Source organism: Amycolatopsis sp. NPDC088138, assembly GCF_044741685.1.
In the GTDB taxonomy this organism is placed as follows: domain Bacteria; phylum Actinomycetota; class Actinomycetes; order Mycobacteriales; family Pseudonocardiaceae; genus Amycolatopsis.
In genome coordinates, this window is record NZ_JBIUTB010000003.1 from 224,507 (window position 1) to 335,839 (window position 111,333).

The 111,333-nt window shown below is 71.5% G+C and carries 113 protein-coding genes and 1 pseudogene (2 of these 114 only partly in view); 61 read left to right on the plus strand and 53 right to left on the minus strand.

From position 1 onward, the window contains the following. The 4 genes in view from ACIOD2_RS15940 to ACIOD2_RS15955 are tightly spaced (at most 26 nt apart) and all read left to right on the plus strand, a layout consistent with a single transcriptional unit that may run on beyond the window. Positions 1–47 carry the 3' portion of an NUDIX hydrolase gene (locus ACIOD2_RS15940; RefSeq protein ID WP_400538455.1) on the plus strand. Its footprint begins 499 nt before the window's first position, so 47 of the gene's 546 nt are visible here — the last part of the coding sequence; its start codon lies beyond the left edge, outside the window; the stop codon is at positions 45–47. A gap of 26 nt (positions 48–73) precedes the next feature. Further along, complete coding sequence (locus ACIOD2_RS15945) at positions 74–625, plus strand: proline-rich domain-containing protein (RefSeq protein WP_400538457.1); 552 nt, start codon at positions 74–76, stop codon at positions 623–625. Further along, the gene (locus ACIOD2_RS15950; RefSeq protein ID WP_400538460.1) at positions 622–999 is read left to right on the plus strand and encodes a GntR family transcriptional regulator; all 378 of its coding nucleotides are present in this window, start codon (positions 622–624) and stop codon (positions 997–999) included. The genes ACIOD2_RS15945 and ACIOD2_RS15950 overlap by 4 nt, the downstream gene beginning before the upstream one ends. Further along, on the plus strand, positions 996–1,304 hold the full coding sequence (locus ACIOD2_RS15955) for a hypothetical protein (RefSeq protein WP_400538463.1): 309 nt from the start codon (positions 996–998) through the stop codon (positions 1,302–1,304). The genes ACIOD2_RS15950 and ACIOD2_RS15955 overlap by 4 nt, the downstream gene beginning before the upstream one ends. A gap of 70 nt (positions 1,305–1,374) precedes the next feature. Here ACIOD2_RS15955 and ACIOD2_RS15960 read toward each other — a convergent pair whose 3' ends face one another. Further along, on the minus strand, positions 1,375–2,271 hold the full coding sequence (locus ACIOD2_RS15960) for a DNA-3-methyladenine glycosylase family protein (RefSeq protein ID WP_400538466.1): 897 nt from the start codon (positions 2,269–2,271) through the stop codon (positions 1,375–1,377). Between the two features lie 3 nt (positions 2,272–2,274). Beyond that, the gene (locus ACIOD2_RS15965; RefSeq protein ID WP_400538468.1) at positions 2,275–3,354 is read right to left on the minus strand and encodes a sugar phosphate nucleotidyltransferase; all 1,080 of its coding nucleotides are present in this window, start codon (positions 3,352–3,354) and stop codon (positions 2,275–2,277) included. Positions 3,355–3,495: 141 nt separating this feature from the next. On the opposite strand from ACIOD2_RS15965, the gene ACIOD2_RS15970 reads away from it, so the two are divergent. After that, positions 3,496–3,990 carry a hypothetical protein gene (locus ACIOD2_RS15970; RefSeq protein WP_400538471.1) on the plus strand — a complete coding sequence of 165 codons (495 nt, stop codon included), beginning with the start codon at positions 3,496–3,498 and terminating at the stop codon, positions 3,988–3,990. Here ACIOD2_RS15970 and ACIOD2_RS15975 read toward each other — a convergent pair. The 3 genes from ACIOD2_RS15975 to ACIOD2_RS15985 all read right to left on the minus strand — a co-directional run bounded on the left by ACIOD2_RS15975 (position 3,987) and on the right by ACIOD2_RS15985 (position 7,340). After that, positions 3,987–4,847 (minus strand): glycosyltransferase family 2 protein, encoded by an 861-nt coding sequence (locus ACIOD2_RS15975; protein WP_400538472.1) that lies wholly within the window; start codon positions 4,845–4,847, stop codon positions 3,987–3,989. The two genes, ACIOD2_RS15970 and ACIOD2_RS15975, sit on opposite strands and share 4 nt — an antisense overlap. Before the next feature lie 214 nt (positions 4,848–5,061). After that, a complete protein-coding gene (locus tag ACIOD2_RS15980) occupies positions 5,062–6,210 on the minus strand; it encodes a glycosyltransferase family 4 protein (protein ID WP_400538474.1) in 1,149 nt (382 codons plus the stop codon). A gap of 53 nt (positions 6,211–6,263) precedes the next feature. Next, on the minus strand, positions 6,264–7,340 hold the full coding sequence (locus ACIOD2_RS15985) for a glycosyltransferase family 4 protein (RefSeq protein ID WP_400538477.1): 1,077 nt from the start codon (positions 7,338–7,340) through the stop codon (positions 6,264–6,266). A 9-nt stretch (positions 7,341–7,349) separates the two neighbouring features. On the opposite strand from ACIOD2_RS15985, the gene ACIOD2_RS15990 reads away from it, so the two are divergent. The 3 genes from ACIOD2_RS15990 to ACIOD2_RS16000 are packed head-to-tail and all read left to right on the plus strand — an operon-like array spanning position 7,350 to position 11,904. Then, positions 7,350–8,285 (plus strand): glycosyltransferase family 2 protein, encoded by a 936-nt coding sequence (locus ACIOD2_RS15990; protein WP_400538479.1) that lies wholly within the window; start codon positions 7,350–7,352, stop codon positions 8,283–8,285. A gap of 30 nt (positions 8,286–8,315) precedes the next feature. Next, positions 8,316–10,826 (plus strand): glycosyltransferase, encoded by a 2,511-nt coding sequence (locus tag ACIOD2_RS15995; protein WP_400538482.1) that lies wholly within the window; start codon positions 8,316–8,318, stop codon positions 10,824–10,826. Beyond that, on the plus strand, positions 10,819–11,904 hold the full coding sequence (locus tag ACIOD2_RS16000) for a glycosyltransferase family 4 protein (RefSeq protein WP_400538484.1): 1,086 nt from the start codon (positions 10,819–10,821) through the stop codon (positions 11,902–11,904). Before ACIOD2_RS15995 ends, ACIOD2_RS16000 begins: the two co-directional genes overlap by 8 nt. A 9-nt stretch (positions 11,905–11,913) precedes the next feature. On the opposite strand, the gene rfbD is transcribed toward ACIOD2_RS16000, so the two are convergent. Both rfbD and rfbB read right to left on the minus strand, forming a co-directional pair. Continuing rightward, on the minus strand, positions 11,914–12,807 hold the full coding sequence (gene rfbD / locus ACIOD2_RS16005) for a dTDP-4-dehydrorhamnose reductase (RefSeq protein ID WP_400538486.1): 894 nt from the start codon (positions 12,805–12,807) through the stop codon (positions 11,914–11,916). Positions 12,808–12,812: 5 nt separating this feature from the next. Beyond that, positions 12,813–13,802: a dTDP-glucose 4,6-dehydratase gene (gene rfbB / locus ACIOD2_RS16010; RefSeq protein ID WP_400538488.1), complete on the minus strand. Its 990-nt coding sequence runs from the start codon at positions 13,800–13,802 to the stop codon at positions 12,813–12,815. A gap of 137 nt (positions 13,803–13,939) precedes the next feature. Here rfbB and ACIOD2_RS16015 point away from each other — a divergent pair, with 137 nt between their 5' ends. Then, positions 13,940–15,481 carry an LCP family protein gene (locus ACIOD2_RS16015; protein WP_400538490.1) on the plus strand — a complete coding sequence of 514 codons (1,542 nt, stop codon included), beginning with the start codon at positions 13,940–13,942 and terminating at the stop codon, positions 15,479–15,481. A gap of 38 nt (positions 15,482–15,519) precedes the next feature. Next, positions 15,520–16,794: an LCP family protein gene (locus ACIOD2_RS16020; RefSeq protein ID WP_400538492.1), complete on the plus strand. Its 1,275-nt coding sequence runs from the start codon at positions 15,520–15,522 to the stop codon at positions 16,792–16,794. On the opposite strand, the gene ACIOD2_RS16025 is transcribed toward ACIOD2_RS16020, so the two are convergent. Beyond that, positions 16,787–17,623, minus strand: coding sequence for an NAD(P)H-binding protein (locus ACIOD2_RS16025; protein WP_400538494.1), 837 nt, complete (start codon positions 17,621–17,623; stop codon positions 16,787–16,789). The two genes, ACIOD2_RS16020 and ACIOD2_RS16025, sit on opposite strands and share 8 nt — an antisense overlap. A 108-nt stretch (positions 17,624–17,731) precedes the next feature. On the opposite strand from ACIOD2_RS16025, the gene ACIOD2_RS16030 reads away from it, so the two are divergent. Beyond that, entirely contained in the window at positions 17,732–18,442 is a 711-nt protein-coding gene (locus ACIOD2_RS16030) for a TIGR03089 family protein (RefSeq protein ID WP_400538496.1), read from the plus strand. 63 nt (positions 18,443–18,505) lie between these two features. Here ACIOD2_RS16030 and ACIOD2_RS16035 read toward each other — a convergent pair whose 3' ends face one another. After that, entirely contained in the window at positions 18,506–18,946 is a 441-nt protein-coding gene (locus ACIOD2_RS16035) for a DoxX family protein (RefSeq protein ID WP_400538498.1), read from the minus strand. Positions 18,947–19,191: 245 nt separating this feature from the next. Here ACIOD2_RS16035 and ACIOD2_RS16040 point away from each other — a divergent pair, with 245 nt between their 5' ends. Beyond that, positions 19,192–21,045: a GTP-binding protein gene (locus ACIOD2_RS16040; protein ID WP_400538500.1), complete on the plus strand. Its 1,854-nt coding sequence runs from the start codon at positions 19,192–19,194 to the stop codon at positions 21,043–21,045. On the opposite strand, the gene ACIOD2_RS16045 is transcribed toward ACIOD2_RS16040, so the two are convergent. Continuing rightward, complete coding sequence (locus ACIOD2_RS16045) at positions 21,042–21,857, minus strand: DUF1206 domain-containing protein (protein ID WP_400538502.1); 816 nt, start codon at positions 21,855–21,857, stop codon at positions 21,042–21,044. The genes ACIOD2_RS16040 and ACIOD2_RS16045 overlap by 4 nt on opposite strands. Before the next feature lie 79 nt (positions 21,858–21,936). Here ACIOD2_RS16045 and ACIOD2_RS16050 point away from each other — a divergent pair, with 79 nt between their 5' ends. Further along, a complete protein-coding gene (locus ACIOD2_RS16050) occupies positions 21,937–22,338 on the plus strand; it encodes a hypothetical protein (protein WP_400538504.1) in 402 nt (133 codons plus the stop codon). Between the two features lie 18 nt (positions 22,339–22,356). Here ACIOD2_RS16050 and ACIOD2_RS16055 read toward each other — a convergent pair whose 3' ends face one another. Continuing rightward, positions 22,357–23,286: an esterase/lipase family protein gene (locus ACIOD2_RS16055; RefSeq protein WP_400538506.1), complete on the minus strand. Its 930-nt coding sequence runs from the start codon at positions 23,284–23,286 to the stop codon at positions 22,357–22,359. A gap of 203 nt (positions 23,287–23,489) precedes the next feature. On the opposite strand from ACIOD2_RS16055, the gene ACIOD2_RS16060 reads away from it, so the two are divergent. Beyond that, positions 23,490–23,678 carry a hypothetical protein gene (locus ACIOD2_RS16060; protein ID WP_400538507.1) on the plus strand — a complete coding sequence of 63 codons (189 nt, stop codon included), beginning with the start codon at positions 23,490–23,492 and terminating at the stop codon, positions 23,676–23,678. 138 nt (positions 23,679–23,816) lie between these two features. Here the strand turns inward: ACIOD2_RS16060 and ACIOD2_RS16065 are convergent, their stop codons facing one another. Beyond that, positions 23,817–24,974 carry an acyl-CoA dehydrogenase family protein gene (locus ACIOD2_RS16065; protein WP_400538509.1) on the minus strand — a complete coding sequence of 386 codons (1,158 nt, stop codon included), beginning with the start codon at positions 24,972–24,974 and terminating at the stop codon, positions 23,817–23,819. A 115-nt stretch (positions 24,975–25,089) separates the two neighbouring features. Here ACIOD2_RS16065 and ACIOD2_RS16070 point away from each other — a divergent pair, with 115 nt between their 5' ends. Together ACIOD2_RS16070 and ACIOD2_RS16075 are read left to right on the plus strand one after the other, a co-directional pair. Continuing rightward, complete coding sequence (locus tag ACIOD2_RS16070; protein ID WP_400538511.1) at positions 25,090–26,781, plus strand: class I adenylate-forming enzyme family protein; 1,692 nt, start codon at positions 25,090–25,092, stop codon at positions 26,779–26,781. A 62-nt stretch (positions 26,782–26,843) separates the two neighbouring features. Next, a pseudogene (locus ACIOD2_RS16075) lies at positions 26,844–26,987 on the plus strand (hypothetical protein); the annotation flags it as partial. Here the strand turns inward: ACIOD2_RS16075 and ACIOD2_RS16080 are convergent. Further along, entirely contained in the window at positions 26,979–27,989 is a 1,011-nt protein-coding gene (locus ACIOD2_RS16080) for an Lrp/AsnC family transcriptional regulator (RefSeq protein ID WP_400538514.1), read from the minus strand. The pseudogene ACIOD2_RS16075 and the gene ACIOD2_RS16080 sit on opposite strands and share 9 nt — an antisense overlap. Before the next feature lie 100 nt (positions 27,990–28,089). Here ACIOD2_RS16080 and ACIOD2_RS16085 point away from each other — a divergent pair, with 100 nt between their 5' ends. Continuing rightward, positions 28,090–28,785 carry an SDR family NAD(P)-dependent oxidoreductase gene (locus ACIOD2_RS16085; RefSeq protein WP_400538516.1) on the plus strand — a complete coding sequence of 232 codons (696 nt, stop codon included), beginning with the start codon at positions 28,090–28,092 and terminating at the stop codon, positions 28,783–28,785. Between the two features lie 4 nt (positions 28,786–28,789). On the opposite strand, the gene purE is transcribed toward ACIOD2_RS16085, so the two are convergent. The 5 genes from purE to ACIOD2_RS16110 form a co-directional block, all read right to left on the minus strand. After that, a complete protein-coding gene (gene purE / locus ACIOD2_RS16090; RefSeq protein WP_400538519.1) occupies positions 28,790–29,287 on the minus strand; it encodes a 5-(carboxyamino)imidazole ribonucleotide mutase in 498 nt (165 codons plus the stop codon). Positions 29,288–29,297: 10 nt separating this feature from the next. After that, a complete protein-coding gene (locus ACIOD2_RS16095; protein WP_400538521.1) occupies positions 29,298–30,482 on the minus strand; it encodes a 5-(carboxyamino)imidazole ribonucleotide synthase in 1,185 nt (394 codons plus the stop codon). Positions 30,483–30,494: 12 nt separating this feature from the next. After that, entirely contained in the window at positions 30,495–31,691 is a 1,197-nt protein-coding gene (locus ACIOD2_RS16100) for a glycosyltransferase 87 family protein (protein WP_400538523.1), read from the minus strand. Further along, positions 31,666–33,015, minus strand: coding sequence for a glycosyltransferase 87 family protein (locus ACIOD2_RS16105; protein WP_323334670.1), 1,350 nt, complete (start codon positions 33,013–33,015; stop codon positions 31,666–31,668). The genes ACIOD2_RS16100 and ACIOD2_RS16105 overlap by 26 nt, the downstream gene beginning before the upstream one ends. 71 nt (positions 33,016–33,086) lie before the next feature. After that, complete coding sequence (locus tag ACIOD2_RS16110) at positions 33,087–33,935, minus strand: GGDEF domain-containing protein (protein ID WP_400538525.1); 849 nt, start codon at positions 33,933–33,935, stop codon at positions 33,087–33,089. A gap of 268 nt (positions 33,936–34,203) precedes the next feature. Between ACIOD2_RS16110 and ACIOD2_RS16115 the strand changes: the two genes are divergently transcribed. From ACIOD2_RS16115 to ACIOD2_RS16150, 8 genes are all read left to right on the plus strand, one after another. After that, positions 34,204–36,423 (plus strand): sigma-70 family RNA polymerase sigma factor, encoded by a 2,220-nt coding sequence (locus tag ACIOD2_RS16115; protein ID WP_400538526.1) that lies wholly within the window; start codon positions 34,204–34,206, stop codon positions 36,421–36,423. Between the two features lie 10 nt (positions 36,424–36,433). Further along, positions 36,434–36,943 (plus strand): GtrA family protein, encoded by a 510-nt coding sequence (locus tag ACIOD2_RS16120; protein ID WP_400538528.1) that lies wholly within the window; start codon positions 36,434–36,436, stop codon positions 36,941–36,943. Between the two features lie 38 nt (positions 36,944–36,981). Further along, positions 36,982–37,509 (plus strand): GtrA family protein, encoded by a 528-nt coding sequence (locus ACIOD2_RS16125; RefSeq protein ID WP_400538529.1) that lies wholly within the window; start codon positions 36,982–36,984, stop codon positions 37,507–37,509. 243 nt (positions 37,510–37,752) lie between these two features. Then, positions 37,753–39,048: an MFS transporter gene (locus ACIOD2_RS16130; RefSeq protein WP_400538532.1), complete on the plus strand. Its 1,296-nt coding sequence runs from the start codon at positions 37,753–37,755 to the stop codon at positions 39,046–39,048. 8 nt (positions 39,049–39,056) lie between these two features. Next, entirely contained in the window at positions 39,057–39,905 is an 849-nt protein-coding gene (locus tag ACIOD2_RS16135; RefSeq protein ID WP_400538534.1) for an NAD(P)H-binding protein, read from the plus strand. Positions 39,906–39,922: 17 nt separating this feature from the next. Beyond that, on the plus strand, positions 39,923–40,573 hold the full coding sequence (locus ACIOD2_RS16140) for a response regulator (RefSeq protein ID WP_400538536.1): 651 nt from the start codon (positions 39,923–39,925) through the stop codon (positions 40,571–40,573). Positions 40,574–40,664: 91 nt separating this feature from the next. Beyond that, positions 40,665–41,297, plus strand: a complete 633-nt coding sequence (locus ACIOD2_RS16145) for a response regulator transcription factor (RefSeq protein ID WP_400540358.1) — start codon at positions 40,665–40,667, stop codon at positions 41,295–41,297. A gap of 3 nt (positions 41,298–41,300) precedes the next feature. After that, positions 41,301–41,675, plus strand: coding sequence for a hypothetical protein (locus ACIOD2_RS16150; RefSeq protein WP_400538539.1), 375 nt, complete (start codon positions 41,301–41,303; stop codon positions 41,673–41,675). Here the strand turns inward: ACIOD2_RS16150 and ACIOD2_RS16155 are convergent. Both ACIOD2_RS16155 and ACIOD2_RS16160 read right to left on the minus strand, forming a co-directional pair. Further along, positions 41,672–42,955, minus strand: coding sequence for an ATP-binding protein (locus tag ACIOD2_RS16155; RefSeq protein ID WP_400538540.1), 1,284 nt, complete (start codon positions 42,953–42,955; stop codon positions 41,672–41,674). The two genes, ACIOD2_RS16150 and ACIOD2_RS16155, sit on opposite strands and share 4 nt — an antisense overlap. 3 nt (positions 42,956–42,958) lie before the next feature. Then, positions 42,959–43,654, minus strand: a complete 696-nt coding sequence (locus ACIOD2_RS16160; RefSeq protein WP_400540360.1) for a response regulator transcription factor — start codon at positions 43,652–43,654, stop codon at positions 42,959–42,961. Positions 43,655–43,696: 42 nt separating this feature from the next. On the opposite strand from ACIOD2_RS16160, the gene hisN reads away from it, so the two are divergent. After that, a complete protein-coding gene (gene hisN / locus ACIOD2_RS16165) occupies positions 43,697–44,482 on the plus strand; it encodes a histidinol-phosphatase (protein WP_400540362.1) in 786 nt (261 codons plus the stop codon). Between the two features lie 135 nt (positions 44,483–44,617). Then, complete coding sequence (locus tag ACIOD2_RS16170) at positions 44,618–47,863, plus strand: GH92 family glycosyl hydrolase (RefSeq protein ID WP_400538542.1); 3,246 nt, start codon at positions 44,618–44,620, stop codon at positions 47,861–47,863. A 58-nt stretch (positions 47,864–47,921) separates the two neighbouring features. Here the strand turns inward: ACIOD2_RS16170 and ACIOD2_RS16175 are convergent, their stop codons facing one another. The 5 genes from ACIOD2_RS16175 to ACIOD2_RS16195 all read right to left on the minus strand — a co-directional run bounded on the left by ACIOD2_RS16175 (position 47,922) and on the right by ACIOD2_RS16195 (position 51,627). Next, positions 47,922–48,182, minus strand: coding sequence for a hypothetical protein (locus ACIOD2_RS16175; RefSeq protein ID WP_103353123.1), 261 nt, complete (start codon positions 48,180–48,182; stop codon positions 47,922–47,924). After that, the gene (locus tag ACIOD2_RS16180) at positions 48,179–49,135 is read right to left on the minus strand and encodes a TNT domain-containing protein (RefSeq protein WP_400538543.1); all 957 of its coding nucleotides are present in this window, start codon (positions 49,133–49,135) and stop codon (positions 48,179–48,181) included. Before ACIOD2_RS16180 ends, ACIOD2_RS16175 begins: the two co-directional genes overlap by 4 nt. Before the next feature lie 110 nt (positions 49,136–49,245). Further along, complete coding sequence (locus ACIOD2_RS16185; RefSeq protein WP_400538544.1) at positions 49,246–50,175, minus strand: hydroxymethylglutaryl-CoA lyase; 930 nt, start codon at positions 50,173–50,175, stop codon at positions 49,246–49,248. Further along, positions 50,175–50,741 (minus strand): PH domain-containing protein, encoded by a 567-nt coding sequence (locus ACIOD2_RS16190; RefSeq protein WP_400538546.1) that lies wholly within the window; start codon positions 50,739–50,741, stop codon positions 50,175–50,177. The genes ACIOD2_RS16185 and ACIOD2_RS16190 overlap by 1 nt, the downstream gene beginning before the upstream one ends. Positions 50,742–50,826: 85 nt before the next feature. Next, positions 50,827–51,627 carry a biotin--[acetyl-CoA-carboxylase] ligase gene (locus ACIOD2_RS16195; RefSeq protein WP_400538549.1) on the minus strand — a complete coding sequence of 267 codons (801 nt, stop codon included), beginning with the start codon at positions 51,625–51,627 and terminating at the stop codon, positions 50,827–50,829. 81 nt (positions 51,628–51,708) lie between these two features. Between ACIOD2_RS16195 and ACIOD2_RS16200 the strand changes: the two genes are divergently transcribed. Further along, positions 51,709–52,746, plus strand: a complete 1,038-nt coding sequence (locus ACIOD2_RS16200) for a C40 family peptidase (RefSeq protein WP_400538551.1) — start codon at positions 51,709–51,711, stop codon at positions 52,744–52,746. Between the two features lies 1 nt (position 52,747). Here the strand turns inward: ACIOD2_RS16200 and ACIOD2_RS16205 are convergent, their stop codons facing one another. Further along, positions 52,748–53,179, minus strand: a complete 432-nt coding sequence (locus ACIOD2_RS16205) for a hypothetical protein (RefSeq protein ID WP_400538554.1) — start codon at positions 53,177–53,179, stop codon at positions 52,748–52,750. Positions 53,180–53,298: 119 nt separating this feature from the next. On the opposite strand from ACIOD2_RS16205, the gene ACIOD2_RS16210 reads away from it, so the two are divergent. Beyond that, the gene (locus tag ACIOD2_RS16210) at positions 53,299–53,637 is read left to right on the plus strand and encodes a VOC family protein (RefSeq protein WP_400538555.1); all 339 of its coding nucleotides are present in this window, start codon (positions 53,299–53,301) and stop codon (positions 53,635–53,637) included. Here the strand turns inward: ACIOD2_RS16210 and ACIOD2_RS16215 are convergent, their stop codons facing one another. Beyond that, complete coding sequence (locus ACIOD2_RS16215) at positions 53,638–54,654, minus strand: alkene reductase (protein ID WP_400538557.1); 1,017 nt, start codon at positions 54,652–54,654, stop codon at positions 53,638–53,640. Between the two features lie 64 nt (positions 54,655–54,718). On the opposite strand from ACIOD2_RS16215, the gene ACIOD2_RS16220 reads away from it, so the two are divergent. The 3 genes from ACIOD2_RS16220 (at position 54,719) to ACIOD2_RS16230 (ending at position 58,029) form a co-directional block, all read left to right on the plus strand. Continuing rightward, on the plus strand, positions 54,719–55,573 hold the full coding sequence (locus tag ACIOD2_RS16220) for a sigma-70 family RNA polymerase sigma factor (protein ID WP_400538559.1): 855 nt from the start codon (positions 54,719–54,721) through the stop codon (positions 55,571–55,573). Positions 55,574–55,643: 70 nt separating this feature from the next. Continuing rightward, on the plus strand, positions 55,644–56,462 hold the full coding sequence (locus ACIOD2_RS16225) for a class I SAM-dependent methyltransferase (RefSeq protein ID WP_400538562.1): 819 nt from the start codon (positions 55,644–55,646) through the stop codon (positions 56,460–56,462). Between the two features lie 964 nt (positions 56,463–57,426). Next, the gene (locus ACIOD2_RS16230; RefSeq protein ID WP_400538564.1) at positions 57,427–58,029 is read left to right on the plus strand and encodes a TetR/AcrR family transcriptional regulator; all 603 of its coding nucleotides are present in this window, start codon (positions 57,427–57,429) and stop codon (positions 58,027–58,029) included. Here ACIOD2_RS16230 and ACIOD2_RS16235 read toward each other — a convergent pair whose 3' ends face one another. Together ACIOD2_RS16235 and ACIOD2_RS16240 are read right to left on the minus strand one after the other, a co-directional pair. Beyond that, positions 58,030–58,914, minus strand: coding sequence for a transglutaminase-like domain-containing protein (locus ACIOD2_RS16235; RefSeq protein WP_400538565.1), 885 nt, complete (start codon positions 58,912–58,914; stop codon positions 58,030–58,032). 20 nt (positions 58,915–58,934) lie between these two features. Then, positions 58,935–59,933 carry a GlxA family transcriptional regulator gene (locus ACIOD2_RS16240; protein ID WP_400538567.1) on the minus strand — a complete coding sequence of 333 codons (999 nt, stop codon included), beginning with the start codon at positions 59,931–59,933 and terminating at the stop codon, positions 58,935–58,937. A gap of 71 nt (positions 59,934–60,004) precedes the next feature. Between ACIOD2_RS16240 and ACIOD2_RS16245 the strand changes: the two genes are divergently transcribed. Further along, positions 60,005–60,829, plus strand: coding sequence for an NAD(P)H-dependent oxidoreductase (locus ACIOD2_RS16245; RefSeq protein WP_400538568.1), 825 nt, complete (start codon positions 60,005–60,007; stop codon positions 60,827–60,829). Positions 60,830–61,000: 171 nt separating this feature from the next. Here ACIOD2_RS16245 and ACIOD2_RS16250 read toward each other — a convergent pair whose 3' ends face one another. Further along, positions 61,001–61,750, minus strand: coding sequence for an SDR family NAD(P)-dependent oxidoreductase (locus tag ACIOD2_RS16250; protein ID WP_400538570.1), 750 nt, complete (start codon positions 61,748–61,750; stop codon positions 61,001–61,003). Then, positions 61,747–62,604, minus strand: coding sequence for an NAD(P)-dependent oxidoreductase (locus ACIOD2_RS16255; protein WP_400538572.1), 858 nt, complete (start codon positions 62,602–62,604; stop codon positions 61,747–61,749). Before ACIOD2_RS16255 ends, ACIOD2_RS16250 begins: the two co-directional genes overlap by 4 nt. 82 nt (positions 62,605–62,686) lie before the next feature. Here ACIOD2_RS16255 and ACIOD2_RS16260 point away from each other — a divergent pair, with 82 nt between their 5' ends. Beyond that, complete coding sequence (locus tag ACIOD2_RS16260) at positions 62,687–63,046, plus strand: winged helix-turn-helix transcriptional regulator (protein ID WP_400538573.1); 360 nt, start codon at positions 62,687–62,689, stop codon at positions 63,044–63,046. On the opposite strand, the gene ACIOD2_RS16265 is transcribed toward ACIOD2_RS16260, so the two are convergent. Continuing rightward, a complete protein-coding gene (locus tag ACIOD2_RS16265) occupies positions 63,018–64,208 on the minus strand; it encodes an FAD-dependent monooxygenase (RefSeq protein WP_400538574.1) in 1,191 nt (396 codons plus the stop codon). The genes ACIOD2_RS16260 and ACIOD2_RS16265 overlap by 29 nt on opposite strands. Before the next feature lie 86 nt (positions 64,209–64,294). On the opposite strand from ACIOD2_RS16265, the gene ACIOD2_RS16270 reads away from it, so the two are divergent. Further along, on the plus strand, positions 64,295–64,867 hold the full coding sequence (locus ACIOD2_RS16270) for a TetR/AcrR family transcriptional regulator (RefSeq protein ID WP_400538575.1): 573 nt from the start codon (positions 64,295–64,297) through the stop codon (positions 64,865–64,867). On the opposite strand, the gene ACIOD2_RS16275 is transcribed toward ACIOD2_RS16270, so the two are convergent. Then, on the minus strand, positions 64,864–65,427 hold the full coding sequence (locus ACIOD2_RS16275; protein WP_400538577.1) for a flavodoxin family protein: 564 nt from the start codon (positions 65,425–65,427) through the stop codon (positions 64,864–64,866). The genes ACIOD2_RS16270 and ACIOD2_RS16275 overlap by 4 nt on opposite strands. Positions 65,428–65,507: 80 nt before the next feature. Between ACIOD2_RS16275 and ACIOD2_RS16280 the strand changes: the two genes are divergently transcribed. From ACIOD2_RS16280 to ACIOD2_RS16300, 5 genes are read left to right on the plus strand one after another with little or no spacing between them, the layout of a single operon-like run. Further along, a complete protein-coding gene (locus tag ACIOD2_RS16280; protein ID WP_400538579.1) occupies positions 65,508–65,924 on the plus strand; it encodes a MarR family winged helix-turn-helix transcriptional regulator in 417 nt (138 codons plus the stop codon). Positions 65,925–65,979: 55 nt separating this feature from the next. Then, a complete protein-coding gene (locus tag ACIOD2_RS16285; RefSeq protein ID WP_400538580.1) occupies positions 65,980–66,771 on the plus strand; it encodes an SRPBCC family protein in 792 nt (263 codons plus the stop codon). Between the two features lie 34 nt (positions 66,772–66,805). After that, on the plus strand, positions 66,806–67,906 hold the full coding sequence (locus ACIOD2_RS16290; RefSeq protein WP_400538581.1) for a sensor histidine kinase: 1,101 nt from the start codon (positions 66,806–66,808) through the stop codon (positions 67,904–67,906). Beyond that, positions 67,906–68,547 (plus strand): response regulator, encoded by a 642-nt coding sequence (locus ACIOD2_RS16295; RefSeq protein WP_400538583.1) that lies wholly within the window; start codon positions 67,906–67,908, stop codon positions 68,545–68,547. Before ACIOD2_RS16290 ends, ACIOD2_RS16295 begins: the two co-directional genes overlap by 1 nt. A 30-nt stretch (positions 68,548–68,577) precedes the next feature. Beyond that, the gene (locus tag ACIOD2_RS16300) at positions 68,578–69,783 is read left to right on the plus strand and encodes an FAD-dependent monooxygenase (protein WP_400538584.1); all 1,206 of its coding nucleotides are present in this window, start codon (positions 68,578–68,580) and stop codon (positions 69,781–69,783) included. Between the two features lies 1 nt (position 69,784). Here the strand turns inward: ACIOD2_RS16300 and ACIOD2_RS16305 are convergent, their stop codons facing one another. Beyond that, a complete protein-coding gene (locus ACIOD2_RS16305; RefSeq protein WP_400538585.1) occupies positions 69,785–70,579 on the minus strand; it encodes a GNAT family N-acetyltransferase in 795 nt (264 codons plus the stop codon). Between the two features lie 55 nt (positions 70,580–70,634). On the opposite strand from ACIOD2_RS16305, the gene ACIOD2_RS16310 reads away from it, so the two are divergent. Together ACIOD2_RS16310 and ACIOD2_RS16315 are read left to right on the plus strand one after the other, a co-directional pair. Further along, a complete protein-coding gene (locus ACIOD2_RS16310) occupies positions 70,635–72,272 on the plus strand; it encodes an acyl-CoA carboxylase subunit beta (protein ID WP_400538587.1) in 1,638 nt (545 codons plus the stop codon). Further along, positions 72,269–72,487, plus strand: a complete 219-nt coding sequence (locus tag ACIOD2_RS16315; RefSeq protein ID WP_400538589.1) for an acyl-CoA carboxylase subunit epsilon — start codon at positions 72,269–72,271, stop codon at positions 72,485–72,487. The genes ACIOD2_RS16310 and ACIOD2_RS16315 overlap by 4 nt, the downstream gene beginning before the upstream one ends. Here the strand turns inward: ACIOD2_RS16315 and ACIOD2_RS16320 are convergent. From ACIOD2_RS16320 to ACIOD2_RS16330, 3 genes are all read right to left on the minus strand, one after another. Beyond that, a complete protein-coding gene (locus ACIOD2_RS16320; protein ID WP_400538591.1) occupies positions 72,480–73,862 on the minus strand; it encodes a hypothetical protein in 1,383 nt (460 codons plus the stop codon). The genes ACIOD2_RS16315 and ACIOD2_RS16320 overlap by 8 nt on opposite strands. Positions 73,863–74,004: 142 nt before the next feature. After that, a complete protein-coding gene (locus tag ACIOD2_RS16325) occupies positions 74,005–74,445 on the minus strand; it encodes a MarR family winged helix-turn-helix transcriptional regulator (protein WP_400538593.1) in 441 nt (146 codons plus the stop codon). A gap of 9 nt (positions 74,446–74,454) precedes the next feature. Continuing rightward, entirely contained in the window at positions 74,455–75,348 is an 894-nt protein-coding gene (locus ACIOD2_RS16330) for an LLM class flavin-dependent oxidoreductase (protein ID WP_400538594.1), read from the minus strand. A 415-nt stretch (positions 75,349–75,763) separates the two neighbouring features. Between ACIOD2_RS16330 and ACIOD2_RS16335 the strand changes: the two genes are divergently transcribed. After that, the gene (locus tag ACIOD2_RS16335) at positions 75,764–76,390 is read left to right on the plus strand and encodes a PadR family transcriptional regulator (protein ID WP_400538596.1); all 627 of its coding nucleotides are present in this window, start codon (positions 75,764–75,766) and stop codon (positions 76,388–76,390) included. After that, positions 76,371–77,987 (plus strand): DHA2 family efflux MFS transporter permease subunit, encoded by a 1,617-nt coding sequence (locus ACIOD2_RS16340; RefSeq protein ID WP_400538597.1) that lies wholly within the window; start codon positions 76,371–76,373, stop codon positions 77,985–77,987. Before ACIOD2_RS16335 ends, ACIOD2_RS16340 begins: the two co-directional genes overlap by 20 nt. A gap of 73 nt (positions 77,988–78,060) precedes the next feature. Here ACIOD2_RS16340 and ACIOD2_RS16345 read toward each other — a convergent pair whose 3' ends face one another. Beyond that, complete coding sequence (locus ACIOD2_RS16345) at positions 78,061–78,198, minus strand: hypothetical protein (protein WP_400538598.1); 138 nt, start codon at positions 78,196–78,198, stop codon at positions 78,061–78,063. A gap of 108 nt (positions 78,199–78,306) precedes the next feature. Between ACIOD2_RS16345 and ACIOD2_RS16350 the strand changes: the two genes are divergently transcribed. Both ACIOD2_RS16350 and ACIOD2_RS16355 read left to right on the plus strand, forming a co-directional pair. Beyond that, positions 78,307–78,936, plus strand: coding sequence for a Maf family protein (locus ACIOD2_RS16350; protein ID WP_400538599.1), 630 nt, complete (start codon positions 78,307–78,309; stop codon positions 78,934–78,936). Positions 78,937–79,035: 99 nt separating this feature from the next. Beyond that, positions 79,036–80,388 (plus strand): dicarboxylate/amino acid:cation symporter, encoded by a 1,353-nt coding sequence (locus tag ACIOD2_RS16355; RefSeq protein ID WP_400538600.1) that lies wholly within the window; start codon positions 79,036–79,038, stop codon positions 80,386–80,388. Positions 80,389–80,450: 62 nt separating this feature from the next. On the opposite strand, the gene ACIOD2_RS16360 is transcribed toward ACIOD2_RS16355, so the two are convergent. Beyond that, entirely contained in the window at positions 80,451–81,173 is a 723-nt protein-coding gene (locus ACIOD2_RS16360) for a hypothetical protein (protein WP_400538601.1), read from the minus strand. Positions 81,174–81,265: 92 nt separating this feature from the next. Here ACIOD2_RS16360 and ACIOD2_RS16365 point away from each other — a divergent pair, with 92 nt between their 5' ends. The 7 genes from ACIOD2_RS16365 (at position 81,266) to ACIOD2_RS16395 (ending at position 86,916) form a co-directional block, all read left to right on the plus strand. Further along, positions 81,266–81,571: an SAV_915 family protein gene (locus ACIOD2_RS16365; RefSeq protein WP_392773848.1), complete on the plus strand. Its 306-nt coding sequence runs from the start codon at positions 81,266–81,268 to the stop codon at positions 81,569–81,571. A 106-nt stretch (positions 81,572–81,677) separates the two neighbouring features. Further along, complete coding sequence (locus ACIOD2_RS16370) at positions 81,678–83,474, plus strand: acetyl/propionyl/methylcrotonyl-CoA carboxylase subunit alpha (RefSeq protein ID WP_400538602.1); 1,797 nt, start codon at positions 81,678–81,680, stop codon at positions 83,472–83,474. A gap of 58 nt (positions 83,475–83,532) precedes the next feature. Further along, on the plus strand, positions 83,533–84,075 hold the full coding sequence (locus tag ACIOD2_RS16375) for a DUF1707 domain-containing protein (RefSeq protein WP_400538603.1): 543 nt from the start codon (positions 83,533–83,535) through the stop codon (positions 84,073–84,075). A 7-nt stretch (positions 84,076–84,082) separates the two neighbouring features. Then, positions 84,083–84,472 (plus strand): DUF1707 domain-containing protein, encoded by a 390-nt coding sequence (locus tag ACIOD2_RS16380; RefSeq protein WP_400538604.1) that lies wholly within the window; start codon positions 84,083–84,085, stop codon positions 84,470–84,472. 18 nt (positions 84,473–84,490) lie between these two features. Then, positions 84,491–85,669: a sensor histidine kinase gene (locus tag ACIOD2_RS16385; RefSeq protein ID WP_400538605.1), complete on the plus strand. Its 1,179-nt coding sequence runs from the start codon at positions 84,491–84,493 to the stop codon at positions 85,667–85,669. After that, on the plus strand, positions 85,666–86,277 hold the full coding sequence (locus ACIOD2_RS16390) for a response regulator (RefSeq protein ID WP_400538606.1): 612 nt from the start codon (positions 85,666–85,668) through the stop codon (positions 86,275–86,277). Before ACIOD2_RS16385 ends, ACIOD2_RS16390 begins: the two co-directional genes overlap by 4 nt. 108 nt (positions 86,278–86,385) lie before the next feature. Further along, the gene (locus tag ACIOD2_RS16395; protein WP_400538608.1) at positions 86,386–86,916 is read left to right on the plus strand and encodes a GNAT family N-acetyltransferase; all 531 of its coding nucleotides are present in this window, start codon (positions 86,386–86,388) and stop codon (positions 86,914–86,916) included. A gap of 265 nt (positions 86,917–87,181) precedes the next feature. Here the strand turns inward: ACIOD2_RS16395 and ACIOD2_RS16400 are convergent, their stop codons facing one another. Next, entirely contained in the window at positions 87,182–88,921 is a 1,740-nt protein-coding gene (locus ACIOD2_RS16400) for a glycerol-3-phosphate dehydrogenase/oxidase (RefSeq protein ID WP_323334771.1), read from the minus strand. A 235-nt stretch (positions 88,922–89,156) separates the two neighbouring features. Here ACIOD2_RS16400 and ACIOD2_RS16405 point away from each other — a divergent pair, with 235 nt between their 5' ends. After that, positions 89,157–89,906, plus strand: a complete 750-nt coding sequence (locus ACIOD2_RS16405; protein ID WP_400538610.1) for an MIP/aquaporin family protein — start codon at positions 89,157–89,159, stop codon at positions 89,904–89,906. A 30-nt stretch (positions 89,907–89,936) separates the two neighbouring features. Further along, positions 89,937–91,451, plus strand: a complete 1,515-nt coding sequence (gene glpK / locus ACIOD2_RS16410; RefSeq protein ID WP_400538612.1) for a glycerol kinase GlpK — start codon at positions 89,937–89,939, stop codon at positions 91,449–91,451. A gap of 52 nt (positions 91,452–91,503) precedes the next feature. Here the strand turns inward: glpK and ACIOD2_RS16415 are convergent, their stop codons facing one another. The 5 genes from ACIOD2_RS16415 to ACIOD2_RS16435 form a co-directional block, all read right to left on the minus strand. After that, the gene (locus ACIOD2_RS16415) at positions 91,504–92,307 is read right to left on the minus strand and encodes a VOC family protein (RefSeq protein ID WP_400538613.1); all 804 of its coding nucleotides are present in this window, start codon (positions 92,305–92,307) and stop codon (positions 91,504–91,506) included. Positions 92,308–92,387: 80 nt separating this feature from the next. After that, complete coding sequence (locus tag ACIOD2_RS16420) at positions 92,388–93,035, minus strand: class F sortase (protein WP_400538615.1); 648 nt, start codon at positions 93,033–93,035, stop codon at positions 92,388–92,390. A gap of 122 nt (positions 93,036–93,157) precedes the next feature. Next, positions 93,158–93,757 carry a hypothetical protein gene (locus ACIOD2_RS16425; RefSeq protein WP_400538617.1) on the minus strand — a complete coding sequence of 200 codons (600 nt, stop codon included), beginning with the start codon at positions 93,755–93,757 and terminating at the stop codon, positions 93,158–93,160. A gap of 221 nt (positions 93,758–93,978) precedes the next feature. After that, positions 93,979–94,428, minus strand: coding sequence for a hypothetical protein (locus ACIOD2_RS16430; protein ID WP_400538618.1), 450 nt, complete (start codon positions 94,426–94,428; stop codon positions 93,979–93,981). A gap of 72 nt (positions 94,429–94,500) precedes the next feature. After that, positions 94,501–95,904 carry an NAD(P)H-quinone dehydrogenase gene (locus ACIOD2_RS16435; RefSeq protein WP_400538620.1) on the minus strand — a complete coding sequence of 468 codons (1,404 nt, stop codon included), beginning with the start codon at positions 95,902–95,904 and terminating at the stop codon, positions 94,501–94,503. Positions 95,905–96,032: 128 nt separating this feature from the next. Between ACIOD2_RS16435 and ACIOD2_RS16440 the strand changes: the two genes are divergently transcribed. Beyond that, a complete protein-coding gene (locus ACIOD2_RS16440) occupies positions 96,033–96,485 on the plus strand; it encodes a gamma-glutamylcyclotransferase (RefSeq protein WP_247060826.1) in 453 nt (150 codons plus the stop codon). A 61-nt stretch (positions 96,486–96,546) separates the two neighbouring features. Here the strand turns inward: ACIOD2_RS16440 and ACIOD2_RS16445 are convergent, their stop codons facing one another. The 6 genes from ACIOD2_RS16445 to ACIOD2_RS16470 all read right to left on the minus strand — a co-directional run bounded on the left by ACIOD2_RS16445 (position 96,547) and on the right by ACIOD2_RS16470 (position 104,488). Next, positions 96,547–97,389, minus strand: coding sequence for a hypothetical protein (locus tag ACIOD2_RS16445; RefSeq protein WP_400540364.1), 843 nt, complete (start codon positions 97,387–97,389; stop codon positions 96,547–96,549). Positions 97,390–97,610: 221 nt separating this feature from the next. Beyond that, the gene (locus ACIOD2_RS16450; protein ID WP_400538622.1) at positions 97,611–98,912 is read right to left on the minus strand and encodes an amidohydrolase; all 1,302 of its coding nucleotides are present in this window, start codon (positions 98,910–98,912) and stop codon (positions 97,611–97,613) included. Positions 98,913–99,138: 226 nt separating this feature from the next. Then, on the minus strand, positions 99,139–99,441 hold the full coding sequence (locus tag ACIOD2_RS16455; protein WP_400538624.1) for a hypothetical protein: 303 nt from the start codon (positions 99,439–99,441) through the stop codon (positions 99,139–99,141). Positions 99,442–99,500: 59 nt separating this feature from the next. After that, complete coding sequence (meaB, locus tag ACIOD2_RS16460) at positions 99,501–100,484, minus strand: methylmalonyl Co-A mutase-associated GTPase MeaB (protein ID WP_400538626.1); 984 nt, start codon at positions 100,482–100,484, stop codon at positions 99,501–99,503. A 3-nt stretch (positions 100,485–100,487) separates the two neighbouring features. Next, entirely contained in the window at positions 100,488–102,656 is a 2,169-nt protein-coding gene (gene scpA / locus ACIOD2_RS16465; protein ID WP_400538628.1) for a methylmalonyl-CoA mutase, read from the minus strand. Next, positions 102,656–104,488, minus strand: a complete 1,833-nt coding sequence (locus tag ACIOD2_RS16470; RefSeq protein ID WP_400538630.1) for a methylmalonyl-CoA mutase family protein — start codon at positions 104,486–104,488, stop codon at positions 102,656–102,658. The genes scpA and ACIOD2_RS16470 overlap by 1 nt, the downstream gene beginning before the upstream one ends. A 97-nt stretch (positions 104,489–104,585) precedes the next feature. On the opposite strand from ACIOD2_RS16470, the gene ACIOD2_RS16475 reads away from it, so the two are divergent. After that, complete coding sequence (locus ACIOD2_RS16475; RefSeq protein ID WP_400538632.1) at positions 104,586–106,307, plus strand: serine/threonine-protein kinase; 1,722 nt, start codon at positions 104,586–104,588, stop codon at positions 106,305–106,307. Then, positions 106,307–107,314, plus strand: coding sequence for a ketopantoate reductase family protein (locus ACIOD2_RS16480; RefSeq protein ID WP_400538634.1), 1,008 nt, complete (start codon positions 106,307–106,309; stop codon positions 107,312–107,314). The genes ACIOD2_RS16475 and ACIOD2_RS16480 overlap by 1 nt, the downstream gene beginning before the upstream one ends. Here ACIOD2_RS16480 and ACIOD2_RS16485 read toward each other — a convergent pair. Beyond that, complete coding sequence (locus tag ACIOD2_RS16485; protein ID WP_400538636.1) at positions 107,311–107,940, minus strand: MerR family transcriptional regulator; 630 nt, start codon at positions 107,938–107,940, stop codon at positions 107,311–107,313. The genes ACIOD2_RS16480 and ACIOD2_RS16485 overlap by 4 nt on opposite strands. A 143-nt stretch (positions 107,941–108,083) precedes the next feature. Between ACIOD2_RS16485 and ACIOD2_RS16490 the strand changes: the two genes are divergently transcribed. From ACIOD2_RS16490 to ACIOD2_RS16500, 3 genes are read left to right on the plus strand one after another with little or no spacing between them, the layout of a single operon-like run. Then, complete coding sequence (locus ACIOD2_RS16490; RefSeq protein WP_400538638.1) at positions 108,084–109,040, plus strand: hypothetical protein; 957 nt, start codon at positions 108,084–108,086, stop codon at positions 109,038–109,040. Continuing rightward, positions 109,040–109,459 (plus strand): ABA4-like family protein, encoded by a 420-nt coding sequence (locus ACIOD2_RS16495; RefSeq protein ID WP_400538640.1) that lies wholly within the window; start codon positions 109,040–109,042, stop codon positions 109,457–109,459. Before ACIOD2_RS16490 ends, ACIOD2_RS16495 begins: the two co-directional genes overlap by 1 nt. Beyond that, complete coding sequence (locus tag ACIOD2_RS16500) at positions 109,456–110,235, plus strand: purine-nucleoside phosphorylase (RefSeq protein WP_400538642.1); 780 nt, start codon at positions 109,456–109,458, stop codon at positions 110,233–110,235. Before ACIOD2_RS16495 ends, ACIOD2_RS16500 begins: the two co-directional genes overlap by 4 nt. A gap of 67 nt (positions 110,236–110,302) precedes the next feature. Here ACIOD2_RS16500 and ACIOD2_RS16505 read toward each other — a convergent pair whose 3' ends face one another. Continuing rightward, a protein-coding gene (locus ACIOD2_RS16505) for a glycosyltransferase (RefSeq protein WP_400538644.1) crosses the window boundary here: on the minus strand, positions 110,303–111,333 show its 3' portion. It continues 130 nt past the right edge of the window; the window shows 1,031 of its 1,161 coding nt (coding positions 131–1,161); the start codon falls outside the window, past its right edge — the gene reads right to left on this strand; it ends in the stop codon at positions 110,303–110,305.

The following is a 111,333-nucleotide window of genomic DNA, read 5'->3' on the forward strand; positions in this document are numbered from 1 at the left end:
TCGCCGATCTGGTGAAAGCGGCCATTCCGGTCGGTGCCGGGCACTAGCCTGGGGTCGGGAGAGGGAGGACCACATGGCTACGCAGTTCCCCGAGCGGGTGCACATTCACTCCGGCGGCGGCAGCGGCAGCGGGGCGTTCGGCTACGTCGTCGTCGGCCTGCTGATCCTCGCGGTCATCGTGTTCGTGATCGTGGTGGCGGTGCGGGTGTCGAAGATGCGCCGCGAAGAGGCGATGAAGAACGGCGGGCAGTTCCCGGGCCCGAACTTCCCGCCGCAGCAGGGTTTCGCGCCGCCGTCGCAAGGATTCCCGCAGCCGGGCGGCTTCGCTCCCCCGCCGTCGCAAGGGTTCCCGCAGCAGCAGCCCGGCCCGCAGGGGTTTCCGCAGCCGCAGCCGGGTTTCGCGCCGGGATCGCAGCCCTCGCAGGGTTTCCCGCAGGCCGGCTCCACACCCCCGCCGTCGCAAAGTTTTCCGCAGCAGGGCGGCTTCGCTCCGCCGCCGTCGCAGGGATTCCCGCAGCAGCAACCGGGCTTCGCGCCGGTGCCGCCGGGACCGCCGCCGTCGCAGGGTTACTACCCGCCGCAGCAGCCGCCGCCCGGTCCGGGAGCGGGGCCGCAGAGCTGGTGAAGCCGATCGTCCCCTTCGACAGCTCGTCCCCGGTGCCGCCGTTCGAGCAGGTCCGCTCCGGGCTCGCGGCGCGGATCAACGACCGTTCGCTGGCCGTCGGCACGAAGCTGCCCACGGTGCGGCAGCTGGCCGTCGACCTCGGTGTGGCGCCGAACACCGTCGCGCGGGCCTACCGCGAGCTGGAAGAGGCCGGGCTGATCGAGACCCGGGGGCGTGCGGGCAGCTTCGTCGGCGCTTCCGGCGACCAGACGCGCCGCCGGGCCCAGCAGGCGGCCGCCGAGTACGCTGCGCTCACCCGGAAACTGGGACTGGCCGACGCCGAAGCGCTGTCGATCGTCCGCGCCGCACTCGACGAGGGGGAAGGCCGACCGTGAGCCTGCTGATGCTGTTGATCGTGCTGGTGGTGCTCGGCGGCCTGGTGACCGTCGTGGTCCTCGTGATCAAGGCGGCCAAGCCGACGCAGCCGCCGTACCCGCAGCAGTACCCGGGCTACCCGCCGCAGCAGCCGGGCTACCCGCCCCAGCAGGGATACCCGGGCTACCAGCAGCAGCCCGGCTATCCGCCCGAGCAGCCCGGCTATCCGCCCCAGCAGCCCGGTTACCCGCCCCAGCAGGGATATCCCGGCCAGCAACAGCCCGGCTACCCGCCTCAGCAAGGCGGCTATCCCCCGCACCAGTAGCCCAAGTCCGTGAATGGCCCATTGAGGGACTCTAAGTCCCTCAATGGGCCATTCACGGCTTTAAGGGACCTCACATGGCGCGGTAGTCGCGCAGTTCGATGCGGGGGCCGAAGCGCGGGCGCTTGTGGCCCGCCGCCTCCAGGTAGCGGACCGCGCGCTGCCGTTGCGGCGCGTACGGCACCAGCAGCTCCGCCATCCCCTCGTCGTCGAGCTTCGCGCCCAGCAGCGCGCTGCCCACCATCGACGGGATGTTGTAGTCCCCGAAGCTCACCGCGTCCGGGTCACCCCAAGCGCGCTGGGCGATCTCTGCGGCCGTCCAGACGCCGATGCCGGGCACGTGCCGCAGCAGCATCCGGCCCTCGCGCCCGCCCAGCTCGACCGCGCGTTCCAGCTGGTGGGCGACGCGGGCGGCGTTGATCAGGGTCGTCCGGCGCTTGATGTCGACGCCCGCGCCGTGCCAGTGCCAGTCCGGCAACGACCGCAGCGCCACCGGGGTCGGCGGCACGCGCAGGCGTTCCGGCGCCGGCCCCGGCGCCCGCGCGCCGAACCGTCGGCACAGCTCGGCCCACGACCGGATCGCCTCCTTGCCGGTCACCTTCTGCTCCAGCACGGCCAGCACCAGCCAGTCCCAGACCACGCCGGTGGACCCCAGGCGCAGGCCGGGGTTCTCCCGCCGAGCCCGCGCGACGACGTCGTGGTGGGCGACGAACCCGGAGTCGTCGTCGTCCGCGCCGAGCAGCGCCGGGACGCCGGTGAGCAGCCGGTCCTTGCCCTCACCCCAGGCCGCGGCCTCGATCCGGCCGTCGGTGTGCTTGCGCAGGGCGAGCGTGCCGGCGCCGTCGGGCGTGTTCGACGCCAGCCAGGTGATCCCGCGCTCGTCGGTGAGGATGTTGAGCGACCCGCGCCCGCGCGTCAGCGGACCCAGGACCCGGCCCAGGTCGACCTCGAACGCGGGACGCCAGAACATCGGCTACGCGTCGCTCGAGAAGCGGACGGAACCGTCGGGCAGCACGGTGTCGGGCCAGATCCGGGCGCCGTCGAGCAGTTCGCACCCGGCGCCGACGGACGCGCCGTCACCCAGCACCACCCCGCGCAGCACCGCGCCGGCGCCGACGCGCGCGCCGTGCCCCAGCACCGAGTTCTCGACGATCGCGCCCTCGGAGACGGCCGCGCCGTCGAACAGGACCGAGCCGTCGATCTTCGCGCCCGAGCCGACGACGGCGGCGACGCCGATGGTCGAACCACCGGACAGCTCGGCGTCCTCGGCCACGGAAGCGCCGTCCAGCACCAGGAACTCGCCGGTGCGGCCCGGCAGCGCCGACGTCGGCGCGATGCCCCGGACCAGATCGGCCGAGCCGCGCACGAACGCCTCGGGCGTACCGACGTCCAGCCAGTAGGATTCATCGACGAATCCCTGGATGTGCGCGCCTTCTTCGAGGAGTCCGGGGAACGTCTCGCGCTCCACCGAGACGCGCCGCCCGGTCGGGATCGACTCGATCACCGAGCGGCGGAAGACGTAGCACCCGGCGTTGATCTGGTCGGTCGGCGGATTCGGCGTCTTCTCGAGAAAGGCCTGCACACGGCCGGTTTCGTCGGTGGGCACCGACCCGAACCGGCTCGGGTCCGGGACGCGCTGCAGGTGCAGCGTGACGTCGGCGCCGGAGTCGTGGTGCACCCGCAGCTGCTCGCCGAGGTCCGCACCCGAGATGATGTCGCCGTTGAAGACGATCACGTGGTCGGCCCGCAGCTTGTCGTAGACGTTCCGGATGGCGCCCGCGGTGTCCAGCGGTTCCTCCTCGACGACGTACTCGAGCTCCAGCCCGATCGCCTTGCCGTCGCCGAAGTACTCCTCGAACACCTCCGCACGGTAGCTCGTGCCGAGCACGACGTGCCTGATCCCGGCCTCGCGGATGCGCGAGAAGAGGTGGCTCAGGTAGGGCGTCCCGGCTGTCGGGAGCATCGGCTTCGGCGCCGAAAGGGTGAGCGGGCGCAAGCGCGTGCCCTTGCCCCCGACCAGCACGACGGCGTCGATCTCGACCTCGGACGTCACGGAAATCTCCTCTTGTATCACGCACCGCTGAGCGACAAGCCGCGGGAAACCCTGACGGAGGTCGCCCGGAGGGCCTACCCTAGACAGGAAACAGGCGGGCCTTTCCCCAGAGGGCCCCGGGTCAGTCGGGAGGCCGAGGGGATGGACCCCCGCGATCGGGCGGACGCCCTGCTCGCACGAGCCCAGGCGCGTGGTGTGTTCGTGGTGACACCGGATAGTGCCATTTCGCCGATGGACGCCTCGAACACGCAGCAGATACCGCGTGCCGCCATCGACGGCCTCGACAGAAGCCAGGACCCGGACACGACCACGCAGCTACCGGCGTCGCTGATCGAGGAGAACGACCACCCGCTGGCCGGCAAGTCGCCGACCCGGCGGCTGGAGGCCTCCGGCGCTTCGGGCGTCGCGAGCGGACGCCGCCAGCAGGTGACCGCGCCGCTGAGCACGCCGTCGCCGACAACGCCGATGAAGACCCCGGCGAAGTCCCCGGTGACGACGCCGCTGGCCCGCCGGCCCCAGGCCGAGCCGATCACGAGCCCGCTGAAGGAGCCCGATCCGGAGGACACCGGCCTGGTGCCGACGGTGACGCAGAACAACGGCAAGTCCGACCTTTCGCGCCGGCTCGACGGGATCTAGCGGGTCTCGAGCTTCAGGCGGAGCTTGAGACCGAGCTTCACGGCGGCCAGGACCGGCTTCCAGGCGAGGCTCTGGTGGCGGTCGGCGAGGTAGCGGTAGGCGCTGTCGTGGTGCGCCTTCAGCATCTTTTTCGACGCCTGCGACGTCGAGTGCCCGCCTTCGTGCGTCACGCTCGAAGACGGCACGTAGACGTTCTGCCAGCCCGCCTTCGCCAGCCTGTCGCCGAGGTCGACGTCCTCGAAGTACATGAAGTAGCGCGTGTCGAAGCCGCTGACGGAGTCGAACGCCTCCCGCCGGAACAGCTGGCACGAGCCGGACAGCCAGCCCGCGACGCGCTCGACCGGCGTGCCGGTCTCCTGCCGGTACTGCTTGGTCCAGGGGTTGGCCGGCCAGACCTTCGCGAACGCGGCGTGCCCGATGCCGCGGCCGAACGACGGCAGCAGCCGCGCCGACGGGTAGACGGTGCCACCGACGTCGTGGATCAGCGGCCCGAACGCACCCCCGCGCGGCCACCGCTGGGCGGCGTCGAGCAGCGCGTCGAGCGAGCCGGGCTCCCATTCGAGGTCCGGGTTGACGACGACGACCCAGCCGTACCGGTCGTCGAGCTCGGCGACCCCACGGTTCGCGGCGGTCCCGTAGCCGACGTTCTCCCCGATGCTGAGCAGCTGCGCGTTCTTCCGCGGCCGCGTGATCTCCTCAAGGGCACCGTCGACGGAAGCGTTGTCCGCGACGACCACCTTGACCTCGCGCTCGGTGGCCTTCTCGAGGGTCTCGAGGAACCGCTCGAGGGTGTCCTCGGAGAAGTAGGTCACGGTCACGACGCCGACGTCATCGCCATAGCGGGAGTCCTCAGTCACCCGGCCATTGTCCACGCGTCACCGAGCGTGAATCGGGTGCCCCGGGCCAGGAGCAAGCTGGAAGAAGTCAGCGGGTGCGGGAAGGGTCGACACGCGTGATCAGGAGGTCGACACGCGTGCTTGACGGGTCGACACACCTGGCCCCGGCCGTGTCGTCGCTTTGATCACGCGTGTCGGCTCCGGAATCACGCGTGTCGACCCTGTGGTCACGGAGTCAGCGGGTGCGGAGGTGGCGGGACCAGGCCTTGGCGTACGCCTCCCGGTGCCGCTCCGCGGTCGTCGCCCACGAGAACTCCTTGGCGCGCTGCTGCGCCGCCGTGGCCAGCTCGGACCGGCGGCCGGGGTCCGCCAGCAGCTCGGCGATCGCCGCCGCGACGTCGCCCGCTCCCACTCCGCAGTACGCCACCGCGTCGCCGCCCACCTCCGGGAGGGACAGCCTGCGCGTGGTCAGCACGCACGCGCCGCAGGCCATCGCCTCCAGGACCGGCAGGCCGAAACCCTCACCGAGCGACGGGTACGCCACCAGCGAAGCCCCGCCCAGGAAGCCCGCCAGCGTGCCGAACGGCAGGTAGCCCGCCCGGATCACGCGCAAGCGGTGCGGGACCGCGTCCAGCGCGCGCTCCACCTGCGTGTCCCAGCCCGGCTGGCCCGCGAGGACCAGCGCCGGGGCGTCGCGGCGGCCGGCGACCGCGCGGGCGAAGCCGCGGATCAACGCCGGGACGTTCTTGCGCGGCTCCAAGGCCCCCAGGAACGCGACATAAGGCGTCCGCCCCAGGCCGACGGCCGAGCGCGCGGCCGCGACCTCCGCCGGGGACGGCGGGTGGAACCGCTCCGTGTCGACGCCGTGGTGGATGACCTCCACCGACGCGTGCCGCACCGGGCTGACGCGGGCCAGTTCCGCGGCCGTCGCCGCCGACGGCACCACGCACACCGTCGCGCGCCGCAGGGCCGTGGCCGTCCACGCGCGGAAGAAGCGGGCCTTCACCGACGAGTGCAGGACGGCGTCGGTGAAGAACGTCGCGTCGTGCAGCGTGACGACCGAAGCGGCCGTCGTCGCCAGCGGCATCGTGTAGTGGGGCGAGTGGACGACGTCCGCGCCGAGGCGGCGGACCAGCCGCGGCAGGGTCGCCTGCTCCCAGGTCAGCCGCGCGGTGCGGGTGGTCGTCGACGGCGACGCGGGCACGATGCGTGACCCCGGCGCCAGCCGATCGTAGAGCTGCAGGTCCCGCGGCTGGCAGACGACGGTGATGCGCGCCCCGTCCGCGTCCAGCGCGGCGACGAGCGAGTCCACGTAGCGGCCGACCCCGCCGCGGTCCGCGGGGACCGCGGTCGCGTCGATCAGGACCCGGGGATCATCGCTCACCCCCGTAGGGTACGGCGGCGACGCTGCGTCATGGTGGGGAACTGGCAAACCCGTCAGTCACGTGCTCGCCGGTGGATCGCCCAAACGGCTTCCGCGGCGCGACGCCAGGTGAACGCCTTGGCCCGCTCGCGTCCCGACCGGGTGAGCTCCGCCGCCCGCTCGGGTGACCCGAGCACTTCGCGCAGCGCTTTCGCCAACGCGGCGGCGTCCCCGCGCGGCACCGTGACACCCGCGCCGCCCGCCACCTCGACCAGCGCCGGGACGTCCGTGTGCACCACCGGGACACCGGCCGCCATCGCCTCCAGCAGCCCCAGGCCGAAGCCCTCGGCGAGGCTCGGCACGGCCAGCACGCTCGCCCGCCGCAGCACGGTCGCCAGCTCGGCGTCCGGCACCTTCCCGAGCACCCGCAGCCGGCCGGCGGGCAGCCCGCGCTCGGCGGCCAGCGCGGCCGGGTCGACACCGCCCCAGCCCGGCTGCCCGGCGAGCACCAGCACCGTGTCGTCCAGCGCGGCGACGGCGTCGATCAGCACGTCGATGCCCTTGCGCGGCTCGATCGTGCCGAGGGCCAGCACGTACCGCCCGGGCAGGTCCACGTCGGCCGAGGCCCGGGGCACGCGCACGCCGTGCGGGATCACGCGCACCGGCACGTCGACGTCGACCAGCACCGCCAGCTCGTCGGCGACCGCCCGGGTCGGCACGACCAGCCCGGACGCGCGGCGCGCGGCCCGCGCGATCATCGACCGGTGCCAGCTGACCCCGCGCGCGGTGAGCGTCTCGGGGTGGGTCCAGGGCACGGTGTCGTGCACGGTCACGCTCAGCGTCCGCCCGGCCGGGGCGCGCGGCGGCGCGAACGGCGTCGGCGCGTGCACCGCGTCGCCCCCCGGCCACCAGGGGATCCCCAGCTGCCAGACGCCGGTCAGCGCCCGCCGCGAGAGCCGCAGCACACGCGGGCCCTCGACACCGTCCAGTTCGGCCGCGCCGACGTCGGCGTGCCGCGCGACGACGCTGGACACCGTCCAGCCCGGTGGCGCGGTCTTCGCGAGCGCGGGCAGCAGCTCGGCCGTGTAGCGCCCGGTGCCACCGGGCACGGGCGCGAGGAGCTGCTCGGCGAGCACGACCAGTTCGGGCACGCGGCTATTGTGCGGGACGTGACGCCGAATCCCGCCACCACGGTGGTAGTCGTGACCTGGCGGGGTGCCGGGCACGTCGCCGCCTGCCTCGACGCGCTCGCCGCGCAGACGCGTCCACATCGGACGCTCGTGGTGGACAACGCCTCGGACGACGGGACCGCCGAGCTGCTCGCGGCGCACCCGAGCAAGCCGCGAGTACTCCGTCTCCCCCGCAATGCCGGCTACGCGGGGGCGCTCGCCGTCGCCGTCAAGGAGCTCGAGACGCCGTTGATGGCGTGGCTCAACGACGACGCCGAACCCGAGCCCGGCTGGCTGGAAACCCTCGAGGACACGCTCGAGAAGTCACCGCTGGCCGCCGCGGCGACGTCGCTGCTCGTGCTGCCCGGCGGCCCGGTGCAGTCGGCCGGGGTGCGGCTGACCGCCGACGGCCACGGCGCCGACCTCACCGAACCCGGGGGTGAGGTCTTCGGCTTCTGCGGCGGCGCGGCGCTCCTGCGCGTCGAGGCCCTGCGCGCCGTAGGCGGCGTCCCGGCCGAGTTCTTCTGTTATTACGAGGACACGGACACGGCGTGGCGGCTGCGGCTGGCCGGGTGGGACGTCGTCGCGGCGCCGGACGCCCGGGTCCGGCACGCCCACGGCGTCAGCAGCAAGCCCGGTTCGGTGCTGTTCCACCGCTGGAACGAGCGCAACCGCCTGCTCACACTGCTGCGTTGCGCCCCCCGCGAGGTCGCGCTGAACCAGCTGGTCCGCTTCGCCGTGTTGACAGCGGTACTGCCGCTGCGGCCGGGCCGTCCGGCCGCGGCGAACTTCCGGTTCGGCCTGCGGTGCCGCGTCCTGGCCGAGGTCGGGGCGCGGTTGCCGGCGACGCTGCTGGCCCGGCGCCTGATCGGCCGTCGCGCGGCGCTGGGCCGAGGCGCGGTCTGGGAAGCATGGGCTGGCCTTTAAGCTGGGGCCAATCCGACGAAGGAGCTGGCTTTGGCGCAGGGGGAACAGCAACCGCTCGTCTCGGTGGTCCTGGTGAACTACCACGGCGCCGACGACACGATCACCTGCCTGCGCGCGCTGGCCGAGCACGACTACCCCGAACTCGAGCTGATCTGCGTCGAGAACACCCCGGGCAGCGCCGACGCCGCACGCATCCGCGAGGCCGTCCCCGGCGCGCGGGTGATCGAGGCCGGGCGCAACACCGGGTTCGCCGGCGGCTGCAACCTCGGCGCCCGCCACGCCAAGGGCACGGTCGTCGCCTTCCTCAACAACGACGCGCGCCCGGCGCCCGGCTGGGTGTCCGCCGCAGTCGCCGAGCTGCGCGCGCAGCCGCGCGTCGCCGCGGTGGCCAGCAAGGTCCTCGACTGGGACGGCACCGGCACCGACTTCGTCGACGGCGGCATGACCTGGTTCGGCATGGGTTACAAGCGCCACGCGGGCAGCCCGCTGGCCGACGTCCCGGCCGCCGAGCACGAGGTCGCGAAGGACGTCCTGTTCGGCACCGGCTCGGCGCTGTTCGTCCGCGCGGGCGTGTTCGCCGAGCTCGGCGGCTTCGACGAGCGGTTCTTCATGTTCTACGAGGACGTCGACCTCGGCTGGCGGCTCAACCTGCGCGGCTGGCGCGTCCGGTACGTGCCGGAGTCGCTGACCTACCACCGCCACCACGGCACGATGGGCGCGGTCGACGCGCCGGAGACCGGCCGCGAGACCTTCCTGCTGGAGCGCAACGCCCTGGCCTCGCTGTACAAGAACCTCTCCGACGAGACGCTCGCCCGCGCGCTGCCCGCGGCGCTCGCGCTGGCCGTCCGCCGGGCCACCGCCCGCGGCGACCTCGACGCGACTCAGCTCGACCTCGAACAAGGTGTCGGCCCGATCGAATCCGGTGACGTCGCGATCCCGCGGACCACGCTGGCCGGGCTCCTCGCGATCGACCAGTTCGTCGAGCAGCTGCCGTCGCTGGCGGAGTCCCGCGCGGTCGAGCAGGCCGCGCGCGTGCGCACCGACGCCGACCTGCTTCCCTTGCTGCGCAAGGCGTTGGAGCCCGCGTACCCGCTGCCGCGCTACCTCGCCGCGCACGACATCCTCGTCGAGGCGTTCGGCATCGAAAAGGCTTTCGGGCAGCGCCGCAAGATCCTGGTGATCACCGGCGACGCGCTCACCGAGCGGATGGCCGGACCGGCGATCCGCGCCTGGAACATCGCCCTCGCGCTGTCCGCCGAGCACGACGTCCAGCTCGTCACGACGAACCCGCTGGCCGCGCCGCCGCCCGCGCCGTTCCGGGTCGGCGCCGGGAAGCGCCACGAGCTGGACGGGCCGATCGCCTGGGCCGACATCGTCGTCCTGCAGGGACACGTGCTCGAACTGGCGCCGTCGCTGAAGAAGGAGCACAGCGGCAAGATCGTCGTCGCCGACCTGTACGACCCGATGCACCTCGAGCTGCTGGAGCAGGGCAAGGGCGTCGCCGACGACAAGCGCGCGGCGGACCTGGCCGGCGTCACGCGCGTGCTGGACGCGCAGCTCGAACGCGGCGACTTCTTCCTCTGCGCGTCCGAGCGGCAGCGGCACTTCTGGCTCGGCCACCTGGCCGCGCTCGGCCGGCTCTCGCCGCGGCTCTACGACGCCGACCCGACCACGCAGTCGCTGCTCGCGGTCGTCCCCTTCGGACTGTCGCCGCAGCCGCCCACCCGGACCGGGCCCGGCCTGCGGTCGTCGCTGGGCATCGGCGGCACCGACCACGTCGTGCTCTGGGCCGGCGGGGTGTACAGCTGGTTCGACCCGCTGACGCTGGTGCGCGCGATCGACGAGCTGCGCCGCCGCCGCGGGGACGTCCGCCTGGTGTTCCTCGGGATGAAGCACCCGAACCCCGAGGTCGCCGAGATGGACATCGGCGCCCGGACGATCCGGCTGGCGGACGCGCTGGGCCTGACCGGCAAGCACGTCTACTTCAACGAGCAGTGGGTGCCCTACGGCGAGCGCCAGAACTGGCTGCTCGACGCGAACTGCGGGGTCACCACGCACTACGAGCACGTCGAGACGACGTTCGCGTTCCGCACCCGGGTGCTCGACTACCTGTGGGCCGGGCTGCCGATCGTCACGACCGACGGCGACGCGTTCGCGGACCTGGTGCGGACCGAGAAGCTCGGGGTCGTCGTCCCGGCCGAAGACGCCGGCGCGCTGGCCGACGCGCTCGAGAAGTCCTTGTACGACGAGGAGTTCGCCGCGGGCTGCGTCGAGCGGATCGCCGTCGTCGCGCAGCGGTTCGCCTGGCCGGAGGCGCTGAAGCCGCTGGTGGAGTTCTGCCGCGACCCGCGCCCGGCGGCCGACCGCCTGCCCGGGTCGGCGGACCTGGTGACCACGCCGGCGGTGCGCGGCCGGGCGATGCTGCGCCGCGACACCGACCTGATCCGCGAGTACCTCGCCGACGGCGGCCCGTCCGAGCTGGCGCGGCGCGTCGGTGGCCGGGTCATCAAGGTTGCCAGGCAACGGATGCGTCGTGGCTAAACCGCTTCGCGTCCTCCTCGACGGCACACCGCTGCTCGGTTCCCGCACCGGCATCGGCCGGTACACCGCCGCGCTGAGCGAGGAGCTCGCGTCGAACCCCGAGGTGGACACCCGGGCCGTGGCGTTCACGCTGCGCGGCTGGCGGCGGCTGCGGCACGTGCTGCCGCACGGCGTGCGGGCCCGCGGGATGCCGGTGGCGGCGCGGCTGCTGCGGATGACCTGGCTGCGCTCGGACTTCCCGCCGGTGGAGCTGTTCGCCGGCTCGACCGACGTCGTGCACGGCACGAACTTCGTGCTGCCGGGCCGGTTCCGCGCGGCCGGCGTCGTCACGATCCACGACCTGGCCTTTTTGGACAATCCCGCGGAGCTCGCCCCGAGCGACCGCGACCTGCCGGAGCTGGTCCGCCGCGGCGCCCGCCGCGCGGACGTCATCTGCACCCCGACGTCTGCGGTCGCGGACTCGGTGGCCGAGCGGCTGGACGTCGACCGGTCGAAGATCGTGGTGACACCGCTGGGCGTCAACCCGGCGTGGTTCACCGCGCGCCCGCCGGACGACGAGCGCCGCGCGCGCCTGGGCCTCCCTTCCCGGTACCTGCTGTTCGCGGGCGCCGCCGGACCGCGCAAGGGCCTCGACTGGCTGGTCCGCGCCCACGACGCCGCCCCGGACCTGCCGGACCTGGTGTTCGCCGGCCCGGGCCCGTTCCCCCGGACGTCCCGGACGAGCCAGACCGGCTACCTGTCCGATGTGGACCTGCGCACGGTGGTCGCGGGCGCGTCGGCGCTGGTGCTGCCGTCGCGCGACGAGGGTTTCGGCCTGCCGGTGCTGGAGGCGATGGCCTCGGACGTCCCGGTGGTGTGCACGGACATCCCCGCCCTGCGCGAGGTCACGGGCGACTGCGCGAGCCTGGTCCCGTACGGCGACGTCGACGGCCTGGCGGAGGCCCTGCGCGTCGCGGTCACCGACCCGCACGCGGTGGCGACGTCCTCGGCGAGGCGCGCCCATGCGGCCAACTTCACGTGGCACACGTGCGCGGAACTGACGGTGGGCGCCTACCGCCTCGCCTCAGGCCGCCACTGACCCCGGGTGTCAGGGAGCCGCGAAGTAGGCGTCCAGGGCCTCTTCCCACGGGCGCAGCGGCGTCAGCCAGGCTTCCGTCCACGAAGCCGGTGACAGCACCGAATAAGCCGGCCGCGGGGCGGGCCGCGGGAACTCCTCCGTCGTGCACGGCTTGACCCGTGCGGGGTCCGCGCCCAGGTGGGTGAAGATCGCACGCGCGAAGCCGCACCAGCTGACCGAACCCGCGTTCGTGCAGTGCAGGATCCGCCGCTCCGGCCCGTCGCCGGCCGCCGCGCGGGAGGCCAGCTCCAGCAGGCCCGCCGCCAGGTCCGCCGTCCACGTGGGACCGCCGACCTGGTCGTCCACAACGGACAGTTCCGGGTTCGAGGCTTCCAGCCGCGCCATGGTCTTCACGAAGTTCGTGCCCGACTTGCCGTACAGCCAGCCGGTGCGCACCACCCAGGACGACGCGCCCGAGCCCAGCACCGCGTCCTCGCCCGCCGCCTTCGTGCGGCCGTACGCGCTTCGCGGGCCCAGTTCGTCCGAAGGCTCGTACGGCGCGGAAGCGTCACCCGGGAACACGTAGTCCGTCGAGACGTGGATCAGCGGCACCCGGCGGGCCGCGCAGGCCGCGGCGAGCACACGCGGGCCGTCGGCGTTGATCGCGAACGCGCGCTCTTCGTCCGTTTCCGCCGCGTCGACCGCGGTGTAGGCCGCCGCGTTGATCACGGCCGGGGCCGAACCCGCTTCGCGCGCACGGTCGGCCAGTGCGCCGACCGCCGCCAGGACCTGGCCCGTCTGCGTCACGTCCAGCTCCGCCGACCCCGGCGCGACGACGTCCACGCCGTCGCCCGAAAGCGCGGCGAGATCCCGGCCGAGCTGTCCGGAACCACCGGGCACGAGCACCGTCAACCGCACGAGCACATCCTCTACTTCTTGAGCGCGGCCCGCTCCGCCAGGGGCTCCCACCACGCGCGATTGTCCGTGTACCAGGCCACTGTCGCGGCCAGACCGTCCTCGAAGGACACGCGCGGAGCGTACCCCAGCTCCTCGCCGATCTTCGTGATGTCCACCGAGTACCGGCGGTCGTGGCCCTTGCGGTCCTCGACCGGCTCGACGCTGTCCCAGCCCGCGCCGAGCGCCGCGAGCAACCGCTCGGTCAGCTCGCGGTTCGTCAGCTCGATGCCGCCGCCGATGTTGTAGATCTCGCCCGGCCGGCCGGCGTCGGCGACCAGCTGGATGCCCTGGCAGTGGTCGTCCACGTGCAGCCAGTCACGGACGTTGAGCCCGTCGCCGTAGAGCGGCACCTTCCGCCCGTCGAGCAGGTTCGTCACGAACAGCGGGACGACCTTCTCGGGGAACTGGTACGGACCGTAGTTGTTGGAACACCGGGTGATGCACACCGGCAGCCCGTGCGTGCGGAAGAACGAGCGCGCCACCAGGTCGGAGGACGCCTTGGACGCCGAGTACGGCGAGTTCGGCTCCAGCAGGTGGTCCTCGGTCCAGGAGCCGGTCTCGATCGAGCCGTACACCTCGTCGGTGGACACGTGGACGAACTTGCCGACCCCGGCCTCCAGCGCCGCCTGCAGCAGGTTCTGCGTGCCCAGCACGTTCGTCAGCACGAAGTCGGCGGCGCCGAGGATCGAGCGGTCCACATGCGACTCCGCGGCGAAGTGCACCACGAGGTCTGCACCACTCATGACCTCGGTGACCAGGGCGGTGTCACAGATGTCGCCGCGGACGAACCGCAGCCGCGGGTCGGCGGCGACCGGTGCCAGGTTGGCTTCGTTGCCGGCGTAGGTGAGTTTGTCCAGCACGACAACCTCGGCGTCACGCAGCGCCGGGTACGCGCCGCTCAGCGCCTGCCGGACGTAGTGCGACCCGATGAAGCCCGCACCACCGGTGACCAGGACCCGCATCTTCCCGCCTTTCCTCGGCCCCCGGCGGGGGCAACCGGCCCCCAGCCTACGGAGGCCCCACAACACCCTCAGTAGAGTCTGGGGTGGAGGCACAGGGGTGCCCTGGGGAAGCACGGGGTTCACAGGGGAGGAAGCGCGTGACCGATTGGCCTGCGCCGCCCGTCCCGGGACGCCGTCGCCACGGTGTCGCCATCTTCGCCCGCCGCGGCGGCAAGGTGGTCGTGTCGTTGCTTTCCGTCGCGATCCTGGCGCTGACCTGGTACGGCTGGCACTTCATCGGCGACCCGAACAGCGGCCTGACCACGACCAACGTCTTCGCCGACACCGAGGCGCACGCCAAGCCGCTCGACGGCGCGATCGACATCCTCCTGGTCGGCCAGGACAGCCGCACCGACGCGCAGGGCAACCCGCTGCCCCGCGAGGTGCTGGACATGCTGCACGCCGGCGTCTCCGACGGCGAGCTGAACACCGACACGATGATCCTGGTGCACATCCCCCAGAACGGGAAGCACGCCATCGCGATCTCGTTCCCCCGCGACTCCTGGGTGGAGCTGGCCGGCGGGTACGGCAAGCACAAGCTCAACAGCGCGTTCGTCTACGCGTACACGGACACGTACAAAACGTTGCAGCGGCAGGGCATGACCGACCTGAAGGAGGCCGACGCGCAGGCGAAGGTCGCCGGCCGCAAGAACCTCATCGCCACGCTCGAGAAGTTCATCGGCAAGCCGGGCATGATCGACCGCTACGCCGAGGTCAACCTGGCGAGCTTCTACGAGATCACCAAGTCGATCGGCGGCGTCGAGGTCTGCCTCAAGGGCCCGGTCAAGGAGAAGAAGTCCGGGGTGGACCTGCCGGGCGGGCGCCAGAGCATCGAAGGCGTGCAGGCGCTCGCCTTCGTCCGCCAGCGCTACGACCTGCCCAACGCCGACCTCGACCGGATCGCCCGCCAGCAGGCGTTCCTCTCCGGGCTCGCCCGCAAGGTCATCTCGACCGACGTGCTGACCAGCCCGTCGAAGATCGCCGACCTGGTGAGCGCGGTCAAGAAGTCCGTCGTCGTGTCGCAGGGCTGGGACCTGACCGAGTTCGCCGAGCAGATGCGCGGCCTGACCGGCGGCAACATCGAGTTCCACACCATCCCGACCCAGGGCAACGCGGTGATCGGCGGCGCCGACGTGCTGCGCGTCGACCCGGCCGCGGTGCAGGCGGAGGTGGCGCGCCTGACCTTCGACGGCGACGCCCCGGCGACCCCGACGCCGGCGCAGCTGCCCGGCGCGAACGCCGTCACGGTGGACCTGTTCGACGGCACGGGCACGCCGACGCTGGCGACCCAGACCCACACGTTGCTGCAGGGCAAGGGCTTCACGCTGCCCGCGGACCAGAAGCTGAGCACCCGCAACACCACGGTCGTCCGGTACAACCCGGCCGACGAGACCGCGCTGGGCCTGGTCAAGCAGGTCCTGGGCACCGCGGTCCAGGCCGAACCGGACAAGGACGTCGCCGCCGGGCACGTGCGCGTCCTGCTGGGCAAGGACTTCAAGAACCCGTCCGCTGCGCCGGGTGGCGCGCCGGCGACGTCGCAGTCGACGCCGTCGAAGCCGCCGGTCCAGACCACGACCCCGCTGAGCTCTGCCCCCGCCGCGACGCCGATCACGGCGGGCGACGTCCCTTGCGTCAACTAGACTGAGTACGCAGTGTGGTCGGGGGAGGGGAACAAGGGGTGGATGACGAGCAGGAACAGCCGGAGCCGGCCGCAAAACCGGTGACGCAGAGCGACACGGCGGAGTGGAAGCCCTCGCCGTTTCCGCGGCAGCCGCCGCCCGAAGAGCCCGCTCCCCGGGCGTCCCGCGCGCGCCGCGCCGGACGGGTGACCCGCCGGATCGCCGTCGGCCTGGTGTCCCTGATCGCCCTCGGCGCGAGCGGCTACGCCTACGTCACGAAGGACCAGCTGCAGAGCAACGTCCCGACGACCGACGCGCTCACCCCGCGGGCGGGCGAGCCCGCGCCGCCGCCGGCCGACGACGGCGCGGACGACATCCTGCTCGTCGGCAGCGACGCGCGGACGGACGCGCAGGGCAACGCGCTGCCGGCGCGGGTCCTGCGCGAGCTGCGCACCGAGGCCAACAACGGCGCCGTCAACACCGACACCGTGATCCTGCTGCGGGTGCCGAAGAACGGCGCGAAGCCGTCCGCCGTCTCGGTCCCGCGCGACACCTGGACCGAGGTCCCGGGCCGGGGCAAGGCCAAGATCAACTCGGCGTACGGCATCGCGAAGGCGCACTACGCCCAGACGTTGCGCGCGCAGGGCGAGCGTGACCAGGCGAAGATCGAGCGCGACTCCGACACCGAGGGCCGCCGGGTCCTGGTGCAGGCCGTGCAGGACCTCACCCAGGTGCGCGTCGACCACTACGCCGAGGTCAACCTGCTGGGCTTCTACCTGCTCACCGAGGCCCTCGGCGGTGTCAAGGTGTGCCTGAACCACTCGACCGAGGACAAGGACTCGGGCGCGAACTTCCGCCGCGGCGAGCAGACCGTCTCGGGCGGCGAAGCGCTTTCCTTCGTCCGGCAGCGCAAGAACCTGCCCCGCGGCGACCTCGACCGGATCGTGCGGCAGCAGGCGTTCCTCTCGTCCGCGCTGCACCAGGTGCTCTCGGCCGGGACGCTGACCAGCCCGGGCACGCTGAACAACCTGATCGACGTCGTCCACCGGTCCCTCACCCTCGACCCGGGGCTCGACCTGCTGCAGTTCGCGCAGCAGGCGAAGGGCCTCGCGTCCGGCGACCTGGCGTTCGCGACGATCCCGGTGATCACCGCGAACGGCCGCAGCGAGGACGGCCAGAGCATCGTCGAGATCGACCCGAACGCCGTCCGGGAGTTCGTGGCCGGCCTGGCCGGGCGCGCGACCACCCCCGCGGGCGGCGGCTCGGGCAGCGGCGCCGCCCCCGTCGCGGCGCCACTGCTCCAAGCCTCCCCCGGCGTCACCTGCGTCAACTGAAGTCGGCGCGGTGCTCTTCGGCCCACTGGCGGAAGGTGCGCGGCGCGGCCCCGGTGACGTCGCGGACGACGCCGGTGACCAGCGACGGCTCCCGGGTGGTCCGCGCCCAGGCGCGCAGGATCTCCGGCGGCACCTCGGGCGGGAAGCCCAGCGCGACCATCCGCTCGGCGGCCTGCTCCGGCGTCAGCTCCTCGACGGCGAGCGGGCGGCCGAGGACGTCGGCGAGGACCGCCGCCTGCTCGCGGAACGAGATCGGCTCCGGGCCGGTGAGCGCGAGCGCCTCCCCTGCGTGCGAGCCGTCGACCAGGATCCGCGCGGCGACGTCGGCGATGTCGCGCTCGTGGATGGCGCCGATCCGCGAGTCCGGGTGGGCCGTGCGGATCACGCCCTCGGCGATGTCCTGGCGCCAGCCCAGGGTGTTCGTCGCGAACGCGCCTGGGTTGAGCACGGTCTCGGCGAACGGCGCCGCGGCAAGCGCTTCCTCGACCGCGCGGTGCAGCCGGGCGATGCGGCTCTGGGCGGACTCCGGTTCCAGCGTGGCCGCCGACGACAGCAGCACGGCGTGCCGCACCCCGGCCGCCTCGGCCGCCTTCACGAAGCCGTCGATCCCCTGGCGTTGCGTGTAGAGGAACACCGAGCCGACGCCGTCGAGCGCGGCTTCGAGCGTTTCCGGGCTTTCCAGGTCGGCGCTCACCTTCGCGACGCCGTCCGGGACGTCGAGCGTGGTGGCGTCGCGGCTCGACGCGCGGACGTCCTGACCTGCGACGACGAGCGCGTCGAGCACGGCGCGGCCGACGTTGCCACGGGCACCGGTGACGAGGATGGTCATGAGGGTTCCCCAGTCCGTCTATTACATTTGCTTGCAAAGCAAAGCTACTCACGGCGGCGAAGCGGTGTCAACCGGCGGGGCACGTGGTCCGCGCTTTAGCCTTGGCGCATGAGCCTCACCGACGAGCTGCTGCGGCCGCTGCAGGCCTCGCCCGCCAAGCCGTTGATCACCCACTACGACGACCAGCTCGGCAGCCGCGTCGAGCTGTCCGTGGCGACGACCGTGAACTGGGCCGCGAAGACGGCCAACTGGCTGACCGAGGAGTTCGACATCGAACCCGGCGACGCGGTGGCCGTGCAGCTCCCCGCGCACTGGCAGACCGTCGGCGTGCTGCTCGGCGCGTGGTGGTGCGGGGCCCGCGTGGTGACCGAGGGCACGGGCGCGCGGGTGGCGTTCGTCGGGCCGGACGACCCGGAACCGACCGGCGCGGCCGCGACCGCCGTGGTGACACTGGACCCGATGGGCCGCGGCCTCGACGAGCCGCCGGGCGGCGGCGCGTTCGACTACCTGACCGAGTCCCGGCTGGCGGGCGACCAGTACCGGCCGCTCTTCCCGATCCCCGGCGACACGGCGGCGCTGTTCGACTCCACTGTGGACGAGATCCTCGCGGAAGCCCGCAGCCGCGCGTCGAAACTAGGCCTGAGCGCGGACGACCGCGTGCTGTCCACACGCGACTGGAGCGGCCCGGAGGGCATCCTCGACGGCCTGCTCGTCCCCCTCGCGGCCGGCGCCCACCTGGTGCACGTCAGCAACGCGGACCCGGCCAAGCTGTCCGCCCGCCGCGACGCCGAGCGCACCACCGCCGACCTCTCCGCCTGAAGTCCGTGAATGGCCCATTGAGGGACTTGAAGTCCCTCAATGGGCCATTCACGGCTTTACGGGTCAGGCGTTCTGGAGTTCGCCCGCTTCGGACTCGCGGCGGGCGCGTTTGCGGCCCCACAGCAGGTGGTCCAGGGTGAGCCGGCCGCCGTTGAAGCCCAGCGCCAGCCCGGCGAGCGCGAGCACCAGGACCAGCTCGTAGCCGCCCTGGCCGGTGAGGCCGTTGTCGATGTGCACCGAAAGCAGTGCCCCGACCGAAATCACGACGTAGCCGACGCCGACCAGCGGCATCAGGAACCCGGCGATGAACGCGATCGAGCCGAGGATCTCGACGGTCATGGCGAAGATCGCGGCGACCGTCGGCATCGGGATGCCCGTCATCGCGAAGAACTTCGCGGTGCCGTCGACGCCGTTGTTCCACTTCTGGATCCCGTGCGCGAGGAAGACGACCGCGACGCCGATCCTCCCCAGCAACAGGGCCACGTCCTTGAATCGTCCGAACATCCGGTCCCACTCCCGATCGGTGAAATTTCAACTGACCCGACCCAAAGTAGGGCACCCGGCACCCGTGATCGAAGCTCCGGAGGGTGATCGACAGGGAACCGACAGGGACCGAATTCGGTTTCGCGTGGCCCCTCGCGGGGCTATCGTCCCCCTGATCCGCGTCCACGACCGCGAGGAGACCCCGATGCGCCGACAGACCGTCCGACCCGGCCTGTCCACCGCATCCCAGAGGACCTCCCGCACCCGTGAAAACCCTGAACATCGGCATTCTCGCGCACGTCGACGCCGGTAAGACCAGCCTGACCGAGCGCCTGCTCTTCGAGGCCGGCGCCATCGGCCACCTCGGCAGCGTCGACGGTGGCGACACCCAGACCGACTCCCTCGACCTCGAACGCCGTCGCGGCATCACCATCCGCTCCGCGGTGGTCTCGTTCGTGACCGGCGACACCCGGATCACGCTGATCGACACCCCGGGCCACTCCGACTTCATCGCCGAGGTCGAGCGCGCGCTGCGCGTGCTCGACGGCGCCGTCCTCGTGGTGTCGGCCGTCGAAGGCGTCCAGGCCCAGACCCGCGTGCTGATGCGGACGCTGCGCCGCCTCGGCATCCCGGCGCTGATCTTCGTCAACAAGATCGACCGGACGGGCGCCCGGGACCTGCTCGGCGACGTCCGCGCGAAGCTGGCGCCGCGGGCGTTCGCACTGAGCGCCGCGTCGTCCGACGAACTGGCCGAGCTGCTGGCCGACGGCGACGACGCGTTCCTGGAGTCCTATGTGGAGGGCCGGGTCGACGCGACGGCGTGCCGCGCCGAGCTGGCCCGGCAGGTCGCCCGCGCCGCGGTGCACCCCGTGCTGTCCGGCTCGGCGATCACCGGCGCTGGTGTCGCGGACCTCGTCACGGCGATGGCCGAGCTGCTCCCGGCCACCGAACGCACCGGCGACGGGCCGCTGTCCGCGACGGTGTTCAAGATCGACCGCGGCCGCGCGGGTGAGAAGATCGCCTACGCCCGGCTGCACTCCGGCTCGCTGGCGGTGCGGCAACGGATCTTGTTCTACCGCGGCGAAACCGAGCTCACCGGCCGTGTCTCGGCGGTCGAGGTCGCCGGCGGCGAGGTGGCGCTCGCCGGGGACGTCGCCCGGGTGCGCGGGCTGCGCGACGTCCGGATCGGCGACCGGCTCGGCTCGCCCGGCGGCGCTCGCGACGGCGTGTTCGCACCGCCGAGCCTGGAGAGCGTGGTGCGGCCGGTCCGGCCCGAGCAGGCGGCGGCGCTGTTCACCGCGCTGACCCGGCTGTCCGAAGAGGACCCGTTGATCGACGTCCGGCGCCGCGGTCACGACGTTTCGGTGCGGCTCTACGGCGAGGTGCAGAAGGAGGTGCTGCGCTCGATGCTGGCCGAGGGCGCCGGGATCGACGTCGAGTTCGAGCCGACGCGCACGCTGTACGTCGAGAAGCCGGTCGGCCGCGGGGAGGCCGTCGAGGAGATGGATCCGGAGCAGCGGCTGTACTTCTTCGCGACGGTCGGCCTGCGGGTCGAGCCGGGATCGGGCGTCACGTTCGGGCTGTCGGTCGAGCTGGGCTCACTGCCGCTGGCGTTCCACAAGGCGATCGAGGAGACCGTCCACCGCACCCTCGAGCAGGGGCTGCACGGCTGGGAGGTGCTCGACTGCGCGGTGACGTTGACGCACACGGCGTTCTTCAGCCCGATCAGCGCCGCGGGCGACTTCCGCAAGATGACCCCGCTCGTGCTGATGGCGGCGCTGCGCGAAGCCGGGACGCGGGTGCACGAACCGGTGCACCGCTTCGAGCTGGAGGTCCCGGCGAACGCCGTCAGCGCGGTGCTGCTCAAGCTGGCGGAGCTGCGGGCGATACCCGGGGAACCCGTGCTGGGCCCGGCGTCGTGCACGCTGCACGGGACCATCCCGGCGGGCCACGTCGACGAGTTCACGCAGGCCCTGCCCGCGCTCACCCAGGGCGAGGGCGTGTTTCTCAGCGAGTTCGACGACTACCGGCCCTACCCCGGGAAGCCGCCGGTGCGTCCCCGCACCGGCGAGAATCCCTTGGACCGCAAGGAATACCTCGCGCGGGTGGCGCGGCGTTAGCGCTTGTGCGCCCAGGCCGCGCCGAAGCAGTAGGCGCCGAACGCGGCGAGGCCGAGGGCCACCACGGTCAGCAGCACGGTGCCGAAGGGCTGGGCGGCGAGCGTCTTCAGGGCGGCGTCCAGCCCGCCGGCCTTGTTCGGGTCGGCGTTGAACCCGGCGTAGGCGAGGAGGATCGCGACGATCGCGAAGACGACGCCCTTGGCGAGGTAGCCGGCCTGGCCGAGCCAGGTGACCCAGCGCTTGGTCTTGCCCGGCAGGTCGGTCATGTCGAGGTCTTCCAGGAACTTCTTCTTGACGCCCTTGACGCCGGACGCGATCGCGACGCCGAGCACGGCCGCCGCGGCGATGACCACCAGCGCCGGGCCGAACGGGAGCTTGAGCAGCTCGGCGGTGAACTCCTGCTGGGTCTGGTTGCTCGATCCCCCGCTGCCACTGCCGATGGCGATCTTGAAGGCGGAGAAACCGAGCGCGATCACGACGACCCCGCGCGCGCCGGCGCCGATCCGCTTGCGCGTCCGCTTGCCGCCGCTGACCCACGTGTAACCGACCGCGGCCATCATGAACTGCCACAGGCCGAAGAGCACCAGGCCGAGGGCGAGCACCCAGAGCAGGACCTGCCCGAACGCCGTCGAGCCGATCTCCTGCAGCGCGCCCTTCTGGTCGGCCTGCTCGCTGCTGCCGAACGCGACCTGCAGGGCGAGGTAGGCGAGGACCAGGTGGACCAGGCCGTAACAGGCCATGCCGACCCGGCCGAGCAACTGCGCGGTATCGGTCTTTTCGCCTCGTTGGGCCGTGGCCGCTGTCCGGTTCATGCCTGCTGGGTACCCATTGCGAAGCCCGACCGGCTGCGCCATGCGGCCTAATCGCCCGCTGTGATGGGACGATGCCGGTATGGATGCACGGCTGGTCGGTTATTGGTCGGAGTCGGCGCTGGATCCCGGCTCGCCCGAGTACACCGAACTGGGTTTCCGCGCGGACGGCACCGGCTGGCAGTACTGGACGAGCTGGAGCAGCGCGTTCGCCGTCCACCGGTTCGACTGGCACTCCCCCGGGCCCGGCCGGCTCACCGCCCGCGTGCGGATGGCCATCGACGGCGCGTGGTCGCTGGACGGCCAGGACGTCCGCCACCGCGTCGAACGCCGGGAGCACGTCGACGACGTCGTCGAACTCGGCTGGGAGCTGGGTCCGGACCGGCAGCTGACGCTGGACCGCGCCCTGGTCGACGTCCTGGGCGGCACGAAGTTCCTGCCGGTCGACGGTGGCGGCGACGACCCGACGCTCACCGAGCCCTAGACGGGACGGCGGCGCCGATCAGCTGATCACCGGCGGCACCGGCACGCAGGGCGGCGTCTTGGCGTGCGCCGGGTCGAGCGCGTTGAGCACCAGCCCCTGGGCGACCGGGTCGTAGGTGATGCCGAGGTGGTCGGTGAAGTCGAGCCCGCAGACGTTCTGCAGCAGGATGTTCTTCACGTTGGGTTTCGCCGCCAGGAACGCGCTGGTGTAGGGCGTCACGACGTCGTCGTAGCGGGTCTGGATGACGGTGTACTGGATGCCGTCGACGGTTTCCCCACCGGCGTTGAGGTCGGTGAGGAAGGCCGACCCGACGGCCTGCTCGTTGCACGACTGGCACACGGTGCCGAGCGCGGCGGGCACCCCCGGGATCATTTCGAGCGTGCTCAGCAGGCCGAAGAGGTCGGTGCCGTGGTTGGACGGCGAGAGCCCGACGAGCCGGCTGATCTTGTCCGCGCCGCCGAGGTACTTGATCCAGTACCGGATGTTCATCCCGCCCTGCGAGTGCCCGACGACGTCGAGCTTCGACGCCCCGGTCGCGTTCAGGATCTTGTCCCCGAAGGCGGCAAGCGCTTTCGCGGTGTCGGCGATCGGCCCGACGGTCTGCAGGAAGCTGCCGGGCGCCCCGCCGAAGTTCCCGGCGAAGACGCAGTAGCCGGCGTTGGCGAGCTTCTGCGAGAGGTTCGCCCAGTTCTCGTAGGCGTTGGCGGTGGTCCCGTTGGAGAGCAGCACGGGATTGGGATGCGCACTGGACGGCTTGCAGTTCCAGTCGTTCGTCCCCGGCGGCGCGATGGTCGGCGCCCCGAGCGAGTAGACGGCGGCGGTGAGGATGTTGGGCTGCACGGGCCCGGTGGGTTCTCTGACCGCTGCTTGGGCCGTGGTGGCCCCCAGTACGAGCGCGGCTGTCACGGCCATCCCGGCTACCAGCCACCTGCGCGTCCTCAAGCCCATCCAATTCACCTCTCTGTGAATCGACGGTGACCTGCATCACCTCCCTCATTAACGCGCGAGTAACTTGTTCGGACACTCCCCCTGGTGAGTGATTTTCTTCCGGTCGTTGACCTGCTACGAGTGACACAAGACGAGATGAGTGCCACTCACGGACGTGACAAAACCGCGTTGACGACCGGGCTCCGGCGCAGTTGGCTCCTGGCATGGCCAGGCGGCGTTACGTGGCGAGAGGCGTCCCGGGCGGCTACCGGATCTGGGACACCAAGGGCCGCCACTGGTGGGGCGACCACTACGAGCTGTGCCCCGACGACCTCCTGGCCGAGCTCAACGGCGCGAAGGACCCAGCGAGGATGACGGCCCTCGTCAAGGCGCACCGAGCCCAGCGCCGGTGAACGTCCATCCGGACGCAGCGGGCACGAACCTCCGGTGCTAGCGGCCCTTGCTACCGCAGCACCGACCATCGCTCAGAGACACCAAAACGCCCCCGGCGCGAGTGCGTGCCGGGGGCGTTCGGGTTCGTCGCTTAGGTGTCAGCCCTTGAGCAGGGCCCGGGCCATGACGACCTTCTGGATCTGGTTCGTGCCTTCGTAGATCTGGGTGATCTTCGCGTCGCGCATCATGCGTTCCACCGGGAAGTCGCGGGTGTAGCCGGCGCCGCCGAAGAGCTGGACCGCGTCCGTCGTGACCTCCATCGCGATGTCCGACGCGTACGTTTTCGCCGCCGAGGCCATGAAGCCCGCGCGCTTGTCGCCGCGCTCGCTCGCGGCCGCCGAGGCGTAGACCAGGTGGCGGGCGGCCTCGATCTTGGTGCCCATGTCGGCCAGCATGAACTGGACGCCCTGGAACTCCGCGATCGTCTTGCCGAACTGCTTGCGCTCCTTGACGTACCCGATCGCCGCGTCGAGCGCGCCCTGGGCGATGCCCAGCGCCTGCGCGCCGATCGTCGGGCGGGTGTGGTCGAGCGTGCGCAGCGCCGTTTTCAGGCCGGTGCCGGGCTCGCCGATGATGCGGTCCGCCGGGATCGTGCAGTTCTCGAAGTAGATCTCGCGCGTCGGGGAGCCCTTGATGCCGAGCTTCTTCTCCTTAGGGCCCACCGAGAAGCCCGGGTCGTCCTTGTGGACGACGAACGCCGAGATGCCGTTGGCCTTCTTCTCCGCGTCCGGGTCGGTCACGACCATCACGGTGTACCAGGTCGATTCACCCGCGTTGGTGATCCAGCACTTGGTGCCGTTGAGCACCCAGTGGTCACCGTCGAGCCGCGCGCGGGCGCGCATCGACGCGGTGTCCGAGCCCGCTTCGCGCTCCGAAAGCGCGTACGAAGCCGAGGCCTCGCCGGACGCGATCGAGGGCAGGACCTGCTTCTTCAGCTCTTCCGAGGCCGACAGGATGATCGGCTGGGTGCCCAGCTTGTTGACCGCCGGGATCAGCGACGCCGACGCGTCGACCCGGGCGACCTCTTCGATCACGATGCAGGCGCCGACGGCGTCCGCGCCCTGGCCGTCGTACTCCTCGCCGATGTGGACGGCGTTGAAACCCGACTTGACCAGCGCGTTGTACGCCTCGATCGGGTAGCGCTCGTTCTCGTCGACCTCGGCCGCGTACGGCGCGATCTCCTTCTCGGCCAGAGCCCGGACCGCGGCCCGCAGCTCCTCGTGCTCCTCGGCAAGCTGGTACAGGCCGTCGGTCACTCCGGTCACCTTCTCTACGACGTCGGGAGGGGTTCCGTCGATGTTAGCGCTCGTTCACTGACTGCGTCCGCCGTCGTCCTTGTGTCCTTGACCGCAGAATTCGTATGGTCGAGTGATGCCGCTCACCGCGCCGACGACGCCGCCCGGTTTGCCCACCTCCCTCGACTACCCCGAAGTCCCGGTCGGTTCGATCCTCGCCGCGGGTGCCGCGCGCTGGGGCGACCGGACCGCCTTCGCCCAAGACGGTCGCGGTCTCACCTTCACCGAGACCTACCGGGCCGCCTGCCGGTTCGCGAACGCCCTGCGCGAACGCGGCATCGGCCGCGGCGACGTCGTGGCCCTGCACCTGCCCAACTGCCTGGCCTTCCCCATCGCCTACTACGGCACCCTCCTGGCCGGGGCCACCTTCAGCCCGACCAACCCGCTGCTCCCGCCGGACGACCTCGCGTTCCAGCTCGCCGACTGCGAGGCCGCGGCCGTCGTGACGTTCGGGCCGGTCGCGGGCGCGCTGGCGAGCGTCGCCGACCGGATCCCGGCGAAGTTCACCGTCGTCGTCACCCCGGTGGGTGACCTGCTCGACGACCAGGTCGAGTTCGAGGCGTTCCACGCCGGGCAGCCGGAGACGCGCCCCGACGTCACCATCGACGTCCACGACGACCTCGCGCACCTCGCCTACACCGGCGGCACCACCGGCCGGTCGAAGGGCGTACGGCTCACCCACCGGAACGTCCTGGTCAACACCCTCCAGCACTCCTGCTGGGGCTCCGGCTCGGTGCCGGCGCTGGACGCGAACGGCGAGATCACGATCGACCAGATCGGCAGCGAGGAGGAGTGGCCCTCGCGGCTCGGCACCGGCGTCGCGATCAACCTGACCCCGTGGTTCCACGCGATGGGCATCATCGGCGGGATGAACGCGGCGATCATCGGCGGCACGACGACCGTGCTCCACGCGCGCTTCGACCCGGCCGCCTACATCGCCGACGCCGAACGGCTGCGGGTCACCGGCCTCGGCGGCGCGCCCGCGCTGTTCGCCGCGCTGCTCGCGACGCCGTCGTTCCACACCGCGGACCTGTCTTCGGTGCGGTCGATCGGCTCCGGCGCGGCGCCGATGAACCACGCGATGATCAACGCGCTGCGCGAGCGCTTCCCGGGTGTGGTCGTCGCCGAGGGCTACGGCCTCACCGAGGCGACGATGGGCGCGGTGATCTCCCCGACGTACCGCTCGGGCACCCGCAAGGTCGGCTCGGTGGGCGTCCCGATCTTCGACACGGAGGTCAAGGTCGTCCCGGCCGAGGGCGGCGAGGACCCGGTTCCGGCGGGTGAGCGCGGCGAGGTCTGCCTGCGCGGCCCGCAGATCATGCAGGGCTACCGCAACCGCCCCGAGGAGACGGCGGCCGCGCTGGTCGACGGCTGGCTGCACACGGGCGACATCGGCATCCTCGACGAGGACGGTTATCTGTCCATCGTGGACCGCAAGAAGGACATGCTGCTGTACAAGGGGTACAACGTCTTCCCGCGCGAGCTGGAGGAGCTGCTGATCACGATGCCGGGCGTCGCGGCGGCCGCGGTGGTCGGCCGCCCGGACACCGAAGTCGGCGAGCTGCCGGTGGCGTTCGTGGTGCCGCACGGAGAGCTTGACGCCGACGAGCTGATGGCCGCGATCAACGAGAAGGTCGTGCCCTACAAGCGGTTGCGGGAGATCCACGTCGTGGAGCAGATCCCGGTGTCGGCCGCAGGGAAGGTGCTCAAGCGGCAGTTGCGGGATCAGCTGCCGGCCAAGCTCGACCAGGACACGGCCGACGACTAAAGCCCGACAAAACGCGCGCCGGCGAGCCGCCGGTGGCGTTCGTCGTGCCGCACGAGGAGCTCGACGCCGACGAGCTGATGGCCGCGATCAACGAGAAAGTCGTGCCCTACAAGCGGTTGCGGGAAATCCACGTCGTGGAGCAGATCCCGGTGTCGGCCGCTGGGAAGGTGCTCAAGCGGCAGTTGCGCGACCAGCTTTCAAGCTAGGCGGTCGCCGGAGAGGAGGGTTCCTGCCTGCTTCACGTGCCGGAGCAGCGGGGAGACCTCCATGCTCTGCAGGCCCGGCAGCGAGCCGACCTGGTCGGAGGTGAACTCGAACAGTTCGTCCAGGTCGCGGAAGGCCGCGACCGCGTGGAGGTTGTGCGGGCCGGACAGCGCCGCGGCGAAGGCGACTTCGGGCAGCTCGGCCAGGGCGCGCCCGACGCTCTTGATCGCCGACGGGTGCACGCGCAGCCACAGGTTCGCGCGGGCGTGGTAGCCCAGCGCCGTCGCGGCGATCTCGACGTCGATGTGGACGACGCGCCGCTCCAGCAGCGTCTGCAGGCGCCGCGACGCGCGACCGGGCGTGAGGTCCGCGGCCGCGGCGAGGTCGACCAGGCTCGCGCGGCCGTCCTCGGCGAGCACGGCCAGCAGCTGCTCGTCTTCGGGGGTGAGCCGCACCGGCTCGCGGGCCACCACCGGGGCTTCCGTGAACGGCGCGCCCTCGCTGCCCAGCGCGGCCTCCTGCTTCGGCGTCAACGTGCCGCGCAGGGCGGCCCAGTAATGGCCGCGGCCGCCGATGAACTGGCGCAGCATCGCGGACGCGTGGATGTCCAGCACGGCCGCCGTCCGTGGGAGCTGCCGGCCGAGCAGGTCGTCGCGCTCGTCCTGGGTCCGCGACCGGACCGCGCAGCTGATCTCCGAGCCCGCCGCGCCGAGCGCCACCCAGCTGACGTCTTCGCGCTTCGCGAGCGCGTCGGCGATCGCCGCGCCACTGCCGGGACGGCAGCGCAGCCGCACCAGCCACTTGCTCTGCCCCAGCGCTCCCGGGTCGGCGATCCCGGCGACCCGCACGACGCCCTCGGCCCGCAGCCGCCGGTACCGCCGCCCGACCGCGGCCTCGGTGACCCCGAGCACGCCCGCGATCGAGGCGAAAGACGCCCGCGGCGCGACCTGGAGCGCCCGCAGGAGACGCACGTCGTCGGGTGACGCAGCGACGGATTCGGCCATCAACGCTCCTCGGGTCGAGGCAATCCTACAAATCACCCCGGCGAACGCGCTGTAACGGCGTCATCGCGGTGAGACTGGAAGCCGAACCCGAGGAGACGAAATGACCAACCCCACCGCCCTCATCGTCGGGGCCTCGCGCGGCCTCGGCCACGCGATCGCCGCCGAACTCGCCGACCGGGGGTGGCACGTCATCGGCACCGTCCGGGACACCGCCGCCCGGACGCCCCTGCACGACCTGGTGGACCGCTCGGACGGGCGCGTCGAGATCGAGCACCTCGACATCACCGAACCCGATCAGCTGCCGCCCCTGCACGAGCGGCTCGCAGGCCGGCAGCTCGATGTGCTCTTCATCAACGCCGGGACCACCAACAACCCGCAGACGCCGATCGGCGAGGTCTCGACCGCCGACTTCGTCGACGTGATGGTCACCAACGCCCTCAGCCCGATGCGCGTCATCGAGGCGCTCCAGGACCTCGTGCCGACGGACGGGCTCATCGGCGCGATGTCGTCCGGCCAGGGCAGCATCACGAACAACACCGCCGGCTCGCGCGAGGTCTACCGGGCCAGCAAAGCCGCGCTGAACATGCTCATGCGCAGCTTCGCGGCCCGGCCGTCCGAGGCCGATCGTGCCCTCGTCGTCGTGGCCCCCGGCTGGATCCGCACCGCCCTCGGCGGGCCGGACGCGCCGTTCACCATGGAAGAGAGCGTCCCGCTGATCGTCGACGTGCTCCTGGCGAAGCGGGGCAAGCCCGGCCTCGAGTACCTGGACCGCAACGGCGAGACCGTGCCGTGGTGACCCGCTAGTGGCCGGTCTTCTCGCGCAGGGCGGCGTCCTTGTCCAGGACCAGCTTCTCCAGGTCGCGCTGGAACGTCGCCATTTTCGACCGCAGGCCCTCGTCGGACGCGGCGAGGATGCGGACCGCCAGCAGGCCCGCGTTGCGCGCGCCGCCCACCGAGACCGTGGCCACCGGGACGCCCGCCGGCATCTGGACGATCGACAGCAGCGAGTCCAGACCGTCCAGGTACTTCAGCGGGACCGGGACGCCGATCACCGGCAGGACGGTCGCCGAGGCGACCATGCCCGGGAGGTGGGCCGCGCCGCCCGCGCCCGCGATGATCACCCGGATGCCGCGGGCCACCGCCGACGTCGCGTAGTCCAGCATGCGCTGCGGGGTCCGGTGCGCCGAGTAGACGCCGACCTCGTACTCGACGCCGAACTCGTCCAGCGCCGCGCCGGCCGCTTCCAGCACCGGCCAGTCCGAGTCGCTGCCCATGATCACGCCCACCTGCGGCGCCATAGCTGATCTCCTAGTGAATCTCGTGGCCGTCGAGCCAGACGGCGTGGGACAGCCAGTGCGCCGACAGCAGGGCCCGGTTGCGCAGGTCCTCCATGCGGTCGCCGGTGAAGTTCACGTGCCCGAGCTTGCGGCCGGGCCGCTCCTGCTTGCCGTACAGGTGCACCCGCGCCTCCGGGTACCGCGCGAAGAGGTGGTGCAGCCGCTCGTCCGGCCCCATCTCGGGCAGCTCCGACGCGCCCAGCACGTTCGCCATGACACACGCGGGCGCGACCATGTCCGTGCGGCCCAGCGGGTAGTCGAGCACCGCGCGCAGGTGCTGCTCGAACTGGGACGTGCGCGAGCCGTCCATCGTCCAGTGGCCGGAGTTGTGCGGCCGCATCGCGAGCTCGTTCACCAGCAGCCCGGTGTCGGTCTCGAACAGCTCGACCGCCAGCAGGCCGGTGACGTCCAGCGTCGACGCGACGCGCAGCGCGAGATCCTGCGCCTCGTGGACGCGATCGTCCGACAGGCCCGGAGCCGGGGCGAGGACCTCGGTGTTGATGCCGCCGGACTGCACGGTCTCGACCACCGGGTACGCCGCACCCTGGCCGAAGGGCGAGCGGGCGACGAGCGCGGCCAGCTCCCGCCGCATCACCACCTTCTCCTCGACCAGCAGCGGGGTGCCCGCTTCCAGCAGCGCCGGCACGGTCTCCCGGGCCTGCTGGGCGGTGTCCAGCATCCAGACGCCGCGGCCGTCGTAACCGCCGCTGGACGCCTTGAGCACCACCGGCCAGCCGTGCTCGCCGCCGAACTTCACCACGTCGTCCACAGAGGACACTTCGGCGAAGGCGGGACCGGGCACGCCCATGCCGGCCATCATCTCGCGCATCACCAGCTTGTTCTGCGCGAAGCCCAGCGCGGACGGCGCCGGGCGGATGGCGTAGCCCTCCATCGCCAGCGTCAGCAGGTGCTCGCCGGGCACGTGCTCGTGGTCGAACGTGAGCACGTCGACCGACGCCGCGAACGCGCGCAGCGCCTCGAGATCGGTGTGGTGGCCCAGCACGACGTCGCCCGCGACGAGCCCCGCCGCTTCGTTCTCACCCGCGGCGAGCACGCGCAGGGACTGGCCGAGGGAGATCGCCGCCTGGTGGGTCATCCGGGCGAGCTGCCCGCCGCCCACCATGCCCACGACGGGCAGACCGGTGTGTTTGTCCATAGCGCACACAGACTAAACGGTGACGACCTGCGGTGACCGCCGGACCAGACGTAGCTCACGCGCCGCGAGGCCCACGATCCCGGCCGCCGCCGCGAGCACATAGACGTTGCCGAGGACCGACCAGCCCAGGCCCCAGCCGAACTCCGTGTCACCGCCGTTGGGCACCAGCATCACCACCTGCGAGGCGAACAGCACCGCGACCGCCGCCGCGGCCCAGCGCTTGCCCTTCACCAGCAGCAGCGTGATCAACGGCACGGCCCAGACCCAGTGGTGCGACCACGACACCGGCGACAGCAGCAAGCCGTAGAACGCCGTGACGAGCAGGGCGGCCGTGTCCTCACCGCGCCGATGCAGCCGCACGACCAGCCACACCGCGGGCACGGCCAGCACCGCCGCCACCCCGGCCGCCACCGCCAGCGACCAGGGCGCGAGGTGGGAGGCGCGGTTGACCAGCCCGTTGAGCGACTGGTTGAAGATCCAGTGCACCGACCCGACCCGGCTCGGGTCGGTCGCCGAATCCCGCCAGAACCGCATCGCGTCGACCGGGATGACCGCGAACATCACCGCTTCCAGCACGGCGAACGTGCCCAGCGCGCGCAGCCCGTCCTTCCACCGGCCGGTGAAGAACAGGTGCGGCACGAAGATCAGCGGGGTGAGCTTGATCGCCGCCGCCACGCCGATCAGCACGCCCGCCCAGCGCGACCCGCGCGCCGAGAGCACCAGGACGTCCAGCACCACGAACGCCATCAGTATCAAGTTGATCTGGCCCAGGAACAGCGTCTTCCACACCGGTTCCAGCGCCAGAGCGGCGGCCGTTCCCGCCGGCAGCGCCCACCACGCGAGTGAGCGCCCCGGCGACGACGAAACCACCGTGATCACGACCATAAGGGCGACCACCGACAAAAACGCGATCACGCCCCAGACCAGGCCGGACGGCACCAGGGCGAGCGGCAGGAACAGCGGCGCGGCGGCCGGGGTGTAGGTGAACGGCAGCCGCACCCAGTCCGGCAGCGCGGTCAGCACGTCACGCGTGTAGAGCGGGTCGCCGTGGACCAGGGTCAGCGCGCCGGCCCGGTACACCGCGCTGTCCGCGCCCAGGTGCCAGCCGGCCAGCCAGGCGACGATGCCGAAGACGAGGACGAGGAGCGCGATCCCCCCGGCGAGAACCCGGCCGGTGCGGGCCTCAGACGCCGGTGGGGACGTCGACATGCTCGTCAGCCGCCGCCTTCTTCCGGGCCCGCCGCTGCAGCCCCCAGCGCAGCGCCAGGGCGAGGGCTAGGACGACCGGCATCAGGATGTACGCGTCGCCCAGGACGTTCTGCCAGACCGTCCAGTGCAGCTCGACGTTGCGCCCGTTGGGCAGGATCAGCAGGACACAGCTGACGAACACGAACGCCGCGAGGAACGTCCCGACCCAGCGCTTCCACGCCGTCGCCGGGGTCGTCTTCGGCAGGCGCGAGACCAGCAGCACGATCAGCGGGACCACCCACACCCAGTGGTGGGTCCAGGAGATCGGCGAGATCAGCAGCGTCCAGAACGCCGTGACCAGCAGCGCGGCCAGCGCCTGACCCTTGCGGTGGAACCGCATGAGCAGCCACAGCGCCGGGATGGCGAGCAGGAAGCCGATGCCCATCGCCGCCTTCGACGCCCACGGCGCGAGGTCGGTGGCCCGGTTCATCAGCGCGTTCAGCGACTGGTTGCCCGCCCAGTGCACCGGCCCGATCCGGCCGGTGTCGGGCAGCGTGACGGTCCAGTACTTGGCCGCGTCGTGCGAGTTGATCAGGAACATCAGGCCCTGGAGCAGCACGAACGTCGCCAGCCCGCGCAGCGCGTCCTTGCGGCGGCCGGTGATGAACAGGTGACCGAGGAACACCAGCGGCGTCAGCTTGATCGCCGCCGCGACACCGACCAGCACCCCGCCCCAGCGACTGCCGCGAGCGCCGATGACCAGCATGTCCAGCAGGATCATGGCCATCAGGATCAGGTTGATCTGGCCGAGGAAGATCGTCCGCCACACCGGCTCGAGACCGAGGAAGACCAGGAAGAACACGATGGTCGAGCGGGCGGGCGAGGCCCACCAGCGCGGCCCGTCGTCGGCCGGGCGCGGCAGGGCGCCGATCGCGATCCGGATCGACAGAGCCATCGCCATCAGCGAGATCGCCGTGATCAGGCCCCAGGAGATCTGCGTCGGGAACGCCGCGAGCGGCACGAAGATCAGCGCCGCCGTCGGCGGGTAGGTGAAGGGCAGCAGCGCCCACCACGGCTCGTTGGCCAGGGTGTTCGCGTCGTAGAGGGAGTCGCCGTGCAGCAGCGTGAGCGCACCCGCCCGGTAGACCGCGCTGTCGACGCCGAGCACCCAGTCGTGCTGCCAGCCCCAGATGCCGTACCCGATCGCGACCAGCGGGATCACCGACAGGATCAAGATCGACCGCGGGCGCACGGACAGGCGGGCGATGGACTTGCGCAGGGCCAAGCGGTGCGTGGATCTGGCCGCCACTTCGCCGTCGACGTCGGTGGATACGGTCCTGGTCACCTCACCAGGAAATCATGGTGGCCCGGGTCCGGGTCAGAAGGGTCCGGGCGGAACCGGACTTTCCGGGTTTTCTACACCCTGGCGAGCCGGGCCAGCAGGTCGCAGGCCAATTCATGGGTGGCGGGCAACCGCACCGCCGAGACACGCGGATGACCGGCGTCCGCCAGCTGCGCGTCGACCGACAACCGCTCGTGCAACGCCCTTCGCAGCGCGACGCCGTGGGACGCGACCCGGTCGTCCCGCTGGACCAGCGCGGCGACCACGGACGGCCCGAGCGTGGCGACGCTCTGGCCGCTGTCGAACACCGCCCGCAGCGCGTCCGCGACCAGGATCATCCCGGTCAGCCGCGGGAAACCGGCCACGGTGCTGAGGTCCAGCGAGACGACCAGCAGCATGTGTTCCTCGGCCGCGGGCCGCTCGCGCGCCGCCGCGGCCTGGTAGACCTCGACCAGCCGCGTCCGCAGGTAGGCGGCCGAGGGCAGGCCGGTCAGCGGGTCGGTGACCTCGGTGTGCACGAGCTGGTCGGTGGCGACGTCCGCCCAGGCCAGCGCCGTCATCCGGAGCAGGCGGGACGGCGTCGCGTCGACGTCTGGCGAGACGAACCCGTCACCGCCGTGGTCGAGCACCGCGTGCAGCGCGGCCAGGTCGGCGAGGGTCTCGGCGAGTCCGGCGCCGGCCGCCGCGCGCGCCCTGGCCAGCCCGGCCAGCGCGATTTCGGCGGCCTCGACACGGCCCTTGTTCATCACGGCCGCGCAGACGGCGTCGACCTCGGGCAGCGCCCAGTCGCTGGGGAAGCGCCAGCCCGCGGCGAGGCTCGCCGTGCGCCAGCGTCCTCGCAGCGCGCGGAGGGAGCGGTCGCGCTCGGCGGTGGACGGAACGTCACCGGGGCCGGGTCGCGTACCGGTTGCCGGAACATCCACTGGCCACCCGCCCCTTTCGTCGAACTTGTCGATCTTGCTCGGTGCTTCACGGTGAGGACGCACGGCGGAGTACCCCGTGACGGCGTACTCACCAGTTTTGTTAAGAAGCTTTTCTCCGGGCCCGGCGAGGGGCGGGTGATTTTCTTGCGCCGTCGGTGTCTTCACCCCCACCACGACGTGACCGTTCCGACCGGGTCAGTCACACTTGCCTCGTGACCCGGGCCCGCCTGTAATGGCAGGTCCTGGCCTTAGCCGACCGAGGAGTGCCGTGTCCACCATTCCCGCCGATCTCAGCGGAAAGAGTGACGCCGAGCTGATCGCGGAGGTCCGCGCCGGGAAGATCGCGTCGTACGGCGGTTTGTACGAACGCCACACCGGCGCGGCGCACAACCTCGCCCGTCAGCTGGCCCGCTCGAGCTCCGAGGCCGACGACCTGGTGTCCGAGGCCTTCGCGAAAGTGCTGGACACGCTCCGTGGTGGCAAGGGACCGGACACCGCCTTCCGGGCGTACCTGCTGACCGCCCTTCGCCACACTGCGTACGACCGGACGCGCAAGGAGCGCCGGGTCGACCTCAACGAGGACATGGCCGACGTCTCCGCCGAGGCGCTCACCGTCCCGTTCTCCGACACCGCCGTCGCCGGGCTCGAGCGGACGATGGCCGCGAAGGCGTTCGCGCGGCTGCCCGAACGCTGGCAGGCCGTGCTCTGGCACACCGAGATCGAGCAGCAGAGCCCGGCCGAGGTCGCGCCGCTGCTGGGGCTGACCGCGAACGGCGTCTCCGCGCTCGCCTACCGCGCCCGTGAAGGACTGCGGCAGGCGTACCTGCAGGTCCACCTGCAGGAGAACGCCGAGGAACGCTGCCGCGCCTGCGCCGAGCGGCTCGGCGCGTGGACCCGCGACGGGCTGTCCAAGCGGGAACGAGCCCAGGTCGAGAGCCACCTCGACGAGTGCGACAACTGCCGGGCGCTGGCCGCGGAGCTGGCCGACGTCAACGGCGGCCTGCGCGCGATCATCGCCCCGATCGTCCTGGGCGGCGCCGCGCTGGGTTACCTCGCGACGATCGGCGCGGCCAAGGCGAGCGCGGCCACCGCGGCGGCGGCCGGTGCGGCCGCCGCCGGGGCCGCGGCCGCCGGTGGCAAAGCGGGCGCGGCGGCCGGTGCCGCCGCCGCGGGTCCCCGCCAGTTCGCCGGGGTCGCCGCCTCCGGGACGGCGGTCGTCGCGGCCGTCGTCATCGCCTTGACGGCCGGCGGCGGGTCGCAGGACATCCCCGCCGCGGCCCAGGTGCCGCCACCGATCGTCCAGCCGGTCCAGCCGCCAGCCCCCAAGCCACCGCCTCCCGCCCCGCCCGCTCCCCCGGCCCCGCCTGCTCCCCCGGCCCCGCCCGCCGCACCGCCGGTGGTGCCCGCGCCGCCGCCGGTGGTCCCGCCCGCGGAGCCGCCCGCGCCGACCCCCACGACGGCGCCGCCCGCCCCGGCTCCGCCGTCGGTGTCCGCCACGACCCCGCCGGACGGCGTCGAGCTGCAGCCCGGCGCCGGGCCCGTCAGCCTGCCGATCACCGTGCGCAACGACGGCGGGACCGTGTCCGAGCCGGTCGTCGCGGCCCTGAAGCTGCCGCCGGGCGTCCGCGCGGTCGAGACGGGCGGTGGCGGCGCGCCGATGGCACTCGCGCAGGACGCGGCCGCCCCGATCTCGGTGAACTGCCCGGGCGGCGAGGGCACGGTGACGTGCAAGACGGGCGTCGGCCTGCAGCCCGGCCAGAGCGCCACGCTCAACTTCCGGCTCGAGGCCGACGAGGACGCGACCGGCGGCAAGGTGACCGGCTCGGTCACGGCCGGCGTGCAGATCAGCGTCGACGTCAGCGTCAAGGTCACCGTGAAGCAGCCGCCGGACGCCGTGGTCCTGGAAGCGGAGGGCGACGGGCTCTCGGCGTTCCCGTGGACCCGCAACCCGCTGGTCTACGTGCGCGTCCGCAACACCGGCGAGACGACCCGGCCGGTCACGGTCACCTTCGACCACGCGCTCTGGCAGTGGTGGAGCCTGCGCGGCTTCCCGTGCACGCCGACCGCGGCGGGCGCGACCTGCACGACGACCGGCGCGGTGGCCCCCGGTCAGCACGTCAACCTGTGGGTGCGGCTGAAGGGCCGTCCCGACGACGGGCAGGTGACGATCGGCGCGCAGCTCGGCAAGGCGTCGGCGGGGCCGGTGACCGTCGACTTCGGCTGCTGGCACCACTGGTGCGGCAAGGACCCGCTGCCGCCGTCCCCGTCAACGACGACGACCACGCCTTCGACGTCGGCCACGACGCCGTCCAAGCCCAAGCCGTCTCCGACGAAGACCTCCACTCCGCCGGCGAAGACGGAAACCGAACCGACAAATACCCCACCGAAGTCGTCGACGACGTCAAGTGCCCCACCGGTTCCCGGCAAACCGGGCGCCAAGCAGCCGACGGTCACCCCCGAAAGGGGTTTCGGCTGGTTGACCGGGTAGCGTCCGCGCGGTGCGCGAGCTGCTGAAAAAGCATCGCGAGCTCCTCCGCTTCGCCGTTGTCGGCGGGATCAGCTTCGTGATCACGATGTCCGTCAACTACGGCCTGAAGTTCACCGTGCTGCGGACCCACCCGGTCACGGCGCTGATGATCGGCGTCCTGGTCGCGACGATCTTTTCCTACGTCGCCAACCGCGAGTGGTCCTTCCGCACCCGCGGCGGCCGCGAGCGCCACCACGAGGCCGCGCTGTTCTTCCTCTTCAGCGGGATCGCGCTGGGCCTGAACGCGCTGCCGCAGTGGTTCTCGCGGTACGTGCTGGACCTGCAGGCCCCGCGGCTGTCGCCGTTCGGCGTCGAGGTGGCCGACTTCGTCAGCGGCATCATCATCGGCACCCTGCTCGGCACGGTGTTCCGCTGGTGGGCGTTCAAGAAGTGGGTCTTCCCGGACGAGGACGCCCGGTCGCTGGTCGAAGCCGCCGAGGTCGCGGACGATCCGGACATTCACGGCAGCAAGGCCGCCTGAACCACAGGTCACGGCGGTGTGCTCCTAGACTGGCCGTTGTGACCGTTGTGGAAACCGTGCTCAAGCGCACGCCGGAGCCACTGCGTTCGGTGCTGATCAAGCACCGGGAGCTGCTGAAGTTCGCGATCGTGGGCGGTTCGACGTTCGTCGTCGACAACGGCGTCTGGTACTTCCTGAAGCTGAGCGTGCTGGAGTCGAAACCGACCACGGCCAAGGCGATCGCGATCATCGTCGCGACGATCGTGTCGTACATCCTCAACCGCGAGTGGTCGTTCCGCACCCGCGGCGGCCGGGAACGCACCCACGAGGCCGCGCTGTTCTTCGTGATCAGCGGCATCGCCGTCGTCGTGAACCTGATCCCGCTGTACGTGTCGCGGTACGTGCTGGACCTCGAGGTCCCCCACGTGACGCGGCTGGTGCAGGAGGTCGCGGACTTCGCGAGCGGGTCGATCATCGGCATGCTGCTGGCGATGTTCTTCCGCTTCTGGGGCTTCAAGAAGTGGGTCTTCCCGGACGAGCTGGGTGAGCGCCGCCGCGACGGCGACTCGGTGACCCGCCTGCGCTGACCGCGCTCTCCGAAAAGTACTTGTCTCCTGACATGTAGTTGTCTACAGTCAACTTCGTCAGTGTTCCTTCGTGAGGACGCCGTCCGGGTTCGACCGGGCGAGCGGGACGATTCGAGGTGGTTTCCGAGCGCGAAGAGGTCGCACCCGTTCGCGGGTGACGATGGAGCCTTTTCCCGTCTCGACGGGACGCGTGCCCAAGGCCGCGTCCGGACATCTCTCGTCCCTTCTTCACGAGGACATTCTTTGATCACAACCGCGCCTTCGCGCGCCCAAAAACTGGCCCTCACCGGGCTGTTCCTGTCCGTTTTCCTCGCGATGCTCGACGCCCAGGTCGTCGCCACCGCGCTCCCCCGGGTCGCCGCCGAGTTCGGCGGGACCGGGGCCTACGCCTGGGTCACCACCGCCTACCTGCTCGCCGGGAGCGTCACCGCGCCGGTCCACGGCAAGCTCGGTGACGTCTTCGGGCGCAAACGTGTGCTCCTGGGCGCGCTCGCCCTCTTCCTGCTCGGTTCGCTCGCCTGCGGCCTGGCGCCTTCGGCCGGTCTGCTGATCGCCGGGCGCGTCCTGCAGGGCGCCGGCTCCGGCGGCCTCTTCGTCTCCGTCGGCGCTTCGCTCGGCGAGATGTTCACGCCTCGCGAAGGCGCGAAGTACTTCGGGTGGTTCTCGATCTGCTTCGCCGTCGCCTCACTCGCCGGTCCCGTCGTCGGCGGGCTGCTCACCGGGGTGGCCGGGTGGCGGTCGATCTTCCTGGTCAACCTGCCGCTCGGCCTGCTCGCCGTCGTGCTGCTCAAGAACCTCGAGCTGCCGCGGCGGCGCAAGGACGCGCCGTTCGACTTCGCCGGCGTCGTCCTGCTCGGTGTGACGATCACCGGGTTCACGCTGCTGACGCCGTGGTCGATCACCCTCGGCGCCGCGGCCGGCGTCGTCTTCGTGCTCGTCGAACGACGGGCGAAAGCACCCGTGCTTCCGCTGCGGCTGTTCCGCGACCGGACGTTCACCGTGTCCGTCGTGCTCAGTGTGCTCGCCGGGTTCGCCTTCCTCGGCTCGATCAACTACGTCGCGGTCTTCCTGCAGGCCGACGCCGGCCCGGCGGAAGGCGGCCTGCGGCTCGTGCCGATGACGATCGCCGTGGCGGTCTCGTCGGCCGTCGCGAGCCGGATCATCGCCCGCACCGGCCACTATCGCTGGGCACCGCGGCTGAGCATGACGCTCGGGCTTCTGGCCGTGCTCGGCCTCACCATGGCGCACGGGCTGCCGCTCGTCCTCGGCTGCCTCGTCGTCTTCGGGCTCGCGGCCGGGCTCAACCTGCAGGTTCTCGGGATGGCCACGCAGAACACCGCGCCGGCCGCGGACCGGGGCGCGGTCGCCGCCGGAGTCAACCTCGCCCGCGCGCTCGGCTCGGCCCTCGGCCCGGTCGCGCTCGGCTTCGCCTACCGCGCCGGGACCCACGGCGTGTTCCTCGCCCTGCTGCCCGTGCTGGCGCTCGCCCTCGTGACGGCGTTCGCGCTCCCGCACATCCCCCTGCGCAACCACCACTAGGAGAACCCATGATCTTCGTCCTCGGCGCCACCGGCAAGGTCGGCCGCGCCCTCGTCCCCGCTCTGCTCGACGCCGGTGCCGCGGTCCGCGCGCTGACGCGTGACCCGGCCAAGGCCCGGATCGACCCGCGGGCCGACGTCGTCCAGGCCGACCTCGAAACCGCCGATCTGCCCGCGCTGTTCGACGGTGCGGACCGCGTTTTCGTGCTCACGCAAGGGTCCCGGCGCGAAGGAGCCATCGCGCGGGCCGCCGCCCGCGCCGGTGTCACCCACCTCGTCAAGCTGTCCACCACCGGTGTCCACTTCGGACAGACGGATCCGATCACCCGCACTCACGCCGAAGCCGAGCAGGCCGTCCGCGAAGCCGGTCCGGCGTGGACGATCCTGCGGCCCGGCGCGTTCATGGACAACCGCTTCGCCTGGCTGCGCACGATCCGCGAGGAGAACGCCGTGTACGTGCCCGAAGGCGACCCGGCGTCCGCGCTGGTGCACGTCCGGGACATCGCCGCGGTAGCCACCCTCGCCCTCACGACGTCCGGCCACGAAGGCGCGATCTACGAGCTGACCGGCGGCGAAGCCCTCACCACCGAACAGCAGGTCGCCGTCCTTTCCGAAGCGACCGGCCGCACGATCAAGTACGTCGAAGAGCCCGAAACCGCCGCTCGCGACCGCATGACACGGATGTACGGCTGGCCCGCCGAAGCCGTCGACGGCTTCTTCGCGCTCAAGCGGGAGTCCGCCGCGCACGAGCACGTCGTCTTCGGCACCGTCGCGCGGTTGCTCGGCGGGCCGCCGCGAACGTTCCCGGATTGGGCGCGTGAGAACGCGGCCGCGTTCACCTACCATTACCGGGGGTGACGACGGGGAGGTGACGCATGTCCGAGCGCCTGCGCGTCCTGGTCGTGGACGACCACCCGCTGTTCCGCTTCGGCGTGTGCACCCTGCTGGACGTCGAACCCGGGATCGAGGTCGTCGGCGAGGCCGCCAGCGGGGCGAACGCGATCAGCGCCGCCGCCGCGCTGCGCCCGGACGTCGTGGTGATGGACCTGCACATGCCGGACCTGTCCGGGATCGAGGCGACCCGGCACATCGTGGCCGAGTGCCCGGGCGCCGGCGTGCTGATGCTGACGATGGCCGACGAGAGCGAGTCGGTCTTCGCGGCGATGCGCGCCGGCGCCCGCGGCTACCTGCTCAAGGACGCCGAGCCGGACGAGATCATCCGCGCGGTGCGGGCCGTCGCGCGGGGCGAGGCGATCTTCGGTCCCGACGTCGCCAACCGCGTCCTCGGCTTCTTCAACCAGCCGCCACCGGTCAACGACCCGGTGTTCCCGGAGCTGACCGGGCGGGAGCGTGAGGTGCTTTCGCTGATCGCGGCCGGGCACAGCAACGGCGTCATCGCGCACACCCTGTGCCTGAGCCCGAAAACGGTGCGCAACCACATCTCGAACGTCTTCGCGAAGCTGCACGTCGCGGACCGGGCCGAGGCGATCGTCCGCGCCCGTGAGGCCGGGCTCGGGCGCCCCTGAACCGAGCAACATCGGGACACCGGTCCCATGCGCCCGGGACACCCCGGCGGGCAGGCTGGGAGCTCGCACCGTTCGAGGGGGCTGGGTGACGATGTTCGAATCCGACAGGACACCGGTGGTGGTCCGCGCCACCGATCCGATCCTGCACAACGGCGTCTGCATGGCGCTGCGCTCGCGCGACGACGTCCGGGTGGTGGACGGCGGGCCGGCCGAGCCCGCCGTGGTCGCGCTGCTGGTCGCCGACCGGCTCGACGAGACGATGAGCAGGCTGCTGTCCGCCCTGCGCCACCAGGGCTTCACCCGCATCGTGCTGGTCGCGGGCGAGGTCGACGACAACGAGATCCTGGGCGCCGTCGAGCACGGGGTCTGCGCGGTCGCCCGCCGCGCCGACGCCGGCCCGGACGTGCTCGTCCGGCTGGTCAAGGCCGCCGCGGCCGGGGAGGGCGCGCTGCCACCCGACCTGCTCGGCCGGCTGCTGAACCGAGTCTCCCGCCTGCAGCGCCAGGTGCTCGAACCCCGCGGCATCAACACGGGCGGCATGAGCAACCGGGAGACCGAGGTGCTCCGCCTGGTCGCGTCGGGGTTTTCGACGCAGGAGATCGCCGACGAGCTGTGCTATTCGCAGCGCACGGTGAAGAGCATCCTGCACGACGTCACCAACCGGTTCCAGCTGCGCAACCGGTCGCACGCGGTCGCCTACGCCCTCCGCGAAGGGCTGATCTGACCCATGATCGCCCAGGTCGACGAGGCGCTGTGCCGGCTGCTGCGCCCCTGCCTCCCGGCGGGGACGCAGATCCGGCTCGACCCGCCGAAGCCGACCTGGCAGACGGAGTCCCAGGTGCGGAGCGTGGAGCTGTTCCTCTTCGCGCTGCGGGGAGAGCGTGCGGCGCACCGCTGCACGCTCTCCTACCTGGTCACCGCGCGAGCGGGAGAAGTCGCCGAGGAGCACGCACTGCTCGACGCCGCCCTGAACGCCGTCTTCGGCGCCGATCCGTCCCTGCGGCTGAGCCTGGCCGAGACCGACCCGGCCCAGCTGTGGACGAGCCTGGGCATGCCCGCGCGAGCCGGGTTCGTCCTGCTCGTGACGGCTGACGTCGATTAACGCGGGACGCGCTCGGCGGGCCAGCGCACCTCGGGCACGTCGCTGGGCTTGGGGACCTTGAGGAACAGGCTGAACACGGCCGGACGGCGGTTCGACAGCTCCAGCCGCCCGCCGTCGGCCTCGACCAGGGCCCGCGCGAGCGCGAGCCCGACGCCCGTGGAGCCGCCGCCGGAGAAGCCGCGTTCGAAGATGTGCGGGGCGAGCTCGTCGGGGACGCCGGAGCCGGTGTCGCTGACCTCGACCACCACCGTGCCCTCGGCGTCGCCGCGGCGGGCGACCACGCTCACCGTGCCCGAGCCGTGGCGCAGCGCGTTGTCCAGCAGGACGCCGATGACCTCGCGAAGGCGACCGGGCGTCGCCCGCGCCATCAGCCCGTCGGCGACGCGCATCCGCAGGTTGCGGCCTTCCGAGCGGAGCAGCTCGCGCCACTCCTGGGACATCTGGGGCAGCTGGTTCGGCAGGTCGACGGGTTCGGCACCGACCTCGCGCGCGGCGCGTGCGGCCGCCAGCAGCCCTTCGAGCGCCTCGGCGAGCCGGTCGGCCTGCTCCTGGGCGGCCTTCGACTCGTCGGCCACCTCGCCGTCCGGGTGCATGGTCAGTGGCTCCAGCCGCAGCTGCAGCGCGGTCAGCCGGCTGCGCAGCTGGTGCGAAACGTCGCCGACCAGCTGGCGCTCCCGCTGCACGAGCTGGGCGAGCGCCGAACCGGACGCGTCCAGGGCCTCGGCGACCATGTCGAGCTCGCCGACGCCGTAGCGGCTGGTGTCGGGCCGGAAGTCGCCGCCGCCGAGGCGGGACGCGCGTTCGGCGACGTGCCGCAGCGGTTTCGCCAGCCGCCGCGCCGTCACCAGCGCCACCACCGCGCCGGTGCCGATCGACAGCAGCACCAGCAGGATGACGACGAGCGTCACGGTCGTCTGCCGCTCGTGCATCGGACCGGCCGGGACGGCGATCTCGACCTTGCCGTCGCGGGCCAGGTCGGCCGTCTCGGTGACGGTGTCCTCGCCCGGGGAGCTGCCGTAGCGCTTCTCCTTCTGGCCGCTGGCGCGCACGGTCAGCAGGCCGTTGGCCGGGACCGCGGCCCGCACCTGGTCGAGGTCGATGTCCTGGCCGTTCGCGATCTCGGTGTCGAGGATCGCCGCCGCGGCACGGGCGTTTTCGGCGAGCGTCTCGCGGTAGCTCGACTCGATCTGCCAGCTCGCGACGATGCCCAGCGGGATGCCGAGGACCGCCGCCGTCACCGCGACGGCGAGCAGGATGGCCAGCAGGATGCGGCGGCGCACGGCTTATTCGGAGTTGAAGCGGAAGCCGACGCCGCGGACCGTGGCGATCCGGCGTTCGCCGTCGTGGGTCTTGCTGCTGCGGCCGGCGGCCTCGTCGGCGGCGATGGCGAGCTTCCGCCGCAGCCACGACATGTGCATGTCGAGTGTCTTGGACGTCTTCGACTCGAGGTCGTTCCAGACCTCGGCGAGGATCTCGTCGCGGCTGACGACCTGCCCGGCGCGGCTCATGAGCACGCGCAGCAGCTCGAACTCCTTGTTCGCCAACTGCACCTCGTGCAGGTCGACGGTGACGAGCCGGGCCCCGAGGTCCATCCGCACCCCGCCGGCCTCGAGCACCTCGGGCACCCGGCGGCGCAGCAGCGCGCGGATCCGGGCGAGGAGCTCGGCCAGCCGGAACGGCTTGGCGACGTAGTCGTCGGCGCCCGCGTCCAGGCCGACGACGAAGTCGACCTCGTCGGTGCGGGCGGTGAGCATCAGGACGGGCAGCTCGGTGCCGTTGGCCCGGAGGCGCCGGCAGACCTCCAGCCCGTCCATCCCGGGCAACCCCAGATCCAGGACGAGCAGGTCGACGCGCTGGGCGGCGGTGGCGTCGAGCACCGAAGGGCCGTCGGTGACGACGTGGATCTCGTATCCCTCACGTTCGAGGGCGCGGGAGAGCGGTTCGGCGATAGCCGGATCGTCTTCGGCAAGTAGGACCATGCTCACCTGGTCAACTCTACGGCGGTGAGGCGTGAAACCATCGTGACCGTGCCTGGCTACGGAGATGATCTGGCCCTCGCCACCCGGCTGGCTGACGCCGCCGACGCGATCACGACGGCGCGGTTCCGCGCCCTGGACCTGAGGATCGAGCGCAAGCCCGACCGCACCCCGGTGACCGACGCGGACACCGCCGTCGAGGACGCGATCCGCTCGTTGCTGGCCGCCGAGCGCCCGGACGACGCGGTGCTGGGAGAGGAGCGCGGCGGCTCGGCCGCGACCGGCCGGGCGTGGGTGCTCGACCCGATCGACGGCACCAAGAACTTCCTGCGGGGTGTACCCGTTTGGGCGACCCTGATCGCGCTGGTCGTCGACGGCGACCCGGTGGTCGGCCTGATCAGCGCCCCGCTGCTGGGCCGCCGCTGGTGGGCGGCGACGGGTTCGGGCGCGTTCTCTTCCGATTCGGCCGGGACGCGTCAGCTGTCGGTTTCCGGCGTTTCGTCGGTTTCGGACGCTTATCTGTCCACAACGGACCTGAACTCGTGGACGGAGTACCACTCCCGCGACAAGTACCTGGACCTGGTGGACGCGTGCTGGGAGACCCGCGCGTTCGGCGACTTCTGGCACCACGTCCTGGTCGCCGAGGGCGCGATGGACGTGGCGGCCGAGTGCATCGTGAACCCGTGGGACGTCGCGGCGGCGCAGGTGATCGTCACCGAGGCGGGCGGCCGGTTCAGCGACCTGGACGGACTGGGGCGCTACGACAACGGGAGCGCGTTGTCGACGAACGGCCTCCTGCACGACGACGTCCTGGGGATCCTCAAGCGTTAACGGGATAGGCCGCTTGGCGGGCACTTCTTGACCGGTCTGAACCACCGGTGGTTCACTCCCAGTGCTCGCCGGGTCACCGTGTCCTGTGACAACGTTGTCAGCCCGCGGTGACCCGCTCACCCCGGGAGGAAGAGCATGCGCAGAGTCGTCACCGCGGCTTTGATCATTCCCCTGGTCACGGCCGTAGCCAGTCCCGCTGTCGCCGAGACCCTGAGCCAAGACCTCGCCGCCTACGTCAACCCGTTCGTCGGCGCGAAGGCCGGCGACACCCCCGAGACCAACACCTACGCCGGCGACACGTTCCCCGGCGCCGACGTCCCCTTCGGCATGGTGCAGTGGAGCCCCGACACGCCGCTGCAGCCCAAGCCGCCTGCCGGTCAGGGCCGCTACTACGCCCGCGACCGCGACGGCGGTTACGCCTGGGAGGAGAACCGGCTCCGCGGCTTCAGCCTCACCCACTTCAACGGCGCCGGCTGTGGCGGCGCGGCCGGCGACGTCCCGTTCCTGCCGTTCGCCGGGCAGATCGGTACCTCGCCCGCGGTCGACAGCACCCAGTACTTCCCGACCTTCAGCCACGCCAACGAAACGGCGTCACCCGGCTACTACAAGGTGACCACCGACTCCGGCATCACCACCGAGCTGACCGCGACCCAGCACTCCGGCCTCGGCCGCTTCACCTTCCCGAAGAACTCCCCCGCGACGCTCCTGATCGACGTCGCGCAGTCCGCGATGGGCAGCGACGACGCGTCCGTGACCGTCGACCCGGTCAAGCGGACCGTCGAGGGCTGGGTGTCCAGCGGCCACTTCTGCCGCGGCCCCAACACCTACAAGGTCTACTTCACCGCGTCCTTCGACCAGCCGTTCACGACGTCCGGCACCTGGCAGAACGCCGCCGTGACACCGGGCGCGACCACCGCCCGCGGCGGCGACCTGAGCAAGGAGACCTGGGACAAGCAGGTCGTCACCGCCGACGGCGGCTCGGGCGCCTACCTGACGTTCGACCCGGCCAAGCCGGTGCAGGTCCGCGTCGGACTGTCCTATGTGGACGCTGCCGGTGCGCGGCTGAACGTCGCCGCGGAGCAACGTCACGACTCCTTCGAGACGGTCAAGACCCAGGCCCGGCGGACTTGGAACGACCGGCTGCGGCAGATCGCCGTCGAAGGCGGTACGGACGCGGCCACGCGCACCTTCTACACCGCGCTCTACCACACCCTCCTGCAGCCGAACGTCTTTTCCGATGTGGACGGTCGCTACCCGGGCTTCGACAAGGCCATCCACCGCACGAAACCGGGCCACACGCAGTACGCGAACTTCTCCGGCTGGGACACCTACCGCGACGAGGTCCAGCTGCTCTCGATGCTCGCGCCGCACGAGGCCGCCGACATGGCGCAGTCCATGCTCAACCAGGCGAACCAGGCCGGCGGCGTCTGGGACCGCTGGTCGCAGAACAACGACTTCATGGGCGTGATGGGCGGCGACCCGTACCACTCGATCATCGCCAGCACGTACGCCTTCGGCGCCACGGACTTCGATGCCAAGCAGGCGTTGACGTCCATGGTCACCGGGGCCACGCGCGTCCAGCAGGCGGGTGAACGCGCCCTCGAACGCCCGGGCCTTTCCGACTACCAGACGCTCGGCTACCACCCCAACAACGTCTCGGACATGCTCGAAGACACGACCGCCGACTTCGGCATCGCGCAGCTGGCGCAACGGCTCGGTCAGAAGAACACCTACCAGCAGTTCATGACCCGCGCGCAGTACTGGGAGAACGTCTACAACCCGGCCACCGGCTACCTGCAGACCCGGATGCGCGACGGGCAGTTCCTGTCGCCGTTCGATCCCGCGGAGTACCAGGAAATGCGCTACCAGGAAGGGAACGCGGCGCAGTACACGTGGATGGTGCCGTACAACGTCCGCGGCCTCTTCGACGCGATGGGCGGCGACGACGCCGTCAAGAAGCGTCTCGACTTCTTCTTCACGAAGCTGAACAGCGACGCCAGCTCGCCCTACGCGTTCATGTCGAACGAGCCGTCGTTCGAGGTGCCGTGGGAGTACGCCTACGCGGGCGCGCCGTCGAAGACGCAGGACATCGTGCGCCGCTCGGCGGAGCTGCTGTTCAAGCCGGCCGAGGACGGCCTGCCCGGCAACGACGACCTCGGCGCGACGTCGGCGTGGTACGTCTTCGCCGCACTCGGCATGTACCCGGAGGCGCCCGGGCGCGCCGAGATGGTGCTGGCCAGCCCGATGTTCCCGAAGATCACGCTCACCCGGGCGACCGGGCAGCGGATCACGATCACCGCGCCCGGCGCGTCCAGCTCGGTGAAGTACGTTCGCGCGCTGAAGGTCGACGGCAAGTCCAGCACCAAGCCCTGGCTGCCGGAGTCGTTCGCGGTGAACGGCGGACGGCTCGACTTCACGCTCGGCACGTCGCCGACGTCGTGGGGCTCCGGTGCTGCGGACGTCCCGCCGTCCTTCCGCGACGGTGAGGTGCCGGTGCGGGGTCGCGTCGGCCCGGGCCGGATCGTCGTCGCTCCCGGTGGCGCGGCGACGGCGGCCACGGTGACGGCGGAGGGCATCACCGGCCAGGGCAAGGTGACCTGGCACGCGAAGCCGCCGGCCGGGATCACCGTGACACCGTCGAGCGGGACGCTCACGGTGGGCGCTCACGGCACGGCGTCGCAGCAGGTTCGCGTCACCGCCGCCGCGGGGACGCCGGACGCGTACACGAGTGTCCCGGTCGAGTTCAGCGGGCAACTGCCGTCCTACCTGCCGGTGACCGTCGGGACGCCGGGGACGCTGCAGGCGGCGAGCACGAACGTCGGCGTCACGGACGACAGGTACGTCCAGTACGGCGACTTCGGCGGGACGGACCTCTACCCCGGCCAGTTCGCCTACTCCGCCCAGGGCCTGGCCACGAGCGGCGTCAAGCCGGGCGCGAAGGTGCGGGAGTTCACCTGGCCGTCGAGCCCGGCCGGGTCACCGGACAACGTGATCGCCGCGGGGCAAACGCTTGCGGTCGACGCACCGGCGGGCGCGACGAAGCTGTCGTTCCTCGGTTCGGCGACCGGCGGTGACGCGCAGGGCAGCGTGACCGTCACCTACACCGACGGTTCGACGCAGCAGGGCGCGCTGGGCCTGTCGGAGTGGCTGCTGCAGGGCGGCGCGGAGACCCCGCAGTTCGGGAACACCGTCGTCGCGCAGGTGCCGTACGTGAACTCGGCCTTCCCGCGGTACATGTTCCGGCTGTCGCGGCCGTACACGTCGTACCTGTTCGCGACGGCGCCGATCGCCCTGGACCCGGCCAAGCAAGTCCGCTCAATCACCCTGCCGACGTCCACCGGCGCGGGCGCGGCACACGTCTTCACCTACGCCGTGTCCTGATGATCGTGAGGGGCACCCTCAGGGCTTTCAAGTCCCTGAAGGTGCCCCTCACGGCACGTCACTTGCCGGGCAGCAGGCCCACGGCGCCGCGGGCGACCTGCGCCCAGGCCAGCCGGCCGAAGAGGTAGTGGCACGCGACCTGTTCGCTCGTGAACCGCGCCCAGTCGTAGCGGTTGCCCTGCTCGCGCCAGAACACCTCCCACGCCTCGTCCTCGCCCTGCATCAGGCACCAGGCGTTGTCGACCTCGGCGCCGAGCGAGACGACTTCCGGCGGCACTCCCAGTACCCCGAGCCAGCGCTGGATCGACTGCGTGTTCATGCGTCCTCTCCCTTGGCCTCGGCCAGGTAGCCGAGGGTGACGAGCTCGTCCGCCCCCAGCAGGGCACGGTACCGGGTGCCGCCGCCGACCTGGCCGAACCAGTGCGCGGACTCGGAGCGCCACATCGGCACCTTCCGCACCACGACGTAGCGCCGGTATTCGGCGTCGCGCATCGCGGGCGGCAGGGAGCGTTCCGCGAACGGTGTCCCGTCCGCGGCGAAAACGCGCCCGTACGCCGGCCCGAAGCGGTCGAGCACGGTGTTGGCCGGCACCATCACCGGCTCGGCGAAGTACAGCCCGCCTTCGGGGTACTGCTCGCCCGGCGGCCAGGCGTACTCGGGCCCGAGCGGGCCGTCGCCGACGACGAACCGGCGGATCCACACCGCTTGCGTCGCGTGCGCGTACGGCACGTAGTTCGCGGTGACGTACCGCGGCACCGGCAGCGGCGCCGCGGTCGGCGAGCGGCGGAAGCCCGCGGTGACGTTGGTGAGGGCCTGGTCGTCGAAGATCAGCCGGGCGTCCGGGTGGTCGTTCGGCGGGTAGCCGTCCGGGTCGTCGGGCAGGTCCAGCTGCAGCGCGGGCCGGTCCATCGCGATCGGCAGGTGCCCGATCGGGAACATGTGCACGAGGAACAGGGCGACAACGCTTTCCCGTTCCTTGCGCGGCGAGCCCAGCGGGGGCAACGGCGCGGGCGAACCCGGGTTCGGCGGCGGGCCGGCCACCGGCGGAGGCGGTCCGACGGGTGCCGGCGGCACCGGCGGGGCCGGGGGCAGCGGGAACGGCGGCAGCAGCGGCGACACCGCGTGCGGCCACGCCGCGGGGTTGCCCGAGGGCGGGGTCGGCGCCTCTTCGAACGCGCCGGAATCCGTCAGGCCGTACCCGGGCAGCTGGATCGGCCCGGTGTCGAGGTCGGCCTCGACCGGCTCTGAGCCCGCCTCGGAAGGCTCGGTCACACCCATCCTCCGGCTCGGTCGGTGCCCGCGGGCACAAAACTCTTCGACGCGGCCGCGGCGCTGCCGGTCACCCTTGATACCGCACCCGCCCCGACCGGGCGGCACCGAGGTCAGCTCAGCGCGGCGACCACGCGGGACGGGCTCGGGCGGCCGAGCTGTCCCGCCATCCACGTGCTGGTCGACACCAGGGCGTCCAGATCGACGCCGTGGGCGACGCCCAGCCCGTCCAGCATCCACACCAGGTCTTCGGTCGCCAGGTTCCCGGTGGCCGACTCGGCGTACGGGCAGCCACCCAGCCCGCCCGCCGAAGAGTCCACAGTCGACACTCCACATCGGAGCGCCGCCAGCGTGTTGGCGAGAGCCTGACCGTAGGTGTCGTGGAAGTGCACGGCCAAAGTACCGACATCGCCGAACAGCCCGATCAGGTTCTCGACCTGGCCCGCCGTCGCGACGCCGATGGTGTCGCCGAGCGAGAGCTGCGTGCAGCCCAGCTCCAGCAGCCGGCGGCCCGCGTCGGCGACCTGCTTCGCCGGCACGGCACCTTCCCACGGGTCACCGAAGCACATCGAGAGGTAACCACGGACGTCCAGGCCCGCCTCGCGGGCCCGGGTGACCACCGGCTCGAACATCGCGAACTGCTCGTCCAGCGACGAGTTGAGGTTCTTGCGCGCGAACGTCTCGGTCGCGCTGGCGAAGATCGCGATGTGCTCGACGCCGGCTTCGAGGGCCCGGTCCAGGCCCTTCTCGTTCGGCACCAGCACCGGGTAGCGGACGCCGTCGCGGCGGTCCAGCCCGGCCAGCAGCTCCTCGGCGTCGGCCAGCTGCGGCACCCACTTCGGGTGCACGAAGCTGGTCGCCTCCAGCGTGGTGAGGCCCGCGCCCGCGAGCCGGTCGAGGAACTCGAGCTTGACCTCGACCGGGACGATCGTCTTCTCGTTCTGCAGGCCGTCCCGCGGGCCGACCTCCCAGATCGTGACCCGCTCCGGCAGCTCACCCGCCGACGGGACCCGTTCCGGCAGCCCCAGTTCGCGCGTGCCCATCAGCGTCGGCGGTCGCCGCGCGGCTGCGGCGGCAACGGTTCGGTCTGCTGGGGGCCGGGCGCCCGGTAGTCGTCGTGCGGGTTGTCGTTGACCTCGCGGTAGATCACCGTGTGCACCCGCTCGACGTGCGGGATGTCCTCGAACCGCAGCGGCTCGTCGGACGCCGACTCGATGATCAGCGTGCCGCAGCCGAAGACCCGGTCGAGCAGCCCGTGCTCGAACTGGACGCTGTTGATGCGGCTCATCGGGATGTCGATGCCGGTGCGCTTCAGCACACCCTCGCGGGCGATGAGGCGGTCGGTCGTGACGATGAAGTGGGTGGTGCGCCAGCGCACGAACGGCGTCAGGAACAGCCACACCACCAGCACGAGGGCCACGACCCCGATGGCGATCAGCCCGACCGTGTTCCACGGCGAGCCGGCGTCCCTCGCGAGGATCGCGAGCCAGGTGCCCGCGCCCAGGGTGACCAGCAACGCGAGCGTCGGGAAGATCAGCATCTTGAAATGCGGGTGACTGTGCACCACGACGTGCTCTTGCTCACTGAGCAAATCGTCCGGATAGGCCACGGCGGACGCTCCCAAGGTCGGTGCGGCGGTGTCGCCTCACCGTACCGGCGAGACGCCCGGCCGGTGAGTGCAACGCCCCAAACTTTCAGGCCGGGCGGACGTGCACCACGTCACCCGCGAAGACGGTGTGCCGCTGGCCGCCCGCCATGTCGACCTGCAGCTGCCCGGCGGCGTCGATGTCGGCCGCCCGGCCGGTGAGGGACGTGCCGTCCGGAAGCTGCACCTCGACGTCCTGGCCGAGGGTCGCGCAGTGGGCGCGGTAGTCCCCGAGCAGGCCGGCTTCGGTGAGGTCACCGGCCGCGAACCGCCAGCGCCGCTCGAGGTCGTCGAACTCGGTGAGCAGTGCGATGGCGACGTCGGTGCGGTCGGTCGTCGTGGCGCCGTGCTCGGCGAGCGACGTCGCGGGCAGCCCGCCGGGCCCCGGCTGGACGTCGCCGAGCGGCAGGACGTTGAGCCCGATCCCGAGCACGATCGACGGGTCGGCGCCCGCGACAGCTTCGGCGAGGATCCCGGCGCACTTCGCGCGGCCGACGAGGACGTCGTTCGGCCACTTCAGCACGGCCTCGACACCCAACCCGGCGGCCGCCGCGCGGACGGCGAGCCCGGCGACGACGGACAGTGACCCGAGCGCCGCGAACGACACGCCGGACGGCCGCAGCGCGACGCTCAGGTACAGCCCCGCGCCCTTCGGCGAGCTCCAGGACCGCGCGCGCCTGCCGACCCCCGCGGTCTGCGTCTCGGCCAGCAGAACGGTCCGGTCCGCGGCGCCTTCGTCGACGGCTTTCCGCAGGTCGGCGTTGGTGGACCCGGTCGAATCGACGACGTCGACCCGCGCGTAGCGGTCCTTGAGCGCCGCGGTCAGCCGGGCAGCGTCGATCTCAGGCATGTGCCCACCATATGGGAGTCCCCCTAACGTGCAAGCCGCTCGCTCGTTCACACAGAGGTGCGCTCTTCTAAGTTGGACCCCGTGACGACGAAGCCGACTTCCTGGGCTCGTGGCGCGGCCCTGCGCGGCCTCGTCGCGCTGCCGCTCGTCGCCGGGCTGGTCACCGCCGGCTGGCTGCTGGCGGACCGGGCGCCCGAACCCGCGCCGGCCCCCGCGCCACTGCCGGCGGCCGACGGCGCGGCGTCGGGCCCCTCGGTCCTCGAGGTGAGCGCACCCGTCAAGGCCCAGGAGCCGGGTCAGGGCGCGTCCGGCGCCGGCGGCAAGTCCCCGCTGCAGCAGTGGGCCGACCAGCTGGCCGGTCCCCTCGACATCCCCGCGAACGCGCTCATCGGCTACGCGAACGGCGAGCTGACCCTGCGCAGCGAAGACCCGTCGTGCCACCTGTCGTGGGTCACGCTCGCCGGCGTCGGCTCGGCCGCGTCCAACCACGGCCGCGGCGGCGAGAACCTGCTCGGGCTGACGGCGGCGCAGGCCAAGAAGTACGACGCGACCCCGGATTCGCCGTCGGTCGCGGCCGGCCGGGCCCTCTGCGCGGGCGGCACCGACCTCGGCGCCGGCGCGGGCTGGTGGAAGGCCATCGCGGCCTACCACCCGGGCAGCGAAAGCGAGCTGTTCCGCCAGCGCGTGCTCGGCATGGCGCAGCTGTACGCGACTCTCTCGCTCGACCCGTCCCGCGCGGGCACCCCGTCGGTCCAGGCGGCCCGGTTCGCCCTCGGCCAGCTCGGCCTCCCGTACGTCTGGGGCGGCAACGGCCCGGACGCGGGCGCGGCCGGCTTCGACTGCTCGGGCCTGACGAAGGCGTCGTACGACAGCGCGGGCGTCGCGCTGCCGCGCACGGCCGACAGCCAGTTCCACTCGATCCCGCAGGTCCCGCCGTCGCAGGAGCCCCGGCTGGGCGACCTGGTGTTCTACGGCAGCCCCGCGACCCGCATCCACCACGTCGGCCTGTACCTGGGCAACGGCCTGATGATCAACGCGCCGACCGAGGGCCAGGCGATCCAGATCCACACGTACCACTCGAAGGGCGACGACTACGCGGGCGCGGGCCGCCCCGCCTGAGTCACGGCTTCTGCTCGATCGTCTCCGGCTTGTAGGCGAACACCGCGCCGTCCGCGGCGAAGACGTGCCAGTCCTGGTCGCAGATCCGGTCGGTCTTCCCCTCCGCACCGCGCGGCCACCAGTCGGCCGTCAGCGTCGCCGCCGTCTTCGCGGGAGCGCCGAGCACGCAGGCCGGCGGCGGGCTCGCGGTCGTGAACCGCAGGATCCGCTCCGACCCGGTGGTCCGGATGACCTCCGTGACGGCCTGCGCCTGGTCCGGCACCCAGCCCGGCAGCTTCGTGTCCCGGTCGGCCTTGCCCGCCGCGCCGCTCGCGTAGTCGACGGTCTTGACGTGCCCGTTGGCGTTCTCGTCGATGCCCTCCTTGAGACCGCACCCGGTGAGGGTGACCACCAAAGCCGCGCCGACGCCGATCATCTTCGTGCTCGTGTTCATGCGACGAGCTTCGCGGGCCGCCTGCCTCGTCACATCGGTCGTCCGGTCGCGGGGGAATGGCCATCCGGCCGATATCGCCGATCGGTTTTTTGTCGGTGGTCACCGCTAGCGTCCGCGGCATGTACGAAGTCGACTTCGTCGAGTTCCCGTCCACGTCGTCCGCGGCGTCGGGCCGGTTCTTCGAGCGCGCGTTCGGGTGGGCGACCACGCCGTACGGACCGGAGTACGCGGACGTCCGGGCCGCCGGGATCACCTTTGGTTTCCAGGCGAACGCGGCCGAACAGACCCGCGCGCCGCTGGTCACGATCCGCACGGACGACCTGGCGGCGGCGCGCGAAGCGGTGGAGGAGGCCGGTGGGGTGGTGACGGTCGAGCCGTTCGACTTCCCCGGCGGCCGCCGGTTCCACTTCCACGAGCCGGGAGGGAGTGAGCTGGCCGTCTGGTGCGCAGAGGAGTGATCACAGGTATCCGCTGACCCCGCCGCCGTAGTACGTCGCCGGGTCACCGGCGGCGAGCTCGCGGCCGAGCGCGAACCGCGTCACCAGATCGGGGTTCGCGACGAAGTGGCGTGCGTACGAAACGGCGTCGGCGATCCCGGCCTCGACCACGGCGTTTCCCGAGGCCAGGTCGAAGCCGTTGTTGACGATCAGCGGTCCGTCGAACAGCCGCCGATAGCGTGCGAAGGCAGCGAAGTCCGGTCCGGTGTCGGGGCCTCGCAGGTGCAGGTACGCGACCTGGCCCAGTTCGCGGACCAGGTCGTCGTGGTCGCACCGCAGGGATTCGTCCACAGTGAACAGTCCCCCGGTCCAGTACGGCGAAAGCCGCACGCCCACGGCGATCCCGGTCCCGGCCACGGCGTCGACGACCTCGAGCAGCAGCTTCCGCCGCGCCCACGCCGAACCGCCGTAGGCGTCGCGACGCCGGTTCAGCCGTGGCTGCAGGAACTGCGCGAGCAGGTAGACGCCGTGCGCGGCGACCTCGACACCGTCGAACCCGGCACGCCGGGCGTTCGCCGCGGCCGTCCGATAGTCCTCGACGACCTGCCGGATCTCCTCGACGCTCAGCTCCCTCGGCGTCTCCGTCCGCTGTCGTCCACCGGCCAGGTACACCGTCTCCTCCGGGTCGACCGCGGACGGTCCCGCGGGCCGCGCACCGAGGAGCTCCGCGTGCGACACCGCGCCGGTGTGCCACAGCTGCAGCACGATCCGCCCGCCGAGCGCGTGCACGACGTCGGTGACCTGCCGCCACCCCGCGACCTGCTCGCCGGTGTACACCCCGGGGACGTCCAAGAACCCGATCGCCCGATCGCTCACCCAGGTCCCCTCGGTGATGACGAGCCCGGCGCCCGCTCGCCGCGCGTAGTACTCGGCCTGCAGCTCGGTGGGCACGCTGCCGCGGGCGCGGGTCGTCGGCGCCAGCACCACGCGGTTCGGCAGGCGCCAGCCGCCCAGGTCGGCAGGGGTCAGCAAGCTCATCGGTCACCTCGGGTCGCGGAGAATCGTCATGAGGTCGACGGCCGGGGCGAGCGGAAGGTGACCGATGGACGAGCTGGCGGAGCGGTTCGAGGCCGAGCGCGGCAGGCTGCGCGGGCTGGCCTGCCGGATGCTGGGCTCGGCGGCCGAAGCGGACGACGCGGTCCAGGAGGCGTGGCTGCGGCTGAGCCGCACGGACGGCGTCGACAACGTCGCGGCCTGGCTGACCACGGCCGTCGCCCGCGTCTGCCTCGACGCGTTGCGGTCGCGGAAGGCGCGCCGGGAGGACCCGGTCGAGCTGGTGCCGGAGGCGGCCGCGGACGCCGATCCGGCGGGCGACGTGGAGCTGGCGGACGCGGTGGGCCGCGCGCTGCTCGTCGTGCTGGACGCGCTGGGCCCGGCCGAACGGGTCGCGTTCGTGCTGCACGACCTGTTCGCGGTGCCGTTCGACCGGATCGCGCCGGTGCTGGACCGGACGCCGGTGGCGGCGAAGAAGCTCGCGAGCCGTGCGCGGGCGCGGGTCCGGGGCACCTCCGCCCGGCCCGCCGCCGACCTCACGCGGCACCGCCGGGTCGTCGACGCGTTCCTGGCGGCGGCCCGCGGCGGCGACCTCGACGAGCTGCTGGCGGTCCTCGCCCCGGACGTCGTCCGCCGCGCCGACGCGGCCGCGCTGCCGGCGGGCGCGCCCCTCGAAGTCCGCGGAGCCCGTGCGGTGGCGCAGGAGACGCAGGTGTTCGGGAAGCGGGCCCATTTCGCGGAAACGGCCCTGGTGGACGGCGCGGTCGGCGTCGTCGTGGCCCCGCGCGGCCGGTTGGTGCTCGCCCTCGCGGTGACGATCGAGGGCGAGCGGGTGGCCGGTTACGACGTGATCGCCGACCCCGTCCGGCTGGCGTCGCTGCGGATCACCTGTCCGTGGTCTTGACGTCGTCCGGCCTGCGGCGGGAGTATGAACGTGTGTTCATGAACATGCGTTCATAACGAAGGAGCAGCGGATGGCCGGGGTCGTCAACACAGCGCAGGCAGCGGCGTGGAACGGCTACGAGGGAGAGCACTGGGCGTCGCACGCCGACCGCTACGACGGCGTGAACGGCGGGTTCAACACCTTCGTCCTGGATCTCGTGAGCCCGTCGGACCGGGTGCTCGACATCGGCTGCGGCAACGGCCAGCTGACCCGGGCGGTGGCCGCGCGGGCCACGTCCGCGACGGGCGTCGACCTGTCCGGCCCCATGCTCACGACGGCGCGTGCACGATCGGCGGCGGTCCCGAACGTGGCGTTCGAGCAGGGAGACGTCCAGGTCCACCCGTTCCCCGAAGGCGCGTTCGACCTGGCGGTCAGCCGTTTCGGGGTGATGTTCTTCGCCGACCCGGTGGCGGCGTTCGCCAACGTCCACCGAGCACTGAGCCCGGGCGGCCGGCTCGCATTCCTGTGCATGACGGCCTTGGCGGACACGGACCTCGGCCGGGTGTTCGCGGCGATGGCGCCGTACCTGCCCCAGCCGACAGGCCCGGACGGCAGCGGCCCGACCTCGTTCGCCGACCCGTCCCGCACCCACGCGGTACTGACCGAAGCAGGCTTCGAAGACGTGGAGTGCACCCACGTAGAGGCCGACCAGACCTGGGGCCGCAACGTCCCGGACGCGGCGGCGTTCATCACGGACTGGGGCCCGGTCCGCCACCACCTGGGCCAGGTGGACGCCGAAACCGCAAGCCGGGCAACAGAAGCACTCACCGAGGCACTGAAACCGTTCGAGGCCCCAGAAGCGGTCAAGCTACGCGGCACGGCGTGGCTCGTGACGGGAAGGAGGCCCTGACCCGGACCACCAGCTTTCGGCGCTGTCCGCCACCACCGCACCCGGCGCCCTCTCCAGACCACGCACCACCCGCCACGACGCGGCTCTTCACGGAAGGAATTCCTGCCCACAGCCAGAACTCACACCACGGCGACTCACCTCTCGCGCTATCCGCCACCGCACCAGCAGCCCGGCGCACTCCCGACCGCCTCACCACCCGCCCACGCGCGGCCCGCCACGAAGGGAAACCCCGCCCACAGCGACGGCACCGGCAGCCCGGCACTCCCCCGCCCTCACCAAACCGCCCACCACTCGCGCCCGCACGGCCGGTCGCGAAGGGAACCCGCCCACAGCCACCGCACCAGCAGCCCGGCACTCCCCCGCCCTCACCAACCGCCCACCACCCGCGCCCGCACGGCCGGTCGCGAAAAGGAAACCCCGCACACAACCACCGCACCAGCAGCCCAGCACTCCCCCGACCACCTCACCACCCGCCCCCCGCACGGCCCCTCACGAAAGGAAACCCCGCCCACAACCACGGCACCAGCAGTCCAGCACTCCCCCGCCCTCACCAAACCGCCCACCACCCGCGCCCGCACGGCCGGTCGCGAAGGGAACCCGCCCACCGCCACCGCACCAGCAGCCCGGCACTCCCCCGCCCTCACCAGACCGCCGCACCTCCCGCCCCCGCGCGGCCCCTCACGAAAGGAAACCCCGCCCACAACCACGGCACCAGCAGCCCGGCACTCCCCCGCCCTCACCAAACCGCCCACCACCCGCGCCCGCACGGCCGGTCGCGAAGGAAACCCCGCCCACAACCACGACACCGGCGGCCCGGCACTCCCTCACCAACCGCCCACCACGCGGCAGTCACAAAGGAAGCCCCGCCCACAGCACCAGCAGCCCCGGTGCCCTCACCAAACCACCCCGCCCCGCGCGGCTCGCCACGAAAGGAAACCCTGCCCATGCCCCTACGATGGCGGTGATGTCACCGAGGAAAGCCGCGGCTCAGCGCGACGGGCAGTCGCTCCACGACCTGCTGGTCGAGACCGCCGAGAAGATGATCGCCACGCACGGCACGACCGGCCTCACCGTGCGCGCGATCGCTCGCGCGGCCGGCGTCGCCGACGGTGTGCTCTACAACCACTTCTCCGACAAGGAGGAGCTGCTGGCCCGGGCGCTGCTGGAGTACGTCCGCACGACGGAGGCGGAGCTGGGCGAGCTGCCGGTGGCGGGTGAAGGCACCCTCGACGGGAACCTCCGCCGTCACCTCGAGTTCGGCCTCGCCTTGCACCGGGTGCTCGTCCCGGCGTTCGGCGGCCTGGTCGGCCGTCCGTCGGTGCTGGCGCGGTTCGCGGAGATCAGTGAGCGGTCCGGTTACTGGCGTGACCGGCTGGTGGCCTACCTGCGGGAGGAGCGCGCCCTCGGCAGGCTGGCGCCGGAGTCCGAAGTGGACGCCGCGGCGGCCGTGCTGGTCGGCTTCTGCCACGAGTCGGTCATGGGCGCGGTTTTCCCGCACACCGGCCCGCTCGATCCGCCTTCGCCGGAGTCGGTGGTCAGGACCGTCCTGCACGGCATCGCGCCGTAGTCACCGCAGCACGACCTCGACCGGAATCGGCCCCGGCGGAGTGACCGAGCGGATCACCGGCGGCACCCGCACGTCCTCGGCCTCGAAGACCACGCGGAGCTGCTCGATGTCCGGGTCGGCCATCAGCTCGGCCAGCTCGTCCGCGCGGGCCAGGTCGGCCGGGGCCACCTCGGCGTCGTCGTTGAGGCTGCCCCAGAGGTCCCACAGGATCATCTCGTGCTTGTTCAGGGCGGCGAGGTCGAGCACGAGGTTGTGCCGCGCGTAGGGCAGGCCGCGCAGGAACGGCACGTCCAGCTGCGGTGAGACGACCAGCCGGGCCGGGTCGAGGTCGCCGGCCCGAGCGGCGGTCCACGCGTCCGCGCCGACCAGGAAGCGGTCGCGGGGGACGTCGAGGAGGTCGAGTGCCGAGCCGTCGACCGGGTCGTGGAAGCCGGCGGGCATCTGCGGCTCGACCAGCCGCCACGCGCCGTCGAGCCAGACCTCGGCGACAACGTGGTCGAGGTACCAGCCGGGCATCAGGTAACTCGCGAACCCGACCCGGGTGCGGGCCGGGATGCCGTGGTGGCGGGCCATCGAGACGAACAGGAGGGTGAAGTCGCGGCAGCAGCCGACGATCCGGGCCAGCGGCTCACGCGGGCCGCCGGGTGGTGTGGGGTCGAGTTCGCGCAGGCGGGCGAACATGTCCTCGGCGTAGCGGAGGTTGATCTCTTCGCCGCGCGAGGCGGGGAAGCCGTGCTGCGTGATGTCGCCCTGAGCCCAGTAGTGGAAGACCAGCTGAGAGGAGGCTTCACGCAAAGCTGCGACGTCGCCCGGGGTTCCGTCGAGCCAGTCCGCCTGGGCACCCGGGTCGGTGAACCGGCTGTGGCTGACGTGGAAGTCGTCCATGGTGGCGACGCTAGCGGGATTCAGCCGGCCTGGGCAGCCAGTTCGCCGCGGAACGTCGAACGGTACGCGCTCGGTGACACCCCGAGTGCGGCCTGGAAGTGCTGGCGCAGCGACGCCGACGTGCCGAAGCCGGCCTCGGTGGCGACCCGGTCGACCGGGAGGTCCGATTCCTCCAGGAGCTGGCGGGCTCGCTCGACGCGTTGCTGGGTGAGCCACTGCAGGGCCGAGATGCCGACCTCCTCGCGGAAGCGGCGGGTGAACGTGCGGGTGCTCATGGCCTCGCGGGCGGCGAGCTCGCGCAGCGTCAGCGGACGGTGGAGGTTCTCCAGCGCCCACGCGCGGGCGGCCTTGGTCGACGACGTCCGGGGCTCGGGCACCGGCCGCCGGACGAACTGGGCCTGGCCGCCTTCGCGGTGCGGGGACACCACCGTGCCGCGGGCGACCTCGTTGGCGACGGCCGCGCCGTGGTCGCGGCGGATCATGTGCAGCACGAGGTCGATCCCGGCCGCGACGCCGGCGGACGTCAGCACGCGGCCGTCGTCGGTGTAGAGCACGCAGGGGTCGACCTCGACCTCGGGGAAGCGCTCCTGGAGCTCCTCGGCGGAGCGCCAGTGGGTGGTGGCCGGGCGGCCGTCGAGCAGGCCGGCCGCGGCGAGCACGAACGCGCCCGTGCAGATCGACGCGATCCGCGCGCCCGCCGGGATCAGCTCCAGGGCGGCCTTGAGCGGCGGGGTCAGCACCCGCGCCATGGGCTCGTACTCGGCGCTGGACGCCGGGACGATCACCGTGTCGGCCTCGGCGATGGCCTCCGGGCCGTGGTCGACGGGGATGGTCAGGTCGGCGTCGGTGCGGATCAGTCCCGGCTCGAGTGCGCAGGTCACGACCTCGTACAGCGGCTCGCCCGACGCCGAGCGGGCCTGCCCGAACAGGCGGTGGACGATGCCGAGCTCCATCACGAGCATGCCGTGCCGGACCAGCACGGCGACGTGGTGACGGTCCGGGTGCACGAATTCGGCCATGGCCCGATTCTTGCACAGGTTGGCTATCAGGCCACTCGATCGCGGCGGCGAACGGCGTGACCATCGAGGTCATGAACGTGTTGTGGGTATTCGCGCATCCCGAGCCCCGCTCGCTGGGCGGGGCCCTCCGCGACGACGGGCTCCGGACGCTCCGGGACCTCGGTCACGACGTCCGGGAGTCGGACCTGTACGCGATGAAGTGGAACCCGGTGGTCGACGCCGCCGACTTCGGCGCGGAAGCCGGGGACGAGCGGCTCGTCGTCGGGGCGGCGTCCGCCCGGGCGTACGCCGGTGGCGAGCTGAGCCCGGACATCGTGGCCGAGCACGAGAAGCTGGCCTGGGCGGACGCGGTCGTCGTGCAGTTCCCGCTGTGGTGGTACGGCATGCCGGCGATCCTCAAGGGCTGGTTCGACCGCGTGTTCGTGAAGGGGTTCGGTTACGGCGTCCGCGCCGAAGACGGCCGCACCCTCCGCTACGGCGAAGGTGTGCTCGCGGGCAAACGCGCGATGGTGGTCCTGAGCGCGGGCGCCCGTGAACCGGCTCTCGGCCCGCGCGGGATCAACGGTCCGCTGAACGACATCCTGTTCCCGCTGCACCACGGAACGCTGTTCTACGCCGGGATGTCGGTCCTGCCACCGGTCGCGGTCCACGGCGCGGACCGGGTGTCGCCGGAGCAGTTCGCCGAGTCGCGGGATCTGCTGCGCACCCGGCTGCGCACGCTGGACACCGCGACGCCGATCCCGTTCCGCACCCAGAACGGTGGCGACTACGACGACGACCTGGTCCTCCGCCCCGCCCACGCACCGGGCGCCGACGGCCTCGCCATCCACCTCGACCAACGCACCACGAGCGCACCGCATGGCGCTAAAACCATGAGGGGCACCTTCACGATGTGAAAGCCATGAGGAGCACCTTCGCGGCGTTAAACCACGAGGGGCACCCTTAAGACGTCCTCTCCATGAGGGGCACCCCCATGGCGCTAAGCCGTGAGGGGCACCCCCAGGACATGACGAGCCGTGAGGGGCACCCTCATGGACTTAGGCGCCACGAGGGTGCCCCTCACGGAACTACGCGGGCAATGTCAGGCGCTGCCCCAGGCCGCCGTCCACCGGGAGGTCCGCGCCCGTCGTGAACGTCGCGTCGAAGGCCAGGAACAGCACCGCTGTCGCCACCTCCTCCGAGGTTGCGTGGCGCTTCAACGGGGTCACCTCGTCGCCGGTTGTCTTGAAGACAGCCAAAACGGCGGAGGGGACGCCCGTCACGCCCATCGTCGGGGTGTCCGTGTAGCCCGGGCTGACCACGTTCACCCGGATTCCGCGCGGGGCCAGCTCGGCCGCGTACGTCCGGGCGAACGACCGGACCGCTGCCTTCGCCGCGGAATACGGGCCCATGCCCGCGATTCCCGCTTCGGCCGCGACCGACGTCGTGAACACGAACGAACCGCCAGGCTGCACCAAGCCCGCCAAGCGCTGGGCCGTGAAGTACGCGCCCTTGGTGTTGACGTCGAACGTGCGGTCGTAGACCTCCGGTGTCGCCGTTTCATACGGTGTGAGTGTCGCGAAACCGACGTTGACGAACACCAGGTCCAGCTCGCCGAGCGTCTCCGCGGCGGCTGCGCCCAGGGTGTCGATGTCGGACAGGCTGGCCGCGTCCGACGACAGCAGGTGCGCCTTGCCGGGCAGCTTTCCTTGCAGTGGCGCGACGTCGCGGCCGGTCAGCAGGACTTCCGCGCCACCGTCCAACAGGGCTCGGACCACCGCCAGGCCCATGCCGTGCGTGCCGCCCGTGACGACGGCCTTCTTTCCCGCGTACTTCACCGGATCTCCTCGATGACGCTGGCGATCGCGTGGGCGCCGTGGCCCGCCGCGACCGCTCGGCCGAACAACTCCGCCAGCGGCGCCGGCACCGCCGTGCTGATCCCCTGCTCGCGACTCGTCTCGACCAACAGCTTCAGCCCCGCCGCGTTGATGTCGAGAGCCGAGACGTCCGTCGTGTACTCGCCGCTCGCCACCTGCGCGCCGATGCCCGGCAGGAACCCGCCGACCGCCGAAAGCCACGACAGCGCCATCGGCGTGAACCGCTCCGGCGGGACGCCCTCGGTGCCGACCAGCGCGAGCGCGTGCAGGTAACCACTCATCGTCGACCACATGATGCCGAGCAACGCCAGGTCGTACAGCGCCGCGAGCCCGGCGTCCTCGCCGAGGAACACCGGCTCCCCCAGCACTTCCAGTACGTCTCGCTGCGCGGCGAACGCCGTGGCCGAGCCGCCGTAGAGGATCCGGGCGCCCGGTGTGCCGATGCCCTGCGGGACGGCCATGATCACGCCGTCCACGTAGTCGATTCCCCGCGAGGCCGCCCATTTCGCGACGCCGCGGGCCTGCTCCGGCGTGCCGGACGTGAGATTCACCAATACGGACGGCGTCATTTCGTCCAGTACCGGCTGTTGAGTGTCGTATGTGGACAGACAGCTGAGCACGACGCCGGCCTCGGCCACCTCCGCGGGGGTGGCCGCGAGACGCGCGCCGCGGTCGAGCAGCGGGCCGGCCTTGAGCGGCGACCGGTTCCACACCACGACGTCGTGGCCCGCCCCCAGCAGCGCCCCGGCGAGGGCGGTGCCCATCCGCCCCAGGCCGAGCACGCCGACCTTCTTGTTTTCTCCCGTTGAAGCCATGGGCATCATGCTGCTGAACCGCTTTACACTGGACAAGTACCGACTAAATAGTCAGGTACCCACCAAAACGTAAGGATCCTGCATGCTGACCCGAAGCTACCGGTGCGGGCTGGACGCCGCGATCGACGTCGTCGGCGGCCGCTGGAAAGCCCTGATCCTGTGGGCGCTGCACGCCGAGCCGCTGCGGTTCGGCGAGCTGCGGCGCAAGGTGGCGGGGATCAGCGAGAAGATGCTGATCCAGGCGCTGCGGGAGCTGGAGGCGGACGAAGTCGTGCACCGCGAGGTGTTCCACGAGGTCCCGCCGAAGGTCGAGTACTCGCTGACCGACCTGGGTCAGCGGCTGAACACCGCGTTGCTGCCCCTGGGCGACTGGGGCGAGGAGAACATGGCCGGCATCGCGCAGCGCCGGGGTGTCACGCCGGCACCTTCGCATACTCCTTGAGCGTGATCGCGTTGCCGGCCTTGAGCGGCAGCTGCTCGATCACCTTGCGCCACGGCAGGTGCGGCAGCAGCCGCAGGTTGAGGTTGCGCATCCGGATCCACGCGCGGGTCGGCGGCACGAACCACTTCCCGTTGCCCTCCCCCAGTTTCTGGCACACGGCGACGAACTCGCGCATCTCGTCGTGGTAGGTGGTGAACGCGCTCGTGTGGTCGCCGCCGGCCGCCGCGAGCTCGCCCGCCAGCACGTACGCGCCGACGATCGCCAGGCTCGTGCCCATGCCCGAAAGCGGCGCGGCGCAGTACGCGGCGTCGCCGACCAGCGCGACACGGCCGTTCGAGTACGTGTCGAGCTTGATCTGGCTCGCCGAGTCGAAGTAGAAGTCCGGCGCCTCGCGCATCTGCCGGAGCAGCGCCGGCGTCTCCCAGCCCGTGTCCGCGAAGGCCTCCTCGACGATCCCGCGCTGCTGCTCGACGTCACGGTGGTCGTAGGCGAGCGGCTCGGAACCGAACCAGAACAAGGCTTTCGCTTCCGCGTTGTCGCGGGCGCTGTAGACGCCGATGGTGCGGTTCGGCTCGTTGTAGAACCGGCCGACGTGGTCGAGGCCCAGGTGGTTCGGCACGGTGAAGATCGAGACGTAGTAACCGAGGTCGCGGCGGTACCAGGACTCGTCGCCGAAGACCAGGGAGCGCACGTTCGAGTGCAGCCCGTCGGCCCCGACGACCAGGTCGAACTCGCGCGGCTCGCCACGTTCGAAGGTGACCGTGACGCCCGCGCCGTGCTCGGTGACCCCGGTGATCGAGTCGCCGAAGACGTACTCGACGTCGTCCTTCGTGGCGTCGTACAGGATGCGCGAGAGGTCGCCGCGCAGGATCTCGAGCTCGCCGCTCTGGAACGTCGGCGGCGTGACGACCAGGGTCCGGTCGTCGGCGTCCACATAGGACACCTCGCCCATGCCGGTCGCCGCGGCTTCGACCTGGCCGAGCAGGCCCATCCGGTCGAGGACGCGCAGGGACGCGCCGCGGAAGTCGACGGCGTAGCCGCCCTCCCGGAGTGACGGCGCGCGCTCGATCACGGTCGGCGTGAAGCCGTGGCGGCGGAGCCAGAAGGCCAGGGCGGGACCGGCGACGCTGGCGCCGGAGATGAGGACTCGTCTGTTCTGCATGCCGAGAACGGTAACCCCGATTTGGGCGATCGCGCAAGGCGTTCGCCTCAATCGATTGCCTAAGACGTTCGTGCTAATCTCAGGGCATGGGCAACAAGGAAGCACTGCTGGCGGGTGCGAAGCGCTGTCTCAACGAAAAGGGCTACGCCCGCACGACCGTGCGCGACCTGGCCTCGGCGGCGAACGTCAGCATGGCCGCGATCGGTTACCACTTCGGCTCACGGGAGGCGCTGCTCAACACCGCGCTGATCGAGGCGAACGAGGAGTGGGGCGAGACGCTGGCCAAGACATTGCAGGTCGAGACGCCGCCGGACGCGACGCCGGCCGAGCGCTTCGCGCTGATCTGGCAGCGGGTGATCGAGTCGGTACCCGCGCACCAGCGGATGTGGGCGATGACGTTCGAGGCCTACACCCAGCCGGATCTCGACCCGGCCGTCCGCGCGCAGCTGGCGAAGGCGCTCGAGCTGGCCCGCTTCGGGCTGGCGAACCTGTTCCAGGGCCTCGACGACGGCAGCGCCGAGGCCCGGGCCGTCGGCACCGTGCACCAGGCCCTGCTTTCGGGCGTGGTGCTGCAGTGGCTCGCCGACCCGGACCACGCGCCGTCGGGCGCCGACCTGATCCACGGCCTGCGCCTGCTCGCGAAGGACGTGCTGGCTTAGGCGCGCACCAGGTCCGCGCCGGTGAGGAACGTCGACGCGGCCGCCATCGCCGAGTCGTCGAGCAGGACGTCACCCGGGCGGCTGCCGTTGCCCAGCAGGACCCCGCCCCAGTTCATGCTCAGGTACTCCGCGCACAGTTCGAGGGTGCCGATCAGCGGCTGGGCCTCGCGCGCCGTCTCGCTCAGGACGCTCACGCCCCACAGCGTCTTGCCCGCCATCCGCGGCTTGAACTCCACCGGCAGGCGCATCCAGCCGGACCAGTAGTCCAGGTACAGCTTCACGCTCGCCGCGACCGAGTACCAGTACACCGGCGACGCGATCACGATGTCGGTCGCGGCGAACGTCGCGTCCATCAGCAGCTGTTCGTTCTCACCCGGCGCGGGGTGCTCACCGGCACCGTGACGGCGGTCTTCGAACGGCGCCAGCGGCACCTCGGGCAGCCGGATCCAGCGCTGGTCCGCGTCCTGCGGCAGCTCCTTCGCGGCCCGCCGGGCCAGCATCTCCGTGTTGCCCCCGGCCCGTGCGGCGCCGACCAGGAACAGGAAGCTGCGGTCGCTCATGGTCCATCCCCTCCAGTTACTTGCATGTACATATAAAGACTGCTCCTGCAGGTATCCTGAAGTCAAGAGGAGGTCGCGAGATGACCGTCGACGAACAGGCCTGGGGCCGCGTGCTCGTGCTGCACGCCCGCATCGAGCAGGAGCTGGGCAAGGCGCTGCACCGCCGCCACGGGCTCGGCCTGTCCGAGTACCGCGCGCTCGGCAAGCTGGCCGCGCACCCGAAGGGCGAGCTGCGGATGCAGGAGCTCGCCGAGGCGATCGGGCTCAACCAGAGCTCGGTCAGCCGGATGTGCGCGCGCCTCGAAGACGCCGGGCTGACCGTCCGCGACCTGTGCGAAGACGACCGCCGCGGCGTCTACTCGGTGATCACCGACGCCGGCCGCGAGCGCTACACCGAGACCGAGCCCACCTACCGCGACGTCCTGCGCACCGCGCTCGACAAGGCCGCGAGCGACCCGGAGCTGGCCCCCGCGGTCGCCGTCGTCCGCGGCCCTTGACCCTCATATTCCGCAGTGGTTATATACCGGCACAGGCAACCTACAGGAGGACGCCGTGCCCGCGAAGCTGCTGACCGTCGACGATCGCCCGGTGCTCAGGCACGAACGCCGCTTGAAGCACGCGCCGGAGAAGGTCTGGCACGCCATCACCGACCCGGCCGAGCTCGCGCACTGGTTCCCGGCGGCGGTCGACGTCGACCTGCGTGACGGCGGCGAGATCCGCTTCACCTTCCCCGGCGCGGACGACTCCACGACCGGCCGGGTGCTCACCGTCGACCCGCCGCGCGAGTTCACGTTCGCCTGGAACGACGACACCCTGCGCTGGCTGATCTCCCCCGACGGTGACGGCAGCCTGCTGGAGTTCACGCACACCTTCGGCCGCGGCGACCCGGCGATCGCGAAACTCGCCGCGGGCCGCACCGCGACCGGCTGGGACGTCTGCCTCGACACCCTCGACGCGCGCCTGTCCGGCGAGACGCACGAGCCGCCGGAGAACTGGCACGCCGGGATGGCGTCCTACGTGGCGGAATTCGGCCTCGACGACGGCGAGGTCCTCGAAGACGGCACCATCCGCTTCCGCCGCGACCTCGTCTGGAAGCCCGTCGACGAAGTCCGGGCGCTGCTGCCCGACGAGCCCGGCTGGCACGTGCTCCAGGACCCGCTCGAAGGCACCCGCGTCGAGTTCACCGAGGCCCCCGAAGAGGACGTCGCCGCGCAGCTGACCCGGCGGCACGAGCAGCTCGACAAGCTGTTCGCCGCCACCCACGGCGTCGAGCTGCCGGACTGGACGGCCGACCGCGTCGAGGCCGTGCGCAAGCACTACGCGGAGCGTCCGACCCAGGTCTGACGCGCGGCACGTCAGTCCGCATTACGTTCGGTTCATGCGAATCCGCGTGGTGCTCGACGTGCTGGCGGCCGTCGTGCTGGCTTTCGGCGCGGGCGGCAACCTGGCCGCCGGCGCGTGGGCGCTGCCGCCGTGGCTTCCCGGCTGGCTCGGCTGGACGATCCTCCTGGCCAGTGTGCTGCCGATCGTGCTCCGGCGGTGGTGGCCGCTGGGCAGCTACGTGCTCAGCCTGGTGCTCGCCGCGGCCGCCGTCCCGATCGGCGGGCCGGTGTTCGGTGTCGCCGTGGTGGCCGCGGGGTGCGCGCTCTACGTCGTCGTGATCCGGCAGGACAGCCGGATCGTCCGGCTCGGGTTCGCCGCGGGCCTGGTCGAGCTGGGGGTGCTGGCCTTCTCGGTGCCGAACCCGAACGCGTCCACGACGGTGAACTTCAGCGCCACCGCGCTGATCGTCGGGTACGCGCTCGGCCTCACCGTGCGCGCCCGGCGCGAACACGCCGTGACCGAGCGGGAAAGCCATGCGCAGCAAGCGGTTTCGGCGGAACGCCTGCGGATCGCCCGCGAGATGCACGACGTCGTCGCGCACAGCATGAGCCTGATCGCGGTGAAGGCGGCCGTCGGCAACCACGTCGCCCTCGACCAGCCCGGCGAGGCGCGGGAAGCCTTGCGTGTCATCGAAGAGACCAGCCGCGAGACGCTGGCCGAGCTGCGGCGGATGCTGGGGGTGCTGCGGGACGGCACCGGCGTCCCGGCGCTGGCGCCCGCCCCGACGCTCGCCGACCTGCGTGCCCTCGCCGACCGCGCGCAGCAGGCGGGCCCGGCCGTCGACCTGGTCGTCGACGGCCTCGACGAGCTGCCGAACGGCGTCGGGCAGTCGGTGTACCGGATCGTGCAGGAGGCACTGACCAACGTGCTCAAGCACGCGGGCGCGGCGACGTGCCGGATCCGCGTCACCGGCGGGGGCGGCGAGGTGCGCATCGAAGTGCTCGACGACGGCCGCGGCGGCACCGCGGAACCGGGCCACGGCCTGATCGGGATGCGCGAGCGCGTGGCCGTCTACGGCGGCGAGTTCAGCGCGGGACCGGCCCAGGACGGCTTCCGCGTCTTCGCCCGCCTGCCCTACGAGACGGCGGTGGCGTGATGACGCGTGTCCTCATCGCCGACGACCAGGCGTTGCTGCGCGGCAGTTTCCGCGTGCTGGTGGACAGCGCGCCGGGCCTCGAGGTGGTCGGCGAGGCGTCCGACGGCGTCGAGGCGGTCACGCTGACCCGCCGGGAGAAGCCGGACGTCGTGCTGATGGACGTCCGGATGCCCGAGATGGACGGCATCGAGGCGACCCGCCGCATCTGCGCCGAAACCGACGTGCGTGTGCTGATGCTGACGACGTTCGACCTCGACGAGTACGTCTACGCGGCCCTGCGCGCGGGCGCGAGCGGGTTCCTGCTCAAGGACACCCGCCCGGCGGACCTGCTGGCGGCGATCGAGGTGATCGCGAACGGCGACGCGCTGCTGGCGCCGTCGGTGACCCGCCGCCTGGTGTCGGAGTTCGCGCGCCTGCCGTCGGGTCCCGTGACACGGCTGGACGGCGTGACCGCCCGCGAGCAGGAGGTGCTGACGCTGATCGCGCGCGGGCTGTCGAACGACGAGATCGCCGAGCGGCTGCACCTGGGCATCGCGACGGTGAAGACCCACATCGGCCGCTTGCTGCACAAACTCGCGGCGCGCGATCGGGCCCAGCTGGTGATCGCGGCCTACGAGTCAGGGCTCGTGCGCGCCGGCTAACGGCTACGGTGGGTTCAAGGGAGGTACACCTTGAGTCGCAGCATCCTGATTTCCGGTGCCAGCATCGCCGGTCCCACCCTGGCTTCGTGGCTTTCCCGCGCGGGCTGGGAGGTGACCGTCGTCGAGCGGTTCGACCATGTGCGTGAGCAGGGCCAGAACATCGACGTCCGCGGGGTCGGGCGCCAGGTCGTCCGCCGGATGGGCCTGGAGGACGCCGTGCGCGCCGCGCACACCGGGGAGACCGGCACGGAGTTCGTCGACGAGCACGGGCGCGCGATCGCCACCTTCGCGGGCGGCACCGACGACACCTCCGGCGGCACCGCCGAGCTGGAGATCCTGCGCGGCCAGTTCGCCAAGATCCTCTACGAGAACTCGAAAGACGGCGCCGAGTACGTCTTCGGCGACCAGATCACCGCGCTGCACGACGACGGCGCCGGCGTGGACGTCGAGTTCCAGCGGGGTTCGAGCCGCCGGTTCGACGCGGTCGTCCTCGCCGAGGGCCTGCGCTCACGCAGCCGCGCGCTGATCATGCCCGACGCGCAGATCCACGAACTGGGCCTGTACAACGCTTTCCTCGCGATCCCGCGCACCGGCGACGACACCGACCGGTGGCGCGTGCTGGCCTGCGGGCGCGGGCGGACGCTCTCGCTGCGCCCGGACAACCTCGGCACCACCCAGGCGTCGCTGGGCTTCATCTCCGATGTGCGCGGCCTGGACCGGCTCGGCCGCGACGACGTCGTCGCGGTCCTGCGGGCGACCTTCGCCGACGTCGGCTGGGTGGCCCCGCGGGTGCTCGCCGAGCTGGACAACGGCTCCCTGTACTTCGAGGACATCGGGCAGGCGAAGCTCGGCACGTGGAGCCGCGGCCGGGTCGCGCTGCTCGGTGACGCCGCGCACTGCGCGTCCCCGGTCAGCGGCATGGGCACGACCCTGGCCCTGGCCGGCGCCTACGTCCTGGCCGGGGAGCTCGCCGGCCACGACGATCCGCGCGACGCCTTCGCCCGCTACGAGCAGGTGCTGCGCCCGCTGGTCACGAAGGCGCAGCAGCTCCCGCCCGGGGCGCCGAAGATCGCCCACCCCCGCAGCCGGCTGCAGCTCGCCGCGTTCCGGACCGCGGTGCGGGTGGCCGCGTCGCCGCTGCTCGGCCGCGTCTCGGGGTTGGCCGGCAAGTACATGTCGCCGCCGGCCGAGGCGATCACGCTGCCGGAGTACCCGATCCCGGCGGCCGCGTCGTAGGTCAGCCCACCGCCCGGGTGAACGGGGCGAACCTCATCGACGTGTCGCCGGGGAGCGCGCGGCCGCCGAGGACCAGCCGGGGCGCGGGCGCGGACGGGACCAGGCCGCGCTCGCGCACCCACGCCGTCAACGCGGGGAAGCGGTAGTCCGGGTCCACCCGCACCTCGCCGGACGCCGCCCGCGCGACCCCGCGGATCAGCGCCTTGGCCTGCTCCTCGGCGGTCGCGACGACCGGGCCGATCACCGTCACGTGGCCGATGTCGAAGCCGAACGCGAACCCGCCGTCGACCACGAACGGCGTCCCCAGGCGCTCCAGCAGCGGCCGCCGGTCCACGCCCTGAGCACGCAGGTCCAGCGCGAAGACGTCGGACAACGAGCCCGGCGAGGCACCCGGGCCGCCGTCGTCGAGGAAGGTGCCGGCGTGGCCCTGGCAACCGCCGTCGACCTGGAAACCCATCGACTCGTACAGCGGCTTGCCGGACTTCGACGCGTGGAGCCACACCACCCGGTCGCCTGCCGCCGCAAGCGCTTGCGCGGTGATCGCCTGGCCCAGGCCGCGCCGTTCGAACCGGGGCGCGACCAGCACCATCGAGATCGACGCCACACCATCGAAGGACACCAGGACGGCGGCCGCGGCCAGGCCCGCGCCGTCCGGAGCGTCCACTCCGAACACCCGCCCGACCTCGTGCAGCAGCCGCCACTTGGGCGGCTCGCGCGGCCAGTCACGGGATTCGCCCAGGTCGGAGCAGGCGGGCAGGTCGGCGGGGCCCAGGAGCCGGATCGGCGGGAAGGTCATGGACGTTGCCTACGCCACACGCGAAGTGACCGGCAAGTAGCTAAGCTCCCGTGGCATGAGCAGTGCGACGGAGCCGCTCGGGACGCCGCCCGAGGATGAACCGGACATCCACACCACGGCCGGCAAGCTGGCCGACCTGTACCGCCGGTACGACGAGGCGGTGCACGCGGGCTCGGCCCGCGCGGTGGAGAAGCAGCACGCGAAGGGCAAGAAGACCGCGCGCGAGCGCATCGAGCTGCTGCTGGACGAGAACTCGTTCGTGGAGCTCGACGAGCTGGCCCGGCACCGCTCGACCAACTTCGGCCAGGAGAAGAACCGGCCGTACGGCGACGGCGTCGTCACCGGTTACGGGACCGTCGACGGCCGTCCGGTGTGCGTGTTCAGCCAGGACGTGACGATCTTCGGCGGCAGCCTCGGCGAGGTGTACGGCGAGAAGATCGTCAAGGTGATGGACCTGGCGATCAAGACCGGCCGCCCGATCGTCGGCATCAACGAGGGCGGTGGCGCGCGCATCCAGGAGGGTGTCGTCTCGCTCGGCCTCTACGGCGAGATCTTCCGCCGCAACGTGCAGGCCTCCGGCGTCATCCCGCAGATCTCGCTGATCATGGGCGCGAACGCGGGTGGGCACGTCTACTCCCCCGCGCTGACCGATTTCGTCGTGATGGTCGACGAGACGTCGCAGATGTTCATCACCGGCCCGGACGTCGTCAAGACGGTCACCGGTGAGGACGTCACCTTCGAGGAGCTCGGCGGCGGCCGCACCCACAACACGAAGTCCGGTGTCGCGCACTACCTCGGTTCCGACGACGAGGACGCGATCGCCTACGTCAAGGAACTGCTCGCCTACCTGCCGCAGAACAACCTGTCGGACGCGCCGGTGTTCGAAGCATCGGACGCGCCGGCCGGGTTCTTCGACGACGTCACCGACACCGACCGCGAGCTCGACACGCTCATCCCGGACTCGCCGAACACGCCGTACGACATGCACGAGGTGATCAACCGCGTCGTCGACGACGGTGAGTTCCTCGAGGTCCACGAGCTGTTCGCGCCGAACATCATCGTCGGCTTCGGCCGCGTCGACGGCCAGAGCGTCGGCGTCGTGGCGAACCAGCCGACGCAGTTCGCCGGCTGCCTCGACATCGACGCGTCCGAGAAGGCCGCGCGGTTCGTCCGCACCTGCGACGCGTTCAACATCCCGGTGCTCACCTTCGTCGACGTCCCGGGCTTCCTCCCGGGCACCGAGCAGGAGTGGAACGGCATCATCCGCCGCGGCGCGAAGCTGATCTACGCCTACGCGGAGGCCACGGTCCCGCTGGTCACGATCATCACGCGCAAGGCGTTCGGCGGCGCGTACGACGTCATGGGCTCCAAGCACCTCGGCGCCGACATCAACCTCGCCTGGCCGACCGCGCAGGTCGCGGTGATGGGCGCCCAGGGCGCGGCGAACATCGTGCACCGCAAGACACTGGCCAACGCGGCGAACGAGGGTAAGGACGTCGACGCCCTGCGCGCGGAGCTGATCGAGCAGTACGAGGACACGCTGCTCAACCCGTACGCGGCGGCCGAGCGTGGTTACGTCGACTCGGTGATCGTGCCGGCGCACACCCGCGGGCACGTGGCGCGGGCGTTGTCGCTGCTGCGCAACAAACGTGAGTCGCTGCCGCCCAAGAAGCACGGGAACATCCCGCTGTGAGCGAGGAAAGCAAGCCTCTGCTGCGGGTGGTCCGGGGCAACCCGAGCGACGCCGAGGTGGCGGCGCTGACGGCGGTCGTCGCCGCGGCGTCGGCCGCGAAGGCGCCGGAGAAGCCGAAGCCGCGTACGTCGTGGTGGGGCGACCACGCAGCTTCCCTGCGTCGGCCGCACCACCCCGGCGATGGTGCTTGGCGCGCGTCGGGCTTGCCTAGCTGACGTTGAGCGCCGTGTCGTCCACGACGAACGACGTCTGCAGCTGCGAGCCTTCGACGCCGCTGAAGGCGAGCGTCACGGACTGACCCGCGAAGGCGGACAGCGAGAAGCTGCGCTGCTGGTACCCGCCGGCCGCGTTGAGGTTGCTGTACGTCGCCAGCGTCGTGCTGCCCGCCTTGACGGTCAACTTGTCGTACGCCGTCGTGCCCGTTTCCGCGGTATTGATGTTGAGCCAGAACGAGAACGTGTACGACGAGCAGCCGGTCGGCAGCGTGACCGTCTGGCTGAGGGTGTCCGTGTGGGCGGTGCCGTAACCGTCGAGCCAGGCGCTCCAGGATCCGCTGCGGGCGGGCGCGTCGGTGCTGTGCTGGCCGATGACGCTCGACGACGCCGTCCAGCCGGTGGTGCCGGACTCGAAGCCCGGGTTGGCCAGCAGCTGCCCGGCGGTGCAGCCGGCCGGCGGCGGGGTGGTCGTCCCGCTGCCCGCGAGCCACGCCGTCGCGTTGAGGCCGAGGGCCGCGTTGTTGGCCGTGGAGTCGGACCAGCCGTTGTAGAGCGTGTTGCCGGACTGACCGGTGCCGTCGTCGATGGTCGAGCTGTCACCCCAGATCGCGACGCGGCCCGAGCCGAAGGTGCTCGTCACGAAGAAGGCGTTGCTGTTCCCCGGTGACGACGTGCTCAGGTAGGCCAGTCCCTTGACGTTCGGGTTGTCGGCGGGCTTGAGGGTGAACGTGGTGCCGTTGGCGATCAGGCTCTTCTTGACCGCGCCGAACGAGCCGTTGAGCACGGGGTTCGACGAGTCGGTGATGGCCACCGGGTGGTCGCTGGCGACGTTCTTCAGGTCGACCGAAAAGCCGAACGGGTCGGTGTTGTCGACGCCGTTGTTCGTCAGCAGATCGTTGATGATCTTCGGCGAGTCCCAGCCGTCGTTGTTGCGGTCGCTGCCGGTGTGGTCCGAGATCAGGAACAGGCCACCGCCGTTCTGCACGAACTTCATGATCGCCGTCTTTTCGGCGGCGCTCAGCACGACGTTCGGCTCCGGCAGCACGAATTCGTCGAAGTTCTTGAGGTCCAGCGCGTTCGACGTGCCGTAGGTGATGGTGTTGCCCGAGGGCAGTGTCTTCAGGCTGTACTGCCCGGTCTTCTGCAGCGCGACACCCCACGCCGAGAGCGCGCCGGTCCAGTCGGTTTCCTTCTGTGGCGCGGAGTTCTGCCCGGCCGGGTCGGGCTGCGAGGTGCCGACGATCCAGTCGGCGTTGCCGGCGGTCTCGGCTTTGGTGTTGTCGAAGAGGATCCGGTGGGTGACGGCGGCGTGCGCGGGAGCGGCGAGCAACCCGGCAGCGAGCGTGGCGACAGCGAGCGGAATGAGGCGCTTCATGGTGCTCCTCGGCGACGGGTCGGCGATGGGGACCTGGCGACATCACTGTGACGAGCGAAGAAGTGGTCCTCCCGGCGGAAAGCGGAACCAGCCGGTGAACTTCCGGCAACGTACCCCCGCCACGGCCCGACGAAAGTCGGGATCAGAGTGCGTCGAGGAAGACGGTCGGGACCTCGTTGTCCTCGACCACGCGCCCCAGCAACGTCGCCAGCCGATCGCGATCGGCCGGCGGCAGGCCACTCGCGAGTTCTTCGACCCGGCGGCACGTCGCCCCGTAGAAGTCCTCCGCCAGTTCGCGTCCTTCGCCGGTCAGGACCACCTGCACCGCGCGGCGGTCGTCCGGGACGGGCTCGCGGCGCACCAGCCCGCGCCGGACCGCGCGGTCGACCAGGCCGGTGAGGCTGGACTTCTCGAGGCCGAGCGTCGCACCGAGCTCGCCCATGCCGTACGGCTGCGCCATCAGCACGCACAACAGCTGCCCCTGCTGCACGGTGAGCCCGTACTCGCGGGCCGACTCGGTGTAGACGGCGTTCACGAGGAACGACGACCGCACCAGACCGGCCACCACACCGAGAGCCTCCATCAGGCCACCCTACTTCGCGACGGCCTCGCGCACGGCCGGCGCGATCTCTTCGGCCCAGCGCGAGACGTCGCCGTCGGCGGGCGGGCGGCCACCGGGGCCGAAGAGCACGAACCCGTGCGCGTCGTGGTCCAGCACCGCACCGGTCAGCTCTTCGATCCACTGCTCCGGCGAGCCGCCGATCCAGCGTCCGTCGTCGTCGCGAGTCTTCGGCAGCGGCTCTTCGGTGATGCGCCCGGGGAAGTTGTAGACGGTGACGACGTCCGCGGGGTCACGCCCGGCTGTTGCCGCGGCTTCGTCGATCACCGGCCTCGACGTCCGGTAGCGCTCGCTGAGCCAATCCGCGGCACGGCCGGGCATCCAGCCGTCGGCGACGCGGCCGGTGACGGCGAGGGACTTCGGCCCGACCGAGCCCGTCCACACCGGCGGGATCCGCGCCTCGGCCGGGTGCAACGCGGTGACCTGGTAGAACTCGCCGTCGAAGGTCACCGGCTCCCCGCCACCACCGAGCTGTTTGACGAGCCGGATCCCCTCTTCGAACGCGCGCACGGCCGCACCGGGCGTGAGCTTCTCGAAGCCGAGCCGAGCGATGTCGTCCCACAGCCCGCCGACGCCCATCCCGAGCACGATCCGGCCACCGCTGAGCGACGACAGCGAAGTGACGGTGCGCGCGAGCATCGGCGCGGGCCGCGTCGGCAGGTTGGTGACGCTGACCAGACCGGAAATCCGTTCGGTCCGCCCGAGAACGACCCCGATCTCGGCGTAGGCGTCGAGGCGGTCGGCGTAGTAGGGGTGATCGGACACGCTGAACAGGTCGAGCCCACCGCGGTCGGCCAGGACGGCCTGCCGCAGGGTGCCGGCCGCCGAGGCCACCGCCGTCGAGCCACCGATGCCGAAGAGCACCATAGTTCCTCCCAGTTGTTAGTTCGTGCTACGAACCGACCATACATAGTTCTTATCACGAACTACAGGCCAGAAGCCACCAGTGGAGGCCACAGTGGACCGCCCGGCTCCCGCGTCGACTGCACGCCGAGGCGAACCTGAGCGGCGCGGGTCTCGACGAGCCGGGCCGCCAGGTCGTCAACGAGCGCACCTTCGCCAAGCGGGCGTTCCGCCACGCGGGCGTTCCACTGCGCCGACTGGCCCTTCTGAGAGAAGCCGTGAGGGGCACCTTCAGGGACGCTGGATCCCTGAAGGTGCCCCTCACGGCTTTCGCGCTGTGTACGCACGGTCACAGAAATCGGCGTGGACCGAACATAGTCTGCGCCGTATAGTCCACGTGGAATAAACGACCCGGAGTCACTCGGAGGGACCAACGACCATGGCTTCGGCCAAGCTGACCCCACTCGGCCTCGCCGTGCTGGAGCTGCTCCACGAGAAGCCCATGCACCCCTACGAGATGGCCCAGCTCATGCGCGAGCGGTACGTGAGCACCCGCGTCAACGTGAAGGCGGGCTCGCTCTACCACACCGTGGAACGCCTGCAGCGCGACAACTACATCGAGGTCGTCGACACGCAGCGCGACGGCAGGCGGCCCGAACGGACCGTCTACGGCATGACGCAGACCGGGCTGGACGTGTTCAACCAGCGCGGCCGCGAACTGCTCGGCGACGTCGCCCAGGAGTTCCCGGCCTACCTGTCCGGGCTGGCCGTGATCGACGAGCTGGGACGCGAGACGTCACTCGTCGAGATCGAGAACCGGCTCATGCGGCTGCGCGCCGCGGTCGCCGCCGACCAGGCGGTGCTGCAGCGCCTCACCGAGGACAAGACGCCGGAGATCTACTGGCTGGACTGGCGCTACAGCTGCGACCACCGCAAGTTCGAGCTCGAGTGGACCGAGCGGCTCCACGAAGACCTGCGCTCCGGGCGGATCCCGTTCCAGGAGTGCGACCCACCGCACCTCACGCTCATCATCAGGGAAGACGACGATGAACGCAAGACAAGCTAACCCGTGGGCGGCGCTCAGCGCGCTGTGCCTCGGCTTCTTCATGATCCTGCTCGACACGACCATCGTGTCGATCGCGATCCCGACCATGCTGCGCGAGCTGAACGCCGGACTGAACTCGGTCGTCTGGGTGATCAGCGTCTACCTGCTCACCTACGCCGTGCCGATGCTGTTCACCAGCCGCCTCGGCGACCGCTTCGGCCCGAAGCGCGTGTTCCTCGCCGGGCTGGTCGTGTTCACCGGCGCGTCCCTGTGGTGCGGCCTGTCCGGCAACGTCGAGATGCTCATCGCCGCGCGTGCCGTGCAGGGGCTCGGCGCCGCGCTGATGACCCCGCAGACGCTGGCGTTCATCACGCACCTGTTCCCGCCGGCCAAGCGCGGCCCGGCGATGGGCATGTGGGGCGGCGTCGCCGGCCTGGCGACGATCGCGGGCCCGCTGCTCGGCGGTGTGCTGGTGGATCACCTCGGCTGGGAGTGGATCTTCTTCGTCAACGTGCCGATCGGCGTGATCGCCATCGTCCTGACGCTGCTGCTCGTGCCGGACTGGCAGCCCAAGCACTCGCACGCCTTCGACGTGATCGGGATCGTGCTGTCGAGCCTGGCGCTGCTGGCCATCGTGTTCGGCGTCCAGAACGGCCAGCAGTACGACTGGGGCACGGTCTGGGCTGGGATCACCGTGTTCGAGATCATCGGCGCGGGCGTGCTGCTGCTGGTGGCTTTCGTGGCGTGGCAACGGTTCAACAAGCGGGAACCCCTGCTGCCGCTGCAGGTGTTCTCGAACCGGAACTTCTCGGCCGGGACGCTGACCGCGACGACGGTCGGGTTCGCGATGACCGGCATGTTCCTGCCGCTGGTCATCTACATCCAGTCGGTGCTCGGGCTGACCCCGACCATGGCCGGCCTGCTGACCGCGCCGATGTCGCTGCTGTCCGGGATCGTGGCGCCGTTCGTCGGGCGCGCGTCGGACAAGGTCAACGGCAAGTACCTGGTGATGTTCGGCCTCGCCGCGCTCGCGGCCGGGCTGGGGGTCATCGCGCTGCAGGCGTCACCGGACAGCAGCCCGTGGAGCTTCATCCCGGCGCTTCTCCTGTGCGGCCTGGGCATCGGCTGCATCTTCTCGCCGATGAGCAACATGACGATGGGCTCGGTCGAGCCGCGGCTGGCCGGCACGGCGTCGGGCATCTTCAACACCTCCCGCCAGGTCGGCGGCGTGCTCGGCAGTGCCGCGATCGGCGTCCTCCTGCAGGCGCGGGTGACGGCGTCGATCTCGGACGAAGCCACGAAGGCGGCTTCGCAGCTGCCGGAGCAGTACCGGGCGCCGTTCGCCGAGGGCATCGCGAAGGCCGCGGCGAGCACGGGTGAGTTCGGCTCGGCCGGTGGGCCGTCGCCGATGCCGGGCCTGCCGGCCGACGTCGCCGCCCAGGCCGGGCGGCTGGCCACCGAGGCCGTCCACAATGGACTCACGGACGCGGCCCGGGTGACGATGCTGCTGCCGATGGTCGTCCTGCTGCTGGGCGTGATCTCGGCGGCGATGCTGCGGAAGGTCAAGCCCCGCTGGGAATCCCCGGCGCCGGCGGCCCCCGAGGCGGCCGCGGCCTGAGACCGTGCAGGCCCCCGTTCCGGAGGTCGGGTTCCGGAGCGGGGGCCTGCACGTACCGCGGGAGCGGTGGTCTTCAGCTCGCCGCGGGAGGCGAGGCCACGGGTGCCGTACCGGGCGACGGGCGAGCCGCGGCCCGGGCCTTCGGTGTCCGGCGTTTCGCCCACCACGTCGACCACGACGTCGCGGTCGAGTCCGTCACGCGCACGGTCACGAGAACCACCTCCGCGCCATATGTTGCGAGCCACAACAAAATAACTCTTCCAGGCATGTGGTGCCGGTCACAATTCGGTCACGACGGGCCTCCCGGTACGTTCCCGGGGTGCATTTCGTCCTCGCCTCCCAGTCCCCCGCCCGGCTCGCCCTCCTGCGCTCCGCCGGCCTCGACCCGGCCGTGTTCGTTTCCGGCGTCGACGAAGACGCCGTCGCCGCCTCGCTGGCCGACCCGTCCCCCGCCGAACTGGTGATGGCGCTCGCCGCGGCCAAGGCCGAGGCGGTCCTCGACCAGGTCGCCGCGGCCCACCCGGACGCCGTCGTCGTCGCCTGCGACTCGATGCTGCACATCCACGGCGACATGGTCGGGAAGCCCGGCGATCCGGACACCGCGCGGCAGCGCTGGGCCGCGATGGCGGGGACAACCGGTGAACTCTTCACCGGGCACACGGTCGTCCGGCTCGACGGCGGCGCGCGCTCCAAGGAGACGTCCGGCTCGATGTCGACGACCGTCCGGTTCGGCACGCCGACCCCCGCGGAGATCGACGCCTACGTCGGCACCGGCGAGCCGCTGCGGGTGGCCGGCGGGTTCACGATCGACGGCCTGGGCGGCTGGTTCATCGAGGGCCTCGACGGCGACCACACGAGCGTCATCGGCCTCAGCCTGCCGCTGACGCGCCGCCTGCTGGCCGAGGTCGGCGTGAGTGTCGTGGATCTCTGGAAGCCTCCCGCATCCTGAGAAGCGCACCACACGATGGGGTGATTTGGAAGAGTTCGGTCCTGCCTGACGTCGTCTTCACCTGGCAAGACTGAAACTTTCGAGCACCGGAGTCGCCCCGTGTCTTTCGTACGGACATACACCAGGCCGCGGGTGTTCGCGGCCGCGGTTCTCGGCTCGCTCGTCGTCGGCGCCCTCCTGGGCGTCGTCGCACGGCAGACCGAGGCCGGCTGGCTGACCGATCTCCTCGACCAGATCGGCAGTATCTTCACGACACTGCTGCAGATCGCGGTGATCCCGCTGGTCTTCACAGCGATCGTGGTCGGCATCAACAGCCTGCGCGGGCTCGGCGGCGGCCGCACCGCCGCACGCCTGGGCGGCAAGACGGTGCTGTGGTTCGCGATCACGTCGTTCATCGCGTCGCTGATCGGCATCGCGGTCGGCCGGATCTTCGACCCCGGCTCCGGCGGGCTCGGCGGCGTCGAGGCGACGGCCAAGAACGCCGACAAGGCGGCGAAGAGCGTCAGCAGCTGGGGCTCGTGGGACGCGTTCGTCAAGGGCCTGCTGCCGGAGAACTTCTTCAAGGCCTTCGCCGACGGCGAGACGCTGCAGGTGCTGTTCCTGGCGCTGGTGATCGGCGCCGCCGCCTACAGCCTGGGTGACCGCGCGAAGCCGTTCGTGGACTTCACGACGAGCGTCTTCGAGATCATCCAGCGCTACCTCGGCTGGATCGTGCGGCTCGCCCCGCTCGGCATCATCGGCCTGATCGGCGCGGCGGTGTCCAACTACGGCGACGCGCTGTTCCGCCCGCTGTTCTCGACGACGCTCGCGGTCTACGTCGGCTGCCTGCTCGTGCTGTTCGTCGTCTACCCGATCCTGCTGCAGTTCGTCGCGAAGGTCAGCCCGCTGAAGTTCTTCGCGAAGGCGGGCACGGCGATCCAGTTCGCGTTCGCTTCGCAGTCTTCGGCCGCGACGCTGCCGCTGACCCGCCAGTCCGCGGTGAACCTCGGCGTCCAGCCGGCGTACGCGGCCTTCGCGACGCCGCTGGGCAGCGCCACGAAGATGGACGGCTGCGCGGCGGTCTTCCCGGCGATCGCGGCGATCTTCGTCGCGAACCTGGCCGGGGTGTCGCTCAACTTCTGGCAGTACGCGGGCATCGTCGTGGTCGCGGTGGTCGGCGCGCTGGCGACGGCCGGCACCACCGGCTGGCTGACGGCGTTCACGCTGACGACGTCGTTCATCGGCCTCGACGCCAAGCAGGTGGCCATCGGCCTGGCGCTGATCTACTCGGTCAACCCGATCATGGACATGATGCGGACGGCCACGAACGTCGCCGGCCAGATCACGGTGCCGCTGATCGTGGCGCGCGGCGAGGGCCTCCTCGACGACGACGTCCTCAACGCCCCGACGGACAACCCGGAGCACAGCGACGACGGCACCACCGCCCGCCAGGCGGAACCCGCCCACGCCTGACCCAAGTCCGTGAAGGCCACCTTGAGGGACTCTGAGTCCCTCAAGGTGGCCTTCACGGCGTTTCAGGGGCAGGCGCGCAGGTCGGCGCGGGTGAGGCGGACGTCCGGCCAGCCGCGCAGGTCCGACGGCGCCGTCACCCGGCGGGTGCAGCCCAGCGAGTTGCCTGCCAGGTCGTAGACCTCGCCCAGCACCGGCGAGGCCTGGCACTTGGCCGTGCCCGACGCCGCGCCGGGGCAGTCGTGGCGGACCACGATGACGTCCGGGCGGCCGTCGGCCGTGACGTCGTAGAGCGAGAGCGTCCCGGCGTCCGCGAAGTACGGCTTGCCCGGGTCGCGCCACACTCCCCCGCCGTTGACCAGCAGTTCGCCGTACGCGCCCGTGCCCTCGTCACCGAGGTCACCGCGGATCAGGCACGTCGGCGACGCGCCGTCGATGCAGGTCAGCGAGTTCGCGTCGAGCCGGGCGCCCAGCTGCGCGATCGACAGGTCGAACACCGTGCCCGGCTCCGGGCCGACGCGCACCTGCCCCTCCCCGCCCGACGCGTCGGTCAGCAGCACCACCGGCGTCCCGCCGACGGTCATCGCCGCGAGCTGGCGGCACGGGCCGCCGCCGCAGGTCACGGCCGGGACCGCCGAGGCGGCACCGGGCTGGGTGACCGTGTCCACCGGCACGTCGGGGCGCGGGCGCAGCAGGAACACCGCGCCGATCGCGCCGAGCGTGACCACCGCGGCCAGCACGGCGGTGAGCAGCGCCGACCGAGGCGTCCGCACTGCCGAAGTCCGCATAAGACAGAGCGTAAGCCGCTTCGCGACCGTGCGTGGGCAGCGCCCCGGCAGGTGTGTCCGGTTCAACCGGACGGGGTCGCGGGTAGCGCAGAGTGCTCGTTTATGTTGTCCGGGTGACGAACCCCAGCCTGCCCCCCGCTCTGTACCTCCCGACCGGCCCCGCCAGCCGCGAAGCCGAAGGCGCGTCGATCGAGCTGCGCCGCACGCCGGACGGCCGGACCGCGCTGGTCGCCTTCACCGCGCTCGACCGGCTGATCGACTGCTGCGGCGAGCACCAGCCGTGGGTGCTGGTCAGCACCGAGCACCTGCCGAAGGTGCACGCCGCGAACCCGTACGACGTGATCGTGCTCGATTCGCCGCTGCCCGCCGAGCTGCGGCACGGCGGCACGCTCGTCTGAGCGTGGTTCAGCTCTCACTCAAGAGACTCCCGACGTCATGTCCGTAGACTCCCCCGTACCGCGAAGGCGGTCAGCAATGCAGCTGTCGGGACGCAGGAGGTGCGGGGTGGCCGAGCAGGTCGGCGAATCCACCGGTGGTCCGGTGACCAAGATCCTGGTCGCCAACCGGGGCGAGATCGCGGTACGCGTGATCAGAGCCGCCAAGGACGCTGGCCTGGCCAGCGTGGCGGTGTACGCCGATCCGGATCGGGACGCACCGCACGTGCGCCTGGCCGACGAGGCCTTCGCGCTGGGCGGCACCACGGCGGCCGAGAGCTACCTCGACTCCGACAAGCTGCTCGACGCGGCGAAGCGCGCCGGCGCCGACTCCGTGCACCCGGGTTACGGCTTCCTCTCGGAGAACGCGGACTTCGCCCAGGCCGTCATCGACGCCGGGCTGACCTGGATCGGGCCGAGCCCGCAGGCCATCCGCGACCTCGGCGACAAGGTCACCGCGCGGCACATCGCGACCCGCGCGGGCGCGCCGCTGGTGCCGGGCACCAAGGAGCCGGTCAAGGACGCGAGCGAGATCGTCGCGTTCGCCGACGAGCACGGCCTGCCGGTGGCCATCAAGGCCGCGTTCGGCGGCGGTGGCCGTGGCCTCAAGGTCGCGCGCACCCGCGAAGAGATCCCGGAGCTGTTCGAGTCGGCCACGCGCGAGGCCGTCGCGGCGTTCGGCCGCGGCGAGTGCTTCGTCGAGCGCTACCTCGACAAGCCGCGTCACGTCGAGGCGCAGGTGCTGGCCGACCAGCACGGCAACGCGATCGTCGTCGGCACCCGCGACTGCTCGCTGCAGCGGCGGCACCAGAAGCTCGTCGAGGAGGCGCCCGCGCCGTTCCTGTCCGACGACCAGCGCCGCCGCATCCACGAGTCGGCGAAGGCGATCTGCAAGGAAGCCGGCTACTACGGCGCCGGCACGGTCGAGTACCTCGTCGCCACCGACGGCACGATCTCGTTCCTCGAGGTCAACACCCGCCTGCAGGTCGAGCACCCGGTCTCCGAGGAGACCACCGGCCTCGACCTCGTCCGCGAGATGTTCCGCATCGCGCGCGGCGAGAAGCTGCGGATCACCGAGGACCCCGAGCCCCGCGGTCACTCGATCGAGTTCCGCATCAACGGCGAGGACGCCGGCCGCGGCTTCCTGCCCGCGCCGGGCACGGTGACGAAGTTCCTCGCGCCGAGCGGCCCCGGCGTCCGCGTTGACTCCGGCGTCGAGTCCGGCAGCGTCATCGGCGGCCAGTTCGACTCGATGCTGGCGAAGCTGATCGTCACCGGCTCGGACCGGAACAACGCCCTGGAACGCAGTCGTCGCGCACTGGCCGAGATGGTCGTCGAGGGCATGGCCACGGTGCTGCCGTTCGACCGCGTGATCGTCGACGACCCGGCGTTCATCGGCGACGAAAACGGCTTCAGCGTGCACACACGCTGGATCGAGACCGAGTTCGACAACCGGATCGAGCCGTTCGTCGCGCCGGACGTCGAGACCGCCGAAGAGCAGCCCCGGCAGAACGTCGTCGTCGAGGTCGGCGGGCGCCGCCTCGAGGTGTCGCTGCCCGGCGGGTTCGCGCTCGAAGGCGGCGGCGGGGGCGGCGGCACCGCCGTCAAGGCCAAGCCGCGCAAGCGCGCCGGCGGCGGCAAGGCGGCGGTCAGTGGTGACGCCGTCACCGCTCCGATGCAGGGCACCATCGTCAAGGTGGCCGTCGAAGAGGGCCAGACGGTCGAGGCGGGCGAGCTCATCGTCGTCCTCGAGGCGATGAAGATGGAGAACCCGGTCACCGCGCACAAAGCGGGCACCGTCACCGGACTTTCGGTCGAGGTGGGCGCCGCCGTGACGCAGGGCACGCAGCTTCTCGAGATCAAGTAGGACAGTTCGTTACAGATGTCGTGGTGGGCCGCCCCCGAGGCGGCCTACCATCGGCAAGGTGACCGAAGTCCCGTCTCCGCAGCTGCGGATCAGCGACCAGACCCGCGAGTCCGCGTTGACCGCGCTCGGTGAGCACATGACCGCGGGGCGGATCGACATCGACGAATACGGCGAGCGCTCGGCCCGCATCACGGCGGCCAAGACTCGCGGCGAGCTCGGCGAGATCTTCGGTGATCTGCCCTCGCCCCACCCCAGCTACGACGACACGCCCCAGGCGGCCGTCGCCGCGACGGCGGCGGAGAAGCAGCCCGCGCCGCAGCGGTCCGGCTCACCGGACGGCTGGACGAGCCCGCAGCGGTTCATCGCGGCGATCCTCCCGGTGCTCTGGATCGCGGCGATCGCCCTGATCGCCACCGGTGTGGTGGGCGGGGTGTTCATCCTCGTCCCGATCGGGGCGAGCGTGTTCGCCAAGGGCATGTGGGGCCACGGCGGCGGCCCGCACGACCACCACGACCGCCACGATCGGCACCTGCGCGACCGGGAGCGCCGTCGTGAGCTGCGTGACTCCTACCGCGACCGCCGGCGCGAACTGGGCCGCTGACGCCGCCGTGAGCGACCTACGCCTGAGTGACGCCGAGCGTCAGGACGCCCTCGACGTCCTCGAGGAGCACGTCCGCAGCGGACGGCTCGACATCGACGAGTACGGCACCCGGTCCGCGAAGGTCACCGCGGCCAAGCGGGTCAGCGACCTCGTGCCGCTGTTCGACGACCTGCCCTCACCCCGGCCGAGCGCGCTGGTCACCGGCGCGGCCGTGCCCGGGGTGCCGGTGGTGACCGGCGAGAGCCAGCTGCAGCGCTTCCTGACCGCGAGCGCGGTGCCGATCGCCATCGTCGTCGCGATCGCGGTGCTCATCCTCAGCCGCGGGCGGCTGCTCATCATCTCGGTCGCGCTGCCGCTGGTGATCGCGATGCTCGCGGGGCTCCGCCGCCGGCGCTGAGCCTGCAACAATCGCCCGATGATGGGCGTGTATCCGGGCGCGCTGGACGCCCGGGGCGAGCGGCTGGCGGGGCCGATCTTCACCGGCGTCGGCCTGGCGGCGCTCGCCGCGTGCTCGTTCTGGGCGGCGGGCCGCGACCCGGACTGGCGCGGCACCCTGATCGTCGTCCTGGTCACGGCGGCGTGGCTGACGCTGCTGATCCCGCTGTTCCCGCGCCGGAAGGCGCACCCGTGGCTGACGGCCGGCTACTTCGCCGGTGTCCTGGTGGCCGCGGTCGTGCTGGTGACGCGCAACGAGCTGTACACCGGGTTCGCGTCGGTCGGCTACCCGCTCGCGTTCGTGCTCTTCCCGGCCCGCTGGGGGTTCTTCGCGGTGGCCGCGACGGCGGTGCTGCCGATACTGGCCAAGAGTTCGGACGGCGACCCGGCGCCGACGTGGGTGCTGGTCGCGTCCCTGGCCGGGCCGCTGCTGTACGCGGCCTGGTTCGTCGGCGCCGAAAGCGAGAAGCGGCGTAAGGCGAACGCCCGGCTGGAAGCCGCGCTGGAGGAGAACGCGGGCCTGCACGCGCAGCTGCTGACCCAGGCGCGCGAGGCCGGCGTGCTCGACGAGCGGCAGCGGATGGCGCGCGAAATCCACGACACGCTGGCCCAGGGCCTGACCGGGATCGTCACGCAGCTGCAGGCCGCCGACCGCGAGGACGGCCCGGCCCGCGACCGGCGGCTGGCGCAGGTGCGCGACCTGGCCCGGGACAGCCTCAGCGAAGCGCGCCGCGCGGTGCAGGCGCTGCGGCCCGAACCGCTGGCCGGCTCCCGGCTGCCGGAAGCGCTTTCCGAGCTGGCCGGCCGGGTCACGCGGACGTCCGGGGTGAGCGTGCACACCGAAACCACCGGCGAAGTCCGGCCGCTGCAGCCCGAGGTGGAGGTCACGCTCTACCGCGTCGCGCAGGAAGCGCTGGCCAACGCGGAGAAGCACGCGAAGGCGTCGAGGATCGGGCTGACACTGTCCTATTCGGACGAGGTGGTGCTGCTGGACGTCGTCGACGACGGCGTCGGCTTCAGTCCCGGCGACCGCGGCGACGGCACCGGCTTCGGGCTGGAGGCGATGCGCCACCGCGTCCAGCGGGTGGCGGGGACCCTGTCGGTCGAGAGCGCGCCGGGCGGCGGCACGGCGGTCAACGCCCAGGTCCCGGCCCTGTGATCCGGGTACTGGTCACCGACGACCACCCGATCGTGCGCGACGGGCTGCGCGGCGCGTTCACGGGTGAGCCGGACATCGAGGTCGTCGGCGAGGCGGCGTCCGGGCTGGAGGCGCTGGCGCAGGTGGCCCGGCACCACCCCGACGTCGTGCTGATGGACCTGCGCATGCCGGAGCTGGACGGCGTCGGCGCGATCCGCAGGCTGGCCGTCTCCCACCCCGCGGTGCGCGTCCTGGTGCTGACGACGTACGACGCGGAGACGGACGTCCTCCCGGCGATCGAGGCGGGCGCGACGGGCTACCTGCTGAAGGACGCCCCGGTCGCGGACCTGCTGGCCGCCGTCCGCGCGGCGGCGCGCGGCGAGGCCGTGCTGGCGCCGAGCGTCGCGGGCCGGGTGCTGGGCGGCTTTCGCCAGGCCGGACCGCTCACCCGCCGCGAGCTGGAGGTCCTGCGCCTGGTCGCGGAGGGAGCGACGAACCGCGCGGCGGCCGGGCGGCTGTTCATCAGCGAGGCGAGCGTGAAGACCCACCTGCTGAGCGCGTACACGAAGCTCGGGGTGAACGACCGCGCGGCGGCGGTCGGCGAGGCCTACCGCCGCGGCCTGCTCTGAGGCGGTTTTTCCCTTTTCGGAAGTTCCCCGCGGTGCGGCCGGGCACGGATCCTGCCTTGACCGCCGGACCGGGGGCGGCGTGCTCGCGGCCTGGCTAGGCTGGGCGGAGTGGAACCGGTGGAGATCAACGCGGGCACCTACTACCTGCGCCAGCTGCGCGCCGACCGGCACATCGACGACCGCCCGGTGCTGATGGAGGCGTTCGCCGACCCGACGCACCGCAAGTACGTGCTGAACTACCGCCTGCGCACCCTGGACGAAGCGACGGAGTACGTGACCCTGCGCGCGGCCCAGTGGGCGGGCGACGAGCGCTGCTCCTGGGCGATCGCCGAGCCGACGTCGGGCCGGCTGCTGGGTGAGGTGGGCCTCCGCGAGCTGGACCTGGACGCGGCGTACGCGGAGGCGACGGTCTGGGTCCACCCGGCCGAGCGAGGAAAGGGAATCGCGACGACGTCGTTGAACGCGGCCCTGCGCTTCGGTTTCGGCGGCCTGGGACTGACGGAAGTCAGCTACCGCTACGAGGAGAGCAACGTGTCATCGGCGATCGTGGCGGAACGCTGCGGCTTCACGCTGATCGGCCCGGAGGACGACCGAGCCCCGACGGGCGAGCGCCTGATCCGCTGGCACCGCACTTCCTGAGCGAGCGGCCGCAGCCGTCGAGCCGCGGCCGCGGTGGGCCGGGCCGCGAACGCCGCAGCAGCGGCCCCGCTGGCCGGGGCCATGCGAGGCAGCCAACAAGACCACGCGTTTGCTTTCGCGGTTCCGGCCCGCGAAAACTCCCCCGCCCTTCCCTGGGGGGCGGCCCCGAGGCCAGTCTATCGGTGACCCCGGACGGAAACGCCCTTGAAGCCCCTGGTCAGCGCCGGTTGTCCACAAGTCCGGAGGCCTGTGGACAACCCCGGCGTCAGCTGACCGGCGCCACGATTCCCGAGCGGGCCTCGGGGGCCGCGATCCGCAGGGCGTCCGCCGCTTCGTCGCTCGGCTGGGACTGGGACTCGCGTTCGGCCTCGACCCGCGCGCGGTAGACCTCCACCTCGCGCTTCACCGTTTCGGGGGACCAGCCGAGGACCTCGCCCACCAGGTCCGCGACCTGCTCCGCGCAGTCGACGCCGCGGTGGGCGTACTCGATCGAGATGCGGGTGCGGCGGGCCAGGACGTCCTCCAGGTGCAGCGCCCCCTCGTGCGCGGCCGCGTACACGACCTCGACGCCCAGGTAGTCCGGCGCGTGCTCGACCGGCTTGAGCAGCTCCGGGCGCCCCTCGGCGAGCCCGAGCACCTCGTGCACCAGCGAGCCGTAGCGGTCCAGCAGGTGCCTCACCCGGTAGGGGTGCAGGCCGTGCTCCGCAGCCAGGTGGTCGGCCTGGTTGACCAGCGCGTGGTAACCGTCCGCCCCGATCAGGGGAACCTTGTCCGTGATCGACGGCTGCGAGCGGCCCGGCAGGTCGACTGCCGCCGCGTCGACGGCGTCCGCCGCCATCACCCGGTACGTCGTGTACTTGCCGCCCGCGATCGCGACCAGGCCCGGCGCCACCCGCGCCACCGCGTGCTCGCGCGAAAGCTTCGACGTCTCTTCGCTCTCCCCCGCCAGCAACGGGCGAAGCCCGGCGTACACACCTTCGATGTCGTCGTGCGTCAACGGTGTCGCCAGCACGCTGTTGACGTGCTCCAGCAGGTAGTCGATGTCGTGCTTGGTCGCCGCCGGGTGCGCGAGGTCGAGGTTCCAGTCCGTGTCCGTGGTGCCCACGATCCAGTGATTGCGCCACGGAATGACGAACAGCACCGACTTCTCGGTGCGCAGGATCATCCCCGACTCCGACACGATCCGGTCGCGCGGGACGACGATGTGCACACCCTTGCTCGCCCGCACCCGGAACCGCCCGCGGCCACCGGAGAGGCGCTGCAGCTCGTCGGTCCAGACGCCGGTGCAGTTGATCACGACGGCCGCCGAGATCTCCGTCTCGCGCCCGTCTTCGACGTCGCGCACCCGCACGCCGGACACCCGGTCGGCCTCGCGCAGGAAGCCGACGACCTGGGTGGACGTCCGCACGATCGCGCCGTAGTGCGCGGCGGTCCGCGCCACCGTCATGGTGTGGCGGGCGTCGTCGGACTGGGCGTCGTAGTAGCGGATCCCGCCGATCAGCGCGGACCGCTTGAGGGCAGGTACCATCCGCAGCGCGCCCGCGCGGGTCAGGTGCTTCTGCCCCGGGACGCTCTTGGCGCCGCCCATCGTGTCGTACATCAGCAGGCCCGCCGCGGTGTACGGCCGTTCCCACACGCGGTGCGTCAGCGGGTAGAGAAAGCTGACCGGCTTCACCAGATGGGGTGCAATCGTCGTCAGCATCAGCTCGCGCTCGCGAAGCGCTTCCCGGACGAGCCCGAACTCGAGCTGCTCCAGGTAGCGCAGGCCGCCGTGGAAGAGCTTGCTCGAGCGGCTCGACGTCCCGGACGCCAGGTCCCGCGCCTCGACGAGCGCGACCCGCAGCCCGCGGGTGGCGGCGTCCAGCGCCGTGCCGGCACCGACCACGCCGCCGCCGATCACGACGACGTCGAAGGTCTCCTTGCCGAGCCGCTGCCAGGTCTCCTCCCGCTTGCGCGGGCCCAGTCGAGCCGGGTTCGTCTCCGCTGCGTGCTGTGCGCTTGCCACGTGACAGTCCTCCTCGAGCTGGCGAGGGTTCCAGCATCGCACGACCCGGTGATCCTCCGCCCGTTCGCGGATGACACTTGTGGCGTAACCCTCCGCGATCTTGAAAAGATTGCGCTCTCCGGTCCTTGGACCGGGGTTCTACGCCCGGGTAACGTCGCCCGGACGTGGGTCGGCAACGGTGCCGTGGCACGCCGTGATCGACCCTGCGCAGAGTGTCCAGTGTGGAGGTGCAGCGGTGAGTGCTGGGGCAATAATCGTCTGGGAACTACTGGGAACAGCGGCGCTGATCCTGCTCGGCAACGGCGTGGTGGCCAACCACGTGCTGCGCAAGACCAACGGTAACAACGGCGGAATCCTGTTCATCAACTTCGGCTGGGCGTTCGCGGTCTTCACCGGCGCCAGCATCGCCGCGCCCAGTGGCGCGCACCTCAACCCGGCGGTGACCCTCGGGCTCGCCATCGCCGACAAGACCAAGTGGGCCGACGTGCCCTTCTACTTCATCGGGCAGATGGCCGGCGCCATCATCGGCGCCATGCTCTGCTGGGCGACCTACAAGCTCCAGTTCGACGACCACCCCGAGCCCGAGAACACCCTCGGCATCTTCTCCACCGCGCCACAGATCCCGAACCGGGCGTGGAACCTCGTCACCGAGATCATCGGCACCTTCGTCCTGGTGGCCTGGATCCTGCTCAGCCCCACGTTCGCGGCGACCGACGGCGGCACCCCGAACTTCGGCAACTCCGCGCTGGGCTACGCGGGCGTCTCGTTCGTGGTCCTCGTGATCGGTACCTCCCTCGGTGGCCCGACGGGCTACGCCATCAACCCGGCACGTGACCTCGGCCCGCGGATCGCGTACGCGTTCCTGATGCCGATCCGCAACAAGGCGAACGCCAACTGGGGTTACTCCTGGATCCCGGTCGTCGGCCCGCTCGCCGGTGGCGCCCTCGCCGCGCTCCTGTACCTCCTCGTGCACAACCTGACCTGATCGCCCGCCCGAGAATTTCCTGGAGCACACATGACTTCGTACGTAGCAGCGATCGACCAGGGCACGACATCGACCCGGTGCATGATCTTCAACCACGAGGGCCGGGTCGTCGCCGTCGACCAGAAGGAACACGAGCAGATCTTCCCGAAGGCGGGCTGGGTCGAGCACAACGCCGAGGAGATCTGGGAGAACACCCGCGCGGTCGCCGCGGGCGCCATCGCCAAGGCCGACCTGCACACCAGCGACATCGTCGCCGTCGGCATCACCAACCAGCGCGAGACCGCGCTGGTCTGGGACAAGACGACCGGCAAGCCGGTGTACAACGCGATCGTCTGGCAGGACACCCGCACCGACCGGATCGTCACCGAGCTCGGCAACCTCGGCGGCGGTCAGGAGCGCTACCGCGACAAGGTCGGCCTCCCGCTCGCGACGTACTTCTCCGGGCCGAAGGTCAAGTGGATCCTCGACAACGTCGAAGGCGCGCGCGAGAAGGCCGAAGCCGGTGACCTGATCTTCGGCAACATGGACACCTGGGTGCTGTGGAACATGACCGGCGGGCCCGACGGCGGCGTGCACGTCACCGACCCGACCAACGCCTCCCGCACCATGCTGATGGATCTCGACACACTGCAGTGGGACCCCGAGATCGCCGCCGAGATGACGATCCCGCTGTCCATGCTGCCGGAGATCCGATCCTCCTCCGAGGAGTACGGCAAGGTCCGCGAGAAGGGCGCGCTGGCCGGCGTGCCGATCGCGGGCATCCTGGGCGACCAGCAGGCCGCGACGTTCGGCCAGGCCTGCCTCTCACCCGGCGAGGCCAAGAACACCTACGGCACCGGCAACTTCATGCTGCTCAACACCGGTACCGAAAAGGTGATGTCGCAGAACGGGCTGCTCACCACGGTCTGCTACAAGATCGGCTCGAACGACACGATCTACGCGCTGGAAGGCTCCATCGCCGTCACCGGTTCGCTGGTGCAGTGGCTGCGCGACAACCTCGGCATGATCGGGACCGCGGCCGAGATCGAAGAGCACGCGCGCAGCGTCGAGGACAACGGCGGTGCGTACTTCGTCCCGGCGTTCTCGGGTCTGTTCGCTCCTTACTGGCGGTCCGACGCTCGCGGCGCGATCGTCGGGCTCACCCGGTTCGTCAACAAGGGACACCTGGCCCGCGCGGTGCTGGAGGCGACCGCCTTCCAGTCACGCGAGGTGATCGACGCGATGAACGCCGACTCCGGTGTCCCGCTGAAGTCGCTCAAGGTGGACGGCGGCATGGTCGTCAACGAGCTGCTCATGCAGTTCCAGGCCGACATCCTCGGCGTGCCGGTGATCCGCCCGGTGGTCAACGAGACCACCGCGCTGGGTGCCGCGTACGCCGCCGGGCTGGCGGTCGGGTTCTGGAAGTCCGAAGACGACATCCGCACCAACTGGGCCCAGGACAAGCAGTGGGACCCGTCGATGGACGACGCCCGCCGCGAATCCGAGTACCGCAACTGGAAGAAGGCCGTCACCAAGACCTTCGACTGGGTCGACGACGAGGACTGACCGACGGGGACCGGCCGGGGGCGCCGACGGCGCTCTCGGCCCGCCCGCCGGATCAGTCTTCCCAGCCCTCCGGCTTGCCGGACTGCTCGTTGGGTGACACGACCAGGAACGTCACCCCCTGGTCGTCCGCGACCCGGACCTGCCGGCCGTACGGCGAGTCGAACGGCTCACCCAGTGCCCGGCCGCCGAGCTCGACCGCCTTGGCCGCGCTCGCGTCGGCGTCCGCCACCGAGAAGTACGCGTCCCAGTGCGACGGCACGTCCGCCGGCACGGAGTCCGGCAGGGCGCCGACGCCGCCGACCGGGCGGCCATCGAGCAGCAAGACGGCGTACGTGAATTCGTCGGTCGAGAGGTCTTGGATGCCGTAGCCGAAGACCTGCTCGTAGAACGCCCTCGCCGCCGGGTAGTCCCGGCTCATGCACTCGTTCCAGGTCATCGTGCCCGGGGTCGCCGTCACCTGCGTGCCCGTATGGTTGCCGGCCTCCCACAGCCCGAACGCCGAACCGCTCGGGTCGGCCGCGACGGCCATCCGGCCCTCCTGCATCACGTCCATCACCGGCATCAGGATCTGGCCGCCGGCCTCGGTGATCGCCGTCGCCGTCTTGTCCACATCGGACACCGAGAGGTAGGTCGTCCACACCGCGGGCATTTCCTGGCCGGGTGGCGTCCGGCCGATCCCGGCGACCGGACGGCCGGCCACCATGGCCATGCCGTAGAAACCGGTCTCCTCACCGCCCGCCTGCACGTCCCACCCGAACAGGCCGCTGTAGAAGGCCACCGCCTTCGCCTGGTCGGGCACCATCAGGTCGACCCAGCTGGGTGTCCCTTCGGGCCACGGTTCGTCGCGGAACAACATTTCGGCTCCCTACCCTCGTCGGCGCCGTCTCGGGTGACGGCCGACACAGTGTTGCACCGGGCACCGACAAAAAGCGGAAATCAGCCCTGGACCAGGCGGGCGTAGACGACGATGTTGTCGACGTAGTTGTGCGCGCCGCGGTCGAAGACGCCACCGCAGGTGATCAGCCGCAGCTCGGGATCCGCCGTGTCGTCGTAGACGCCTTCGGCTTCGAAGTCCTTTTTGGGCACCTGGTGCACTTTCGTCACCTCGAAGAGCGCCGTGGAGCCGTCCTTGCGGGCGACCGAAACCCGGTCACCGGCGGCCAACTCCTTGAGGCGGAAGAAAATCCCCTTCTGGTGGTTGCCGTCGACGTGCCCGAGCACGACGGCCGGGCCGACCTCACCGGGTGTCGGCGCGTAGGTGTACCAGCCCGCCTGCAGCGGTGTCGTCACCGGCGGCACCTGGACGGTGTTGTCCGGGTTGAGCCCGAGCGGCACCAGCGACGAGTGCGCGTCGATCTTCGGGATGTCGATCGAGACCGGCTCCGACTTGGGCAGCGCCGCGACGGCGTCCTGCGCCGCGCTCGCGGGTGCCGGGCTCACCGCGACCGGCCGGGCCGGCGGCGGCTGCGCACTGGACGGCTCGGGCCCGCCGCCGAGCGTCAGCGCCAGCACCGCCAACGCGGCCAGCAGCGCGACGACGAGCGCGATCAGATAGCCCCGTCTGTTCGTGATCCTCGTGGTCATGCTCTCCCCCGTGACTGGCTCCTGCAGTTCACACGTCCGGGTGGCCCGTTCGGTTGGGTCCCGACGGTACCGCCGCGGAGGGACCACCCCGAAGCCCCCGCTCCGGAGTGGTCCCGCGAAGATCAGCGACGCCGCGCCCGCCGGGCCAGCACGAGGCCGCTGCCTCCGACCGCGAGCACCCCCATGGCGGCCGCGGCCGCCAGCGGTGCGCCGGAACCGTCGACCGGTCCGTCCGTGCCGCCGGTCTGCGGGGCGCCCGCGGGCACCTTGGCGACCTGCTTCGGCGCCGGGTTCCCGGCGGCCGGGAGCACCTCGAACGACGTCGTCGACGTCTCGATGCCGCAGTGCAGGGTGACGGAGTACTTGCCGGGCTTGACGTTCGTGACGGTGCCGAACGCGAAGCCGGGCTTGTCGGGGACGATCGCGGCCGAGCGGATGCTCACCGTCTCGTCCGGCCAGGTCGAGCAGCCGAAGTCGAAGGTGATCCGCGCACCCGGCCGGGCCTTGCCCGGCGACACGGTCAGCTGCTTCTTGACGCGGGTCATCGGGCCGTCCGGGTACTCCGGCTCGGTCGGCTGGGGCTCGGTCGGCCGGGTCGAGGGCGACGCCGAAGTGGCCGGCGCGGACGGCGTGGCGGACGGCGTCGTCGCCGCGAACGCGGCGGTGGGCGCGAGCACCAGGAATGCCGCGGCGACACCGGCGACGACAGCAGTGTTCTTCATTCTTTTCTCCCCTGTGGATTACGCTCGGAAAGTGGGAGACGGATGCCGTTCGCAGTTCCCCCTGCATCGGCTTCATCCGCTCACCTACGCAGCTAAAGACGTCTCCACCTGCGGTTGGTTGCGCCCGAAGGTCACGAAAACATCGCGAAATCGAAGGCCGGGAACACATGAAAAAACCGCCCCGGAGCGTGGCTCCGAGGCGGTCTTTTCGAGCTGGTGAATCACCCTGCCATGCTGCCGTCGCCCGCTTTCGCGGCACCGGAAGGCACCTTGGTCACCTGCGCGGCCGGCACCGAGAACTGCGTGCTGAAGGACTTGCCGCCGCAGGTCACGCTCAGCGGGTACGTCCCGGCCGCGGTGCCCGGCTTGAGGGCGGCGTCGGCGCTGATGTTCGCGTCCGCGCCCATGAACGGGCCGGGCGTGTAGTTGGAGAACGTCAGGACCGGCGAGGAGAAGGCCGGCGAGGCGCCGTCGCACTTCGCCAGCGCGACGTTCGGCGCGTCCCGGACGTACTTGTCCACCAGCGACTGGTTGATCGCGGTGTTGACGTTCAGTTGGACACTGCCGGCGCTGGGGGCGGGGGTCGGACTGGTGCTCTGCGCCGTGGCCGGCGCTGCCAGCCCCGTCGCCCCGATCACCGCTGCCGCAACAAAAACCAACGTCTTGCGCACCTTCGCACCCTTCGCGTCCTTCAGCCTCACAACCGACAAGACGCGACGGGCGCGACTGGGTTGCGTCCTGGATCAGTCGAGATCGTCGTGCCGCATGAGCTGGCGCCCGGCCTCGGTGATCGACCCCGAGAGCGACGGGTACACCGAAAATGTCAGTGCCAGGTGGTCCACTGTGAGCTGGTTCTGGACGGCGAGCGCGATGGGAAGGATGAGCTCGCTCGCCTGCGGCGCCACGACGACACCACCGACGACCACGCCGGTGGCGGGGCGGCAGAACAGCTTGACGAAGCCTCGGCGGAGGCCCTCCATCTTCGCGCGCGCGTTGGTGGCCAGGGGCAGCATGATGGTGCGCGCGGGCACCTCGCCGGAGTCGATCGCGTGCTGGCTGATGCCGACCGTCGCGATCTCCGGGTGGGTGAAGACGTTGGCGGCGACGGTCTTGAGCTTGATCGGCGCGACGCCTTCGCCCAGCGCGTGCCACATCGCGATGCGGCCCTGCATGCTCGCCACCGAGGCGAGCATGAGCACGCCGGTGCAGTCGCCGGCGGCGTAGATCCCGGGAACGGAGGTGCGCGAAACGCGGTCGACGGTGATGAACCCGCCGGGGCCGGGCGAGATGCCGACCTTGTCGAGGCCGAGGTCGGCGGTGTTCGGGACCGACCCGACGGTCATCAGCGCGTGGCTGGCTTCGATCACGCGGCCGTCGGCGAGGTGGATCTCGACGCCCTTTTCGGTGCGCTCGACGCGGTCGGCGCGCGCCTGCTTCGCCACGGTGGTGCCGCGCTGCGAGAAGACCTCTTCGAGCACGGCGGCGGCGTCGGCGTCCTCGTGCGGCAGCACGCGGTCGCGGCTGGAGACGACGGTGACCTTGACGCCCATCTCGGTGTAGGCGGACGCGAACTCGGCGCCGGTGACGCCGGAGCCGATCACGGCGAGGTGCTCGGGCAGTTCCTGGAGCTCGTAGAGCTGCCGCCAGTCGAGGATGCGCTCGCCGTCGGGCACCGCGCCGGGCAGCACGCGCGGGGTGGCGCCGGTGGCGATCAGGACGACGTCGGCCGGGAACTTCTCGGTCTCGCCGTCCGGCGTGGTGACGGCGACCTTGTGCGTCGCGAGGCCGGGCTCTTCGTCGCAGAAGCGCGCCTGGCCGATGACGACGCGGACGCCCTCACGCTGGACGCGCGCGCGGATGTCGGCGGACTGGGCCAGCGCGAGGCCCTTGACGCGGCCGTGGACGGTCGGCAGGTCGATGCTCGTGTCGGCCATGTCGGTGTTGATGCCGAGCTCGCCGAGGTCGTGCATCTTCGCCAGCGCGCCCGAGCTCGCGATGAACGTCTTCGAAGGGACGCAGTCGTAGAGGACACAGGCGCCGCCCAGGCCGTCCCGCTCGACGATCGTGACGTCGGCCCCGTGCTGGGCTGCGACCAGCGCGGCTTCGTAGCCGGCCGGGCCCCCGCCCATGATCACGATCCTGGTCACCTGGGTCCTCCTCGAAGTGCGTGAATGCGGTGGTCTCACCGTACGCGGCGAAGGTGACCGGACACTGAAGTGGGCGAACACGCCGAGCGCGTCCACTCGGGTGAGCGGGGGGTCGCTACGCTGTCGGCGTGCCGTTGTATGCCGCTTACGGATCGAACATGGAGCCCGCCCAGATGCTGGAGCGCGCGCCGCACTCTCCGATGGCCGGCTCCGGCTGGCTGGAGGGGTGGCGCCTGACCTTCGGTGGCGAGGACCTCGGCTGGGAAGGTGCCCTGGCCACGATCGTCGAGGACGCGGGTTCCCGCGTCTTCGTCGTTCTCTACGACGTCACGTCCCTGGACGAGACGGGCCTCGACCGCTGGGAAGGCGGCGAGCTGGGGATGCACAGCAAGATCCGGCTCAGAGTCCAGACGATGGACGGCTCGGTCCTGGCCTGGCTCTACGTCCTGGACGCCTACGAAGGCGGCCTCCCTTCGGCCCGCTACCTGGGCGTCCTGGCGGACGCCGCGGAAGCAGCGGGTGCCCCCGCCGACTACGTCGACGACCTCCGAACCCGCCCCTGCTCCGGCATAACCGGCTAACGCCGTGTCGTCCCTCTGATCACGCGTGTCGACCCTTCAATCACGCGTGTCGACCTCCCGATCACGCCGCCCGGCCGGATCGCCGGTCGAAAGCACCTCGGAGGTCGGTCAGCAGGCGACTGGGGTCACGTAGATCGGCCGCGACGGCGCGGATCGTGATCCAGCCGCGCCCCTGCATCTGGTTGTCCCGGTCGAGGTCGTAGTCGCGCCGATCCTCGTGCGCGGCGAACCCGTCGTACTCGAGTGCGATACGCCGAGACGGCCAGGCCATGTCGAGGACGAAGAGCTTCCTGCCGTCGATGGCGGTGATCTCGTACTGCGGCTCGGGCACGGGGAACCCGGCCTCGACGACGATGAGCCGGAGCATGCTTTCGGGAGGTGACTCGGCCTTCCCCGTGGCAAGGTCCAGCAGCATCAGCGCCCTGTGGATACCTCGCCGGTCCCGGCGATCGTCAAGGCGGTCCCGCACGTTCTCCCGGAGCTTCGCGCAGTGGTCAGGCGGTAGACCTCGCATGGCCTCGTCGAGGGCCGCGAAGGCCGCGCGCTTGCCTCCGTCACAGAGGAAGTCAGCCAATGCGCGGTCGATCGAGAACATGGCCAGGCCATCGATCTCGATCATGTCCTCTTCCCGGAAGCCGCCCTGGTGCACGACCAAACCACGGCGGGACCGGACGCGTCGCGAATACGGCACCGTCACGTGGACGTCGCGGTCATCAGCGGAAGAAATACCGTGCAACGCAAGGGAAGTAGCGCCCGATAGCGCCACCGGCGGACCTGTCGCGAGCAACGCCGCGGCCGCCCTTGTCGGCAGCCTCAACAGGTCGGCAGCATGCACAACCACGCCTCGCCACGGCTGGGTGAGTACGCCTTGCTCAAGACCTTCGAGAACCTTGCGCCGTCCCAGAGCCCGGTCGGCCTCGCTCCGCGAGAGGACTCCGTGTCGCCTTGCCCAATCGATCACAAAATCGAGGATGAGGCCCTTCCGTCGTGTGACGGAAGGGCCTCATCCCCAACCTGTGGATAACTACCAGCCTGTGGATAACCCTGTGCATACCTCAGCTGTGACTGAGGCGTCGACACGCGTGATCAGAAGGTCGACACGCGTGATTGGAGGGACGACACGGGTTAGGCGAGGGTGGCTAGGGCGGTGTGGACCAGGGTTCGGACTCCGCAGGCCAGGGCTCGCTCGTCCAGGATGAAGGTCGGGCGGTGGATGTCCGACTGGGGTTCGGGAGAGCCTGGCCAGACGCCTAGCCGGGCGAACGCTCCCTGGACGTGCTCCAGGTACCAGCCGAAGTCTTCGCCGCCCGAGGACTGCTCGGTGCCGGCCACCGCGTTCTCGCCCAGGGCCGCCTCGACGCCCGCGCGCATCAGGGCCGTGGAGTCCGGGTCGGAGACCACCGGGGGGACGCCTCGGCGGTAGTCCAGGTGGAAGCCGACGCCCGTGGGGGCCAGCAGGGACTCCACCGAGGAGGCGACCAGCGGCTCCAGGGCCGTCCAGACCTGGTGGTCGGCCGTGCGCAGGGTGCCGCGCAGGACGCCGTCCTGCGGGACGGCGTTGGCCGCCTGGCCCGCGTGGACCGCGCCCCAGACCAGGACCGTGCCGGACCGCGGGTCGACGCGCCGGGACAGCACCGACGGCAGTGACGTGATCACCGTGCCGAGCGCGTGCACCAGGTCGGCGGTCAGGTGCGGACGGGACGTGTGCCCGCCCGGCGACGTCAGGCGCAGCTCGATCAGGTCCGCGGCCGACGTCAGCGCGCCGACGCGCATGCCGACCTGGCCGACCTCGAGCCGCGGGTCGACGTGCAGGCCGTAGATCCGGTCGACGCCCTCCAGGGCACCCGCGGCGATCATGTCCAGCGCTCCGCCGGGCATGACCTCCTCGGCGGCCTGGAAGATCAGCCGCACCTTGCCGGGCAGCTCCGGCGCGCCGGCCAGGGCGCGGGCCGCGCCGAGCAGGATCGCCGTGTGGGCGTCGTGGCCGCACATGTGCGCCGCGCCTTCGACGGTCGACGCGTAGGGCAGACCGGTCGCCTCGGTGAGCGGCAGCGCGTCCATGTCCGCGCGCAGTGCCACGCACTTCTCGCCACTGCCGATGTCGCAGACGACGCCGGTGCCGCCGGGCAGCACCCACGGCTTGAGGCCGACGGCGCGCAGCAGCGTGACGACCAGTTCGGTCGTCGCGAACTCGTGCCGCGACAGCTCCGGGTGCGCGTGGATGTGCCTGCGCCAGGCGAGCACGTCCGTCGCGTTGGCCCGTAGCCAGTCGTCGAGCCAGAACGGGCCGCGGCCCGCGCCAAGGTCCTCCACGGGAGCCATGGTTACGCCGGCTTCGGAAATGAGCGCCTCCGGCCCCTCGATAGGGGTGATGATGCGCCCATGGGGGTCGCCTGGAACGTCCGGTCGTGAGTCGAGCACCGTCACGCCGCACCTCCTCCCGCAACACGGGTAACCCGCGCAGCGGCTGGGGTCACGCAACGTGCCGATCGTTCTGTCGTACGCATTTGCAGACGATCGTGCACCATGCAGGCGGCAAGCCGCGCCTCGAAACGAGGCGTCCTAGACGGCCGGTAGCTGATCTGCGTTGAACGGTGTGCAGTAGTTCGGCCAAGGCGAACGCCGACCGCTGCTCGCCCGTCCGGACGCAGGGTTACGACTTTTTGGCCTTCTTCGACCGGATCCGACGGCCCCAGATGACGATGCCGAGCAGCACGACCGCGACCAGGCCGGCGACCAGCTTGTTCTTGGTCTTTTCGGTGTTCGCCTTGTCGGTCTGGGCCGGGTCGAGCACCGGTCCGGGCGCCTGGGTCTGCGCGAGCACGGGCGCCACCCCGGCGTGCGCCACGGTCACGGTGACGGCCACCGGCCGCACCGGCTCGGCCTGCGCCGGCGACGCGGTGAACAGCACCGCACCCAGCAGCCCGACCAGGACCAGACCCCGCAACTTCGCCATGTCATCCCTTCACCACGACCGGCGGTCAACCGGCATTGTGCCCGCGCGGCGCCCCTCGGTCAGCCACCGAACGCGTCGAGGATCCGCTGTGCACCGAGGGTAGCCGTCAGTTCACCGTCGCGCACCGCCCGTTCGACGTCGGGAACGACCGTTCGCACGTCCGGATGCGCCGCCAAGCGACTCAGCAACTGTTCGCGGACCATCGACCACGTCCAGTCGACCTGTTGTTGCCGCCGCCGGGCGGCCAGCTCGCCGGACGTCGTGAGCGTTTCGCGGTGCTGTTCGACGGCGCCCCACACCTCGTCGAGCCGCAGGTTGTGCAGTCCGCTGCAGGTCAGCACGGGTGGCGTCCACGACGCGTCGGGGCCATAGATCATCCGCAGGGCGCCCGAAAGCTCCCGCGCCGCCCGCTTGGCGTCACGCTCGTGGTCACCGTCGGCCTTGTTGACGGCGATGACGTCGGCCAGCTCCAGCACGCCCTTCTTGATGCCCTGGAGCTGGTCGCCGGTGCGGGCCAGGGTCAGGAACATGAAGCAGTCGACCATGTTCGCGACGGCCACTTCGGACTGTCCTACCCCGACGGTCTCGACCAGCACGGTGTCGTAGCCGGCCGCCTCCATCAGCACGATCGTCTCGCGGGTGGCCCGCGCGACGCCGCCCAGCGTCCCGGACGTCGGCGACGGGCGGATGAACGCCCGGTCGTCGACGGCCAGGCGCGCCATCCGGGTCTTGTCGCCGAGGATCGACCCGCCGGTGCGGGTCGACGACGGGTCGACCGCCAGCACGGCCACGCGGTGCCCGGCCGTCGTCAGGTCGGTGCCCAGCTGGTCGATGAATGTCGACTTGCCGACACCGGGGACGCCGGTGATGCCGATCCGCCGCGCGCTGCCCGACGAAGGCAGCAGCTCGACGAGCAGCTCCTGAGCCTGCGCCCGGTGGTCCTCGCGCTGGGATTCGACCAGCGTGATCGCCTTCGACAGCGTGCCGCGGTCACCCGCCAGGACGCCCTTGGCGTACGCCGTGACGTCGATCTTGCGCGGCAACGCTCAGGACTCCTGCGCCGAGAGCTGGCCGAGCAGGTCGATGGCCGCGTCCGCGAGCACGGTGCCGGGGCCGAAGATCGCCGCCGCCCCCGCCTCGCGCAGCGCCGGGTAGTCCTGCGGCGGGATCACGCCGCCGACCACGACCATGATGTCCTCACGGCCCAGCTCGGCGAGCTCGTGCCGCAGCGCCGGCACCAGCGAGAGGTGCCCGGCGGCCAACGAGGACACCCCGACGACGTGGACGTCCGCCTCGATCGCCTGGCGGGCGACCTCGGCGGGGGTGGAGAACAGCGGGCCGACGTCGACGTCGAAGCCGATGTCGGCGAAGCCGGTGGCGATCACCTTCTGGCCGCGGTCGTGGCCGTCCTGGCCCATCTTCGCGACGAGGATCCGCGGCCGGCGTCCCTCTTCCGCGGCGAACTCCTCGACCAGCGAACGGGCCTTTTCGACGTTCTGCGACTTCCCCACCTCTTCGCGGTAGACGCCCGAGATCGTCCGGATCTGACCGGAGTGGCGGCCCCAGAGCTTCTCCAGCGCGTCGGAGATCTCGCCGACCGTGGCCTTCGCGCGGGCCGCGTTGATGCCCAGCTCCAGCAGGTTGCCGCCGTTCCCGGCACCCTCGGTGAGACGCCGCAACGCGTCCTCGGTGGCCGCGGAGTCGCGCTCTTCGCGCAGCCGCCGCAGCTTCTCCAGCTGCTGCGTCCGGACGCCGGCGTTGTCGACCTTCAGGACTTCGATGTCCTCGTCGCTCGTGACCTGGTACTTGTTGACGCCGATCACCGGCTGGCGGCCCGAGTCGATCCGGGCCTGGGTGCGGGCCGCGGCCTCCTCGATGCGCAGCTTCGGGATGCCCGCGTCGATCGCCTTGGCCATGCCGCCGGCCTGCTCGACCTCGCTGATGTGGCCCCACGCCTTGCGCGCGAGGTCGTAGGTCAGCTTCTCGACGAAGGCGCTGCCGCCCCACGGGTCGATGACGCGCGTGGTGCCGGATTCCTGCTGCAGCAGCAGCTGCGTGTTGCGGGCGATCCGCGCGGAGAAGTCGGTCGGCAGCGCGAGCGCCTCGTCCAACGCGTTGGTGTGCAACGACTGCGTGTGCCCCTGGGTCGCGGCCATCGCCTCGACGCAGGTGCGCACGACGTTGTTGTAGACGTCCTGGGCGGTCAGCGACCAGCCGGACGTCTGCGAGTGCGTCCGCAGCGAAAGCGACTTCTGCGACTTCGGGTCGAAGCCCTTCACGAGCTTCGCCCAGATCAGCCGGGCCGCGCGCAGTTTCGCGACCTCCATGAAGAAGTTCATGCCGATGGCCCAGAAGAAGGACAGCCGCGGCGCGAACTTGTCGACGTCCAGCCCGGCCTCGGTGCCCGCGCGGATGTACTCGACGCCGTCGGCGAGGGTGTAGGCCAGCTCGAGGTCGGCGGTCGCCCCGGCCTCCTGCATGTGGTAGCCGGAGATGGAGATCGAGTTGTACTTCGGCATGTGCTGCGAGGTGTAGGAGAAGATGTCGGAGATGACCCGCATCGACGGCTGCGGCGGGTAGATGTAGGTGTTGCGGACCATGAACTCCTTGAGGATGTCGTTCTGGATGGTCCCCGCGAGCTGCTCCGGCTTCACCCCCTGCTCCTCGGCCGCGACGACGTAGAGCGCCAGCACCGGCAGCACCGCGCCGTTCATCGTCATCGACACGGACATCTTGTCCAGCGGGATGCCGTCGAACAGCTGCCGCATGTCGTAGATGGAGTCGATCGCGACACCCGCCATGCCGACGTCACCGGAGACGCGCGGGTGGTCGGAGTCGTACCCGCGGTGGGTGGCCAGGTCGAAGGCGACCGACAGGCCCTTCTGCCCGGCCGCGAGGTTGCGGCGGTAGAAGGCGTTCGACTCCTCGGCGGTGGAGAACCCGGCGTACTGGCGGATGGTCCAGGGCTGGTTGACGTACATCGTCGGGTACGGCCCGCGCAGGTAGGGCGCGATGCCGGGGTACGTGTCCAGGAAGTCCACATCGGACAGATCCGCGGCGCTGTAGACCGGCTTGACGCCGATGCCCTCGGGCGTCTCCCAGGCCAGCGCGTCCGGGCCCTTGCCGGTGGCCTCGTGCACGGCCTTGGCCCAGGCGTCGCGGTCGCCCGGCGACGGGGTGCCGAGGTCGACGTCGGCGAAGTTCGGGATGGTCATCACGAGACTCCCAGCTCGGTGTGCAGGCCGTTGAGGACTTCGAGGGCGTCGCAGCCGGCGAAGACGTTGCCGTCGACGCCGTCGTAGGATCCCTTGCCCGCCAAGAGAACGTGGCCGGCGCCCAGGGACGCCGCGACTTCGGCGGCCTGCGCCGAGTAGGCGTCGTCGGTGCCGCAGAGGCAGGCGACCTTCGCGCCGGACGCCCGGAACGCGCCGGGCAGGTCGTCGGTCGCGCCCGGGTTGACCACTTCGATCCCGCCCGCCTGGAACAGGTTGGCGGCGAACCCGGCACGCGCGGTGTGCGCGGCGACCGGGCCGAGCGTGGCCAGGAAGACCTTCGGCCGCTCGCTGTTCGCGGCCAGGTACGCGTCCGACGCGTCCCGCAGGGCCTCGAAACCTTCGGCGTAGCGGTGCCGCGGCAACCCGCCTTCCGCCGGAGAATCCAGCGGCTCGCGCTTCACCGGCTTCTCCGTCAGGTTCGGGAACTCGCTGACGCCGGTGAGCGGGTCGCGCCGGGTGGCGAGCCGCTTCGCGCGCTTCTCCCACGTCGCGGCCAGCCGCTCGGCGAGCGCGCCGGACGCGAGCTCGGCGACCAGGCCGCCCGCGCCCTCGATCGCGGTGAACTCGGCCCACGCGACACGGGCGAAGTCGTCGGTGAGCTTCTCGACGTACCAGGAGCCGCCCGCCGGGTCGACCACGCCGGCCAGCTTGGACTCCTCCAGCAGCACGGCGTGGGTGTTGCGGGCGATCCGCGCGGAGAACGCGTCGGCCCGGCCGATCGCGGCGTCGAACGGCAGCACCGTGACGGCGTCCGCGCCGCCGACGCCCGCGCCGAAGCAGGCGACGGTCGTGCGCAGCATGTTCACCCACGGGTCGCGCTGGGTCAGCATCGCCGGCGACGTCACGGCGTGCTGGCGCATCGGCGAGGAGAAGCCGCACACCTCGGCGACGCGGGCCCAGAGACGGCGGGCCGCGCGCAGCTTGGCGATGGTCGAGAACTGGTCGGCGGTCGCGGCGATCCGGAACTCCAGCTGCCCGGCCGCGGTTTCGGCGTCGAGACCCGCGTCCGTCAGGGCCCGCAGGTAGGTGACGCCGGCGGCGACCAGCGCGCCCAGCTCCTGCGCGTCCGAGCCGCCCGCTTCGTGGAACGGGAGGCCGTCGGCGACGATCGTGCGCACCTTCGGGTACTTCGCGGCGACACGCGCGGCCAGCGCGGCGGCCGGTTCCAGCGCGACCTCGGCACCGGTCCGGGCCGCGAGCCCGATCGGGTCGGCGCCGAGCACGGCAACGGCTTCGCTCGCCGGGATCTCCCGCTCGGTGAACAGCTCGAACAGCGCGTCGGCCGCCGCTTCGTACGAGGCTCCCGCGTCCAGGACGACCGGCGCCAGGTCGAGGTAGACCTCGTTGAGCGCGTCGGCCACCGCGTCGGGCGCCACGGTCAGCCAGATCGACGTCACGCCGCCTTCGAGGTCGGCGAGGACGGCCTTGTTGACGGCGCGGGCGTCGGTGCCGGTGAAGCGGGCCCGCACGTCCCAGCCCGTCGTCACCTGCCCCTGCGGCCGCGCGCCGCGCACGAACGGCGGCAACCCGGGGAAGCCGCTTTCCGCGGGTACGTCGTCCGCCGTGTACAACGGCTGGATCTCGATCCCGTCGTAGGTCCGCGTGACGAGCTTGCTCTCCGGGGCGCCCGTGAAGTCCTCCGGCAGCCTGCCGCTCTTGCGCAGGACGCCGGCGACGAGCTCCTGCCACTGCACCCGCGTCGCCTGGGGAAACTCGGCCGCCAGGTCGAGTTCGGAGATCGGCGCTGACTCCGGACCGGCCAGTTCAGTCATACCCAGTGATGGTAGAGGCACTGGACACGGACAGCCTGTGAGTCTGGTCGCCCCTGGGGGTGGTAGGGGTCGGATCCGGGTACGACACAATTGGCGGGTGCCCCCCTCCAGCGAAGAGACACGACTGGTCGCCGGTCGCTACCGGCTGCGCTCGGTGCTGGGTTCGGGATCGATGGGCACCGTCTGGTCGGCGTACGACGAGTTCCTGCACCGCCAGGTGGCCGTCAAGGAGATGAAGGTCCCGCCGGGCATCCCCTCTTCGCAGGCCGACGAGCTGCGGGAACGCACTCTGCGCGAAGCCCGCGCGATCGCCGTGCTGTCGCACCCGAACGTGATCATCCTGCACGACGTCGCCCGCGAGAACGACCAGCCGTTCGTGGTGATGGAGCTGCTGCCCTCGCGCAGCCTCGCGCACATCCTGCGCGACCACGGGCCGCTGACCGTCGAGCAGGCCGCCGCGATGGGCATCGCCGTCGCCTCCGCGCTCGAGGCCGCGCACGCCGCCGGGATCACCCACCGCGACGTCAAGCCGGGCAACGTCCTCGTGGCCAGCGACGGCCGGATCAAGCTGACCGACTTCGGCATCGCCCGCAACGTCTCCGAAGCCACCATGACCCGCACCGGGATCATGCTCGGCTCCCCCGCCTACATCGCGCCGGAGGTCGCCTCGGGCGGTCCCGTCACGCCCGCCGCGGACCTGTGGGGCCTGGGCGCGACGCTGTTCGCCGCGGTCGAGGGCGCCCCGCCGTACGACGCCGACGGCGACCCGCTGGAGACCGTCGGCAAGGTCGTCAACGGGAAGGTGCCCAGGCCGAAGGCCGGGCCGCTCGCCGACGTCATCTCCGCGCTGATGAAGAAGGAGCCGGACAAGCGGATCACGCTGCGCGACGTCCGGCACCGGCTGTACCCGCTGCAGACGAAGACGGCGCTCGACCTGTTCGGGCCCGAGCTGTTCCGCACGCCGGACGGCAAGAAGACGTCCGCGCAACCGGACGCCACCGACACGCAGGTGATCAAGACCGTCCTGCCGGAGAAGGTCGAGAAGAAAGCCGAGAAGAGCGCCGAGCTCGCGACCGACCCGGGCCCGCTGCCGTTCCTGAAGCCGCCGCCGGCGGCCACCGTCTACGTCCCGCCGCCGCCACTGCCGCCCGCGCCGCGGCCGGGCCGGCGCACCACCGCGGCCACCGCCGCGCTCATCGGCGTCGCGATCCTGCTCTTCCTCGTCTCCGCCGGCGGCGGGTTCGCGCTGGCCAGGACGGTCGGCGGGGAGCCGCTGCTGCCGCCGGCCGCCGAGCCGCGGCCGACGTCGAACGGGACCACCGAGCTGCCGCCGCCCGAGCTGGTGCGCCAGTCCGGCGACGCGAACGTGGCGACCGGGGCGAAGGGCGGCGAGTTCGGCCTCGGCGTGCCGAAGGGCTGGCAGAAGTTCGTCGCCCCGCACGACACGCGGTTCGGGGTGAGCACGGTCGTCCAGTACGTCTCGGAGGACGGCCGCCGCGCGATCCGGCTGGAACGGCTGGCGAACTACTTCGGCGACTACCCCAGCGACCAGGCGTACATCGACCAGCTGAAGCTGCTCTACCCGTCCGACGGGTTCTACCTCTTCCCGCCGGAGCCGCTGCCGAACGGGACCACGCTGACCTTCCGCACGACCGACAAGGGCACCGAGACCAGCGTCACCCGCGTGACGTTCATGAACCTGCTCAAGGCGGGCACGAGCCTGTGGGTCTTCTCGGTCACCGCCCCGAGCGAGCAGGAGGAGTCGACCCGCAAGGACGTCTTCGAGCCCGTCGCCCAGTCGCTGACCATCGCCGGCTGATGACCCGGTACGTCTTCGTCGGGGCGGGCGCGATCGGCAGCGCACTCGGCGGCCTCCTCGCGCGGCGGGGCACCTCGGTCCTGCTGGTCGCCCGCGGCGCGCACGCCGCGGCGATGGCGGCCGGCGGACTGACACTGCGCTGCCCGGACGGCACGTCGACGATCCGCGTGCCGGTGGTGACCGGGCCGGCGGACGCGCGGCTGACGGTCGACGACGTCCTGGTGCTGACCACGAAGACGCACCAGGCCGAAGCCGCCGTCGAGCAGTGGGCGGACGTGCCGGTGCACGACCACGGCGGTGCCGTCGCCGGCACCGCCGCCGAGCTGCTGCCGATCTTCACCGCGCTGAACGGCGTCGCCGGCGAAGAGATCGCGTTGCGCCGCTTCGAGCGGGTTTTCGGGGTGTGCGTGTGGTTCCCGACCGTGCTGACCGAACCCGGCGAGGTCATCGTCCGCACCCGGTCGCCGCGCGGGGCGTTCCACATCGGCCGGTACGGCGCCGGCGACGACGACCTCGGGACGCTCCCCGCGGACTGGGATGCGGCCGGCTTCGGGGTCGTCCCGGCGGCCGACGTCATGCGCTGGAAGTACCGGAAGCTGCTGTCCAACCTGAGCAACGCGCTGCAGGCGCTGCTCGGTGACACCACGGGTGCCGACGACATCCGGCGGGCGGCCGAAGCCGAGGCCGTCGACGTCCTGGCGAGCGCCGGGATCGCGTACGCCGGCGAAGACGAGGTGCAGGCCGCCTGGGGTGCCCTGTCGTTCGAGCCGGTTCCCGGTGAGCCCGCGCAGCTCGGCGGGTCGAGCTGGCAGTCGCTCGTCCGCGGCACCGGCACGATCGAGACGAGCTACCTCAACGGCGAGATCGCGCTGCTCGGCCGCCGGATCGGCCGGCCGGCGCCGGTCAACGCCAAGCTCACGTCCCTGGCCTGCCAGGCGGCCCGCGAAGGGCGCCGGCCGGGCTCGCTCGGCGTCGAGGAGCTGCGGCGGCTCCTGGGCCTCGCCTAGTCGGGAACGTCGCCGAGGACCTCGCGGGACAGTACTTCCTGGCCGAGGTGGCGCAGCCCCGCGAAGATGTGGTCGCCCAGTACCGTCACGACCAGGCCGGCCTCGATGATCTTGTCGAACGACGTCAGGCCCCGCACCGTGTCGACGTCCAGCTCCGCGACGCGCATCGCCAGGTGCGCGTACTCCTCGAGGCGCTCCGCCAGCTTCTCGTGACCCAGCTCCTTCGCCGTGGCCAGCGCCGCGACGAGGTTCACGACCCCGACGTGCTTGCGCTTCAGCTCGCCCCAGCCGTTGCGGCGGACGATCCCGTCGAGCAGCTCCCACGCCCAGTCGGCGGCCTCTTCGGAGACCTGCGGCGGGGTGCCGGCCAGCTCCTCCTGGACGACGCCCATCGTGCGGTGCGGGGTCTTGTCGCCGTCGATCGCTTCGAGCACCGTGCCGACCGAGGCCAGTGACATCCCGCCGACCTCGGTGAGGGCCTTGATCAGCCGCAGCCGCTGGACGTGCGCCGCCGAGTACCGGGCCTGGTTCGGGCTGGTGCGCTCGCCCGGCGGCAGCAGGCCTTCGCGCAGGTAGTACTTGACGGTCGCGACCGGCACCCCCGACTCGGCGCTCAGTTCGGCCATCCGCATGCGTTTGCGCTCCGATTCTGCGTTCGATTCCGGGTTCGATTCCGGGGTCGGCCTCAGGGACAACCCTGAAGACTTCTCAGTATGGATAGCTTAACTTCCCATAACGGAGAGTTTGACTATCCGTTCTGGGAGGAACCATGACCATCCTTGCCGATCTCCGGACGAGAACCCGCGGGTGGCACCCGCCATCGCGCTACGCCGGCGTCGCCTACGGCGTGGTGGCCGTGCTCTGCGTCGCCGCGCTGCTGGTCGACCACCGGACCCTCGAAGGCGCGCCGATCTGGGCCAAGCCGCTCAAGTTCGCGATCTCCGGCAGCCTCTACTTCCTCACGTGGAGCTGGCTGGTCTCGCTGCTGCCGCGGTTCCGCCGCGCGGCGGGCTGGCTGACGAACGCGCTCGTGGTGATCTTCAGCGGCGAGTACGTCCTGCTGGTGTTCCAGGCCGCCCGCGGCCGGGCGAGCCACTTCAACAACGCGACCCCGCTGGACGCCACGCTCTACAGCGTCATGGGCAAGATGATCATCGGCCTCTGGCTGGCGACGTTCGCGCTGACCGTGCTGGTCCTGTTCACGAAGGTCGCCGACCGCGCGAGCTTCTGGGCCGTGCGCGCCGGCGCCGTCCTGTCGCTCGTCGGGATCTCGCTCGGCATGCTCATGACGAGCCCGACCGCGCAGCAGCTGGCGCAGTGGAAGTCCGGTGGCACGCCGGACATGGTCGGCGCGCACACGGTCGGCCTCGCCGACGGCGGCCCCGGCCTGCCGATCCTCGGCTGGAGCACGATCGGCGGCGACCTGCGGATCCCGCACTTCGTCGGGATGCACGCCCTGCAGGCGCTGCCGCTGCTGGCCATCGCGCTGCTCGCGCTGGCCTCGCGGTTCCCGCGGCTGCGCGACGACGTCGTCCGCGCCCGGCTCGTCCTGATCGGCGCCGCCGGGTACACGGGCCTGATCGCGCTGGTCACCTGGCAGGCACTGCGGGCGCAGTCGATCGTGCACCCGGACGGCGTGACGCTGAGCGCGGCCGCGGCGCTCGTGGCCGCCGTCGGGCTGAGCGCGTGGGCCGTCGTGCGGGCCCCGGCCCGGGTGGCCGCGTGATGGCCCTGTTCACCTGGGCGTTCCCGCTGGCCACGCCGTTCTGGGCGCTCATGATCCTGCTGCCGAAGTGGCAGTGGACGGCCCGGATCATGCGCTCGCCGTGGGTGCCGCTGCTGCCGCTGATCTGCTACTTCGGGCTCGTCCTGCCGCACTTCGCGGAGTGGGGGCGGGCGATGCTCCGGCCCGACCTCGGCGTGCTGCAGACGCTACTGGCCACGCCGTGGGGCGCCGGGCTCGTCTGGGCGCACCTCATCGCGTTCGACCTGTTCATCGCGCGGTGGATGTACTTCGAGGCCCGCTCGCTGGAGATCTCGCCGTGGATCGTCAGTCCGATCTTGTTCTTGACGATCTTTCTTTCGCCGTTCGGGCTGGTGGTGTTCCTGGTCGTCCGGAGCGTCCGGATACGCTCGCGGGCATGAGCGCACAGGAAGCCGCGGCCGTCATCGCCGACCGCACTGGGGTGGACAAGCACGACATCGCCGTCGTGCTCGGTTCGGGCTGGCGCCCGGCCGCGGACGTCATCGGGGAGCCCGAAGCGGAGATCCCGCTGGGCGACCTGCCCGGGTTCGAAGCGCCGAGCGCGGTCGGCCACGGCGGGACGGTGCGCTCGGTGCGCGTCGGCGACCGCCGGGCGCTGATCCTGCTCGGCCGCACGCACTTCTACGAGGGCAAGGGCATCGACCCGGTGGTGCACAACGTGCGCACCGCCGCGGCCGCCGGCGCCCGGACGGTGCTGCTGACCAACGCGGCCGGCGGGCTGCGCCAGGGCTTCCAGGTCGGGCAGCCGGTGCTGATCTCCGACCACCTCAACCTGACCGCGCGCTCCCCGATCGTCGGCGCGAACTTCGTCGACCTGACGGACCTCTACTCGGCGCGGCTGCGGGCGATCGCCCGCGAAATCGACCCGTCGCTGCAGGAGGGCGTCTACGCCGGCCTGACCGGGCCGCACTTCGAGACGCCCGCCGAGATCCACATGCTGCGCACCCTGGGGGCGGACCTCGTCGGCATGTCGACGGTCCTGGAGGCCATCGCGGCCCGCGCCGCCGGCGTCGAGGTCTTCGGCCTCTCGCTGGTGACGAACCTGGCCGCGGGCATGACGGGCGAGCCGCTCAACCACGAAGAGGTCCTGGAAGCCGGCCGCGCGGCCGCAACCCGCATGGGCTCCCTGCTGCGCGACCTGGTCGCCCGCGCCTGACCCGAGCCCGTCACTTTCACGTGAAAGTGCCGCCCCCAGGTGGTCACTTTCACGTGAAAGTGACGCCTCAGGCGAACTTCGGGAGTTCGGCGGCCACCTCGGCCGGGAGGGGCATGGCCGCGACCTCTGCGGCCAGGGTGGCAGCTGCGGAGCGGACCGACGGGTCCGCCAGGAGCCGGCCGGCCTTCTCCGCGACGGCGTCCGCGGTGACGTCCTCGCCGAGCAGGCGGTCGCCGACGCCCGCCGCGAACACCGCGTCGGCGTTGGCGAACTGGTCGGCGCCCTGCGGGAGCAGCAGCTGGCCGACACCCGCGCCGAACGCGCCGAGCGTCGTGCCGCTGCCGCCGTGGTGCACCACCAGGTCGACGTGCGGCAGCAGCTTCGACTGCGGGACCCACGCCTCGAGCCGGACGTTCGCCGGAACCTCGCCCAGCGCGGCCGGGTCGACGGTCGGGCCGGTGGCGACCAGCACGTCGACGTCCAAACCGGACAGTCCGGCGATCGCCTCGCCCAGCACCCCGGCGTGGCCCATCGCCGTGCCGAGCGTCAGGTAGACGAGCGGGCGCCGCTTGTCCAGCACACCCGCGGGCAGCTCGCCGGGCTCGCTCCAGCCGACCGGGCGCAGCGGCACGCGCTGCGCCCGCGCCAGGAAACCGGGCTCCTGCACCGATTCCGGGCAGATGTCGATGAACGGGCCGCGGGACGTCAGGTCCTCGCCGAGGGTGATGCCCATCTCCTCGGCGTTCGCCCGGATCGCGTCGCGGATGTACGTGGCCGTCCGGTCGTCGTTCGACACCCGGCCGAACCCGTGGGTCACCAGGGAGATCCCGGCCTTCATCGCCGCGAACGAGCCACCGGAGTTCGCGACCTCGTTGACCACCAGGTCGGGCCGGAAGTGGTCGAACACCGGCTGGAGGTCGGCGACGAACCGCTTCGGCATGAGTTCACCGAAGACCCTCGCGACGATCGGGGCGCGGTCCTCCGGCGGGACGCCGCTCACCGGGCGCCATTGCCCGGCCCGGCCGGCCTCGGCGAACGCCTGGCCGAACGCCTCCTTGATGCCGAGCCCGGCGGCGGCCGTTTCGAGACCGGCTTTCC

Excerpts from the sequence above, each read along its gene's own strand:
- ACIOD2_RS16205 (WP_400538554.1), bottom strand. The coding sequence starts at position 53,179 with ATGAACACGAGCACGAAGATGATCGGCGTCGGCGCGGCTTTGGTGGTC.
- ACIOD2_RS16280 (WP_400538579.1), top strand. The coding sequence starts at position 65,508 with ATGACCGTCGACGAACAGGCCTGGGGCCGCGTGCTCGTGCTGCACGCC.
- ACIOD2_RS16265 (WP_400538574.1), bottom strand. The coding sequence starts at position 64,208 with ATGCAGAACAGACGAGTCCTCATCTCCGGCGCCAGCGTCGCCGGTCCC.
- ACIOD2_RS16420 (WP_400538615.1), bottom strand. The coding sequence starts at position 93,035 with ATGACCACGAGGATCACGAACAGACGGGGCTATCTGATCGCGCTCGTC.
- ACIOD2_RS16035 (WP_400538498.1), bottom strand. The coding sequence starts at position 18,946 with ATGTTCGGACGATTCAAGGACGTGGCCCTGTTGCTGGGGAGGATCGGC.
- ACIOD2_RS16275 (WP_400538577.1), bottom strand. The coding sequence starts at position 65,427 with ATGAGCGACCGCAGCTTCCTGTTCCTGGTCGGCGCCGCACGGGCCGGG.
- ACIOD2_RS16225 (WP_400538562.1), top strand. The coding sequence starts at position 55,644 with ATGGCCGGGGTCGTCAACACAGCGCAGGCAGCGGCGTGGAACGGCTAC.
- ACIOD2_RS16415 (WP_400538613.1), bottom strand. The coding sequence starts at position 92,307 with ATGTTGTTCCGCGACGAACCGTGGCCCGAAGGGACACCCAGCTGGGTC.
- ACIOD2_RS16170 (WP_400538542.1), top strand. The coding sequence starts at position 44,618 with ATGCGCAGAGTCGTCACCGCGGCTTTGATCATTCCCCTGGTCACGGCC.
- purE (WP_400538519.1), bottom strand. The coding sequence starts at position 29,287 with ATGGCGCCGCAGGTGGGCGTGATCATGGGCAGCGACTCGGACTGGCCG.
- ACIOD2_RS16150 (WP_400538539.1), top strand. The coding sequence starts at position 41,301 with ATGATCGCCCAGGTCGACGAGGCGCTGTGCCGGCTGCTGCGCCCCTGC.
- ACIOD2_RS16160 (WP_400540360.1), bottom strand. The coding sequence starts at position 43,654 with ATGGTCCTACTTGCCGAAGACGATCCGGCTATCGCCGAACCGCTCTCC.
- ACIOD2_RS16260 (WP_400538573.1), top strand. The coding sequence starts at position 62,687 with ATGCTGACCCGAAGCTACCGGTGCGGGCTGGACGCCGCGATCGACGTC.
- ACIOD2_RS16055 (WP_400538506.1), bottom strand. The coding sequence starts at position 23,286 with ATGGGCTTGAGGACGCGCAGGTGGCTGGTAGCCGGGATGGCCGTGACA.
- ACIOD2_RS16070 (WP_400538511.1), top strand. The coding sequence starts at position 25,090 with ATGCCGCTCACCGCGCCGACGACGCCGCCCGGTTTGCCCACCTCCCTC.
- ACIOD2_RS16140 (WP_400538536.1), top strand. The coding sequence starts at position 39,923 with ATGTCCGAGCGCCTGCGCGTCCTGGTCGTGGACGACCACCCGCTGTTC.
- ACIOD2_RS16290 (WP_400538581.1), top strand. The coding sequence starts at position 66,806 with ATGCGAATCCGCGTGGTGCTCGACGTGCTGGCGGCCGTCGTGCTGGCT.
- ACIOD2_RS16145 (WP_400540358.1), top strand. The coding sequence starts at position 40,665 with ATGTTCGAATCCGACAGGACACCGGTGGTGGTCCGCGCCACCGATCCG.
- ACIOD2_RS15960 (WP_400538466.1), bottom strand. The coding sequence starts at position 2,271 with ATGTTCTGGCGTCCCGCGTTCGAGGTCGACCTGGGCCGGGTCCTGGGT.
- ACIOD2_RS16050 (WP_400538504.1), top strand. The coding sequence starts at position 21,937 with ATGGATGCACGGCTGGTCGGTTATTGGTCGGAGTCGGCGCTGGATCCC.
- ACIOD2_RS16235 (WP_400538565.1), bottom strand. The coding sequence starts at position 58,914 with ATGGACGACTTCCACGTCAGCCACAGCCGGTTCACCGACCCGGGTGCC.
- ACIOD2_RS16045 (WP_400538502.1), bottom strand. The coding sequence starts at position 21,857 with ATGAACCGGACAGCGGCCACGGCCCAACGAGGCGAAAAGACCGATACC.
- ACIOD2_RS16270 (WP_400538575.1), top strand. The coding sequence starts at position 64,295 with ATGGGCAACAAGGAAGCACTGCTGGCGGGTGCGAAGCGCTGTCTCAAC.
- ACIOD2_RS16185 (WP_400538544.1), bottom strand. The coding sequence starts at position 50,175 with ATGGGCACGCGCGAACTGGGGCTGCCGGAACGGGTCCCGTCGGCGGGT.
- ACIOD2_RS16210 (WP_400538555.1), top strand. The coding sequence starts at position 53,299 with ATGTACGAAGTCGACTTCGTCGAGTTCCCGTCCACGTCGTCCGCGGCG.
- ACIOD2_RS16030 (WP_400538496.1), top strand. The coding sequence starts at position 17,732 with ATGAGCCTCACCGACGAGCTGCTGCGGCCGCTGCAGGCCTCGCCCGCC.
- ACIOD2_RS16085 (WP_400538516.1), top strand. The coding sequence starts at position 28,090 with ATGACCAACCCCACCGCCCTCATCGTCGGGGCCTCGCGCGGCCTCGGC.
- ACIOD2_RS16340 (WP_400538597.1), top strand. The coding sequence starts at position 76,371 with ATGAACGCAAGACAAGCTAACCCGTGGGCGGCGCTCAGCGCGCTGTGC.
- ACIOD2_RS16215 (WP_400538557.1), bottom strand. The coding sequence starts at position 54,654 with ATGAGCTTGCTGACCCCTGCCGACCTGGGCGGCTGGCGCCTGCCGAAC.
- ACIOD2_RS16320 (WP_400538591.1), bottom strand. The coding sequence starts at position 73,862 with ATGAAGCGCCTCATTCCGCTCGCTGTCGCCACGCTCGCTGCCGGGTTG.
- ACIOD2_RS16195 (WP_400538549.1), bottom strand. The coding sequence starts at position 51,627 with ATGCCTGAGATCGACGCTGCCCGGCTGACCGCGGCGCTCAAGGACCGC.
- ACIOD2_RS16305 (WP_400538585.1), bottom strand. The coding sequence starts at position 70,579 with ATGACCTTCCCGCCGATCCGGCTCCTGGGCCCCGCCGACCTGCCCGCC.
- ACIOD2_RS16360 (WP_400538601.1), bottom strand. The coding sequence starts at position 81,173 with ATGCGGACTTCGGCAGTGCGGACGCCTCGGTCGGCGCTGCTCACCGCC.
- scpA (WP_400538628.1), bottom strand. The coding sequence starts at position 102,656 with ATGACCATCCCGAACTTCGCCGACGTCGACCTCGGCACCCCGTCGCCG.
- glpK (WP_400538612.1), top strand. The coding sequence starts at position 89,937 with ATGACTTCGTACGTAGCAGCGATCGACCAGGGCACGACATCGACCCGG.
- ACIOD2_RS16310 (WP_400538587.1), top strand. The coding sequence starts at position 70,635 with ATGAGCAGTGCGACGGAGCCGCTCGGGACGCCGCCCGAGGATGAACCG.
- ACIOD2_RS16385 (WP_400538605.1), top strand. The coding sequence starts at position 84,491 with ATGATGGGCGTGTATCCGGGCGCGCTGGACGCCCGGGGCGAGCGGCTG.
- ACIOD2_RS16060 (WP_400538507.1), top strand. The coding sequence starts at position 23,490 with ATGGCCAGGCGGCGTTACGTGGCGAGAGGCGTCCCGGGCGGCTACCGG.
- ACIOD2_RS16425 (WP_400538617.1), bottom strand. The coding sequence starts at position 93,757 with ATGAAGAACACTGCTGTCGTCGCCGGTGTCGCCGCGGCATTCCTGGTG.
- ACIOD2_RS16500 (WP_400538642.1), top strand. The coding sequence starts at position 109,456 with ATGAGCGCACAGGAAGCCGCGGCCGTCATCGCCGACCGCACTGGGGTG.
- ACIOD2_RS16240 (WP_400538567.1), bottom strand. The coding sequence starts at position 59,933 with ATGGCCGAATTCGTGCACCCGGACCGTCACCACGTCGCCGTGCTGGTC.
- ACIOD2_RS16495 (WP_400538640.1), top strand. The coding sequence starts at position 109,040 with ATGGCCCTGTTCACCTGGGCGTTCCCGCTGGCCACGCCGTTCTGGGCG.
- ACIOD2_RS16245 (WP_400538568.1), top strand. The coding sequence starts at position 60,005 with ATGAACGTGTTGTGGGTATTCGCGCATCCCGAGCCCCGCTCGCTGGGC.
- ACIOD2_RS16175 (WP_103353123.1), bottom strand. The coding sequence starts at position 48,182 with ATGAACACGCAGTCGATCCAGCGCTGGCTCGGGGTACTGGGAGTGCCG.
- ACIOD2_RS16135 (WP_400538534.1), top strand. The coding sequence starts at position 39,057 with ATGATCTTCGTCCTCGGCGCCACCGGCAAGGTCGGCCGCGCCCTCGTC.
- ACIOD2_RS16470 (WP_400538630.1), bottom strand. The coding sequence starts at position 104,488 with ATGACTGAACTGGCCGGTCCGGAGTCAGCGCCGATCTCCGAACTCGAC.
- ACIOD2_RS15970 (WP_400538471.1), top strand. The coding sequence starts at position 3,496 with ATGGACCCCCGCGATCGGGCGGACGCCCTGCTCGCACGAGCCCAGGCG.
- ACIOD2_RS16220 (WP_400538559.1), top strand. The coding sequence starts at position 54,719 with ATGGACGAGCTGGCGGAGCGGTTCGAGGCCGAGCGCGGCAGGCTGCGC.
- ACIOD2_RS16325 (WP_400538593.1), bottom strand. The coding sequence starts at position 74,445 with ATGGAGGCTCTCGGTGTGGTGGCCGGTCTGGTGCGGTCGTCGTTCCTC.
- ACIOD2_RS16490 (WP_400538638.1), top strand. The coding sequence starts at position 108,084 with ATGACCATCCTTGCCGATCTCCGGACGAGAACCCGCGGGTGGCACCCG.
- ACIOD2_RS16230 (WP_400538564.1), top strand. The coding sequence starts at position 57,427 with ATGTCACCGAGGAAAGCCGCGGCTCAGCGCGACGGGCAGTCGCTCCAC.
- ACIOD2_RS16455 (WP_400538624.1), bottom strand. The coding sequence starts at position 99,441 with ATGGCGAAGTTGCGGGGTCTGGTCCTGGTCGGGCTGCTGGGTGCGGTG.
- ACIOD2_RS16080 (WP_400538514.1), bottom strand. The coding sequence starts at position 27,989 with ATGGCCGAATCCGTCGCTGCGTCACCCGACGACGTGCGTCTCCTGCGG.
- ACIOD2_RS16095 (WP_400538521.1), bottom strand. The coding sequence starts at position 30,482 with ATGGACAAACACACCGGTCTGCCCGTCGTGGGCATGGTGGGCGGCGGG.
- ACIOD2_RS16480 (WP_400538634.1), top strand. The coding sequence starts at position 106,307 with ATGACCCGGTACGTCTTCGTCGGGGCGGGCGCGATCGGCAGCGCACTC.
- ACIOD2_RS16485 (WP_400538636.1), bottom strand. The coding sequence starts at position 107,940 with ATGGCCGAACTGAGCGCCGAGTCGGGGGTGCCGGTCGCGACCGTCAAG.
- rfbB (WP_400538488.1), bottom strand. The coding sequence starts at position 13,802 with ATGCGGGTCCTGGTCACCGGTGGTGCGGGCTTCATCGGGTCGCACTAC.
- ACIOD2_RS16255 (WP_400538572.1), bottom strand. The coding sequence starts at position 62,604 with ATGGCTTCAACGGGAGAAAACAAGAAGGTCGGCGTGCTCGGCCTGGGG.
- ACIOD2_RS16100 (WP_400538523.1), bottom strand. The coding sequence starts at position 31,691 with ATGTCGACGTCCCCACCGGCGTCTGAGGCCCGCACCGGCCGGGTTCTC.
- ACIOD2_RS15945 (WP_400538457.1), top strand. The coding sequence starts at position 74 with ATGGCTACGCAGTTCCCCGAGCGGGTGCACATTCACTCCGGCGGCGGC.
- ACIOD2_RS16025 (WP_400538494.1), bottom strand. The coding sequence starts at position 17,623 with ATGACCATCCTCGTCACCGGTGCCCGTGGCAACGTCGGCCGCGCCGTG.
- ACIOD2_RS16335 (WP_400538596.1), top strand. The coding sequence starts at position 75,764 with ATGGCTTCGGCCAAGCTGACCCCACTCGGCCTCGCCGTGCTGGAGCTG.
- ACIOD2_RS16295 (WP_400538583.1), top strand. The coding sequence starts at position 67,906 with ATGACGCGTGTCCTCATCGCCGACGACCAGGCGTTGCTGCGCGGCAGT.
- ACIOD2_RS16330 (WP_400538594.1), bottom strand. The coding sequence starts at position 75,348 with ATGGTGCTCTTCGGCATCGGTGGCTCGACGGCGGTGGCCTCGGCGGCC.